This window comes from Enterobacter cloacae complex sp. 394F7 (genome assembly GCF_057320385.1).
On sequence record NZ_JBXWCS010000006.1, the window covers coordinates 171467 to 272258 of the forward strand.

Consider the following 100792-nt stretch of genomic DNA (forward strand, 5'->3'; position numbering starts at 1 on the left):
CCTTCTTAACCACCCTCTCCCTGTGGGAGAGGGCAACAGACCGCACTATTTATCCGACGACGCCTGCCACAGATTCAACTCTCCATCCGCAACATGCTTATCAATGCGTATCAGCTCCTCTTCGCTAAAGCGCAGGTTTTTCAGCGCCTGAACGTTCTCTTCCAGCTGTTCCGGGCGGCTCGCGCCAATCAGCACGGACGTTACGCGCTCATCTTTCAGCAGCCAGCTTAGCGCCATCTGCGCCATTGTCTGACCACGTGCCTGTGCCATCTCATTGAGCAAGCGCAGACTGTTCAGATTGGCTTCGGTCAGCATCTTCTGCGTCAGCCCGCGCACTTTATTCCCCTCGCGCTGCATCCGCGAACCTTCAGGAATACCGTTGAGGTATTTTCCGGTCAGCAACCCCTGCGCCAGTGGGGTAAACGCAATACAGCCAGTACCGTTTTGCTTTAGCGTCTCCAGCAGGCCGGTTTTATCCACCCAGCGATTAAGCAGGTTGTACGACGGCTGATGGATGAGCAGTGGAATTTTCCATTCGCGAAGCAGGTCAGCCATTTTCTGCGTGCGCGCCGTTGAATAGGACGAAATTCCGACATACAGCGCTTTACCGCTCTGCACCGCATGGGCCAGCGCGGCAGCGGTCTCTTCCATCGGCGTGTTCTCATCCACGCGATGGGAATAGAAAATATCCACATATTCCAGACCCATACGCTTCAGGCTCTGGTCGAGGCTGGCGAGCAGATATTTGCGCGAGCCGCCCGAGCCATACGGTCCCGGCCACATGTCGTAACCCGCTTTGGTGGAGATAATCAGCTCGTCGCGACAGGCGGCAAAATCCTCCCGCAGCAGGCGACCAAAGTTCTCTTCCGCGCTCCCCGCAGGCGGGCCGTAGTTATTGGCAAGATCGAAATGGGTGATACCGAGGTCGAAGGCTTTACGCAGTAGCGCACGCTGGGTGTCGAGCGGGTGAACATGGCCGAAGCTATGCCACAGGCCGAGCGACAGCGCAGGCAGGCGCAGCCCGCTTTTGCCACAGTAGCGGTACTGCATATTTTCATAACGGCCGGGGTTAGGGTGCCAGGACATGATGTCTCCTTTCTTATCGATGAATTTTTGAAACAGCGTTTTCATTCTTTGATTATCAAACCATAAATCTGCTCGTGAAGCGATGTCGCGGCGGGAAAGGCCTCTAAGCGTTAATCGGTGCTGTGGTACCTGTGAAGCCACGCTAACGAAAAATAGTTACAAAAGGTTATAATTTCCGCGGTTCCTGCCGATAACGAGAGTAGTACTCGCCTCTGGGCGAACTCACCCTCACGGCAAGGAACACTTATGAACATGCTCCGTAATTTCACGATCCGTTTCGTCATGCTGACGATCCTGGGGATCTTTTGTTTAATGTGGGCAGGCGTTGGACTCTACAGCACCTGGTCCCTCTCTCGCGTTTCGGATGGCAATGAAGTCGATCGCCAGCTGGTGAAACAGATGACCATACTCAGCCAGGGCAACGATCAGTATTTCCGCTTCGTTACCCGACTGAGCCGCGCGATGGAAGTCAAAGCCGCCGGCGGTACGCCGGATCTGGCCTCCGCCCAGCAGGCGCTGGATAACATGGGCAAAAAACTGGCCGAGATGAAAGCGATCTCTCCGGGTCCGATGGATGAACAGGTCTCCTCCCGGGTGATCGGCACCTGGCAGGCGCTGCTCGAGCAGGGCGTTACGCCACAAATGCAGCAGGCGAAGCTGGGCGCGCTGGATGGTTATCGCCAGCAGGCTAATAACGTCACGCCACAGCTGAGCCGTGCGTTTGGTGCGGCCGCTGAGGAGTTCAATAACGCCGCTGCGAAGACCCTCGACAGTACCCGCGTAGTGGTGGATGGCCTGACCAGCATGACCCGCACGGTGATTATTGCCGCCACCGTGATTGGTCTGCTGATCCTGCTCTTTAGCGACCGTTACCTGGTGGCGATGCTGGTGAAACCGCTGGACCGAATTCGTCAGCAGTTCCGCCAGATTGCGCAGGGCGATCTCAGCCAGCCCATTGAACCGTTTGGTCGTAACTGTGTGGGGCAGCTGGTGCCGTTGCTGAGTGCCATGCAGGACAGCCTGCGCGAGGCGGTCAGCACGATCCGCGCGGGCAGTGAAAATATCTGGCGCGGGGCGACCGAGATCTCCAGCGGTAACAACGATCTCTCCTCCCGTACCGAAGAGCAGGCTGCCGCGCTGGAAGAGACAGCAGCCAGCATGGAGCAACTCACTGCCACCGTGAAGCTGAACGCCGAAAGCGCACGTCAGGCAAGCCAGCTGGCGGATGTGGCATCGACCACGGCCAGCCGCGGTGGCTCGCTGGTGGAGGAGGTGGTGACCACCATGAGCGGTATTTCCGACAGCTCGAAGAAAATTGCTGAAATCACCACCGTGATAAACAGTATCGCCTTCCAGACCAATATTCTGGCGCTCAACGCAGCAGTGGAAGCGGCGCGAGCGGGTGAGCAAGGCCGTGGCTTTGCCGTGGTGGCAGGTGAGGTGCGTAATCTGGCCAGCCGCAGCGCCAACGCGGCGAAAGAGATTGAAGGGCTGATTGCCGATTCCGTCGCTCGCGTCGAGCAGGGGGCTCAACTGGTGAACGACACGGGGACCACCATGGAAGCGATTCTGCGCGATGTAACGGAAGTGACCACCATCATGAAGCAGATTGCGTCAGCCTCTGAGGAGCAAAGCAAAGGCATTTCCCAGGTCGGGGTTGCCATTACGCAGATGGACGGTGTAACCCAGCAAAATGCCTCGCTGGTGGAGCAGGTCTCCGCCGCGGCAGCGGCACTTGAGCGGCAGACCGAAGAGCTTCAGCGTTCGGTGCAGAAGTTCCGTCTCACGGCATAACATGTAAAGGCCGCCTCGTGCGGCCTTTCACCGGATTGTTCTCAGGAATGTGGTGGCAAGTTTTCACTCAGTGGGCGACGGACAGGGGAATTTCAACGCTATTATTTGTTGTCAAAAATCGTTTCGGGAATATGCTTTCAAAAACCGATAAGCGAGGCAATAAATGGACACGTTGCTTTTACCCGGCCAGAACCCCCGTGCCTGGGCAGAAACTATGATCAACCTGGAGGCCAGGAAACTGGTTAATACGGCCAATACGGTAGCGGCTATGCATCTTCAGGATGGTTTTATCCGGATTCAGTTTGTAGATGAGATCAGGGCATTCATCATGGCTCAATTTGAGGCCGCACGCCGGGCAAAAACGGATGATGACTGTATGGCCTGTCTGCAGGCATTGCGTGCTGAGAATACCAGTCTGCTTGAACAGTCCCGTGCTCTTAAAACCGGCTATGCAAAACTCTATGCCGAGGTGAAGGTTGTCCGGGACGAGAACAAAATTGTGGGCTACATCATCTCAGCTGTTGACGTGGTGGTAGCAGGGGCGGCTATCTTTGGCGGGATCGTCATGATGTCCTCCATGACGCCGGTGGGCGTGGTGGCCGGTGCCGTGATTGTTGTTAACGGGCTTAACACTATTTCACGTGAGGCCGCACACAACCTCCTCGGTGATAAGCAAACGGAGGGAATTTTCGCTGACGGCTCGATGGAGGTCGCAGAATTCCTGGGCTTCAGCCGACAGCAAGGGCTGGGGACCTATAAGGCTGTCACGCTCTTCAGTGAAGTCTACGGCGCGTATGGTCTGAGGCTGAAACCCGAAGCACAACGGCTGTGGTACTGGACCAGGCCCGATTTCTTCAGGAAAGTATCTGATACGCCACGTCCCGCGATGGCGCTTAAAATTGCGGGATGGGGTGTTAAAGCCAAAGTGGCGCTTGATTTACTGACTATCGAGCCTGCCGGGAAATAGTCTTTTGCAGGCGGAATGCTTTCCAGCCCAGAACTGGTGGAAAGGTCACCCAGGCGATGATCAGGACAACAAGGGAACTCATGCCCCCGGAAAGAATGTGTGTCCGGCTGCCGATGATAAGGGTGACCAGCATAACCAGAACCAGCGCGACCGTGACCCATACCGAAACCCGGAAGCGCCGTGAGAGCGCATCGATGAGATGCTGCATTGTGCCTCCGGCTGCTGTGAGTCGGCCCTGTAAATTGTCTACTTCGCTTTTGCTGAAACCCGCCTCAAGCAGGTCTTTCTCACTGATAGCCATCACGTCCTCCCTAATCAGGCGAAAGTATACTGTATCAGACCAATAATCCCCAGGTGACCAGCGTAAGCAAAATAAAAGAAATTACGGAGAATGGACGCTGAAAACTTACCGAAGAAAGTTCAGTACATAAAGAAACCGCAAGCAGGGGGCTACCCGTAACGATTGCGGCAATACTTCCTGTTTCTCAATCGGAACCGAGAGAATATAAAAACCCAGCGTAATAGCTGGGTTTCTTTATCATATCGGTTTGAAATGCAGAACCACGGCGTTTATCAGTGCGTCGCTTCACCAATCAGCGCGCCTGAACCCGCACCGACAGCTGCACCTTTCAGCACGCTGTTGCCCGTCACGGCAGCGGCACCTGCACCAACAACAGCGCCTACGGCACCGCCTTTACGCGCGGCTTTACCTTTGTCACCGTTTTTGAACATCGCACCCGTGCCTGCACCCACGACCGCGCCGCCTACGGTGGATTTCAGATCTTTACCTGTGGCCGCCCCAATCGCCGCGCCTGCTACCGCACCGGCGGCGGTTTTATCCATCGCCATACCTGAGGTAGAAAAAAGAAGGATGCTGATCATCAGCGCTGTATTGATTGATTTCATAACAAATCCTTTGTGACTGCTGTCGGTTGAAACGTCGCTTCTCGCCGTCTGGCTGGAGAAAAACGTCCGCATAGTGCCAGTAATACCGGCCCAACCCTTAAGCTAATCATGCCCTGGGCAAGGATTTGCCTGGCCGGGCGGTTACCCGCCCGGCAGTGCATCACGCCTGACACTTATCTTCGGTTTTGGTCTCGAAGTCGCTCGCCGCGTGGCGTTCGTGGAGTTGCTCGTTAAGCTCACCGTTGGTGCGGTTCACAATCCGTCCGCGTTTCACGGCAGGGCGGTTCGCCACGTCTTTCGCCCAGCGCTGGACGTTGGTGTATTTCTCTGCATCCAGGAACTCGGCGGCGTTGTAGACGCTGCCCAGCGCCACGCAGCCAAACCACGGCCAGACCGCCATATCGGCGATGGTGTATTCTTCACCCGCCACGTAGCGGCCACGGGCGAGCTGTTTATCCAGCACGTCGAACAGGCGTTTGGCTTCCATCGTGAAGCGGTCAATCGCGTATTCGATCTTCACCGGCGCATAGTTGTAGAAATGGCCGAAACCGCCACCGAGGAACGGGGCCGCGCCCTGCAGCCAGAACAGCCAGTTCAGGGTTTCCGTGCGGCCAGCCGGATCTTTTGGCAGGAAATGACCGAACTTCTCTGCCAGATAGAGCAGAATGTTGCCGGATTCAAATACGCGCGTTGGCGGGGTGGTGGAGTGGTCACGAAGCGCCGGTATTTTCGAGTTCGGGTTCACCTCAACAAAGCCACTGGAGAACTGATCGCCTTCACCGATGCGGATCAGCCACGCGTCGTACTCCGCGCCCGTTACGCCCAGCGCCAGCAGCTCTTCGAGCATGATCGTCACTTTCTGGCCGTTCGGCGTGCCCAGGGAGTAAAGCTGCAGCGGGTGCGAACCGACGGGCAGATCTTTCTCATGCGTGGCACCAGAAACAGGACGGTTGATGTTGGCGAACGCCCCGCCGCCGTTCTTTTTCCATTCCCACACTTTGGGTGGCTGATAGGTATTTTCGTCTGACATGTTGGCCTGCCTTTTTTGTGATGTGTTGAGGCAGTGTAGCAGGAGATGAATAGACCGTTTAACGAACTGAGCGCAAAGGTCAGGGGAGGTGTATGATAACCCTACCTCTGTCAGGTTAATTACAACGTGCAGACGACGACAACCCTTCCAAAAAATTGCCGCCTGCCTGTTTTAGGTTGGATACATGCGTAAAGGAAAGTTAAGCAGTGATGCGCCATTCGGGACGTTGTTAGGCTATGCGCCCGGTGGCGTGGCGATTTACTCTTCAAATTACGGCAGTCTGGACCCGCGTAAGTACCCGCAAGACGCGGATTTCCGCAGCTATATTGGCAACGAATACATGGGCCACAAGTGGCAGTGTGTGGAGTTCGCCCGCCGTTTTCTGTTCCTCAACTATGGCTTTGTGTTTACCGATGTCGGGATGGCGTGGGAGATCTTCTCCCTGCGTTTTTTGCGCCAGGTGGTGAACGATAATATTCTGCCGTTACAGGCTTTTGCCAACGGCTCGAAACGCGCGCCGCAGGCCGGGGCGCTGCTCATCTGGCAAAAGGGCGGCGAGTTTCATGAAACCGGCCATGTCGCAGTAATCACCCAGCTTTTGGATGGTAAGGTCCGCATTGCCGAGCAGAATGTAATTCACTCCCCGCTTCCGCTCGGACAGCAGTGGACCCGTGAGCTGCGCATGACCGTTGAGAACGACTGTTACACGCTTCATGACACCTTCAGCGATACCGAAATCCTTGGCTGGATGATCCAGACGGACGACACGGAGCACAGCATTCTCCAGCCCGAACCTGACGGCGAACTGCTGAAAATCAGCGGTGCGCGGTTGAAGAATAAACGTCAATACGACGGAAAATGGCTCAACGAAAATGACGCCCTGCAGCAGGCCTACATCCGCGCCAACGGCCACGTTATTAATAACGATCCCTGCCACTATTTCACGATTACCGAAAGCGCCGAACAGGAGCTGATTAAAGCGACCAATGAGCTGCATCTTATGTATCTGCACGCCACCGACAAAGTGCTGAAAGATGACAATTTACTGGCGCTTTTCGACATCCCCAAAATCCTCTGGCCGCGCCTGCGTCTCTCCTGGCAGTGGCGTCGCCACCATATGATCACTGGTCGTATGGATTTCTGTATGGATGAGCGCGGCATTAAGGTTTACGAGTACAACGCCGATTCCGCCTCTTGCCACACCGAGGGCGGGTTAATTCTGGAAGAGTGGGTCAAAAACGGCTATCGCGGTAATGGACACAACCCGGCAGAAGGTCTGCTGGAGGAGCTGACCGGCGCGTGGAAACACAGCCATGCGCGTCCGTTCGTGCACATCATGCAGGACAACGATGTCGAAGAAGACTACCACGCGCTCTTTATTCAGCGCTCGCTGCTGCAGGCCGGGTTTGACACCAAAATTCTGCACGGTCTGGGCGCGCTGAGCTGGGATGCTGCCGGGCAGTTAATCGACGACGAAGGTCGCCACGTCAACTGCGTATGGAAAACCTGGGCGTGGGAGACGGCAATCGAGCAGATCCGGGAGGTCAGCGAAACCGAATACGCTGCCGTGCCGATCCGCACCGGTCACCCGGCAGGCGAAGTACGGCTGATTGACGTCCTGCTGCGCCCGGAAGTGCTGGTGTTTGAACCGCTGTGGACGGTGATCCCTGGCAATAAGGCGATCCTGCCGGTGCTGTGGCAGCTATTCCCGAACCACCGCTACCTGCTCGATACCGATTTTGAGGTTAACGCGCTGCTGAAGCAGACCGGTTATGCCGTCAAACCCATTGCCGGCCGTTGCGGCAGTAATATCGATCTGATCAGCGCCCAGGATGAACTGCTGGATAAATCCAGCGGCAAGTTTGTCGATCGCAAGAATATCTATCAGCAGCTGTGGTGTTTGCCGAAGGTGGACGGCAAATATATTCAGGTCTGTACCTTTACCGTGGGCGGGAATTACGGCGGAACCTGCCTGCGTGGGGATGAAACGCTGGTGGTGAAAAAAGAGAGCGATATTGAACCGCTGATTGTGGTGAAGGATAAGTAGTCCGCAAAAACGGTGTGCGGGGGAGCCTGCACACCACTCGTTTGGGAAGTTAGAAAGGGAGTTTCAGTGTTAAACCGTATTGATCAGTATTTAATGAATCCGCCGCCGATGAATCGTACCGGTGTTAGCCGCGTTGTAATTGAGTTTTTTTGGTTCGGTACCAAGGAGCTACGTGCCTGTCTTTTTGCCGGTCTGTTTTTTATAGCCATCTTCTGTATCCCGCGGACCGGTTTATTCGGGATTGCCCGCTATGATGTTTTATTGCTCATTGCTGTGGCTATTCAGGTCTGCATGGTAGCAACAAAGCTGGAGAGTTGGGACGAGCTTAAAGCAATAACATTGTTTCATGTACTGGGGTTCGGGCTGGAACTGTTTAAAACCTCGTCTGAAATTGGATCGTGGCACTACCCTGAGTCCGGGTGGAGTAAAATTGGCGGCGTGCCGCTATTTAGTGGATTTATGTATGCGGCGGTGGGAAGTTATATTATCCAGTGCTGGCGTCTGTTTGATTTAAAAATACGTCATCATCCTCCGCTCCTCATGGCGGTAGCGCTAGCCCTGGCGTTATATGTGAACTTCTTCACACATCATTTCATTAGTGACTATCGCTGGTATATTGCCGCCGTAGCACTGGGAATGTATGCACGTTCAACGGTGATATTTACACCTTACAGTCGCCCTTACAAATTGCCCTTGTTGTTGGCCTTCATCCTGATCGGCTTCTTTATCTGGCTGGCCGAGAATCTGGGAACACTCTTTGGCGTTTGGCAGTACCCCAATCAGATTGGTGCCTGGGCGACAGTGCATGTGGGTAAATGGGGAGCATGGTCGTTATTAGTGATGATGACATTTACCATCACGTTGTTTCTTAAAGATATCAAGAAACGCATTCATATTGCTCAGTAGGGCTGTGAGTGGAGTGTGAACGTGGGCTAGAGCATGAATTAAATTTGTGTAAAATTCTTCATTTTCTCATCCCGAAACCCAGTTCCTGCGCAGGCTGTGAGTATTTCCTCAATATAACATGTACTTAATGTAGCCTTGTTTAATTTCTACTTTATCCCGGTTATAACACTGAACTATATATCTATATAAACTCATCTTTTTTATAACCTATCTAAGTGCACGTAACTTCTAATTGAAACTAATGTTGTTATCGTTTTGATTAGTTCCATAGAGTAACTGATAGAATTAAAATACTATTTACCAATGATCACTATTCTTTGATAAATTATGTATTGCCGCTATGGAAACGTCATGGTAAATATTTGAAAAGATGAACGTAACTTGTGGTGGTTATTTAGTGCTCTGCAGTTTTTCTCTTGCCTTTTTAGCTTCAACAAGCAAACGCGTGGTGCGACTAAATGATATTGTTTTATAAAATGAATTGCTGTTGATAGTGTATCTGCATAAATAAATAACCAGTAACTGTAGGGGGAAGGTGTAAAGTTGCTTCATCCATTCATTAAGAACTATTGATTTTATAAGTATCAAACAAAAACCAGACAATGTCAGAAAAATATTAAAAAGATAAAAGTGACGTGTAAGTAATAAACCGCTGATATATCCACGTCCTAAAGTATAGGGGATGAAGGAAGCATATATGCTCAAAAATGGTACAATGGATAAAGATAATATAGCACTTGATGGAATGGGAAGGTCAAAATAATCTATTATAGATCCCCATCCCCATGGGACAGAAACTGCCAGTAGCATAAGTGTTATTCCAACTGAAAAAGGATTAGGGCGCGAAAGTCTGTACCATTGAATGTTGAGAGCACTTTCCTGTTCAGGTGTGGATTTTTTGAGCAAGCCTACACCGCCATTCTTTATCAATTTGTCAATTTGCCTGCCTTCCTGAATTAACCGAAGGAATTGAATGCCAAATAAAAAAATTTTTATATTCATTTAGTTAATGGTATCCACTGATTGTAATAATCCAAAAACATACTCACCAGAGGTGGTGATGCATCCCGGTGAATGTATAACACCACTCACCGCGCTTCCGGTAATTGCCATTGTACTGGTCGTTGCGTTGATAAGCTGTTTTATTAACTCCCGATGCAGGGATTCTGTAGAATATAGTCCGGGATATTTCACCGCGCGAAATGTCAATTTTATCGTTCTGGTGGAAATAATTCATGGCGATTATTTAGCACCTTGGGACTTTTTTCTTGCTTTTTTGGCCTCAACAAGCAGGCGAGTGGTGCGAAAAAATGATACTATCGTATAAAACGAGTTGCTGTTCATGACATACCGGCATAAATAAATAACCAGTAACTGTAAAGGGAAGAAGTTAAGTTGCTTCATCCACTCATTAAGTTCAGTGGATTTGATGACCATCAAAAAGAAAACAACCAGAGTCAGTAGTATGTCAAAAAGATAAAAGTAAAGTATCAGGAGTAATCCGCTGACATATCCACGTCCTAATCCCCAGGGTATTAAGACAAGGAGTATACACATGAATGGTGTAATGGAGAACAATAATATAACACTTGACTCAATGGGAAGCCTAAAACTGAATATTAACGTTGCCCATCCCCATGCAAGTAGGATTACCAGTAGGATAAGTATAATTCCGACTGAAAATGGGTTAGGGAGCGAATGCCGGTACCACTGAAGATTGAGCGCATTTTCCTGTTCTGGCGAAGACTGTTTAAGCAGAGCCTCCCCGCTATTTTTAATTAACCGGTCAACCTGTTCCCCTTCCTTGATTAACAGCTGAAACCGGGGGCCAGTCAGCAGTGTCAATATATTCATTAATTAATTGTATCCACTGATTGTAATAATCCAAAAACATACTCACCGGAGGTGGTTATGCTTGCCGGTGAATGTATAACACCATTATCAGTATTTCCACTAATTGCCATTGCACGGGTCATTGCGCTATATTGATTCTTTGTGAATAGTCTATTTGGAAATACGTTTTGGATATTTCCCCGCGAGAATTATAGCTTTTATTATTTTGTTGAGACTTTCCGGGTTAAGCTGTTTTTGAATAGCTTCGAACAAACGAGTTATCTTTATTTTATCGCTATAGATACGTCATGATAAATCTTAAAAAGAGAACTTTACTCATGGGGTTATTTAGTGTTCTGTAGTTTTTCTCTTACCTTTTTAGCTTCAACAAGCATGCGCGTGGTACGGTTAAATGATATTGTTTTATAAAACGAGCGGCTGTTCATGACATACCGGCACAAATAAAAAATAAGTAACTGCAATGGTAAGAAGTCAAGTTGCCCCATCCACTCATTAAGCCCTGCGGATTTGATGACCATCAGAAAGAAAGCAATCAGCGTCAGCAGTAAGTCAAAAAGATAAAAATAATGTATAAGGAGTAAACCACTAGCATATCCGCGACCTAATGTATAGGGCATGAAGGCAAGGTATACACCCATAAACGGAAGAATGGATAAACATAATATTGCACCTGTTGGGACAGAAAGATCAAAATAATATATTATCGTCGACCATCCCCATACAAGCAGCATTACCAGTAGCACAAGTATAATACCGACGGGGAAAGGATTAGGGAGCGAATGCCAGTACCATTGAAGATTGAGAGCATTTTCCTGTTTCGGCGAAGATTGTTTAAGCAAGGCCTCCCCACTATTTTTTATCAACCGTTCAACCTGTTTTCCTTCCTGAATTAATAACTGAAACCTGGAGCCGGTCAGCAATTTTTTTATATTCATTTAATTTATGTTATCCATTGGTTGTAATTATCCAAAAACATACTCACCGGAGGTAATGATGTTTCCCGGTGAACATATAACACCACTGACCGCACTTCCGGAAACCGCCATTGCACTGGTCGTTGTGTTTATAAGCTGTTTTATTAATTCCCGATGCAAAGATTCTGTAGAATATCGTCCGGGATATTTCGCCGCGCGAAATGTTAATTTTATCGTTCTGGTGGGAATATTTGGTGGCGATTATTTAGCACCTTGGGTCTTTTTCCTTGCTTTTTTGGCCTCAACAAGCAGGCGAGTGGTGCGAAAAAATGATACTATCGTATAAAACGCGTTGCTGTTCATGACATGTCGGCATAAATAAATACTCAGCAATTGTAAAGGGAAAAAACTAAACTGCCCGATCCAGTCATTAATCTCTATTGATTTTATAACTGTCAGAAAAAATCCTGTCAGAGTCAGTAGTACGTTGAACAGATAAAAATAACGAATAAGGCGTAATCCGATGACATATCCGCGCCCTAATCCCCACGGTATAAAAGCAACGTATATTCCCATAAATGGCATAATGGATACACACAATATCGCAGTGGTTGGGACAGGAAAACCAAAATAATATACTATCATCGCCCAACCCCAGGCAACCGGGGGGGCCAGCAGTATGATTGCAATTCCAAGTGAAAAAGGGTTAGGGAGCGAATGCCGGTACCACTGAAGATTGAGCGTATTTTCCTGTTCTGGCGAAGACTGTTTAAGCAGAGCCTCCCCGCTATTCTTTATTGATTGATCAACCTGCTCCCCTTCCTTGATTAACAGATGAAACCGGGGGGCAGTCAGAATTTTATTATATCCATTAATTTATGGTATCCACTGACTGTAACAGTCCAAAAACATACTCACCGGAAGTAGTGATGCTTGCCGGTGAATGTATAACACCACTGACAGCACTTCCACAATTTGCCATTGTTCTGGTCGTTGAGTTGATAAGCTGTTTTATTAACTCCCGATGCAAGGATTCTGTAGAATATCGTCCGGGATATTTCACTGCGCGAAATGTCAATTTTATCGTTCTGGTGGAAATAATTCATGGCGATTATTTAGCGCTTTGGGACTTTTTTCTTGCTTTTTGGGCCTCAACAAGCAGGCGAGTGGTGAGAAAAAATGATACTATCGTATAAAACGAGTTGCTGTTCATGACGTGTCGGCATAAATAAATAGCCAGTAACTGTAAGGGGAAAAATTTAAATTGCCCGATCCAGTCATTAATTTCTATTGATTTTATAACTGTCAGAAAAAAACCAGCCAGAGTCAGTAGTACGTTAAAAAGATAAAAATAGCGTAAAAGACGTAATCCGCTGACATAGCCGCGCCCTAATCCCCAAGGTATAAAGGCAGCGTATATCCCCGCAAATGGCATGATGGACACACATAATATGGCAGTTGTTGGGACAGGAAAATCAAAATAATATACTATCGTCGCCCATTCCCAGGCAACTGGGAGAGCCAGTAACATAATTATAATTCCGACTGAAAAAGGATTCGGGAGCGAATGCCGGTACCACTGAAGATTGAGCGCATTTTCCTGTTCTGGCGAAGACTGTTTAAGCAGAGCCTCCCCACTATTTTTTATTAAACGATCAACCTGTTTCCCTTCCTGAGTTAATAACTGAAATCGAGAGCCAGTCAGGAGTGTTATTATATTCATTAATTAATGGTATCCACTGATTGTAATAATCCAAAAACATACTCACCGGAGGTGGTGATGCTTGCCGGTGAATGTATAACACCACTGACAGTGCTTCCGGTAATTGCCATTGCACTGGTCGTTGCGCTGATAAGCTGTTTTATTAACTCCCGGTGAATGGCTTCTGAAGGGTATCGTCTGGGATATTTTCCTGCACGAATCATCGCTTTCATCGCCTTGTTGGAAATCCCAGGATTAAGCTGTTTTATAATGCCTTCGGTCAGACGAACCCGCTCCATTCTCGGATAACGTTTCAACCAATCAATCACTTTCATCGAAGATGCCGATTTCATTACTTTATAGGTCATGACTGCTTCTTTTAACGGCCCGGTAACTGAAACCAGTGAAATTAGATCGAGCGCCGTGGTGGTGGCTATATACCAGCTTTGTGTGTCAATCCAGTCAACAACCTGACCATTTTTATATTCAATATCATATAAACGCCAGATGCCATTGATACATTGAGCTACAGTTGCAACCGTTCCTGCGGTAGCCAGGACAGCCAGAGGGGTACTCATTCCTCCAGTAAGCGGTACGGAGCCCACAGAGGTAACCCATGCAACAGCCGTCAGCACAGCAGCGCCACAGGATAACGCAGTTGACGCAATTTCTGTTCCGATTGACGGGTCTTTAACGGCTTCTTTGACACTTTTCTCCATCCCTTCACGAGATAGCTGCGTTGTCTGAGTCACAACAACGTGGGTTATCTGATTCTGACCCGGAGTGGAGGTGCGGCGCGAAGGGCGAACTAAAAATGAGCGGTAACCGTCATTATATATAATGCCTGCACCATAAAAATCACGCTGGCAGTCAAGAGAATCAGCCAGCGCACTAAAATCAAAATCAGTTCCCTGAGTCTGTCCCAGTAGGCGAGACCACTCATAACCCGGTAAATCATTACCTTCGGGATAAAACAAACGAGACATTACCTTACTCCCCATCATCTCACTCTGGACTGTGATGGCTGTACAGCGTTGGGTTCGTCTTCAGGTACGCTACCGCCGAAGTTTCCGGCGTCCGCCATCTCCCGTAATGGAAACGTAACCCTGTACTGACACGACTTTTTTCCGCGGTGATACGGCAAAAACAGCATTCCGCCTCAAGGCAGAATGCTGTGGATTGACTCTTATGCTTCGAGCGGCGCACGCCAGTCGTCAGCACCGGAGGTACCGGCAGAAACGTGTTCCCATTCGATTTTGCGATAGGCCAGAGAAACCTTAACCAGCTGTGTGAACTCTCGCTTGGTATCGTCCTGGCAGTGCGGCATCGTGCAGTCGATATCCACAATGGTGGAATCGGTCAGTCGGGTGGTGAAGAAGTGCTCCTGCTTGCCTTCAACAGACGTGCGATACCAGTGCAGTTCGGTGGTTGGCAGCATTTCGCCAGAAGCCAGCGCGTTGTACAGTAACGGAACGGCTTTATTCAGCGCCACAGTAAAGATAAATGGCTTGTGAGAGCGTTGTCCGCTTGGCTGACCGGACTGCGGGTCGGTAGGGACGGTAACGTTATGGCTGAATTCCTGCACCAGCATTTCGTCTTCATGGCCCTGAACATAGATGTTACCCACAGATTCTGCGGTGAACGCCCGGTCAGTAATCAGTCCCTGGGTCTGTCCTTTAATTGAAATATAACACGGTGTTGGCATTTATAACTCCTTCTCTTAATTAACTCAGTATGAACATCACTACCGGAAGCCATTAAAATGGCAACCAAAGTATCAGGTTTACCTTAATGACCGATGTCAGCGTGGATATTAAAGTGCGAAATCGGACATGTTAATAAAATTAAATGTAGATGTATCAGGAATGATATTGTTTCCGGGTTTTTTATTGCATTGAAAATGCTTGTGTTCGCGAATATATTCCTTTCATCCATTTTTTTAAGTTATATATGATTGCAGTTAATTAAACTTTACGCTTATCTTATTTGAGTTGGTGATGGTGTAACGTGTTGATTTTAATTGTTTTTTATTTTTTGTATTAGTCGCGTAAATGTCTCAATCATTAAGTAACGTTCGTATGAATGCCAGCTTAAAAATAAACTCGGCAGGTGTTTTACAATTCGTTTTCTGCGAGTATCATACGCCTTAAAAATAGTGTTGCACCTTTTTTTTACTGATGCGGGAACAGTGTCCAGGATGTCTTTGCTGTATGGATTGTAATACCATCCCGCGTTATGAACGGAATTCGTAGATAATCAGACGGACTAATCCCTATGAGCACTAATAAAGACGGCAGTATCGCGCCTAAAGAACGTATTAATATCCGCTACCTTCCTAAAGTTGAGGGGCAGATAGCAGAAGTGGAATTACCGCTTAACCTGCTGGTCACTGGCGACCTGAAAGGCAGGGCAGATGACACACCGCTGGATGAACGCCAGCCGGTTTCCATTAACAAAAATAATTTCGATGCGGTAATTGCAGAGTCCGGAATCGGACGGGACTTCACCGTGCCGTCGGCGCTCAGTGAAGTTCCTGATGTACGGATGGACATCAGCCTGAAAGTGAAATCGATGGCTGACCTCTCACCGGACAATGTTGCCGCCAGTGTGCCGGAGCTGAAAAAGCTATTGGAACTGCGTGAGGCACTGGTAGCCCTGAAAGGGCCGATGGGTAATATCCCCGCGTTTCGAGCTCAGCTACAGGCGTTGTTGGGTAATGAAGAAACCCGTGAACAGCTGATTCAGGAACTGGGTCTCGCCGGTCAGAAATAATTTTGCACAAGGATTTCACTATGTCTCTACAGGAAGAAATGACGCCCGTTGCTGCACCGGCTTCAACAGGATCTCTGTTGGATAATATTATGGCGCAGAGCCGTTTTCAGCCCGAGTCTGAAAGCTATGGTATTGCTCGTCAGGGCGTGACTGCCTTTATCGCTGCTCTGTTGCAGCATGAAGCCGAATCCATCGATATCCTGGCGGTGAACGCCATGATTGCCGATATCGATGAGCGCATGGGCCGGCAGATGGATATTATTTTCCACTCCCCGGAGTTTCAGGAAATTGAATCGTTCCTGCGTTCTCTGAAGCTGTTGGTGGAGCGAGCGGACACGCGAGAAAATATCAAAATTCAGCTACTGCATGTAACAAAGGAAGAACTGCTCGACGATTTCGAGTTCGCCCCGGAAATCACCCAGTCTGGTTTTTATAAGCACGTTTACTCAAGCGGATACGGCCAGTTCGGCGGAGAGCCCGTCGCAGCGGTGGTCGGCAACTATGAATTTGCTAATAACGCGGCAGATATGAAGCTGCTGCAGTATGTCAGCGCGGTCGGTGCGATGGCCCATGCGCCATTCCTGTCATCGGTGGCACCTGAGTTTCTCGGTCTTGACTCGTGGACGGAACTGTCAGGTATCAAGGATATCAGCGCGATTTTCGAAGGTCCGGCCTACACCAAGTGGCGATCCCTGCGCGAATCTGAGGATTCCCGCTATCTCGGCCTGACGGCACCACGTTTCCTGCTGCGTCAGCCTTATGCGCCGGGTGAAAATCCGGTGAAGAGCTTTAACTACCGCGAGAATGTCAGCCGCAGTCATAACGATTACCTCTGGGGTAATACGGCGTTTCTGTTGGCGGCCAATATGGCGGAAAGTTTCGCAAAATACCGCTGGTGCCCGAACATCATTGGCCCGCAGAACGGCGGCGCGGTGAAGGATTTGCCCGTTCATCTGTATGAGGCGATGGGACAGCTTCAGGCCAAAATCCCGACCGAAGTGCTCATTACTGACCGTCGTGAATACGAGTTGGCGGAAGAGGGTTTCATCACCCTGACCATGCGCAAAGGCAGCGACAGCGCGGCTTTTTTCTCGGCCAACTCGGTACAGAAACCGAAAGTGTTCCCGAACACCCCGGAAGGTAAAGAAGCGGAAACTAACTACCGGTTGGGAACGCAGTTGCCTTACCTGTTCATCATTAACCGCCTGGCGCACTACATCAAGGTGCTGCAGCGTGAGCAGATTGGTTCGTGGAAGGAGCGCGGCGATCTGGAGAATCAACTGAACACCTGGATACGCCAGTATGTGGCGGACCAGGAGAACCCGCCCGCTGATGTCCGCAGCCGTAAACCGCTGCGCCAGGCAAAAATTGAGGTGCTGGATGTGGACGGTGAGCCGGGTTGGTACCAGGTGGCACTTTCTGTGCGTCCGCATTTTAAATATATGGGCGCCAGCTTTGAACTCTCGCTGGTCGGGCGTCTGGACAGGGAATAGACATGATAGCGGAACGGCGTATCGGGGGGAGTTTGTTTGAGCGTATTGGCGATGCGGCGAGGCTATCGCCGCGCCGCAGGCCGAAGGCAGTGCTGTTAAATTCTATTGGGCATAACCTGCAAAACATCCTCAATACCCGTTCCGGCAGTTGTCATGGCTCACCGGAACTGGGGATCGCCGATTTAAATGATGAAGCTCTGGTTTCCAGTGATTTTCGTCAGGAAATAGGCCGGGGCATTCATGATTGTATCCTGCGTTATGAACCGAGGATCGCAGAGGCGGTGGTGACAGCCGCCACAACGGATGGTTATTCCCCGCTGGAACTGCGTTTTCATATTGTGGCGCGGGTGAATTTTGCTGATGCATCCGATGTCCTGGAGTTTGACATCCTGCTGGATAACCACCAGCACTATCGGGTCGAGTGAGTGTTATGGCTTTTGAAGAGCGTTACTACCAGGAAGAATTGGATTACCTTCGCCAGTTAGGCAAGCTGTTGGCGCAGGAAAAGCCGTATCTGGCCCGTTTTCTGGCCGAGAAAGAGGGCGATCCGGATGTGGAGCGCCTGCTGGAAGCGTTCGCTTTTCTTTCCGGCGGTCTGCGGCAGAAGCTGGAGGATGAGTTTCCGGAGTTTACGCACGGGATCATCCGAATGCTCTGGCCAAACTATCTACGTCCGGTTCCGGCCATGACCGTGATTGAGTACCAGCCTAAAAACAGGCTGAGTGCGCCCGTTCAGGTTTCTCGTGATGAGTTGATCCGTTCCCGTACCAGTAACGGTTCATTGTCCTTCGGTCAGGAGATATTGGCAGACAAAGAATCAACCCTGCCCCCTGTTTGCCATTTTACGCTTGCAAGGGCTCTCTGGTTACAGCCTTTGTACATCAGGGATGTGCATAACAACAGCACCCTCAAAGAGGGGATTATTGATATTGATTTTTCCGCCGGAAATGGCGTATCCCCGCATGTTCCGGACTTGAATAAAGTCACTTTCTGGCTGGGTAACGATGATGATTATACCCGCCATCAGCTCTATCTGTGGTTCAGTGAACGCCTGATGAACGCGGAACTGATTTCCGGAGAGCACAGGGTTACGTTGCCCGATTTATGGTTGGATGCCGCCGGGTTCGGACGTCACGACGCGTTGCTGCCGTGGCCGAAAAACGTCCACAATGGCTACCGTGTGCTCGAGGAGTATTTCTGTTACCCGGAGAGCTTCTTTTTCTTTCATCTCCGCAATGTCGCTCCGTTTCCGAAAGATTTTCCGGTCGGCGCTTTCACACTGCGTCTGCGTTTTAACCAGCCGCTGCCTGTTGATATCAAACTGCGCCGCAGTTCGCTGCGGCTACACTGCACGCCCGCAGTCAACCTGTTCGTGCATCACGCCGAGCCGGTCAGACCGGACGGCAGCGTGGCGCAGTATCCGTTGCGTGCCAGCCATAAGTTCCCGGATGCTTATGATATTTTCCAGGTAGAATCGGTTTCCAGCAACATTCAGAATTCAGAGGAAACATCAAACCAAGGCAATAAAATCCGTACCTGGCCTGAGTTTGAAAGTTTCAACCACCAGATTGAATACAGTCGCCAGCGCGAGGTGGTGTACTGGCATCACCGGACAAAAACCTCCCTTTTCCACCGTGGTCTTGACCACGCGATTGCCTTTGTCCATGCCGATGGCAGTGTCCCAGAAGCTTCCCAGCTGAAAGGCGAGGTGATCACAGCCTCGCTGGTCTGTACCAACCGGATGCTGCCCGTAGAATTGCATACCGGAGATATCTGCGTCTCCATCGGTAAAAATCCGTCAGTGGCTTCTTTCCGAAATGTCACGCGTCCGACGCGTCCATTGTATCCGGTCATGGACGGCGATATGCACTGGTCGCTGATCTCCAGTATGAATCTGAACTACCTCTCCCTGCTGGATCGGGACGCGCTGGTGCAGATTTTGCGTACTTTTGATCTGCCGGGTATTCACCACCCGCAGCAGGCCCGGCTCTCCCGGCAGAAGCTGGATGCCATTGAGAAGATGGAAACCACGCCCGTGGACCGGCTGTTTAAGGGCGTTCCCGTCAGGGGGCTTGCCACCACGTTGTGGATTAATCCCGCACCGTTTGTCTGCGAGGGGGAGGTGTACCTGCTGGGAACCGTACTGTCGCAATTCTTTGCGCTGTACGCCAGCATCAACTCATTCCACTGTCTGAAAATCATTAACACGGAAAGTCAAGAGGCCTGGGAATGGCAGAACAACGGTCAGCACGCCTTGATGTAGCAGAGAATACAGCGCTTCCGGCAGACATTCGCAGCATGAACTTCTATATGCTGCTGGAATCGCTCTATCGCCGCTATGGCGAACCCGGGCAGGAGCCTTCCCTGCGTACCGAGCCGGAAAACGAGGTGGTGTTATTTAAATCCGACGCCAGCGTTGCCTTTCCGGGCAGTGACTTAACCTCACTTACGCGAAGCAACAGTGGGCAGTTTACGCTGACCAGCAAATTTCTCGGTTTTTCCGGCAGCCAGTCGCCGCTACCGGGCTATTACCTGGATCGGATGGCGCGGGAATCCGCGCAAAATGAAGAGGGGCTGAAAGAGTTTCTCGACCTGTTCAGTCATCGCTGGACGCAGTTTGCATACCACGCCTGGCGTAAGTACCGCTATTACATCTGTTTTCGCAACGGCGGTACGGATACGTTTTCGCAGCGCATGTATTCTCTGGTCGGTCTGGGGAATCCGGGGGTGCGCAATAAACTGGCCATTAATCACAGCAAGATGCTGGCTTATGCAGGCGTGCTGGCAACGCCGGGGCGTTCGCCGGACGTGGTATGTAATCTGGTCTCCCACTGTTTTGATCTGCCGGAGGTTACGATTGACAGCTGGCAGTTGCGTAAAGTGGCGATTGAGCCATCACAACAAAACCGTCTGGGAGAGCGTAACCCGAAGAGGCGAACCGCCGGTTATGTGGTTGGACGCTCCGTACTGGGTGTCAATTTCACGCTTGGCGCAAGCGTGCCCGATCGCAGCGGTAAATTTCTGCTGCGGATAGGCAATCTGTCGATGGAACGCTATCTGTCATTTTTACCGGATGGTGAAAATCATCAGGCGCTGAAGATGTTTATTTCCTTTCTGCTGCGCGACCAGTTTGCGTGGGATTTACAGTTGTGCCTGGCACCATTGCAGGCAAAGGGAATGCAACTGGGGGATAAATCCAGTACACGTCTGGGCCGCACCGGTTTTATCGGTCAGCCGAAGGCACCGCCTTACGTCACCCTCCACATCAGGGAGTAACTTTATGGAGCAGTCTGTGGTTGAGGAACAGCAACAACGCGGCAATGTATCACTGACCTTACAGGTGATGAACGGTAACGAACTGGAAAGCGGGCATGCCGCGAGATGTCTTTTTTCTGGCGACGGTGGTGAGATTGGTCATTCGGAAAGCTGCCACTGGTCGGTACAGGACCGGGCCGGATCGATTGCCGGACGCGCCTGCGCCATTGTCCGGCACGACGGCGCATTCTGTTTGCGCAGCCTGATGCCGGGATTGATGATCAACCTTGCGCCAGTGTCGACGGATGCGGGGCTGGTGCGCCTGCGCCAGGGTGATGAAATCAGTCTCGGCGCGCTGGCGCTGAAAGTCTTTCTGCATGAAGGCAAACGTGTCAGCTATGACGAGCAGATGGCGACGCCGGAAAGCATTGTGACGCAGCGTGACAATCTGGTGGAGGCGCTGATCTCTACCGATGGTCAGCCAGAATATCCCGGGATGCAGCAGCGCCATCAGCTGACCTCTACGGTGATGAACAGTTTTTCTTCCGATCCGTTGCAGGTGTTGCAGAGTGAAAGCCTTACCACCGCGACGCCGGTCGTGGCTTACGGGCAGCGCACGGTGCCGTTGTCCGATCTGAAAGCCAGTGGCGGGATCGACATATCATTTATGGATCTGCCGCCAGTGTATGCCGACTCGCGTGAAGATGATGAATTCTCCCCGACAGAGATGGCGCAGAAGCACCTGGCGGTGACGCCGCTGCTGCGCGGGTTGGGCAGCACTCTCAGCGTACAAAATTCACAGGATGCCGACGCTTTTCTGGAAGAGATCGGGCGCGCCCTTCAGGCCGCCATTCAGGGGCTGCTCGATTTGCAGCACAGCCAGAACAGCCTGTCAGACAAGCACCTGCGTCCGCTGGAAGATAACCCGCTGCGCCTCGGTCTGGACTACGCCACGGCGTTGGAAGTGATGTTTGCCGAAGGCAAAAGCCCGGTACATCTTGCCGCACCTGCGGCCATTCGCGAGAGCCTGCGTAATGTCCGTCACCATGAAGAGGCCAACCGGGCGGCGATTACTGAGGCGCTGCGCGTAATGCTTGACGCGTTTTCGCCGCAGAGCCTGATGCGCCGTTTCGTTCAGTACCGCCGCAGCCATGAACTGCGTCGCGAGCTGGATGATGCCGGGGCATGGGATATGTATCGCCATTATTACGATGAGCTGGCGTCGGACAGGCAGCAAGGATTCGGCATGCTCTTTAACGAGGTTTATGCCCAAGTCTATGACCGGGTGCTGCGCGAGAAACAGCGGGAGACGGAAGTATGAGATGGGCTTTCGTCATTCTGATGCTGTCGAGCGCGCTCTGCGGCTGCACAATGACCAAAAAGATAGGTCAAGTCATCGCCGATCCCGATATTCAGGTTGGTGACATGAAGGAGCAGCCTTCGGAGCTAACCGTCACGCTATTGACGGAGCCGGACAGTAACCTGAATGGCGACGGTGAGGCCGCGCCTGTCGATGTACAACTGATGTATCTGAGCGACGACTCGAAATTACAAGCGGCGGATTACGATTTGCTGGCGACCACGCCGCTGCCGGATGCGTTGGGAAAAAACTATCTCGACCACCAGGATTTCACCCTGCTGCCGGACAGCCTTAAAACGCTGCCTGCCGTGAAACTGGATCCAAAAACGCAGTTTATCGGCATCGTCGCTTACTTTTCCGACGACCAGACCAGCGAATGGAAGCAAATAGAGCCCGTGGAAGGCACCGGTCATCAGTATCGTCTGCTGGTGCATGTGCGACAGAACAGTATTGAAATGAAAACAGAGGACAACTGACGATGGCCACAATGAAAAACCGGGTGCTCTGGCAGGAAGGCATGTTCGCACTGCCGCAGCATTTTCAGCAACAGCAGCGTCATAACGACGCCATGCTGTGCGAGCGGCTGGAGGCGCTGGGAGATTTCGCCTGGGGATTCACGTCGCTATCGCTGAACACGGAACTTCTTGCTCAGGGGAAGGTGATGATCGACCGTGCCGCAGGCTGTATGCCGGACGGCACTGTGTTCCGTATCCCTGATCAGGATCTGCTGCCGCAGCCGTTTCAGCCGCGCGAACTGACCTCGCCAGAAAGCCATGATATTTATCTGGCACTGCCCGTTGCCGCCCATAACATCAGTGAAGTTCAGGGCGTACGCAGCGCGGGGCAAAGTTCAGAGCGCTACAGCATGACGCGAACGGATGTCCGTGACGTACATAGTAGTGATGGCGATGTACAGTCGCTGGTGCTGGGGCAACTGGCGTTCAGAATTGTCAGCGGTGCGGAGGATCTCAGTGCGATGGTGGCACTGCCGCTGTGCCGCATTCGCAATTATCAACCTGGCGGAGCGCTAGTGTTGGATGACGATTTTATCCCTACCTGCCAGACGCTACGAGTCAGTCCGGTGCTGAACCGCTTTGCCGCTGACGTTCAGGGACTGATTGCCACCCGTGCGGCTGAACTCGCGAAACGTATCGGTTCGCCGGAGCAGAGCGGTATTGCGGATGTGGCGGAATTTATGATGTTACAGTTGCTTAACCGCAACCAGATGCATTTCTCGCATCGTGTGCGCCTGCATACTCTGCACCCGGAAATCTTTTATCTGGATCTGGTGCGTCTGCTCGGTGAGCTGATGACCTTCACCGAAAACAGCCGTCTGCCCTGCACGGTGGAGCATTACGATCATCGTGACCTGACGCTGTCGTTTAAAACGGTGATCCCGGAGCTGCGCCGGGCCCTCAATATTGTCCTGCAACCGCGGGCGCAGAATTTGCCGCTCATTTTCACTGAAGGAGTATATCTGGCGACGGTCAACGATCCGGGACTGCTTCAGTCCGGCGCATTTGTGCTGGCGGTTCGCGCCCGGATGCCGCACAACCAGCTTATTCTCCAGTTCACCCAGCAGTCGAAAATCGCCGCCACCGACAAAATCCGCAACATGGTCAGCGTGCAGGTGCCGGGTATTCCGCTGCGCACGCTGCCGGCGGCACCGCGCCAGTTACCTTACCATGATGGGTATGTCTATTTTGAACTGGAAAAAGGCTCTTCAGCCTGGCAGGACGTGGTGAAAGCGGGGGCACTGGCGATGCATATTTCCGGCACCTTCCCGGATCTGGATATGCAACTGTGGTCGATAAGAGGTTAAGGCTATGAGTGAACACGTTCTCCCGGCAGAGCCTGAAAGCGCTTCATCGGGCCGTCAGTATCGTTTGGGGCTTCGCGGTAACAGCCTTAATCCGATGATCGACGCCGCCACGCCGCTGCTTGGCATGGTGATGCGTCTCTCGGGTATGAACAACCAGACGATGCCGGAGCACCTGTTTGCGCAGGTGGTGACGGACGTCCAGGCGGTGGAGCAGTTGCTTCAGGAGCAGGGTTACGAGCCGGGCGTTATCGTCTCGTTTCGCTACATACTCTGCACCTTTATTGATGAGGCGGCGCTTGGTAATGGCTGGTCGAACAAAAACGAATGGATCAAGCAGTCGCTGTTGGTCCATTTCCACAACGAAGCATGGGGCGGGGAGAAGGTCTTCATTCTGCTGGAGCGCCTGATGCGTGAGCCAAAGCGTTACCAGGATTTGCTGGAATTTTTATATCTCTGCTTTTCACTCGGCTTTCGCGGCCGCTACAAGGTGGCGAATCCGGGACAGGATGAGTTCGAACAGATTTACCGACGCCTGCACTACGTCCTGCACGGGCTTCGCGGCGGCGCGCCGTTTCCGTTGCTGCATCACAACAAGAAAACGCAGGGCGGGCGTTATCAGTTAATCAGACGCCTGACTATCAGGCGCCTTTTGCTGGGCGGTGTTATCGCCCTCGCGCTGGTATATCTGTTTTACCTGCTGCGCCTTGATAGTCAGACCCAGGATATTCTTCACCAGTTAAACCGGCTGCTTGCCAGGTAAGGAAACCGAATGATTCAGATTGATATTTCCACGTTGGTAAAACGGCTGAACCCATTCTCCAGACAGGCGCTGGAAGCGGCTGCATCAGAATGTATGAGCCAGCAGGCGACGGAAATTACCGTCAGTCATGTGCTTATCCAGATGCTCGCCATCCCGCGCAGTGATTTGCGTGTTATCGCAGAACAGGCGGATATTTTACAGGACGACCTGCGCCAGGCGCTGACCGTTGAACATTATGCTACCACTCGTTCAACAGACAGTTATCCGGCCTTCTCTCCGATGCTGGTCGAGTGGCTTAAAGAGGGCTGGCTGCTGGCCTCGGCGCAGATGCAGCACAGCGAACTTCGCGGCGGCGCTCTGCTGCTCGCGCTGCTCCATTCGCCACTACGTTACGTGCCCGCGGCGGCAGCCCGCCTGCTAACCGGCATCAACCGTGACCGGCTACAGCAGGACTTCGCACAATGGACGCAGGAATCGGCAGAGTCGGTGGTAATTAATGCTGACGGACACGTCGCCAGAAGCGCAGCAGACTCCGGCGACAGCCTGCTTGCCCGTTACGCGACCAATATGACCGAAGATGCCCGCCACGGCAGGCTTGATCCGGTGCTGTGCCGCGATAATGAAATCGACCTGATGATCGACATTCTCTGCCGCCGCCGCAAGAATAGCCCTGTGGTGGTGGGGGAAGCGGGGGTGGGCAAAAGCGCGTTGATCGAAGGGCTGGCGCTGCGTATCGTTGCCGGTCAGGTACCGGACAAGTTGAAAAACACCGATATCATGACTCTGGATCTGGGGGCGTTGCAGGCCGGCGCATCGGTTAAAGGTGAATTCGAAAAACGCTTCAAAGGGTTAATGGCGGAAGTGAGTTGCTCGCCGGTGCCGGTTATTTTGTTTATCGATGAAGCACACACGCTGATTGGCGCGGGTAACCAGCAGGGTGGGCTTGATATCTCGAATCTGCTGAAACCAGCACTTGCACGCGGTGGGTTGAAAACCATCGCGGCCACTACCTGGGGAGAGTATAAAAAATACTTCGAAAAAGATGCTGCGCTGTCACGCCGCTTCCAGTTAGTGAAGGTGAGTGAACCGACGGCAGCGGAAGCGACCATTATTCTGCGCGGCCTGTCTGCCGTGTATGAACAGGCGCATGGCGTATTAATTGATGATGATGCGCTCCAGGCGGCAGCCAGCTTAAGCGAGCGCTACCTCTCCGGGCGTCAGTTGCCGGACAAGGCGATCGACGTGCTGGATACCGCCTGCGCCCGCGTGGCGATAAATCTTTCGTCTCCGCCAAAACAAATTTCGGCGCTGACCACTCTCTGCCATCAGTGCGAGACGGAAATCCGCCAGCTTGAGCGTGAAATGCGCATTGGTCTGCGCAAAGATACAGCACGCCTGGACGAAGTTCACGCGCAGTATGAAGCCGCACAGACAGAGCTTCTCACCCTGGAGAAGGCCTGGCAGCATCAGCAGACGCTGGTAAAGGAGATTATCGCCCTGCGTAAGGCGCTACTGACGCAGACGACGGAGTTGGATGACGCCATACCGGAAGATAATACAGCCTCAGTTTCTCCGGCAGAGAGCCTTGCCGCGCTGGGCGCAGAACTGGATGCGCTACACCATACGCAATTGCTGGTTTCCCCTCACGTGGATAAAAAGCAGATTGCCGCAGTGATTGCCGAATGGACTGGCGTACCGCTTAACCGCCTTTCGCAGAATGAAATGGCGGTTATTACCGACCTGCCACAGTGGCTGGGCGACACCATTAAAGGTCAGGAGCTGGCAATTAAGCACCTGCACAAACATCTGCTGACAGCACGCGCAGACCTGCGCCGTCCAGGACGTCCGCTAGGTGCGTTCCTGCTGGCCGGGCCAAGCGGGGTGGGTAAAACCGAAACCGTGCTGCAACTGGCGGAACTGCTTTACGGCGGGCGTCAGTATCTCACCACCATCAATATGTCGGAGTTCCAGGAAAAACACACCGTCTCGCGCCTGATTGGTTCGCCGCCGGGCTATGTCGGCTACGGCGAGGGCGGCGTTCTGACCGAAGCCATCCGCCAGAAACCGTATTCGGTGGTGTTGCTCGATGAAGTGGAAAAAGCGTGTCCGGATGTGCTTAACCTGTTTTACCAGGCGTTTGACAAAGGCGAAATGGCAGACGGTGAAGGGCGGCTGATTGACTGTAAGAACATCCTCTTCTTCCTCACCTCCAACCTCGGTTATCAGGTGATTGTGGAACATGCGGACAACCCGGAAGCGATGCAAGACGCCCTTTATCCGGTGCTGGCTGACTTCTTTAAACCGGCATTGCTGGCACGTATGGAAGTGGTGCCGTACCTGCCGTTGTCCCGTGACACACTGACCACTATTATCGCCGGAAAACTGTCACGACTGGGCAGCGTGCTGCGTAGCCGCTTTGGCGCGCAGGTGGTAATCACGCCGGGCGTGACTGACGAAATTATGAGCCGCGTCACCCGTGCGGAGAACGGGGCACGAATGCTGGAGTCGGTTATCGATGGCAACATGCTGCCGCCGCTCTCGCTGCTGCTGTTGCAGAAAATGGCGGCGAACGCCGTAATTGCCCGTATCACGCTTGATGCGCAAAACGGCGCGTTTACCGCAGACGTTGAGGATGCGGTGACAGAGGAAGAAGACGCTGTATGAAACTTTCCGCCCGCTGGCTGCTGCCATTGCTGTCGATAATCCCTCCGGTATATGCCGGTGAGACGGCGGATGCGCAGGCCACTGTTAATGCCATGTCGGCCTGCCGGAAAGAGCCTGCCGCTCTTGAGCGTCTGGACTGCTATGACCGAATTCTGACGCCTGTTCGCACGGAAGGTTTTGCCGGAGCGCTGGTGAAAGCGCGCTACGACGGCGAGGCATGGACGCGCGCGCTGGCGCAGGAAAAGCAGCGTACGGATAACTCTACGGGGCTGCTGATAACCCGTGCGGAGGGGGAGCGTCCGACGGTGATTATCACCACGCCCGCCATCGGCAATCTGCCGCCGCGCCCGGTGCTGATGTTCAGTTGTGTGGATAACATCACCCGGATGCAGGTGGCGCTCGGGTCGCCCCGCACTGAAAACGATATTCCGGTGGTGCTGAGTACCGACAAAGGGCAGTTTCGCTCACGCTGGTTTGTGCGCGAGAACGGCTCTCTGCTGGAAGCTAGCCGGGGTTTGTCGGGGATTGATGAAATTAAACAATTGTTTGGTGCGAAAAAGCTGACCCTTGATACCGGAACGGGTAGCGCGACCGGAAAGCTGACCTTTAACATTGACGGACTGGCGCAGATCATTGCGCCGCTGCGTGAAGCCTGCCACTGGACGGGGGAATAACGATATGGACATACACAACCCGGAAGTCTGGCTGTCGCAACTGCTGGAAAATCTTCCGGAAGAGAAGCTGGCGAGTAAGCTCAGCGAAGATAATTCGGACTGGGAATATATCGACGGCGAAATCGTCAAGCTCGGTTCGCTGAACCATGCGCAACTTGATGTACCGGAGCTTCAGCGCCGGGGGCTGGTATTACTGGCCTCTGAGAGCAAGGATTTTCGTCTGGTATCGCACCTGCTGCGCACCCTGCAGCACGCGGGCGAGCACCTGGCTGCGCTAAGGATACTGACGCAGTACGTCAGCTATTACTGGGCTATCGCCTGGCCGCAAAATATGGCGCACAAAAAGCGTTTTGCTGAACAGATACTGAAGCGCTTTGAGCCGGGTATCGCCGGTTTTGCGACCGCATCCACTCCGGAAAAGCGAGATACTCTTCTCGGCGAACTGGCAAAGCTAGCGCTGTGCTGGCAGAAAGTCGGGATGCCGGAACTGGCGTCCGCCACAGATGACCTGTCAGGGCTGTATCAGCGAGCGTTTCGCGAAGACTCGCCTGCGGCATCAGCCCCACCCACGGCCGTTGCCAGCGCCACCACCTCATCCGTAACCCTCTCCGCTGCAACTGCCACAGCCGTGCCGGTGGTACCGGTTGACAGCCATGACGATAAAGCCTGGCGTAACACACTTCTGAAGGTGGCGGCCATTCTGTGCGAGCGCCAGCCCGCGTCGGCGCAGGGTTACCGCCTGCGCCGTTACGCCCTGTGGCAGAACATCACCAGCGCCCCGCAGGCTGAAAGCGACGGACGCACGCCGCTGGCAGCCGTGTCTGCCGATATGACGGCGGATTACCAGGCGCGCCTTGTACGCGCTGATATAACACTCTGGCAGCAGGTGGAGCAGAGTCTGCTGCTGGCGCCGTACTGGCTGGACGGCCACTGTCTTTCCGCCCGTATAGCGAAGCAGCTTGGCCACGATGAGGTGGCGCAGGCCATTCGTGATGAAGTGCGCCATCTCCTGGCCCGCCTGCCTGCGCTTGACGGCCTGCAGTTTAACGACCGCTCGCCGTTTATCAGCGACGCTACCCGCCAGTGGCTGAGCGATGAACCGCAGCCGTCAGCCGTACCGGCAGTGGCCGTGGATGATGTGGCACAGCAGGTCTGGCAATGTCATCAGGCGCAGGGGCTGGAGGCGGCGTTGACGCTCCTCGAACAGCAGCCTGACAGCACGCCGCGCACGCATTTTTACCAGGAATATCTGACGGCGCAATTACTTGATGCGTCCGGCATGGCAGCGATAGCCCGTCAGCATTACCACACCCTGTACCAGGCCGCGCGGCACATCACGCTCGCGGATTGGGAGCCGGAACTTTTGCAGCAACTGGAAGACCGAGCCAGAAGATAACAAGGAGCGTTTTGTGTTCAGAATACCCACTCCCCGGATGTTCAGCGGGCTGAGTACCCTGCTCAGACCGGCCCTGCCCCGGCTTAAGGTGTCCGCAGCCTGGCTGCTGGCGCTGGCATGGATTGTTCTGCTGGTATTGATCTGGTGGAAAGGCCCAGCGTGGCGGCTTTATGGAGAACACTGGCTGAAACCGCTGGCCAATCGCTGGCTGGCAACCGCCGTCTGGGGGCTGCTGGCGTTGGTCTGGCTTACCGTCAGGGTGGTAAAACGCCTGCAACAAATTGAGAGCCAGCAGAAGCAACAGCGTCAGGAAGAGCAGGATCCGCTCACCGTTGCAGTGAACCGCCAGCAGCGTTACCTCGATCGCTGGCTGTTACGGTTACAGCGTCATCTGGATAGCCGCCGTTATCTGTGGGAATTGCCCTGGTATGTGGTGACTGGACTGGCGGGTAGCGGTAAAACGGCACTGTTACGGGAAGGGTTTCCGGCAGACGTGATTTATACCCCGGATGCTGTCCGGGGCGTGGAGCAGCGGGCGTATATCACGCCGTATGTCGGCAGACAGGCGGTGGTTTTTGATATCGATGGCGCGCTCACGGAACAGGACGACAGCGACATACTGCACCGTCGCCTGCGCGAACACTGGCTCAACTGGCTGGTACAAAAACGCACACGCCAACCGCTGAATGGCCTGATCCTGACGCTGGATCTGCCTGACCTGCTCACCGCAGACAAGCAGCGTCACGAGCAACTGGTGCAGCTGCTGCGTACACGCTTACAGGAAGTCCGCCAGTCCCTGCATACCCGGTTCCCAGTCTACGTTGTACTGACCAAACTGGATTTACTGACCGGTTTTGCCACCTGGTTCCGAACGTTGGACCGGCGTGACCGCGACCGTATCCTGGGGGTGACGTTCACCCGTAACGCCCATGAAAGCGATGCCTGGCGCACGGAGCTGAGGGCCTTCTGGCAGGCGTGGGGACAGCAGATGAACCTGGCGCTGATAGATCAGATGCTCACGCAGTCTTCAGCACAGCGTAGCGCGGCATTCAGTTTTTCCCGCCAGATGCAGGGGGCGGGAGAGGTTATCGCCTCATTGCTGGATGCGCTTCTGGACGGCGAACACCAGGATATCTGTTTGCGTGGCGTGTACCTGACCTCTTCCCTGCAACGCGGCCAGATGGACGATCTTTTTACCCAGTCCGCTGCCCGCGAGTACGGTCTCGAGAGTAATTCGTTGACCGCCTGGCCGCTAGTCGATACCACACCCTATTTTTCCCGAACACTGTTTCCTGAGGTGCTACTGGCCGAGCCGAATTTTGCCGGGGAAAACCGCCTGTGGCAGGCCAGTTCGCGCCGCCGGATGCGTATCTTTACCGGCTGCAGTGCGGTGGTGGCGATTGCACTCATCGGCGGCTGGCATCACTGGTATAACGAGAACTATCGAGCCGGGCTGAAGGTGCTGGCGCAGGCGAAATCCTTTATGGATGTCCCGCCGCCGCAGGGAACCGATGAGTCCGGCCAGCTACAGTTGCCGCTGCTGAACCCTGTCCGTGATGCCACGCTGGCCTACGGCGACTGGGGCGAGCGGAGCTGGCTTGCCGATATGGGGCTGTATCAGGGAACACGCGTCGGGCCTTACGTAGAGCAGACATATCTGCATTTACTGGAGCAACGTTATCTTCCCGCCCTGTTTAATGGGCTAATGAAAGATCTGAATCATGCACCGCCGGAATCGGAAGAGAAGCTCGCCGTATTGCGTGTGATGCGTATGCTGGAGGACAAGAGCGGGCGTAATAATGAAGTGGTGAAACAGTTTATGGCGAAGCGCTGGAGCGAACAGTTCCATGGTCAGCGCGACGTTCAGGCACAACTGATGTCCCACCTCGACTATGCCCTGGCGCATACCGACTGGCACGCACAGCGCCAGAAAGGCGATGCGGATGCAAATAGCCTGTGGAGGCCGTATGACAGGCCAGTGGCGGCGGCGCAAAAAGAGCTGAGTAAACTGCCGATATATCAGCGGGTTTACCAGAGCCTGAAAACACGGGCACAGGGCGTGTTGCCAGCCGACCTCAACCTACGCGACCAGACCGGCCCGACCTTCGATCAGGTGTTTGTTTCCGCTGACGATAACCGGCTGATTATTCCGCAATTCCTGACCCGCTACGGGTTGCAGGGCTATTTTGTGAAACAGCGCGATGAACTGGTGGCGCTTACCGGCATGGACTCCTGGGTGTTGGCGCTCACGCGCAACGTGACTTACAGCGATGCCGATCGCAGTGAAATTCAGCGTCAGCTCACCGAACAGTATATCAGCGACTATACCGCTACCTGGCGGGCCGGTATGGATAACCTGAATATCCGCAATTTTGACTCGCTGACGACACTGACAGGGGCGCTTGAGCAGATTATCAGCGGCGACCAGCCTCTCCAGCGGGTACTGACGGCGCTACGGGACAATACTCGTCCCCTTATCCTGTCGGAAAAACTGGATGATAAAGCCCGCGCAGAGGCGCAGGCTGAACCGGAGTGGAAGTTGCTCAATAGGCTGGGACATGAGTTCGCGCCGGAGAACAGTACTCTGGAAGAGCAGAAGGATAAGGGCAGCACGCTACAGGCGGTTTACCAGCAACTGACTGAACTGCACCGTTATCTGCTGGCGATACAGAATGCGCCTGTACCGGGGAAGTCGGCCCTGAAGGCGGTGCAGTTGCGGCTCGACCAGAATAGCAGCGATCCGATTTTCACCACCCGGCAGATGGCAAAAACGCTGCCTGCGCCGCTGAATCGCTGGGTGGAAAAACTGGCCGAGCAGGCCTGGCATGTGGTGATGATTGAAGCAGTTCACTATATGGAGCTGGACTGGCGCGACAACGTGGTGAAAACCTTTAACAGCCAGCTTGCGGATAAATATCCGTTTAACCCGCGTGCAAAAGACGATGCGTCGCTGGATGCGTTTGAACGCTTCTTTAAACCAGGAGGCGTGCTGGATACGTTTTACCAGCAGAACCTGAAGCTGTTTGTGGAAAACAGTCAGGGACTGAGTGGGGAAGACAATGTGATTATTCGCGAGGATATTCTGAGCCAGTTAGCGACCGCGCAGAAAATCCGCGACATCTTCTTCAGCCAGCAGAACGGGCTGGGGGCACAGTTTGCGGTGGAAACCGTGTCACTTTCGGGCAACAAACGCCGCAGCGTGCTGAACCTCGACGGACAACTGGTGGATTACGCCCAGGGCCGCAACTATACGGCGCATCTGGTGTGGCCGAATAATATGCGCGAAGGCAACGAAAGTAAGCTGACGCTGATTGGCGCGGGAGGAAATGCACCACGCAGTATTACCTTCAGCGGCCCGTGGGCGCAGTTCCGGCTGTTTGGCGCAGGACAACTAACCAGCGTGCAGGACGGTACCTTTAGCGCCCGCTTCAGCGTTGACGGCGGCACCATGACCTATCGTGTCCATACGGATACCGAGGATAACCCGTTTGCCGGGGGACTGTTCAGTCAGTTCCGCCTGGCGGATACGCTGTACTGAGGATATGACGATGAGTACGGATACGCAGATGATTATTACCGGCCAGGATCCGCGCGGCCTGCCGGAATTCAGCGCGATGCGCGAGGAAATCAACAAGGCCAGCCATCCGGCGCAACCGGTGATGAACTGGACGCTGGTGGAGTCGCTGGCGCTGAGCATCTTTAAAACTAATGGCGTGGATCTGCATACTGCGACCTATTACACGCTGGCTCGCACGCGCACGCAGGGGTTGGCGGGGTTTTGCGAAGGCGTGGAACTGATGGCGGCGCTGATAAACCGCGAATGGGATAAGTTCTGGCCGAAGGATGGTTCGGCGCGGACGGAAATGCTGGACTGGTTTAATGCCCGTACTGGCAATATTCTGCGCCAGCAGACCGCGTTTTCCGCGGCCGACATGCCGCTGCTATACCGGGTGGAGCGGGCATTACAGATTATCTGCGACAAGCTCCAACAGGTGAGCCTGAAGCGTAGCCCCCGTGTCGAGAATTTGCTGTATTTTGTGCAGAGCACGCGAAAACGTTATGAACCGCAGCCGGAGACGACTGTGGCGGCAAAAACGAAAGTGCGCACGCTGGTCTATATGCCGGAAGGTGCAGGAACCATAGCTATCCCGGAAACGCCACTACCGGAACTGCCGGAAGTGAGGGTGGCTGTTCAGGGTGTCACTGCGGATCCGCAGCCTTCTGCTACAGCGAAAGCGGGCAGTACCGTGAAGGGATTTGCAATCGGTGTGCTCTGTAGCGCGGTTGTCGCCGCTGCGCTCTGGTGGTGGCAGGTTTATCCCCTGCGCCAGTTGGTGGCTGCGGTACAAGATACGGCACAGGGTGCGGCCACGGTCTGGTTGGCTTCGCCGCAACTGAGTGACTACCCGCAGCGGCTACAACTACTGACCACGGTTTCACCGTTGCAGATGCTGGAAAGCGGCCAGCGGATGACCCGGCTAGCCGACAACCGCTGGCCGGAAAGTCTGCAACAACAGCAGGCCACCGCAACGTGGAATACCACCCTGAAAGCGCGGGCGGCGGACAGTCCGCAGATGCTGGGCTGGCAGCAGACGCGAACTGATTTACGCTCGTTTGCCGAACTGCTTATCCAGCGTGAGCGGGCGAAAGAAGGGTTCACGCTCTCAAATATCAAAACCGTCATTTATCAGGCAGAGCGCACGCTGAATCAGGAGACGCCGCTTGAATATTTGCTGACGAAGTATCAGCAGGCAAAGTCTGCCGGGCAAAATACCGGGATGCTGGAAAAACAGATTAATGACCGAATTGACGGTGTACTGAGCCGCTGGCTGTTGCTGACGCACGAACCATTGCCGGAAACCCCGGACGGTAAACCTGAAAAATAAAGGAGTATTACTATGGCAAATCTTGTTTATCTGACACTGAACGGGCAGTTGCAGGGACTGATTTCGGCAGGCTGTTCATCGCTGGCGTCCATCGGGAATAAGGCGCAGGTGTCACATCTGGATCAGATTATGGTGACCAGTATGAAGCATGGCATGAGTAGGGCGCAGAACGTCAGTCACCAGACGGTGGATATCAGTAAACCGGTGGATAAATCCACTCCTCTGCTGAGCAAGGCGATTAACGAAAATGAATGCCTGACCTGCGATTTTGAGTTTTACCGCACTAACCGTTTTGGTATCAATGAGGTGTATTACAAGCTGAAATTGATCAACGCCAGAATAGCCAGAATCAGTTTGCAACAGCCTCATACGGTCCTTAACAGCGAGGGACAGCCGGAAGAGGCGATTTCGTTTACCTACGAAAGTATCTCTCAGGAGCACTGTATTGCCGGAACCAGCGCGTTGAGCCTGTGGAGCGAACGTATATTTTAACGGGAGCATCTGTGAACCATCAGATATCCGATCCGGTCAGGATCGCCGATTTTTATAAACGTTATTCAAATGGCCTCCATTACCGGATGGTGGGTAAGAACACCGGGGAAATGCTTGCGGTAACACAGGATTAAACGGAGGTCTACGCCGCTACCGGCAGGCATCTGCGGCGTGGACACTGGCACGGTTTCTGGTCCGGAAAGTGGGATGACTCAGAGGAGCGAAAATTCGCACACCGCGGGTTGTTGCCGCAAATTATTGGCGGCAGGCGAAGCCAGATGCATGGTTCATGCAGTTCATTTGCCGTGAGTTGTGAAAGTACATCCCAGTTCATTATTACTTCGATGCGGGGTGAGATAAATCGTCGCCATCTATGGAATAAACAGGGATCGTCGGAAGACTGATTTTGTTCAGCAGCCTGATACTCTATTTTGTTTTAATTCATTTCAAAAAGGTGACCTACAGGATCGCCTTTGTTTTATGTAGTATCAGGCATGACATCATTTAACCGGTCACAGGGGGTTACTGATAGCGGTTAACCAGATCCTTAACCACGGCAGCATAAGTTTTTTGTCTGAGCTGAGCGATTTGTTGTTCTGTCACCGGAGTTTTTCCGGTCATGGGCTGGAAGATACTGTATTCGTAATTGATCGGAGACCAGGTGGCCCATTCTCCTGTTGCCACATCCACCAGAGCGAAACGTACCAGGTAGCGCAGCGATGCGGAACTGGAAAAAGTTTCACCATGGTAATCCGACCAGATGTGTGTTTTTGTTGAGGCGTCGTACCTGCCGGTTTGTAGTGTATCCCAGTAAACAATAACGGCTTTTTGTTGTCCTTTTGCCGCAATATAACGCAGCGCCTGCATATAGTTCATATTTTCGCTGACAACAGCGTCCCCTTCCTCTGTTTTGACCTTGTTGCAGGAAAGGGGTTTCTGCCTGTCCGGGATACCGGAGAATATTGAGACCCGATAGTATTTTCCCATCTCCTGCTGCATGGTCATTTCCGGTGCTCGACTACCGGACTGAACCAGTATGACGGCAGAGTTCAACGGTACGCTGAATTTCTCACCCTCAAGCGCAGCCTGAATATCTTCCTCTGATACTGCTAGTGTGGTTTCGTTGCCAAAGATATCTTTGTCAGTCAGTTGAGGAACTGAACTCCTGCTGGTAGGTTTTTCAGTTCTGGACACTTCCTTTTTTCGTGTATCTATCGGGGAGCGCGTGCAACCATTCAACAAAAATATTGCCACACATGAAAATATCATTAAACGCTTTTTCATATATCTACTCATATCGGTATTGGTTGATTGTATAATTATTTTGACACTGTTGACATAATTATATCCTATTGCAAATGATTTAAGGAGGGTTGTTTTATATTCACAAAGCAAATGTGAAAACCATTTTTATTATCAATGTTAAACCATCTCCTATGATGTTGGTGAACGTTCATGTGGAGCTTAGCACGTAAAATGTTCACGCTAATTACTGCTCCGATTTGTTACCAGTAAATCAAAGAGGAAATAGCAAGGAATGTGATATGAATGCGCTTCTTTATTGCAGTAATTATCCTGTCATGCCTGTCCAGGTAACGATTGATGAAACCGTTAAGATAATAAAAATACATGGTGGCGTTGTGATCACGGCCAGTAAAGTCTGGCGCTATGCTCCCTACGGGCTTCTTATGTTACCTGTCTCTTTCCAGCCCCGGTGATCATTCGACAAATAAAGTCCGGGAAAAATAGGTTTTGTAGAATACAATAATAATGATAAATCTGTTAATATACTCTGTTATTCAAAAAACGAATACTTTCTTATACATAATAGCTGGAGAGTAAAAGCGGAAGATGAGCACATCTCTCCACCCAGCCATATAATGGGTGCGCCAAAATCATATCTGATTTTTTATTATTACTATAAAATGAGTTCCCCTTGACCGGACAGAATCTATCTTATTATCCTGTGGTTGTTTTTACTTCCCGTCGTTCATGGGTTGTTAGGGGTGACAGCTTCGAATGTCCGGGATTTATTGACGATATGAGATACCAAAACTGTTGGGTTATATCAGGGTATACAAAACCAGCGTATCAGCAAGTTTAAAGAGTTTCCTGGAAGGTTTTGCACTGCGGGCTTGTTTGTTGGTTAAGGCCATTGGTGGTCACTCCTTTACCGAGCTGGACTGACCACTAGATTGACCACCAAAAGCCCAAGATGCGGATGGATAAATAACCAGATATCCGCTGGGAAGAGTTTTTCCGGTAATTTCCTGAATATTTTTCTAAAAAGATTCAGGAAAATGCGCAAAAACAAGAAAGTGGTGCCCGGACTCGGAATCGAACCAAGGACACGGGGATTTTCAATCCCCTGCTCTACCGACTGAGCTATCCGGGCAACGGGGCGCATTAAACCCGATTCACTCTCCGCCGTCAACGAAAAAAGTTGTTTTCGTTACAGGATGCACAATCTCTCACCAGTTCGTCGCAATCTTAAGCGAAAAAGTGGGTCCACAGCGCGGAAAGCGGCATGGCGAGCAGCAGGGCGGGCAGCATATTCACCACCGCGAACATCTTGATCCCGCAGATGCGCAGCCCTGTTGCCAGCAGGAGCAGACCGCCAACGGCGGTAAAATCTGCCATCATCGCGGGCGTGGTCAGCGGAAGGATCAGGGTGGCGCAGGTGGCGAGCGCCAGCTGAATCAGCAGCATTGGCACACAAATCGCGGCCACCGCGATACCGAGCGTGGTGGCAAAAATCGTAGCGGTGAAGAAATCGAGAAACGCCTTCGCGATTAAAATGCTGGGGTCACCGGTCATCCCTTCCTGCATCGAACCGAAAATCCCGGTGCCGCTGGCGCAAAAGAGAATAATGATGGCAACGTAGTTTTGAATAAACGTCTCGTGGGTGCCGTGTTTGGCTTTGCCCGGACGGGCTATCAGGTTTTTCGCTTTGCTGACCGCGTTGTTAATCCCCTTTTCCAGATAACAAAACTCGCCGATCAGCGCCCCGAGCAGGGTGGCCAGCACCATAACCGGCAGGTTGGCGCATTTGATCACCAGCAGAATGCCAATCCCGAGGGAGGCCAGGCCAAAAATGGAGGGCATAGAGACGCGAATACGCTCCGGTAATCGCTGACTTAACACTGCACCGAGTACGCCGCCCAGCAATACGGCACTCGCGTTGATAAATGGCCCGATAACCACGGAAAACTCCTGTTACTTAATCATAGGTATTGCATGATTATGACACGCCAGCGCTTTTTTACGCTTAGCTTTGGGTGGTGAAGTGCATACTGATTCCTTCTTGCACCTCAAAATAAAAGGTGACATTATTGCGCGAATTTTCTCCTCCCTGTCTCACCGTTCGGTGAGGGTATATAGCGCCTATGAAAACCATGAAAATCGCCGTCAGCCGTGAGCTGGTTTCCACTGTGTCCACGCATCGCGAAAAGGTGACGCTGGATAACACTGATTTTACCGATGTGGCGGCAGTCGTCATTACGCTCGCGGAGAGTCGCAGTGGCATTCTTGCGTTGCTGAAACGCACGGGCTTTCATTTACCGGTCTATCTATTCTCGCAAGAGCCGACGGACGTGCCCGATGGTGCCAAGGCTGTCATCTCGGGTAAAGCGCAGGAGTTCCTGGAACTGGAATCTGCCGCCAGCCGTTACGAAGAGAACCTGTTACCGCCGTTTTTCGACACCCTGAGCCAGTATGTTGCAATGGGCAACAGCACTTTTGCCTGTCCGGGCCACCAGCACGGGGCGTTTTTCAAAAAACACCCGGCGGGACGACAGTTCTATGACTTCTTTGGTGAGAACGTTTTTCGCGCCGATATGTGCAATGCCGACGTGAAGCTCGGCGATCTGCTGATCCACGAAGGTTCCGCCAAGCATGCGCAAAAGTTCGCCGCGAAAGTGTTCAACGCGGATAAAACCTACTTCGTGCTGAACGGTACGTCGGCGGCCAACAAGGTGGTGACCAACGCGCTGCTGACCCGTGGCGATCTGGTGCTGTTTGATCGCAATAACCACAAATCCAACCATCACGGGGCGCTGATTCAGGCGGGCGCGACGCCGGTGTATCTGGAAGCGGCGCGTAACCCGTTTGGCTTTATCGGTGGGATTGACGAACACTGCTTTGACGACGCGTACCTGCGCAATCTGATCCGCGACGTTGCGCCGGAGAAGGCAGACGAGACCCGCCCGTTCCGCCTGGCAGTGATCCAGCTTGGCACTTACGATGGCACGATCTACAACGCCCGTCAGGTGATCGACAAGATCGGCCATCTGTGCGATTACATCCTCTTTGACTCTGCCTGGGTGGGCTACGAGCAATTTATTCCGATGATGGCGGAAACCTCCCCGCTGTTGCTGGAGCTGAACGAGAACGATCCGGGCATTTTCGTGACCCAGTCGGTGCATAAACAGCAGGCCGGGTTCTCGCAAACCTCGCAGATCCATAAAAAGGATAACCACATCCGGGGTCAGGCGCGTTTCTGTCCGCACAAGCGCCTGAACAACGCATTTATGCTGCACGCCTCCACCAGCCCGTTTTATCCCCTGTTTGCGGCACTGGATGTGAACGCAAAAATTCACGAAGGGGAGAGCGGACGCAGGCTGTGGGCGGAGTGCGTCGAGCTGGGGATTGAAGCGCGTAAGGCGATCATTGCAAATTGCCATATGATCAAACCGTTTATTCCGCCAGTGGTGGCAGGCCGTCCGTGGCAGGATCATCCAACTCAGGCCATCGCCAGCGAACGTCGCTTCTTCAGCTTTGAGCCGGGGGCCAAATGGCACGGATTTGAGGGCTATGCCCGCGATCAGTACTTTGTCGATCCGTGCAAGCTACTGCTGACCACGCCGGGCATCGATGCTGAAACCGGGGAATATACTGATTTTGGTATTCCGGCGACCATCCTTGCGCACTATCTGCGGGAAAATGGCATCGTGCCGGAGAAGTGCGATCTGAACTCGATCCTCTTCCTGCTGACGCCTGCCGAAAGCAGCGAGAAGCTGGCGCAGCTGGTGGCGATGCTTGGCCAGTTTGAACAGCATATTGAAGACGATACGCCGCTGGCGGACGTGTTGCCGACCATCTATCAGAAATACCCGGTACGCTACCGGGATTACACGCTCCGCCAGCTGTGTCAGGAGATGCACGATCTCTACGTCAGTTTTGATGTGAAAGATCTGCAGAAGGCGATGTTCCGCAAGGAGAGCCTGCCCGCGGTGGTGATGAATCCGCAGGATGCCAATCAGGCGTACATTCGCGGGAACGTAGAGCTGGTGCGCATCCGTGATGCACAAGGGCGCATTGCTGCTGAAGGCGCGCTGCCGTATCCGCCTGGCGTTCTGTGCGTGGTGCCGGGAGAAGTCTGGGGCGGGGCGGTGCAGCGCTACTTCCTGGCGCTGGAAGAGGGGATTAACCTGCTGCCGGGCTTCTCGCCGGAGCTGCAGGGCGTTTACAGCGAAAAGGATGCCGACGGGATTAAGCGGCTTTATGGGTATGTATTGAGATAGTGCGGGCTGTTGCCCTCACCCTAACCCTCTCCCACAGGGAGAGGGAACTTTTCTTCAAACCGCACTACGTTTATACATCCTCCGTGGATGCCCAATCTTGCCGTACAGCATCTCCACCGTCAGAAAACCTGCCTCCACGCAGTGCTCCAGATAGCGCCGGGTGGTGGTTTTACTCAGCCCCGTTTCACTCACCACCTCATCCACCGTAAAACAGTGCGTCGCCTTGTCGTTAAACAGCGCCTGCACCCGCGCCAGCGTATTTTCCTCAATACCTTTGCTGCCGTTGTCCTGGCGGTAGTTTTTCGCCTGTAGCTGGTATAAAGAATCGACGTTCTGCTGGTCAACAATCTTCCAGACCCGCTGTTGCTCAGCAAACTGCACAAAACGCTCCAGCGACTGGCTGAGCCGCTTCCAGGAAACCGGCTTCAGGATGTAATCAAACGCCCCGTTACGAATGGCCTGGCTGCAGGTGTCCATATCGCTGGCGGCGGTGATGAAAATCACTGAACAGTTGGCGCGGGCGAGCATCGGGTTACTGATAAGGGTGATGCCTTTCCCGTCCGGCAGGTAGTTATCCAGCAACATCAGCTGCGGCTGTTTACTTTCAAGCTCAACCTGCGCTTGCGCCAGCGACGAGGCAATCCCCACCAGTCTAAGACGCGGATGTTTGCCGATCAGCTCTGCGTGCAGTTGCGCCAGTTCGTTCTCGTCTTCAACTATCAGTACGTCGATAAGTTCATGTTGCATAATCGGTATCTTCCTGTTCCTGTGCGGGATGCCGGGCGGTTCCCGTGGCGGGGATAAACAGTGAGAAAATCGCCCCCCGCGGCGTATTATCGGCAACCTCAATTGCACCGCCAGCCTGTGTGACATAGCTTTCGATCAGATACAAACCAATGCCGTGATCGCCGCGCGTTTTGGTGGTGATGCCGCGCTCAAATATCCTGTCACGGATCTCCGGTTTAATGCCCACGCCCTGATCGGCCACTTCGATGATGAGTTCTTGTTCGCTCAGTTTTATCAGCACTTCCACAGGAGCATGCGGAAGCGGCGAGCGCTGGGTCGCTTCAATGGCGTTATCCAGTAGGTTGCCAATGATAGAAATCAGCGCCTCTTCAGGCAGCGCGAGGAACGGTCTGTCCAGACGACAGGTCGGGTCGAAGTTCAGCTCGACGCCTTTCTCCCGCGCCCGCGCGGCTTTCCCCAGCAGCAGGCCGCACAGTGTCGGGGAGCTGAAGCGCGAAGAGATAAAGTCCAGCAGCTCCTGAGCGTGTTCCGACTGCGCCTGAATGTAGCCAATCGCCTCCTCGTAGCGGCCCATATGCAGCAGGCCGGAGAGAGTGGTCATCCGGTTTAGCTGCTCGTGACGCATAATGCGCAGGTTATCAACATAGCGTTTGACCTGGCTGAGCTGGGCGCTGAGCGAGTCGATCTCGTTGCGATCGCGGAAGGTGATCACCCAGCCCTGCAGAGAGTTCTCAAGCATGATGCGCACCCGGCTGGCGATCACCGTGAGATCGTTAAAGCGGCAAATCTCGTCATGGGTATCTTTGGCGAGCATCGTTTGTGTTTCGAAGAACGGAACAGGATCGATTACTTCGCTTATCAGCTGCCCGCGCAGTTCCCGGGCCGGCTGGCTCAGGCCCAGCAGTTTGCGTGCCGCCTGGTTAATCACTTCTATTCGCCGTTCATCGTCAATGGCGATCACCCCTTCATAAATGGACTCCATCATCGCCTTTTGCTGGCGCACCAGCAGACCAATCTCTCGCGGCTCCAGGGAGAAAATCTGCTTCTTGATACTGCGGGTAAAGAACCAGGAGAAGATAAAAAGGGCAAGCAGTAACAGTACGGCGGCGATCAGGATGTTAACCACTTTACTGACGGTGATGGTTTCAAGATAGCTGGTGAGATAGCCTACCGAGACAATTCCCACTACCTGACCGGCATCGTTAAAAATGGGCGCTTTGCTGCGCAGCGAAATGCCTAATCCTCCCTTGCGGATAGTGGTGGTGCTTTTACCGCGCAGCACCTCTTCGTTGTCTCCGCCGACCAGCGTATGGCCCACTCTGTCCGCAAAAACGGAATGAAACAGATGCAGCCCTTTGTTATCGCCAATCACAATAAAACTGGCATCACTGTGGGTGGCTATTTTCTGCATAAAATCGTGAATGGCGCTGATATCTTTTTGTTCGACCTCTTTTCGTAATGACGGAATAAGGGCGATCTCTTCCGCCTGTATTTTTGCGCGTGCGCTCATTTCCTGATAAAGCTGTCGGCTAACGTCGACATAATAATATCCGCCCAGCAAAGCAAAAAGCACTGAGAAAAAGACAACCAGCGAAACAAACAGCTTAATCTGAAACGATACTTTCATAACAATCACGCGTGGTATCAACGAAGTTTGTCAATATATCATCTTTTTTCGCGTGGATACCCGCTTTGCCGAAAACTTGTGATCCCTTGCACAGCAAGGCCTGCAAAAGAATTATCTGAAAGGGTTTTCCCTTAAACACCACCGTGTAAATGTTATTTGTTTGTTCGGTTTAGAAAAGAAACCATAAAAACCACGGCAATAAATAAGGGGCAAATCACATTAAATAAAAGAAACCATTAAAACCATAGTCGCCATTAAAACTTCGCTTTTAATATGCCATTCCTCACATAAAGTAAGCCTTTGTGACTCTAAGCTGAACGCACAAAATAACTAAGGGGCTTATTATGAGCACAACTGACGATTCTTTCTCTGTTACCCACGACCCGATTGATATTCAGCGGCCATCGCTCAAAGAGCGCTGGTGGCATATTATGGATACCTGGAAAATCGGGATTATTCCTCTGCCGCTGTTTGTCCTGGCGGGCGCGCTGATTGCCATTGATTGTCTGGGCGGAAAACTGCCAAGCGATATCGTGGTGATGGTGGCGACGCTGGCGTTCTTCGGCTTTGCCTGCGGTGAGTTCGGCAAACGCCTGCCGATTGTCGGCAAGCTCGGCGCGGCGGCGATTTGCGCCACCTTTATCCCCTCCGCGCTGGTCTATTACGGCCTGTTGCCGGATGTGGTAGTGGAATCCACCACTAAGTTCTATAAATCCACCAACATTCTTTATCTCTACATCTGCTGCATTATTGTCGGCAGCATCATGAGCATGAACCGCACCGTGCTGATTCAGGGCTTCCTGCGCATCTTCTTCCCGATGCTGTGCGGCGAGATCGTCGGCATGCTGGTGGGGATGGGCGTGGGTCTGGCGCTGGGTCTTGAGCCGTTCCAGATCTTCTTCTTTATCATTCTGCCGATTATGGCAGGCGGCGTGGGCGAAGGGGCTATCCCGCTCTCCATCGGCTACGCCACCCTGCTGCACATGGATCAGGGCGTGGCGCTCGGTCGCGTGCTGCCGATGGTCATGCTCGGCGGGCTGACCGCTATCATCATCTCCGGCTGTCTGAACCAGCTGGGCAAGCGTTATCCACACCTGACCGGTGAAGGTCAGCTGATGCCGAACCGCGCGAATGCCGATGCCACCGTTTCTCAACCTGCGTTCTCCGGCAAAGCGGACGTCACCACCATCGCCTCCGGTGCGCTGCTGGCGGTGCTGTTCTACATGCTGGGCATGCTCGGCCACAAGCTGATTGGTCTGCCTGCGCCGGTTGGCATGCTGTTTATGGCGGTGCTGGTGAAGCTCTGCAACGGTGCCTCTCCGCGTCTGCTGGAAGGCTCTCAGGTGGTGTACAAATTCTTCCAGACCTCGGTGACCTATCCCATTCTCTTCGCGGTGGGTGTGGCGATCACCCCATGGCATGAACTGGTCGCGGCCTTCACGCTGACTAACCTGCTGGTGATTATCAGTACCGTCTCTTCGCTGGTGGCGACCGGCTTCTTCGTCGGCAAAAAGATTGGTATGCACCCGATTGATGTCGCCATCGTCTCCTGCTGCCAGAGCGGCCAGGGCGGTACCGGTGACGTGGCGATCCTGACCGCAGGCAACCGTATGAGCCTGATGCCCTTCGCCCAGATTGCTACCCGTATCGGCGGCGCGATTAACGTCTCTATCTCACTGCTGATTTTGGGCAACTTCCTCGTTTAAGTTTTCAGGAAAGAACAATGAAACTCGCAAGCTTTTTATACCAGGGAAAACGCAGCTACGGCATCGTCCAGGCCGAAGGTGTGATTGATTTAGGTCGCCGTCTCGGCGACCGCTACAGCGACCTCAAAGCGCTGCTGCAGGGTAACGGACTGGCGCAGGCCACCCGTTACCTGAACGATGCTGTGGACGTGCCGATGAGCGCCATCACCTTCTTACCGGTGATTGAGCAGCCGGAAAAAATCCTCTGTGTGGGCATGAACTACGCCGACAAGCGCAAGGAGTTTGACCAGCACAACCCGGCACCGACGCTGTTCGTGCGCTTCCCGGATTCTCAGACCGGCCACAACGAACCGGTGCTGAAGCCGCGCCACTCCAGCGAATTCGACTACGAAGGCGAGCTGGCGGTGATCATCGGCAAGGGCGGGGAAAACATCAGCCGCGATGAGGCGCTGCACCACGTGGCGGGCTACAGCTGCTACATGGACGGCTCCGCCCGCGACTGGCAGCACACCTGGTTCACTGCCGGTAAAAACTGGCGTCAGACCGGCGCGTTTGGCCCGTGGATGGCCACGGCCGATGAGATCCCGGACCCGCACAGGCTGGCGATCCGCACCTGGCTGAACGGCCGCATGGTGCAGGAAGACAACACCAGCAGCATGATCCACAAGGTTGCGGAGCTGATCGAGTACATCAGCACCTTTACCCGCTTAAGTCCGGGCGACGTGATCATCACCGGCTCCCCGGGCGGGGTGGGGAAAAAGCGTAATCCGCCGCTGTTTATGAAAGAGGGCGATCGCATTGAAGTGGAGATCGAGCATATCGGTCATCTGAGCAACGTGATTGTGGAAGCGCCAGCTACCGGGCTTGCGGCGGCACACTGAGAAAGGCGGCATGAACAGTCAACCCATCGATTTTCGCCACACGCTGGTGGCGAAACACCCGGAACGCTTAAGCCAGATCCGTTACCTGCTGGCAGACAGCGGCCTGGGTCTGGACAACGACATCACGCTGTTTGTCGAAGCCTGGTCCGGCGCGCAGCTGGTGGGTTGCGCCGGGCTGGCCGCCAACGTTATCAAGTGTGTGGCCGTGAATGAGCAGCTTCGCGGCGAGAACCTTAGCGCGCGCTTGCTGGCGGAGGTGCAGAATGCGGCGCTGGAGCGCGGACATTTTCACCTCTTCCTCTGCACGCGCCCGTGCAATAAGGCGCGTTTTGCCCGCAGCGGCTTCTGGCCCATTGTCCAGAGCGGCAACAACGCCGTGCTGATGGAGAACACTCCGCAGGGGATCGAGCGCTACTGCCGTTCCCTGGGCAGGATGCGCAAGGGCGGGGAGAAGACTGGCGCGATAGTGATGAACGCCAACCCGTTCACCCTCGGCCACCGTCATCTGGTGGAGCAGGCGGCGATGCAGTGTGACGCCCTGCACCTGTTTGTGGTGCGTGAAGATGCCTCGTTCTTCCCGTTCAGCGCGCGCCTCGCAATGGTGCGTGCGGGCGTCGCGCATCTGCCAAATGTGACCGTGCACGAAGGCTCGCAGTACATCATCTCCCGCGCCACCTTCCCGGCCTACTTCCTGAAAGAGACCGGCAAAGTGCAGCAGGCGTGGAGCGAAATCGACGTGCTGATCTTCCGCGACTTTATCGCACCGGCGCTGGGCATTACCCATCGTTTTATCGGCTCTGAGCCGTTTTGCGATATCACCCGTCAGTACAACCAGACGCTGCACGCCTTGCTGAGCCCGCAGATTGAGGTGGTGGAAATGCCGCGCATCAAGGCCACCGGCAACGCCATTTCGGCGTCGGAAGTGCGCCGCTTGCTCAAGACTCAGCAGTTTTCCCGGATCCGGGAGATTGTCCCGGACTCCACCTTCGCGCATCTCGAAGCACACTACCGTGCGAGTGCCGAAGTCGCTTAACTACCAGGAATTTATCATGAAAATTGTAAGGGAGGCGCTGGCCGGAACGCAGGAGTCCAGCGACCTGATGGTGAAAATTGCTCCCGCTCACGGCGAGCTGGAGATAGTCATCCACAGTGAAGTGATTAAGCAGTTTGGCGAGCAAATTCGCCAGGTGGTCAACGAGACATTGCGCGCCATGAATGTGCACCAGGGACTTATCATTATTGAAGACAAAGGGGCGCTGGACTGTGTGATCCGCGCCCGCCTGCAAAGTGCGCTTCTGCGTGCCGCCGATGAACAGGCTATCAACTGGGAGGCGCTGAAATGAGCAAACTCCGCCGCAGTATGTTGTTCCTGCCCGGCGCCAATGCCGCCATGCTTTCAACCGCGTTTATCTACCGTCCAGACTCCATCATGTTTGACCTTGAAGACGCCGTTGCCCTGCGCGAGAAAGACACCGCGCGAATGCTGGTGTTCCACGCCCTGCAGCACCCGATGTATCAGGACATCGAAACCGTGGTGCGCATAAACCCGCTGAGCACGCCGTTTGGCTTGCTGGATCTGGAAGCCGCCGTGCGCGCCGGCGTGGATGTGATCCGCCTGCCGAAAACCGACACCCCGGACGACATCTACGAGCTGGAAGGCCACCTTGAGCGTATCGAGCAGGAGTGCGGGCGCGAGGTTGGTTCCACCCGCGTGATGGCGGCGATTGAATCGGCCATTGGCGTTATCAATGCCGTGGCGATTGCCCGCAGCTCGCCGCGCCTGATCGGCATTGCGCTGGCGGCTTTTGACTACGTGATGGACATGCAGACCGAGCGCGGCGACGGCACCGAGCTGTTCTACGCCCGCTGCGCCGTGCTGCACGCCGCTCGCGCAGCAGGCATCGACGCCTTCGACGTGGTGTGGTCAGACGTTAACGATGAGGCCGGATTCCTGCGCGAGGTCGATCTGATCCGCAAGATGGGCTTTAACGGCAAATCGCTGATCAACCCGCGCCAGATAGACCTGCTGCATAACGCCTATGCGCCAACCCAGGAAGAGGTGGATCACGCCCTGCGGGTGATTGAAGCGGCAGAAGAGGGCGAACGTAACGGCCTTGGCGTGGTGTCGCTCAACGGCAAGATGGTGGATGCACCGATTATTAACCACGCGCAGGTGGTGCTCGAACGCGCGGCGGCCTCCGGCGTGCGTCGGTAAGGATGACACAATGAACCAGACAGAACTTCTCCATGTGAATTTTCCCCATCTGCGGGAGTTAAAACCGTTTGATACCGCCCACAGCGCCACGCCGTGGCTGGCGGACAGCGACGCGAAACACAGCCGTAAACTCTGCGCCTCCATTGAAGAGGCGGTGAGGCGTAGCGGCCTGAAGGACGGAATGACCATCTCCTTCCACCACGCGTTTCGTGAAGGCGACCGGGTGATCAACACCGTCGTGGCGCTGCTGGCGCGGATGGGCTTCAAAAACCTGACCCTCGCCTCCAGCTCGCTGATGACCTGCAACGACGCGCTGATCGAGCATATTGCAAGCGGGGTGATCGCCCGGATCTACACCTCCGGCATGCGTGGCAAGCTGGCGGATGCCATCTCCCACGGGCTGATGGACGAGCCGGTACAAATTCACTCTCACGGCGGGCGCGTAAAGCTGCTGCAGGACGGTGAGCTGAACATTGACGTGGCGTTTCTTGGCGTGCCGTGCAGCGATGAGTTTGGTAACGCCAACGGCACGCACGGGAAATCGTGCTGCGGCTCGCTGGGCTACGCGATGGTGGACGCCCATTTTGCCCGCAAGGTGGTGTTGTTGACGGAAGCGCTGGTGCCGTTCCCCAATATGCCCGCCAGCCTGGTACAGGATCAGGTGGACTACATCGTGCAGGTGGAGAGCGTGGGCGATCCGGCAAAAATCAGCGTCGGCGCGGCGCGCGTCACCAGCAATCCGCGCGAGCTGATGATTGCCCGCTATGCGGCGGATGTGATTGAGCACTCCGGCTATTTTAAACCGGGCTTCTCGATGCAGACCGGCTCCGGCGCGGCGGCCACCGCCTGCACCCGCTTTATGGAAGAGAAGATGGAGCGCAGCGGCGTGAAGGCACGCTTTGCGCTGGGTGGCATCACCGGCAGCCTGGTGGATCTGCACGAGAAGGGGCTGATTGAAAAGCTGCTCGATACCCAGTGCTTCGACGGCCAGGCGGCGGCCTCGCTGGCGCGCAACCCGAACCACGTGGAGATCTCCACTAACGTCTACGCCAACCCCGGCAGTAAGGCGGCAAGCTGCGACCAGCTCGACGTAGTGATCCTCAGCGCGCTGGAGATTGACGTCGATTTCAACGTTAACGTCATTACCGGCTCCGATGGCGTGATGCGCGGCGCGTCCGGCGGGCACTGCGACGTGGCCGCCGCGGCGAACCTGACCATCGTCGTTGCGCCGCTGCTGCGTAGCCGCATTCCGACGGTGGTGAAGCGCGTTACCACACGCCTCACGCCGGGCGAAAGCATCGACGTGCTGGTCACCGATCACGGCATTGCGGTCAACCCGGCGCGCCCGGAGATCCGCGAACGCCTCATGGAAGCAGGGCTGAAGGTTGTGGATATCAACGCCCTCTATGAGCGGGCAATTTCGCTGACAGGCGTACCGAAACCAATTGAGTTCACAGACAAAATTGTCGGGGTGATCCGCTACCGCGACGGCAGCGTGATCGACACCGTTCGACAGGTAAAGGAGTGAATATGACCATTGCGACACCCGTGCGGGCGGGTGTCAGCCTGGACGCGCTGCTGGCGGCGAAAGAGCGCCGCGCAGCCCGTCAGGCTGACTGGCTTACGCACTATCAACAACCGGTGATCTCCCTCACGCTGGTAACACCCGGGGAGATCAAAGACAGCCTGCGCTATCGCAACACCATGGGCGTGGCGTTACAAATGTGCGACCAGCTGCTGTGGGAAAACCGCTGGCAGGTGCTGGACCGCCAGGTGCTGTGGCTCCCGACCGGGCCCGAAGCGCTGTGGTGCGTGGCCCATCCCGCGGCAGAAATCAAAGCCCACTGTGCAGAGCTGGAGCAGACGCACCCGCTTGGCAGGCTGTGGGATCTGGATGTGATTTGCCCTGAAAACGGCCACGTTGGACGTCAGTCGCTGGGCTCCCATCTCAGACGCTGCCTGATTTGTGATGAACCGGCCCACGCCTGTTCCCGTTCGCGCAAACATCCTGTGGAGCAGGTGGTGGCGCGCGTGGAGAAGATGATCGATGACTGGTTTGCTCGCGACTAAACCGCGCCCGCTTGACGTCCCCGCGCTTGCCGCAGAGGCGCTGTGGCAGGAGCTGGCGCTGACACCGAAACCGGGGCTGGTGGACAGGCTCAATAACGGCTCCCATCGCGATATGGATCACGCGCTGTTTGTCCGCAGCATTATGGCGATTACGCCGTGGTTTTCGCGCTTTGCTGAGCTGGGTAACACGCATGCCGATAAACCCGCAGGCGAACAGTTACGGCTCCTCCGCCCGATGGGGATGGCCTGTGAGCAGGCGATGTATGCCGCGACGAACGGGGTGAACACGCACAAAGGGGGCATTTTTGCCCTTGGTTTACTCTGCTTCGCCGCCGGGCGTGTGAAAAATATCTCCGCAGAAAGCCTCTGTTGTGAGGTGAGTAACATCTGCCACGGGCTGGTTTCGCGGGAGCTGGCCGAACGCAGCGGGCAGGCGACGGCGGGGGAGCGGCAGTTCCGGCAGTACGGCTTAACCGGCGCGCGCGGCGAGGCGGAGAGTGGTTTTGCGACGGTGCGTAAAGCGCTGGCGCAGTGGAACGGACATTCACTTCACGGCCTGCTGTTACGCCTGATGGCAATCAATCAGGACAGCAATCTGGTGTCGCGCGGCGGCATTGAGGGGCTGGGCTACGTTCAGGACTATGCGCGGGAACTGCTGGCTGACGGCTGGGATGGTGAAGCGTTGCGTAGAATGGATAACGCATTAATTGAACGCAACCTGAGCCCGGGCGGCAGCGCGGATTTGCTGTCGGTGGGGTGGGTGCTTGCTGCAATAAAATAGCCGGGTGGCGGCTTCGCCTACCCGGCACAATAATCAATGCGCGACTGGCTGTGCGCCGTGCGGTTCGCGTACATGCTTGTACTGGAACAGCACGATAAACGCGAAGAACAGCACCAGCGAGTATGCGGCGAAGATAAGCCACACTGGCTGCCAGTCGGTAATGCCGTTGGTGGTATACATCTCAACCACTTTACCGCTCACCACACCGCCCAGGATACAGCCGAAGCCGTTGGTCATCATCAGGAACATACCCTGTGCGCTGGCGCGGATTTCAGGTTTCACCTCTTTTTCCACAAACACCGAACCGGAGATGTTGAAGAAGTCGAAGGCGCAGCCGTAAACAATCATCGACAGAACCAGCAGCACGGTGCCGAACGGGCTTGGGTCGCCGTAGGCGAACAGGCCGAAGCGCAGCATCCACGCGGCAATACTGATCAGCATGACGTTCTTGATGCCGTAGCGGCTCAGGAAGAACGGGATGGTCAGGATGAACAGCGTCTCAGAGATCTGCGAGATGGACATCATTACCGAGGCATGTTCAACGATAAAGCTGCCTGAGAACAGCGGGTTATTATCGAAGCTGTGCAGGAAGGTATTGCCGAACATGTTGGTGATTTGCAGTTCCGCGCCCAGCAGCATGGAGAAGATAAAGAAGATCGCCATGCGTTTGTTTTTAAATAGCGCGAAAGCGTCCAGGCCAAGCATGGTGCTCCAGCTCTGGTTTTTCTGCTGGTTAGATACCGGAATATGCGGCAGCGTCAGGGTAAACAGTGCCAGCACCACGGAGAGCGCCGCACCGATGTAGAGCTGCATATGGCTCAGTTCAAAGCCCGCGAAGCTCACGCCCCACATTGCCATAATAAAACCGATGGTGCCCCAGATACGGATAGGCGGGAAGTCGGTCACGATATCCATATCGGCGGATTTCAGGCGGTAGTAGGAGATGGTGTTGATCAGCCCAAGCGTTGGCATGTAGGCCAGCGAGTTAAGCAGGATCACCATAAACATCGCCCCCGGCGTGGTGACCTGGGCTGCCATAAACAGCGTGCCCGCGCCCACCAGGTGGCAAAGCATGTACAGCCATTTCGCACTCAACCATTTATCCGCCACGATCCCCAGCAGCGTTGGCATAAAGACCGCCGCGATACCCAGCGAGCTGTAGACGGCACCGATTGACGCACCATCGAACTTGAGCGTCACAAACATATAGGAGCCGAGTGTAGTCAGCCAGCTACCCCACAGGCAGAACTGCAGAAACGACAATATTTTAAGCTGCAGCTTAAGGTTCATGTTACTTTCCTCACAAGTGAGCGGGAGATATGTTGTTATAGGAACATTCAGGGTTGTTATTTGATGCAATTCTATCAGTTGGCAACGATATGTTTTGTTACCTCCCGCAAAAAAATGCAATCCACATTAATTTGCAGTTTGGATTGTGATGCAAATAACATTTTCGTATGGGTGGGGTGAGATAGGGTAGGTGCGGCCTGATGCCCTCACCCTGGCCCTCTCCCACAGGGAGAGGGGAAGCAGAACACCTTCTCCTTGCAGGAGAAGGTGTGTTGATTATCGGCGACGATAGTTCTTCTGCGCCGTATTCACCTTATACAGATAACGACGGGATTCCGCAGACGGGTGGCGGGTGGTGAGGGTGGCGTACACATCCCCCGGCGCCATGCTGTTGATGATATTTGCGGCCTGCACTTTGTCATTCGAGAAGACACGCAGCACGCTGCCTGCACCGCCGTTGTAAGCGGTAATGACCGCATAACGACGTGAGGTTGGGTTATCAATCCCGCCCAGATAGACATTATTCAGCATCGCCAGATAGGCCGTACCGGTATCAATGTTGCTTTGCGGGTCAAACAGATAGCTACGGCTCGGCGTGCCCGATTTCCCCTGTGCGCGGAACACGTCTTTACCGGCGCTGTGCTGGACAACCTGCATCAGCCCCAGCGCGTCGGAACGGCTCACGGCGTACGGGTTAAAGGACGATTCGGTCTGCATGATCGCCAGGATCAGCGACTCATCCACGCCATATTTACGTGACGCCTGACGCACCATGCCCAGATACTTATGCGCACGCTTGTCGAGGTGGTTCGGCACCAGGTTAATTGTGACGCTATAAATCACTTTCAGGCCGTTGGTACGGCTTTTCAGACGCGTTTGCAGCAGATAGTCGGCGAATTTCGTGGCGCGGCCTTCCCAGCGGATTGGCTGACCGGTCTGATCCACGACCTGACCGTACAGGAACGGCTCTTTAGAAATGGTAATGTCGTCGGCGTCGGAGTAGAGATCGATTGAACCCGGATCGTCGCCCATCAGCAGGGTTTTGACAATGGCCTGCCGTAAATGCGCCGCAGGGTCAGTCCCCGCGATGGTTTCAACCGTGATCGTACCGTCATCGAAGTTGATGTGGCTACGGGTCTGGTAGGCGTCGGTGTACTTAACGTAATCCTTAGGTCCGGCGATAAGAACTTCGTTAAATCCCCATATGTTCTCGATGTTGTGGGCAAACTGCCCCATCAAAATATCAAAACCGTTGGTGTCCTTAACCCAGGCTTCGTTGTATTCATCGCCTTTTTTGGATGAACACGAGACAAGCAACGGCGCAACAAGGGCTAGCGCTAAAATTTTTTTCATCATTCCGGGAGTGCGTGTTGTGTTTGCTTGAACGGCGGGGTTTCCCCCGCGCGCTGTTATTTTTCCGGCGGCGTATAACCTTCGATGTGGACGTCTTTACCTTCGAACAGGAAGTTCACCATCTCCTGCTCCAGCAGCTTGCGGTGTTCCGGGTTCATCATGCTGAGTTTTTTCTCGTTAATCAGCATGGTCTGTTTTTTCTGCCACTGTCCCCAGGCTTCTTTGGAGATCTCGTTATAAATGCGCTTACCCAGTTCGCCCGGATAGAGCTGGAAGTCCTGGCCTTCAGCGTCGCGCTGCAGGAAAGTACAAAAAATGGTTCTGGCCATACTCATTCCTCTTTTTTAGCCGATGCTAAACCATTGCACCGGCACGTAATTGTTGTAACAGGCGCTCCACGGGAGCCGCCAGCCCGACTGATGGCGGTTGCGCTAAGTTATACCAGAGAGCGGTGCCTTCATCCATGCACGAGGCGAAGGAGGACACGGGAAGCCACATCGGCACTATATCCAGATGGAAATGGCTGAAAGTGTGGCGAAACGCGGTCTGCTGCGTCAGGTTATCGGCAGCAATGCCGCGCTGTTTAAGCCAGGCCCGCAGCGTGGCTTCATCTTCAAACTGTGGGAAGCAGTATAGACCACCCCAGAGGCCGCTCGGCGGGCGCTGCGCCAGAAAGACCTCGTCCCCATGCTGCATCAACAGCATGTAACCGGTGCGCTCCGGCAGCGTCTGCTTCGGCTTTTTACCGGGATACTGCGCCCAGGAATGATTTGCGTACGCCACGCACAGGTTATTGAGCGGGCAGAGCTCGCATTTTGGTTTCGAGCGCGTGCAGACCATCGCACCGAGATCCATCATCGCCTGGTTAAACCGCTCCACGCCCTTTGCCGGGGTCACCGCTTCGCTGATCTCCCACAGCCGCTTTTCGACCTCTTTTTTCCCCGGCCAGCCGTCAACCGCATAGCAACGTGCCAGCACGCGCTTCACGTTACCGTCAAGGATCGGGAAATGTTTGCCGAGGGACAGTGAGAGGATGGCACCCGCGGTGGATCGCCCAACGCCGGGTAAATCCGCCACCTCGTCGAAGGTTTCCGGGAATTTACCGTTGTGGCGCGTCGCGACCTGCTGCGCGGCTTTGTGCAGATTGCGCGCGCGGGCGTAGTAGCCAAGCCCTGTCCACAGGTGCAGCACCTCGTCTAACGGCGCGTTGGCCAGATCGGTTACCGTGGGAAAGCGCGCCATAAAACGCTCAAAGTAAGGGATCACCGTGGCAACCTGCGTTTGTTGCAACATCACTTCGGAGAGCCATACTTTGTAAGGCGTTTTTTCAATTTGCCAGGGCAGGGTTTTACGCCCGTATTTGTCGTACCAGTCCAGCACCTGGGCTGAAAATTGAGAGGCTTGCATGGTCATCGATTCGTATAATCAGGGACGCCGATTGCAGCACAGCGTCAATCTGCTGTAAACCGGATCTTTCCCATGCTTGCATAGAAGCCTTAACTTTGGATAATGCCCGTTTCCCGAACATTCTCACAAGCAGACAACTCTTTTATGAAAAACGACGTCATTTCACCGGAATTTGATGAAAACGGTCGCCCGCTGCGCCGTATTCGCAGCTTTGTCCGCCGTCAGGGTCGCCTGACAAAAGGGCAGCAACACGCGCTGGACAACTACTGGCCGGTGATGGGCGTTGAGTTCAGCGAGCAGCCGCTCGACTTTGCCGACCTGTTCGGTCGCGATGCGCCAGTGACCCTGGAGATCGGCTTTGGTATGGGCACCTCGCTGGTGACCATGGCGAAAGCCCGCCCGGAGCAGAACTTCCTCGGCATAGAAGTGCATTCTCCAGGCGTTGGCGCGTGTCTGGCCACCGCCCACGAAGAGGGGGTCGAGAACCTGCGCGTGATGTGTCACGACGCGGTGGAAGTGCTGCACAAAATGATTCCTGACAATTCTTTGAACATGGTTCAGCTCTTTTTCCCTGACCCGTGGCACAAAGCACGTCATAATAAGCGCCGTATCGTTCAGGCGCCGTTTGCTGAGCTGGTAAAAAGTAAGCTGAAACTGGGCGGTGTCTTCCATATGGCGACCGACTGGGAACCGTATGCGGAACATATGCTGGAAGTGATGTCGTCTCTGGACGGGTATAAAAACCAGTCAGAGAGCAACGACTATGTACCGCGTCCGGAATCGCGTCCGGTAACGAAATTTGAACAGCGTGGCCATCGTCTTGGTCACGGCGTATGGGACTTAATGTTCGAGAGGGTGAAATAATGGCAAAGAATCGTAGCCGTCGTCTGCGTAAAAAGATGCACATCGAAGAATTCCAGGAAGTGGGCTTCTCCGTTGCCTGGCGTTTCCCGGAAGGCACCAGCGTTGAGCAGATCGATCAGGACGTTGATGCGTTCATCAACGAGGTGATCGAGCCAAACAAGCTGGCCTTCGACGGTAGCGGCTATCTGGCGTGGGAAGGTCTTATCTGCACCCAGGAAGTGGGTAAATGCACCGAAGAACATCAGGCGCTGGTACGTAAATGGCTTGAAGACCACAAACTGGAAGATGTCCGCGTCAGCGAACTTTTCGACGTTTGGTGGGACTAATAAAGAAGTCAGGGGCCAGCATTAGCTGGCCCATTTTGTCTGAGGGAGTGTTAAAGATGCGCAAAACGTTGCTGGCTGTTGTCTTAATGGCAACCGGATTCACCGCCCATGCGGAGTATAAATGTAGCGTCACCCCGCGTGATGACGTGGTGTTAAGTCCGCAAACCGTTCAGGTTAAAGGTGAGAACGGCAATCTGGTCATCACGCCGCAGGGTGATGTCACGTTCAATGGCAAACAGTACAACCTGACCGCCGCGCAGCGTGAGCAGGCCAGAGACTACCAGGCCGATTTGCGTACTGCGCTGCCGTGGATTGACGAAGGCGCCCTGACCCGCGTTGAGAAAGGCCGCGTTGCGCTGGATAAGATCATTACCAAAGAGGTAGGTGAGAGCAGCAACATGCGCACCCGCCTGACGAAGCTCGACAAACAGCTGAAAGAGCAGATGAACCGGATTATCGAGCATCGTACCGACGGCCTGACGTTCCACTACAAAGCGATTGATCAGGTGCGTGCTGACGGCCAGCAACTGGTGAATCAGGCCATGGGCGGCATCCTGCAGGACAGCATTAACGAGATGGGCGCCAAAGCGGTACTGAAAGGCGGCGGTAACCCGCTGCAGGGCGTGCTGGGTAGCCTGGGCGGTCTGCAGACCTCGATTCAGAACGAGTGGAAGAATCAGGAAGCCGATTTCCAGCAGTTCGGTAAAGACGTGTGTAAACGCGTGGTGTCGCTGGAAGATAGCAGGAAGGCACTGGTGGGGACGTTGAAGTAATTAACTTCACCCCTCACCCTAACCCTCTCCCCAAGGGGGCGAGGGAATGGTTTGCTCCCTCTCCCTTTCAGGGAGAGGGCCGGGGTGAGGGTAGTAGCATTTGCAGGGTTTCCCGTATTTGTTCTAATACCGCCTCTTCGTTGTTCCAGAGTTCGTTATTCCAGAATCGAATGACATGCCAGCCTTTCCCTCAGCTGGCAGAACGGGATGCAAAATCCTGAATCAGCCTTCAGATTCTTCGGCGAGGAACAGCTCAAGAAGGGAGTTTAAGAACAGTTTGCCGTGCTCGGTGATCTGCCAGTATTCCTCACATTCCGTGAGATACCCCTGTGCCAGCGCCTCGTCAATTTGTGGGCGAATCACGGTTTCCGGCAACCCGGTATAAAGGGCAAACTCTTTACGCGGCGCGGCTTCCAGCAGGCGGAAGCGGTTCATAAAGAACTCAAACGGCTTATCCACCGCCTCGACATCGTGCTGCCGTTCGAGATAACGACCTTCCATATACCCGCGCGGATGGCGAGTTTTTGCGGTACGCAGGATACGCCCGTCAGGGAACGTCACTTTACCGTGCGCGCCGCAGCCAATGCCCAGATAGTCGCCAAAGCGCCAGTAGTTCAGGTTGTGCTGGCACTGGTAGCCCGGCTTCGCATAGGCCGACGTTTCGTACTGCTGATAGCCTGCGGCGGTCAACAGTTGATGGCCCTGCTCAAAGATATCCCACAGCGCATCGTCATCCGGCAGCACCGGCGGACGAGAGCCAAACAGCGTATTGGGCTCGATGGTCAGCTGATACCACGAAAGATGCGGCGGGTTCAGGGCAATCGCCTGACGCAAATCGTCCAGCGCCTCTTCCAGCGACTGATCCGGCAGGCCGTGCATCAGGTCGAGGTTAAAACTGCGCAGACCCAGCCCAGTAGCCAGCGTTGCCGCCCGCTTCGCCTCTTCCGGGCCGTGAATACGCCCCAGTCGTTTTAACTTCGGCTCGCTAAAGCTCTGCACGCCGATGGAAATCCGGTTCACGCCCGCCCGCTGATACTCGACAAAACGGTCGGCCTCAACGGTCCCGGGGTTGGCTTCCATCGTAATTTCAGCATCCGCTGCCAGATTCAGGCGCGCACGCACGCCGTCCAGCAGCGTCTGCATCGCCGGGCCTGACAGCAGGCTCGGCGTACCGCCACCAATAAAAATGGTCTTCACTTCACGTCCCTGTGCGTAAGGTACATCGGCATCCAGGTCGGCCAGCAGATGCGCAACGTAATCATCGTGCGGCACTTCACCTTTCAGCGCATGCGAGTTGAAATCGCAGTACGGGCATTTCTGCACGCACCAGGGGATATGAATATAAAGACTCAGAGGCGGCAAATTAGCCATTACGCAGGGCTTCCAGTAACAGTTTCAGGGCGCGTCCTCGGTGGGAAATCGCGCTTTTCTCTTCGCGGGTCAGTTCCGCAGCGGTTTTGCCCTCAGTCGGGACAAAGAAAATCGGATCGTAGCCAAAGCCGCCGTTACCGGTGGCTTCACGGGTAATCACCCCCGGCCAGCTGCCGTGGCAGACGACAGGCGTGGGGTCTTCAGCGTGACGCATATAAACCAGCACGCAGTGGAACTGCGCGGTACGCTGTTCGTCTGGCACATCCTTCAGGGCGACAAGCAGCTTTTCCAGATTCTGCTGGTCGGTGGCGTCCACGCCTGAATAGCGGGCAGAGTAAATGCCCGGAGCACCGCCCAGAAAATCAACCGCCAGACCGGAATCATCGGCAATCGCGGGCAGGCCGGTGACCTGTGCGGCATGGCGTGCTTTCAGGATCGCGTTTTCGATAAACGTCAGGCCGGTCTCTTCGGCGGACTCCACGCCAAGCTCGGTCTGCGCCACCACATCCAGCCCAAAATCATTTAATAGCGAGGCCAGCTCGCGCACTTTACCGGCGTTGCCGGTAGCGAGAACAACTTTCTGCATCGTTTTATCCTGTTAAATCAGAGCCGCGACTTCCGTCGGGATGGATTGCGGATTAAGGATTTTTACCTGTTTATGCCGCCCAAGTTCACCCTTTTCTATGATGACCTGGCTTTTAGCAACGCGAAACTGTTTTGCCAGATATTTGGTCAGATGCGCATTTGCCTGGCCATCTACCGGTGGGGCGGTGATGGCGACTTTTAACTCGTCGCCATGCAGTCCAACAATATTGTCACGGCTGGCTTTCGGCTGAATATACAGCCGTAAAACCAGCCCATCAGCGCAGGTGCTTACTGCACTCATAGCGCCATCCACAGCCCCGGCAGCAGCATATCGCCCGTGGACTGTAACAGCTCGGCAATGCCCATATTAACGACATACAGCAGCAGAACCAGGATCATCGGGGAAAAGTCGATGCCGCCCATTGACGGGAGCAGGTTGCGGATAGGGCGCAGCAGCGGTTCCGCCAGCTGAATCAATGCATATTCCACCGGGCTACGGCCCTGGCTGACCCAACTCATGATGGCCATGACCAGCAGCACCCAGAAGATCAGCAGACCGATGGTTTTAATCAGGATCAGGACGGCAGCAATCCAGATGATCGGCTGGAAGGTGATGACCATAAACAGCACAATCGCTTTGATAACGCTCAGAATAAACGCTACCAGCAGCGATGCGCTGTCAATGGGGCCCATCGCCGGAATAATACGGCGCAGCGGCCCCACAACAGGTTGGGTGATTTTCACGACAAACTGCGAGAACGGGTTGTAAAAATCACAGCGGGCCCACTGCATCCAGACGCGCAGCAAAAGCGCCATCGTATACAGCTCAATGACCGTTGAGAGCAGGAAAGTCAACGTCTTCATGGCGTTCCTCAGGTTTCCTTATTATTGGGTGTAGTCGCGCGCACCGAAAATTGCCGTGCCGATGCGCACCATAGTGCTGCCTGCCGCGATGGCGGCTTCCATATCATCCGACATGCCCAGAGAAAGCGTGTCTACCGTTTCATAGCGCGCTTTAAGCGCCTCAAATGCTACAGCCATTTGCTGTGCCACGGCAAACTGCCTTTCATAACTTGACTCAGGCGCCGGGATTGCCATCAAACCGCGCAGGGTTAAGCGCGGCAGCGCGGCCACTTCAGCCGCCAGCGCATCCAGCTCGCTCAGCGCAATGCCGGACTTGCTGTTTTCATCACTGATGTTGATTTGAATCAGCACGTTAAGCGCGGGCATCTCCGCCGGGCGCTGATCGTTCAGACGTGTGGCAATGCGCAGACGGTCGATGGTATGGCACCAGTCAAAGTGCTCTGCCACCAGACGGCTTTTATTCGACTGCAGTGGGCCAATAAAGTGCCATTGCAGGCCGGTATTACCCTGCTCCTGGAAGTAGCGAATTTTATCCACGCCTTCCTGCACGTAGTTTTCACCAAATGCACGCTGGCCTGCATCAATCGCTTCTGCGATGGCGCTCGCAGGCTTGGTTTTGCTCACTGCAAGTAACGTAATTTCTTCTGAAGCACGGCCGCAACGTGTTTCTGCGGCTGAGATTTTGTCCCGGACCTGTGCCAGGTTATGCGCAATGTTGTTCATTTTCCGAGGAGTAATGTATGGATGTGGAAGAAATTGTGGCCCTTAGTGTAAAGCATAATGTCTCCGATCTACACCTGTGCAGTGATTCGCCACCGCGCTGGCGCAGAGTAGGCCGCCTTGAACCGGCTCCCTTTCCCTCTCCCGATGTGGATGCGTTACTGAAAACGCGGCTCAACGATGAGCAGCAGGGGGCATGGTGGGCAAGCGGGCAGGTGGATTTTGCCGTGACCCTTACGGGAAACCAGCGTCTGCGCGCAAGCGCCTTTAAACAGATGAAGGGCAACTCCATCACGCTACGCCTGTTGCCCCGGGCCTGTCCGCAGCTCTCCGCCCTGGGTGTTCCCCGGGCTATCCCGGAACTCTTATCCCACGACAGTGGGCTGATACTGGTGACGGGGGCAACCGGCAGCGGCAAATCTACCACCCTTGCGGCAATGGTGGATTTTCTTAATCACCAGACGGATGGGCATATTCTGACGCTGGAAGATCCGGTGGAGTTTGTCTATCAGAGCGAACGTTGCCTGATTCAGCAGCGGGAGATAGGCCTGCACAGTCCCTCATTTGCCGAGGCGCTGCGCGCTGCGTTGCGTGAAGATCCGGATGTCATCCTGCTGGGAGAACTGCGCGACAGCGAAACGATCCGCCTGGCGCTGACGGCCGCTGAAACCGGGCATCTGGTGCTGGCGACGCTGCACACGCGCGGTGCCTCTCAGGCGATTGAACGGCTGGTCGATACGTTCCCGGCGCAGGAGAAAGACCCGGTGCGTAATCAGCTGGCCGGCAGCCTGCGGGCGGTGCTGGCGCAAAGACTGCTTCCCGACCTGCAGGGTGGTCGCGTCGCGCTGTATGAACTGCTGGTGAATACGCCAGCGGCAGCGAACCTTATCCGCGAAGGTAAAACGTGGCAGTTGCCCGGGATTATTCAAACCGGTCAGCAGGCGGGGATGCAGAACTTTGACCAGAGCCTGGCAGAGCGACGGGCGCAGGGGCGGTTGTAGGCCCCGGCGCTCAGTAACCCTGTTCGAAATAGCTTTCGAGGATAATGACGGCAGAAGCCGAATCGACGCTGCCTTTGTTGAGTGCGCGGAAACCCCCGTGCTCAAACAGGCCGGCACGCGCTTCGACGGTACTCAATCGTTCGTCGTGGAGTTTCACGGAAACGCCAAAGCGACCGTGGATTTTATTGGCAAACTTACGCGCGCGGGCGGTAAGCGGCTGTTCAGTGCCATCCATGTTCAGCGGCAGACCGACAATCACATCGTCTGGCTGCCACTCTTTGAGCAGACGCTCAATGAGGTTCCAGTCCGGTGTGCCGTCGTTCGCCTTAAGGGCCGTGAGCGGGCGAGCGGTGCCGGTGATACGCTGGCCGACGGCGACGCCAATGCTTTTCGTGCCAAAGTCGAAGGCCAGAAGTGTTCCGCTCATTACGCGTGCCCCGCTACGCCTGGCATGGTCAGAATATCAATGCCAATCAGTTTCGCCGCATCACGCCAGCGATCGGCGATAGGGGTTTTAAACAGGATATTCATATCCGCAGGTGCGGTGAGCCAGGCGTTATCCAGGATCTCCTGTTCAAGCTGACCCTTCTCCCAGGAGGCGTAACCCAGTGCCACCAGCACTTCGGAAGGCTGCTCTGCGGTGCCCAGCGTTTCCAGCACATCGCGGGAGGTGGTGATCACCGTGTTGTCAGAGATACGAATACTGGAAGAGAAAATGGGCGGCGTATGCAGGATAAACCCGCGATCCTCTGCAAGGGGGCCACCCAGCATTACCGGTTTATCAAGACGGATTTCCGGCAGGCGCGCTTCAGCTGTAATTTTCAGCTTTTCCAGAATCCCTTCAACCTGCAGGTTTTCCAGCGGTTTGTTGATGATAATGCCCATCGCGCCGTCTTCATTGTATTCACAAATATAAACCACGGAGCGGCGGAAAATCGGGTCCTGGAGAGCAGGCATGGCAATAAGAAAGTGATGCTGTAAATTCATTGTCAGAGGTACTGTTTCCTGGTTTAAAAAGCGACAGCCCCAGTATGCGGACAAACCGGGGTGCTGTCACTAATAGTATTGGTAAGTTATTTCTGGAGCCGTTTTTCGATGGCGTCCATCAGCATTCCGGTGATCGAGACCGGGAATTCCGCTTCAATTTCACGAATGCAGGTCGGGCTGGTAACGTTCACTTCGGTCAGACGATCGCCAATGATATCCAGGCCAACAAAGATCAGGCCTTTGGCTTTCAGCGTTGGGCCGACGCGGCGGGCAATTTCCCAGTCGCTTTCGGTTAACGGACGCGGTTCGCCACGGCCACCGGCCGCCAGATTGCCACGGGTTTCGCCCCCCTGCGGGATACGTGCCAGGCAGTAAGGCACGGGTTCGCCATCCACGATCAGGACGCGTTTATCGCCATCTTTAATCGCGGGCAGATAGTTCTGTGCCATGCAGTAACGCGTACCCAGTTCGGTCAGCGTTTCGGCAATCACGCCGATATTCGGGTCGCCTTCTTTTACGCGGAAAATAGACGCACCGCCCATGCCGTCCAGCGGCTTCATGATGATATCACCGTGCTTCTGCCAGAATGCCTTAAGCTGTGTTTTGCTGCGGGTCACCAGCGTTTCCGGCGTCAGATCGGAGAACCAGGCGGTGTAGAGCTTTTCGTTGCAGTCGCGCAGGCTCTGCGGCTTATTGACGATAAGCGTCCCTTTTTCTTCTGCGCGCTCAAGGATATAGGTGCAGTAGATGTATTCGGTGTCGAACGGAGGATCTTTACGCATCAGGATGACATTGAGATCGGCGAGCGCAATATCCTGCTCGCTGCCGAATTCGTACCATTTGTCGTAATCTTGCTCGACGTTAACGATGCGGGTGCGTGCGCGGGCTTCACCGTTGATCAGATAAAGATCGTTCATCTCCATATAGTGGAGCTCATAGCCGCGACGCTGCGCTTCCAGCAGCATAGCGAAGCTGGAATCTTTTTTGATGTTAATGTTTGCGATGGGGTCCATCACGATGCCGAGCTTGATCATGTTCTTCTCCGTTAATGGGTCAACCCAGATCGCCAAACCGCACCTGTAGCGCGGTGATGGCTGTGAGTGCCGTTGTCTCAGTGCGCAGAACGCGAGGTCCCAACAGAATATCAGTAAACTGGTAACGCGCCGTCATGGCAATTTCATCTGCCGACAGGCCGCCTTCCGGGCCAATCAGCAGGCGTACACGCTCAACGGGCAGCGGCAACGTATTGATGCTGGCGCTGGCGCGCGGATGGAGATTAAGCTTGAGCCCGCTCTCCTCTTCTGCACACCAGTCTTCCAGGTCCATCGCCGGGCGGATCTCCGGAATACGGTTGCGGCCACTCTGTTCACAGGCAGCAATGGCAATTTTCTGCCACTGCTGGATCTTCTTGTTCAGACGTTCCGCATCCAGTTTAACGCCGCAGCGCTCAGAAAAAAGTGGCGTAATGAGGCTTACACCCAGTTCAATGGATTTCTGAATGGTGAACTCCATCTTTTCCCCGCGCGACATCACCTGGCCCAGATGAATGTGCAGCGGCGATTCACGGTCATCGATTTCGCCGCGCAGCACATTGACGTGCACGCTTTTTTTATCCGCCCGCGTAATTTCCGCGTCGAAAACCTGGTTGGAGCCGTCAAACAGCTGAATCGCCTGGCCTGCCCCCATGCGCAGCACGCGGCCAACGTGGTTGGCAGCATCGTCAGACAGGGCGATTTCGCGGCCAGCGGTAATCAGTTCAGGGTGATAGATGCGAGGAATACGCATAGTCAAAAATTCCATGTGTCATGCTGTGTAAGCGAATTGCCGCTAGTGTAGGTTAGCTCTTTTGCGCCTGGCAAGCCCGCTGGACGTAAGGGTTATGATTCCCCTGGACCCTGGCGATGCGTTCGTCGCGCTGACATTCCCACTCGGTGACCGGGTATTGTTTATTCCAGGCGTTAAACAGTTGGGTTTGCTGGCGGGAAAGGTTGAGGTTGTAACGATCGCGCATATAGAAGTACGTGCGGGCAATGCTGCCGCGTGCCCGGGCGGGTGGCTCAGCGACTTTCTCTTTAAAATCAACCTTCATACCGCACTGGCCGTACTGACCTTCGCCACCGTTCCACTGGCTGTACATAAAGTTGCCGCGATCGCCATTGACTTCGCCAACCGCCGGCTGCAGGTTGTGCATATCGCTTTCCATCTGACGATAGACCGGATCTTTGGCGCAGTTTTTACGTCCGCCATCCTGCCAGCACTGGCGCTGGTGACCAAACTGCCATGCCGGAACCACATGCTCCCACTCGATGCGGCTGGCGCGGTTTTCGTTTTTACGCACCTTATAGCCGCAGGATTCAAGGTCAACGATCCCTTTTTTACCCTGCCAGTTAATTTTGCAGCCACAGTAGAAATCGCCCGGCACGTCAGCGTTGACCTTCACGCCTGCCGCTTTGGCCTGGGAGAAACTGTTGATACCGTCGGCCAGAGCCTGGCCGGAGAGGGCCGTTGTCAAAAAGGCAACCGCGAGAGAGAAATTACGGGACATCTTACACTCCGTGTCAAAACGAGCCCGCAACGTAGCGAAAGTTGTTCCGGTATGCAATCAGCCAGATCAGGAAAGTTCCTGAAAGTTCAGTTGGTTATTCTGCGACCAGTGGCTCGCCGCACTTCACGCAGCGGTAGGTTGCCTCGCCGCGTACCACACGATTATGGCGACGAACGGTGAGCTGATGCTGTTGGCACTGGCAGCGGTAGGGGAAGGTATTACGGCGTACCGATTCCAGTTCAAACTGATGAGTCCGGCGTGCCGGAACGCCGAGCACCGCCTCCATCATCCATTTCCACTCTTTGCCGTGCGGAGCCACGCGGCCGAAGTGTTTCCATACCAGAAGGTGTGCCAGTTCGTGCGGTACCACCTCCTCGATAAACGCCTGCTGGTTTTCCATCATCAGAACCGGGTTCAGGCGGATCTCATAGGATTCCAGCCAGGCGGTACCCGCCGCGGTTCCTCGCTGCTGGTAGACGAGTTTCGGTTCCGGATAATTACGGCCGAGCTTCAGGTTGGCCTGGGCGAGTTTTTCCCGCAGGCTGCGCATAACGGCTTGCTGAATGGCGATGGGGAGACGGGGTGCTTTCATAGGGGCAGAGCATAAAGCGCGAAGCGGGGAGGCGCAAGAGGCGCCTCCCGCAAGAGGATTAGTCGTGTGCGCCGATTTCGCGCAGCGGACGACCTTTCATCAGGTTACGTTCAATGTGTTCCAGTGAAACGTGTTTGGTTTCAGGAACCAGCCAGACGGTGAGAACAATAAAGAACAGGTTCAGACCGGCGTAGACCCAGAAGGTGTTCGCATTACCCAGCGTGTTGAGCATGGTGAGGAACGTGGCACCGACGATCATGTTGGCAATCCAGTTGGTCGCAGTAGAGCAGGTGATACCGAAATCACGCCCTTTCAGCGGCTGGATTTCAGAGCACAGAACCCAAATCAGCGGACCGGCACTCATTGCAAACCCGACGATAAACATCAGCAGCATACCTACCGCCAGGTACTGCGCGGTTGGAGAGTGAATGCCCATGTGCATCATGGTACCGAGAATCCCCATACCGGCGGCCATCACCAGGAAGCCCAGAGTCAGCGTTGGCTTACGTCCCCAGCGGTCGACCAGACCGATGGCGATGAAAGTCGCCAGCACGTTGGTCAGCCCCACGATCACGGTGCCCCACATCTGCTCGGTGGTATTGGTATAACCCGCCAGTTCAAAGATTTTTGGCGCGTAATACATGATGACGTTCATCCCGGTGAACTGCTGCATTACCTGTAACAGCACGCCAAGGAATACCGCGCGGCGGAAGTTGCTGTTCTCTTTGAACAGCGCCCAGCCAGACTGTTTCACCTTCAGGCTTTCGCGGATCTCTTCCAGCTCGTTCTTCGCCTCTGCGCTGGTATCTCGCAGGCGCAAAAGTACCCGTTCAGCATCGTGGAAGCGGCGTTTGGCGGCAAACCAGCGCGGGCTGTCCGGCAGGAAGAAGACGCCAATCAGCAGCAGAACGGCAGGAATGATGATCACGCCCAGCATCCAGCGCCATGCGCCGCTGTAGCTGAACGCGGTATCGGACAGATAAGCACCCAAAATACCGATGGTGATCATCAGCTGGTACATCGAAATCATACTGCCGCGGATTTTCTCCGGCGCGATTTCTGACAGGTAAAGCGGCGCGGTATAAGACGCCACGCCCACGGCCAGCCCCAACAGCACGCGGGAAAGAATAAGCACTTCAACGTTAGGAGCGGCGGCAGAGAAGAGGGAACCGGCGACGAAGAGGATCGCGCCAATCATCAGGCTCTTTTTACGTCCCAGTTTGAAAGAGAGCCAGCCGCTGCCGACGGCACCAACGGCCGCGCCAAACATCATGGAGCTGACCACCCATTCCTGGGTGTGTGCGTTAATCTGGAATTCGTCTGCGATGAAGGGAAGAGCGCCGGCAATCACGCCGATATCCAGACCAAAGAGTAATCCTGCCAGGGCGGCAAGGAAGCAGACGAAGAAAGTCATCGCCTTGTTGGACGTACGCCCCTGTTTATTATTGTCAGGCATTATGCCCTCCAGTTGGGTTATCAGTTTTATCGATGTTAAGGGTAGGTGAGCGACCCGTAAAAATATGTGAGACAAATCACAATGGTGTAATCGGTTACACTAAGCTGCAACCGTAAAAATAATTAAAGCTTTGAAAATATAGAGGTAAATTAATTGATGTGCATCGCGTTTGTGTGAATTTCAGACTTAACTGAAAGGAAATGTAACAGCAGAAGAAAGGCGATCATGCAAAGAGAATATTCTGAAAGCGGGGTTTAGAAAGTGAGGTGTAAGCGGTTCCAAACATTGCCGCCACCCGCCATAAAAAAGGCCAGCACAAAGGCTGGCCTGTTTAAGCAGCGGGTAGTGGATTACTTCAGACCGGCAGCTTCACGCAGCAGAGCGGCTTTGTCGGTTTTTTCCCATGGGAAATGTTCGCGACCAAAGTGACCGTATGCAGCGGTTTCTTTGTAGATTGGGTGCAGCAGATCCAGCATCTGAATCAGGCCGTATGGACGCAGGTCGAAGAACTCGCGCACCAGCAGGGTCAGCTGTTCTGAAGGCACTTTTTCAGTACCGAAGGTTTCAACCATGATGGAGGTTGGCTCTGCCACGCCGATGGCGTAGGAAACCTGGATCTCACAGCGGTCAGCCAGGCCTGCAGCAACGATGTTTTTCGCCACATAGCGTGCAGCGTAAGCAGCAGAACGGTCCACTTTTGATGGATCTTTACCGGAGAATGCACCGCCACCGTGACGCGCCATGCCGCCGTAGGTATCAACGATGATTTTACGACCGGTCAGACCGCAGTCACCCATTGGGCCGCCAATCACAAAGCGTCCGGTTGGGTTGATGAAGTATTTGGTTGCGCTGCTCAGCCATTCGGTTGGCAGAACAGGCTTGATGATCTCTTCCATCACTGCTTCCTGCAGGGATTTCTGATCGATATCTTCGGCATGCTGGGTAGACAAAACTACCGCGTCAATGCCGACGATTTTGCCGTCGTCGTACTGGAAGGTCACCTGGCTTTTTGCATCCGGGCGCAGCCATGGCAGGGTGCCGTTTTTACGCACTTCAGCCTGGCGCTGCACCAGACGGTGCGCGTAAGTCACCGGTGCTGGCATCAGCACGTCGGTTTCGTTGGTTGCATAGCCGAACATCAGACCCTGGTCGCCCGCGCCCTGTTCCAGCGGATCGGCACGGTCAACGCCCTGGTTGATGTCTGGAGACTGTTTACCAATTGCGCTCAGAACCGCGCAGGAATTGGCATCAAAGCCCATATCAGAATGTACATAACCGATCTCACGTACCGTGTTACGGGTGATCTCTTCGATATCAACCCATGCGCTGGTGGTGATCTCACCGCCAACCAGAACCATGCCGGTTTTGACATAGGTTTCACACGCTACGCGCGCTTTCGGATCCTGAGTCAGGATCGCATCCAGCACCGCATCGGAGATTTGGTCAGCAATTTTATCAGGATGTCCTTCTGATACGGACTCGGACGTAAACAGGTGTTTTGCCATGTTTTATTTCACCTAAGAGGAATTTGGTTAGCTCAAGCTGCTGTGTGGAATAGCCAAAGGAGATAATTCTACCAAGGCCGCAGGTTTTTTGACACTGGCAGTATGAGTGTTAATCAGTATAGATGGATTAACATCTGGATGGCTATTTTAGGTCACTTCTTCGCCCGATTTCCAGTTTTTTTTGACAACGCTCTCACTGAGTTGAATTCATTACTGGAAATTTTTCCTGACGCTCCTGGCAACCCGCGTATTTATCTTTTGCTTTTTACCCCTGTTCTCGGTATAAAACGCGGCGCGCGGCTCATACCAAAAAAGCGCTCGATGAACTCATCGTGTCGCCACTTCCAGCCGGGTTAAGCAGTGAACTTTTAGCTTTGGCTTGTGGTCCGTTTCAGCAGAGGCGGCCGTGGAGGTGATACGAGATAATGAACCATCGTTTTCCGCTAATTCAGCGCAGCCGTTCTGGCGCGCATTTGATTCCCGCAACCCGCATTTCTAGTCTGCAAACCTGCCGATGTTATACCCATCTCGGCGCTTCTCAGGATTCCAGAGCCGGTCACGCTTTGTGAAAACTGAACAAGGGCGCTCTTGTTAATACAAGAGTTTTCTCGTGGTTTCGCCGAACCTTGTCATACAGAGTTCGGATACGTGTTTTACAATGATATGAATAAGAAACCGGTCGCACGGTCTGGATTTCAGCATACTCTGCTGGGAAACGGAGCCGTTTATGGGTTGTTATCGCCGTATAACGCTGCGATAGTAGTCAACTGTTTTACACTTAATACAAAGAGTTGAGGTTCGCTATGTCTGACGACATGTCTTCTTTTTCGCCTTCGTCAGCGGGCGAACAGGGTGTACTACGTTCCATGCAGGAGGTTGCGATGAGCTCCCAGGAAGCCAGCAAGATGCTGCGCACTTACAATATTGCCTGGTGGGGCAATAACTACTACGACGTTAACGAGCTGGGTCACATCAGCGTCTGCCCGGACCCGGACGTCCCTGAAGCGCGCGTGGATCTCGCCAAACTGGTGAAAGCACGTGAGGCGCAGGGCCAGCGTTTGCCTGCACTGTTCTGCTTCCCGCAGATCCTGCAACACCGTCTGCGTTCTATTAACGCCGCGTTCAAGCGTGCGCGTGAATCTTACGGTTACAAAGGCGACTACTTCCTGGTTTACCCCATCAAGGTGAACCAGCACCGCCGCGTCATTGAATCCCTGATCCACTCCGGCGAACCGCTGGGTCTGGAAGCGGGTTCAAAAGCAGAGCTGATGGCCGTACTGGCGCATGCGGGCATGACCCGTTCAGTGATCGTCTGTAACGGCTATAAAGACCGTGAATACATTCGTCTGGCGCTGATTGGCGAGAAGATGGGCCATAAGGTCTATCTGGTTATCGAGAAGATGACAGAAATCGCCATCGTACTGGAAGAAGCCGAGCGCCTGAACGTGGTGCCACGTCTTGGCGTGCGTGCGCGTCTGGCCTCGCAGGGTTCCGGTAAATGGCAGTCCTCCGGCGGCGAAAAATCTAAATTCGGTCTGGCGGCAAACCAGGTACTGCAGCTGGTGGAAATTCTGCGCGAGCGCGGTCGTCTGGACAGCATTCAGCTGCTGCACTTCCACCTCGGTTCGCAGATGGCCAACATTCGTGATATCGCCACCGGCGTGCGTGAGTCAGCGCGTTTCTACGTTGAGCTGCACAAGCTCGGCGTCAATATTCAGTGCTTTGACGTGGGTGGCGGCCTGGGCGTGGACTATGAAGGTACCCGCTCGCAGTCCGACTGCTCCGTGAACTACGGCCTGAACGAATACGCGAACAACATTATCTGGGCGATTGGCGATGCCTGTGAAGAGCACGGCCTGCCGCACCCGACGGTGATCACCGAGTCTGGCCGCGCGGTGACCGCGCACCATACGGTGCTGGTCTCTAACATCATCGGCGTTGAGCGCAGCGAAATCACCGAAGCGACGCCTCCGCAAGACGATGCCCCGCGTTCGCTGCAAAGCATGTGGGAAACCTGGCAGGAGATGCATGAGCCAGGCACGCGCCGTTCACTGCGCGAATGGCTGCACGACAGCCAGATGGACCTGCATGATATTCACGTCGGCTACTCTTCAGGCACCTTTAGCCTGCAGGAGCGCGCGTGGGCCGAACAGCTTTATCTGAACATGTGCCATGAAGTGCAGAAACAGCTGGACCCGAGCAACCGTGCGCACCGTCCGATTATCGACGAATTGCAGGAACGTATGGCGGACAAGATTTACGTCAACTTCTCGCTGTTCCAGTCGATGCCGGATGCCTGGGGTATCGATCAGCTGTTCCCGGTTCTGCCGCTGGAAGGGCTGAATCACGCCCCGGAACGTCGTGCGGTGCTGCTGGACATCACCTGTGACTCCGACGGTGCCATCGACCACTATGTTGACGGCGACGGTATCGCAACGACCATGCCAATGCCGGAATACGACCCGGAGAACCCGCCAATGCTGGGCTTCTTTATGGTCGGCGCGTATCAGGAGATCCTTGGCAACATGCATAACCTGTTCGGTGATACCGAAGCGGTTGACGTGTTTGTCTTCCCTGACGGCAGCGTGGAAGTGGAGTTGTCTGACGAAGGTGACACCGTGGCGGACATGCTGGAATACGTGCAGCTGGATCCGAAAACCCTGCTGACGCAATTCCGCGATCAGGTGAAAAACACCGGTCTGGATGACGCGCTGCAGCAGCAGTTCCTGGAAGAGTTTGAAGCGGGTCTGTACGGGTACACGTACCTGGAAGACGAGTAGGTTGACCTCCCTCTCCCTGTGGGAGAGGGGCGGGGTGAGGGGCAAAGGCCGCACAATGCCCTATACTCACTTGAACCCGTATGAATTAACGGCGATAATTCGCCCCAATAAGCGATTTACGAATCAATCCCTTCCTCGTCGGGTTTAACGACGCGGAGGGGATTTTTTTTCATCTGTTTTTAACGCATCGACTTTAAAAGAGGTCAGGACATGAGCACTTTAGGTCATCAGTACGACAACTCTCTGGTATCTAACGCGTTTGGTTTTTTACGCCTTCCGATGAACTTCCAGCCGTACGACAGCGATGCTGACTGGGTGATCACCGGCGTGCCGTTTGATATGGCCACATCAGGCCGTGCGGGCGGTCGTCACGGCCCGGCGGCGATCCGTCAGGTTTCCACGAACCTGGCCTGGGAGCATAACCGCTTCCCGTGGAACTTCGACATGCGCGAACGCCTGAACGTGGTGGACTGCGGTGACCTGGTGTACGCCTTCGGTGACGCGCGTGAAATGAGCGAAAAGCTGCAGGCCCACGCCGAGAAGCTGCTGGCTGCCGGTAAGCGCATGCTCTCCTTCGGTGGCGACCACTTCGTGACCCTGCCGCTGCTGCGCGCCCACGCGAAGCACTTCGGTAAAATGGCGCTGGTGCACTTCGATGCGCATACCGACACCTACGCGAACGGCTGCGAGTTCGACCACGGCACCATGTTCTACACCGCGCCGAATGAAGGTCTGATCGATCCTAACCACTCCGTGCAGATCGGTATCCGTACCGAGTTTGACAAAGACAACGGCTTCACCGTGCTGGACGCCTGCCAGGTGAACGATCGCGGCGTGGATGACATCATCGCGCAGGTTAAGCAGATCGTCGGTGATATGCCGGTGTACCTGACCTTCGACATCGACTGTCTGGATCCGGCGTTTGCGCCGGGCACCGGTACGCCGGTGATCGGCGGGCTGACCTCAGACCGCGCCATCAAACTGGTGCGCGGCCTGAAGGATCTGAACATTGTCGGGATGGATGTGGTGGAAGTGGCGCCTGCCTATGACCAGTCCGAGATCACCGCGCTGGCCGCGGCGACCCTGGCACTGGAAATGCTCTATATCCAGGCTGCGAAAAAAGGCGAATAAGCCTTACGCGCTGATTGCTGCTGCGCGACGCATGCGCAGCAGCAACATTCCCCCCGCCAGCAGAGTGATAATCTGCGACACCACCAGCACGGAAAAGCCAGAGCTGACCGACCCCACCGATCTCATCACCATCCCCATCAGCAGCGGAATAAAGGCGGCACAAATATTGCCGATCCCATTAATGATGCCGTACGCGCTCCCCACCGCCTCCCGCGCGGCGTGATGTTGGATCACCGCCGGAATGGTCGCGCCCTGAAGTCCCCAGAAGACGTTAGCCGACAGCATAAACAGCGCCAGCCAGGCAGGCTGATGGCTGAGCATCAGCGCGATCACGGATAACGCCGTCAGCGCCCCGCCCGCGACAAACAGCAGCGGTGCCTGTTCTGGCCGCATTTTATCGAGCAGTACCCCGCCAAGGAATTTTGAGCCCAGGCTCAACAGGAAGGGGATGGCCGCGAGCATGCCCGTGGCGTGCAGTGAGAAGTGATGTTCGTCGCGTAGCCACGCCGGGAGCCAGGCGCTGCTCCCCCAGAGATAACTCAGCGTGGCGATTTCAACCAGCAGGATCCAGCCCAACAGCGGGGTTTGCCAGGCAAGCGTCACTGTCTCTGCGAGCCCCCGTTTGTGCATTTTTACCGTACTGCGCGGTGCCGGCAGGAAACGCCAGATGAGGCCGCCGCCAAGGAGCAGGTTGATTGCCGCCAGCGCATAAAACGATCCGGCCCAGCCCAGATGGGCCATCAGCCAGGTCACCAGCGGAAAGCCCACGGCCAGCCCGAGCGAGACGCCCAGTGCGGTCACGGCGTTGGGTTTGCCAACCTGTTCCGCACGAAAGTTATCGCTGATAAAGCGGGTTTTCAGTGAAAAGAGCGGTCCCTCAGCGATCCCCAGAATCACACGGGCGATGAGCATTCCCATTAGCGATCCGAGTAAGGGAGAAATGGCGCAGACCAGAGCCCAAATCGCAATGCTGCTTAATAATCCATGTCGATAATGCAGTTTGCTTTCGATAACCGGTGTTAATAATAAAGCCGATAATCCATAACCCAGAAGAAAGCAGGTCATTAACATTCCTTGTAACATTCTGTTTTCATTTAACTGAAAATGTTCGGCAAATTCCGGGTTTAAAATCATCACCGAGATATTTACCCGGTCAATGTAGGAAATAATAATGAGAAATAACAGTGCAATTGTGCCTTGCCATCTTGCCGTCATATTGCCCGCCTTATGCGTTCTCGCATTTATATTTTTATCAATGTGATTGTCACGGATGTAAAATGGTTCACCAGTGAAACTTGTTGTTTTTAAAGATGTATTTTTAAATGTGTTTCACAGGTGAAACACGGTGCTTTTTCAGTTGTTTATTTTTAAGGAAGAAAAAGAAAAGAAGTCAATATTTTTTATTTGCGCTTTGAGTTCATCACTAAAACGTATTCATTCACGCCTTAATAATGAAAATTTCATATCGCTGCATTTTTTCGTGATCCCTTGCACACTTAGCTTATTAATTGTCGTCTGATTAACAAATTCGTCACATTGACGCTTGACGAAACATTCATCGCTTTTATATTGACCGTATTAAATAAGAAACAGAGTTTCATATATGAAACAAAAGCCTGGAGGATCGTGATGAGCTGGATAGGCGTATGTGACGCAGAACAAGTACAGGAAGATTTCCCTTTTAGCGGCAACGTTGAAGGTAAAGAGATCGGCGTTTATTTAATCGACGGCGAATATTACGCGCTGGAAGACGTATGCCCGCACGCCTATGCGCTGCTGAGTCAGGGCTTTGTCGAGGACGGCAAAGTGGAATGCCCGCTGCACGAGGCGGTGTTCGACGTCAAAACCGGCCAGTGCCTGCACGGCCCCGGCGGCCGAAACCTCAACCGCTACCCGGTTCGGGTATTTGAAAACCAAATCCAGATTACTTTTGTCGAGGAGACCGTGGCATGAGCGACATCCTGAACTTCAACCCGGCGCTGCCCGAAAGCCGCCAGTTTACGCCCCCGGCAGAGGGCGGGAACGGCGCCATTCATAAACCGGGTGAGTATCAGAACCTGATCTGGCAGACCCGCAGCCGGGTGCCGGAAAACTGGGAAATGAGCCTTATCGCCACGCTGGAAGATCTCTTTGAGCAGGGCGTTGAAACCTTGCCGGAGCTGGTCAACGGGCTGAACGCGGTGCGCATGCATGACCAGCAGGGCGAGCCGTGGAGCGACGCCAGCTTCCAGGCATTCTTACAGGTTAACGGCTACTGAGGACGACGCGATGACAACTACCGTACAAAACTATCTCGATAAAGGTCTGCGTGGCCTCTGGTATCCGGTGCTGGCGAGCTGGGAAGTGCAGTCTGCGCCCGTGGGCATTACTCGTCTGGGCGAACAGATTGTGGTCTGGCGCAATAAAGATGGTCAGGTGCAGGCGCTGGAAGACCGCTGTCCGCACCGCGGTGCGCGTCTGTCGATGGGCTGGAACCTTGGCGACCGCATCGCCTGCTGGTATCACGGCGTGGAAGTGGCGGGAAACGGTGAAGTGAAAGACGTGCCCGCCGTGGACAAATGTCCGCTGGTCGGCCAGCAGTGCGTGCGCAGCTATCAGGTGCAGGAGGCGCACGGTGCCATCTTCCTGTGGTTTGGCGTCACCGCCGATCAGCAGCCGGACGAGCTGACCTTCCCGGATGAACTCGCCGACACGGAACATTTCAGCAACTTCCTCTGCACCGCAGCCTGGAAATGTAACTACCAGTACGCGCTGGAAAACGTGATGGATCCAATGCACGGTACGTATCTCCACTCCTCCTCGCACTCGATGGCGGAAGGGGATCGCAAGGCCGACATGGTCCTGCAGCCGACGAAGACCGGTTTTATCTTCGAGAAAAAAGGGCAGAGCGGCGTCAACTTCGACTGGGTGGAGCTGGGCAATAGTGGCACCTGCTGGATGCGACTCTCCATTCCCTATAAGAAGCGTTTCGGACCGGGTGGCCACTTCTTCATCGTTGGCATGGTGGTGCCGGAAGATAACGACAACTGCCGCGTCTTCTTCTGGCGTATCCGCCGCGTACAGGGCTGGCAGCGCGATATGTGGCGATTCATGTACCGTAACCGCCTGGAAAAACTGCACTGGGAGGTGCTGGAGCAGGACCGCGTGGTGCTGGAAAGCCTGGCGCCAAACGCCCGCGACCATGAATACCTGTACCAGCACGATGTCGGCCTCTCGCGCCTGCGCCGCATGATGCAAAAGGCCGCTAAAGAGCAACTGGCGATGCGTGAAGCGCAGCAGGGAGCGGCCTGATGAATGCGCTGCTGAGCGGAAAACGCATTGTGGTGACCGGCGCCGCGCGCGGGCTGGGCTATCACTTCGCCAGCGCCTGCGCGGAGCAGGGCGCCGCGGTGGTGATGTGCGACATTCTTGAAGGCGAGCTGGCCGAAAGCGCACACGCTCTGCGGGCACAGGGTTTTACGATCGAATCGCACGTTATCGATCTCGCCGATCCGGCCTCCATTGAGCAGGTGTTCAATGCGATTGGCGAGCAGGGGCAGATTGACGGGCTGGTAAATAACGCGGCGATGGCGACCGGCGTGGGCGGCAAAAATATGCTCGATTACGACCCGGATCTGTGGGACCGGGTGATGCGCGTCAACGTCAAAGGCACCTGGCTGGTGACGCGCGCCGCCGTGCCGCTGCTGCGCGATGGCGCAGGGATCGTGAACGTGGCGTCCGACACAGCACTTTGGGGCGCGCCGCGCCTGATGGCCTACGTCGCCAGCAAAGGGGCCGTGATTGCCATGACCCGCTCAATGGCGCGCGAGCTTGGTGAAAAGCGTATTCGAATCAACGCCATCGCGCCGGGGCTGACCCGCGTCGAGGCAACGGAATATGTTCCCGCCGAACGACACCAACTCTACGAAAACGGCCGGGCGTTAACGGGGGCACAGCAGCCGGAAGATGTCACCGGCAGCGTGGTCTGGCTGTTAAGCGATCTGTCGCGGTTTATCACCGGGCAACTGATCCCGGTCAACGGCGGTTTTGTCTTTAACTAAGGTAGGGCGATGATGGCAAACGATCAGGAAGTGAAGTATCTGGTACCGGGGCTGGAGCGTGGCCTGCAGCTGCTGTTGGCCTTTGGCGAGCAGCATCGCGAACTGACCTTTGCCGAGCTGCACCGGCTGGTGGATATGCCGAAGGCCACCGCCTACCGCGTGGTGCAGACCCTGGAGTATATGGGCTTTCTGGAGCGCAACACCCGTACTAATACCTTCTCGCTCGGCATGAACGTGCTGCGTCTGGGCTTTGAGTACATCGCCTCGCTGGATGTGGCGCAGGTGGGTCAGCCGGTGATTGAACAACTGCGCGACGTGAGCCAGTGCAGCAGCCATCTGGCGATCCGCGACGGGCGCGACATCATCTACATCGCCCGCGTCAGCGCCGCCGGGTCACGCATCAACCAGGTCAGCATTGGTACCCGTTTGCCGGTGCACTGCACCTCGCTTGGCCGCATGCTGTTGACCGATATTTCCCGCGCCGATTTCGAACAGCTGTTCCCGCACGAGCGCCTGCCGGGCAACACACCGGGTCAGCTTCACGATCGTGAAGCCCTGTGGCAGATGGTGCAGCAGGACAAAGCCCGGGGGTACGTGATCGGTGAATCCTTCTTCCGCCACGGTATCTCCTCCATCGTTTATCCGGTGTTTGACCGAAGCCATCGCGTGGCGGCGGTAGTGAGCATTCTGGTGCCGTCGGAAGAGATCCCACAAGCCGACCGCGAGCGACTGCAAAACGAGGTTCGTCTGGCGGCGGACAAAATTTCTGGCTTCTTAGGGTATTTATCACAGGCCAGTTAAATCAGTGAGTTAAGGTCAGGCGCTTTGCTGCGTCGGGCATGTTTTACGCCCAATTTGGGCCAGATGAGGCAACGAACGATGAGTGTAACCGGAATTGAAAAGCTGGAATTTGGCGTTGAAGACCTGACGCACTGCGCCAAATTTATGCGTGATTTTGGCCTGACGGGCGATGCCAGTGGCCAGCGTTTTACCACCCTGAGCGGCGCGCGCGTGGAACTAAACCCGATCGACAGCCCCGACCTGCCCCCGGCGTTTGAAGCGGGCAACACCCTGCGCCGCATGACATGGGCGGTTGCCGCACAGTCAGATCTGGATGCGCTGCGTCCGAAGCTTGCGCAGCAGCCCGGCTTTCGCGAAGTGGATGACGCCCTGGAGTGTCTTGACCCGAACGGCATGACGCTGCGTGTGCAGGTCAGCCAGCAGACTGAGGTGGAACTGAATGTTGAGCCGATCAACCAGTGGGGCGACGCTCGCCGTATCGACACCCCCAGCCCGGTTTACGATCGCGCCCAGCCCATTAACGTGGGGCACGTGGTGTTCTTCGTGGAGGAGCTTGCGGCGGTGGAGACATTTTACCGCGAGGTGCTCGGCTTCCAGGTCTCTGACCGCTACATCAACCGCGCCGTGTTTCTGCGCTGCGGCGTGCGCGGGGGTCATCACAACCTGTTCCTGCTGCAGCTGCCGAACCGCAAGCGCGGCCTGAACCACGTGGCCTTTACCGTGCGCGATATTCACGAAGTGATCGGCGGCGGGATTGCGATGAACAAAAACGCCTGGAGCACGTTTATCGGACCCGGCCGCCATCCAGTGTCGTCAGCCTACTTCTGGTACGTCAACAGCCCGACCGGCGGGGCGTTCGAGTATTACACCAATGACGACTACCTGACGGAAAACTGGCAGCCGCGCGAGCTGGAGCATTCGCTGGTCTCCTTTACCGAGTGGGCGGTGGAAGGCGGGATCGATCACGACACGCGCCGCCAGCAGAAAAAACCGGAGGCGGTATGACGTCGCGCATTGTCATTATTGGTGGCGGTCAGGCGGGAGGCTGGGCGGCGAAAACCCTGCGTGACGAAGGCTTTGACGGTGAGATCTGCGTGGTGGCGGAAGAGGCGTGGGATTTCTATGAACGTCCGCCGCTGTCGAAGGCGGCTCTGCTGGAGACGGACGCGACGCTTCCGCGACTCTTTACTGAAGAGGCTCAGCAGGCGCTGAATCTGACCTGGTACCGTCCGCTGCGCGCGGAGCAGATTGACCGCAATGCGAAAACGGTGCGTTTGAGCAACGGCGAACATCTTAGTTACAACATACTTTTAATTGCCACCGGAGGGCGGGCGCGCTTGCCGGGCGAGGCATGGTCTGTGCATCCGCAGGTCTACACCCTGCGCCACTGGCAGGACGCGCAGCGCCTGAAACGTCGGCTGGCGGAAAGTCAAAAGCTGGCGATTGTGGGCGGCGGCTGGATAGGCCTGGAGATTGCCGCTTCTGCGCGCAAAAGCGGCGTCGCGGTCACCCTGTTCGAGCAGCAGCCTGCGCTGTGCATGCGCTCGGTGAGCGGCGAGGTATCGCAGCGCTTAGAGACCATTCACCGTGAGCAGGGCGTGGAGATCCGAACCGGTTGCGGCGCGCTGGAGCTGGAGGACGATAACGGCCTGCCGGTCATTCACTGTGATGGCAAACGTGAAACCTTTGATGCGGTGGTGGTAGGGATCGGCGTCGATCTCAATCTGGAACTGGCGCGCGACGCGGGGCTGCAAACCGAACGCGGGATCGTGGTGGATGCGCAGGGCCGCACGTCGGATCCGTCCATCTTCGCTGCCGGGGATGTGGCACAGCATCATCATTACGGCCTGTGTATTCAGTCCTGGGCCTTCGCCCAGAATCAGGCGGTGGCGGCGGCAAAAGCGATGCTTAACCCCGATGCCGCAGGCTATGAGGACGCGCCGTGGCTATGGTCGGATCAATACCAGCACAACATTCAGATCCTCGGCATTCCGCAGCCGGGCAGCCGCACCATAGTGCGTGAAGACGCGCTGTACTTCTCGCTGGACGAAAACGGGCGCCTGACACAACTGGTGGCATTCAACGATGCGCGCACCGTCAAGCTGGCGAAGCGCTGGATGGCGGCCGGGCGGGATTTATCAGATGTGCCGCTCGCCGACCCGACTTTTTCACTGATGTCATTGCGATAGCTAACCCGCACCCGTAGGGGGAGACATGACCACATTAGACACTAACACCGCGCCCGTTGAGGCGAGCGGTGAGGGGACCCGCACGCCTGAAAAAGCGGTGCGCTGGGCCATCCCGCTGTCGCTGCTGGCCTGCGTGCTGCTGGCGTTTTTCGACAAAATCAGCATTGCCGCGCTGTTTTCTGATGGCCATTTCCAGCAGGCGATGGGCATCGATTTTGACACCACGCGCCTCGGCATTCTGATGAGCGCCTTCCTGTTGAGCTACGGCTTTTCATCGGTCTTTCTCAGTGGGCTGGGGGACAAAATCGCCCCGCTGCGCCTGCTCACCGGGATGATGGTGGTGTGGTGCGTGCTGATGGTGGCAATGGGCTTTACCCATAACTACACGCTGATGATCGTGCTGCGCATTCTGCTGGGCGTGGCGGAGGGGCCGCTGTTCCCGCTGGCCTTCGCCATTGTGCGCCACAACTTCCCACAGCATTTGCAGGCGCGCGCCACCATGCTGTGGCTGCTGGGCACGCCGGTAGGGGCGGCGATTGGCTTCCCGCTCTCACTCTGGCTGCTGAACACCTTCGGCTGGCAGAGCACCTTCTTCGTGATGGCGATGCTGACCGTACCGGTGCTGATCTTCGTGCGCGTCGGTCTGCGCGGGATCCGTCTGGAGGCGAAAAGCGGTACGTCACAGACCTCCCGGGACGAACGGCGTGCTGCACGGCGCGAGCTGTTTGTCAGCCCGCACTTCTGGATTATCTGCATCTTTAACATCGCTTTCCTGACCTACCTGTGGGGCATTAACGGCTGGCTGCCGGGCTACCTGATCAAGGGGAAGGGCATTCATCTGGAGCATGCGGGCTGGCTGTCGTCGATGCCGTTCATCGCCATGCTGGCGGGGGAAGTGATTGGCGCATGGCTCTCTGACTGGGTCGATAAGCGCGCAGCGGCCTGCTTCATCTCCATGGCGGGGGCCGCTGTCGGGCTCACGGCCGTAATGCACCTCGATACCCCGCTGACCATCATTGCGGCGATGAGCTTCAGCACATTCATGTGGGGCACCGGGGCACCCAACATTTTCGCCCTGCTGGCAAAGGCCACCCATCCACGGGTGAGCGCCACGGCGGGCGGCATTTTCAACGGGCTGGGAAACTTTGCGGGCGCGCTGTCGCCAGCGGTGATGGGCGCGCTTATCGCCTTCACCCACAGCATGGATTCCGGGCTGATTTTTCTGGCGGTGATGGCGGCGGTGGGCTGCGTCCTGTTACTGCCGCTGCTGAGACGTTACTGAGGAGAGTGTCATGACTGATTCAACCGCAACCAACCCATCTGGCATCAAACCTGACCACCTGACGATGGAAGAGTGGGTCGAGTCCCGTATTGCGCGCTTTGAGGGCCGTAAATACGACTGGAACGCGCTGAAGTTCCAGGCCGATTTTGACCCGAAATACCGCCGCGCGCAGATGCGCTATATCGGCACCGGCGCTACCGGCGTGGCGAGCGACACCAACACCGTACAGGCGGAGCATTTTACCTTTTCCACCATGGTACTGCCGTCGAAGTGCGAAGGGCCGCTGCACCTGCACGACGATGTGGAAGAGGTGTTCTTCATGCTCAAAGGGCAGATCACGCTGATGATCCAGGACGGCGATAACTACACCGAAACCGTGCTGCGCGAGCGTGACCTGATCTCCGTTCCGCCGGGGATCTATCGCGGGCTGTTTAACCACGGCGAAGAAGAGGCGCTGATGTGCGTCATGCTGGGCACCAACAAGCCGGAAATTCCGACCTACCCGGCGGACCATCCGCTCTCGAAAGTGAAGCGGAACTAAGGGGGCATGATGACGGGTTTTCGTGAACAGGGAAGCGGCATTCCGCTGATGCTGCTGCACGGGATCAGCTCTGGCGCAGCCTCCTGGCACAAGCAGATGGCGCTGAACGGTTTTCGCGTGCTGGCGTGGGACATGCCCGGTTATGGCGAAAGCCCGATGCTGGCCGCGGAACGGGCGAACGCGGGGGATTACGCCGATGCGCTGGCGGCGATGCTTGACCGGGCTGGCGTGTGGCAGGTGGTGCTGGTGGGCCATTCACTCGGGGCACTGGTTGCCAGCGCCTTTGCGGCGAAATATCCGGATCGTGTGCTGCATCTGGTGCTGGCGGACGCCGCGCAGGGTTACGGCCAGGCCGCGCCGGAGCAGCGCGAGCAGGTCTGGCGCAGTCGCGAGCAGCAGATGGCACTCGGTGGCGAAATCCTCGCGCAAACCCGCGCCGCAAAACTGCTGCGTCCCGGCGCGCGTGAAGCGGATATCGCCACCGTGGCAGCGGGCATGCGCAGGCTTCGCCCCGAGGGCTACCTCGCCGCCGCGTGGATGCTGGCGCACGACGATATTCATGGCTGGCTGAAGCGCTATTCAGGCAACTTTGAAGTGTGGTGCGGCGAGCAGGATGCGATCACGCAACCCGAGCTGGTGCAGGGGCTGGCGCTGCGCTACGGCATGCCGTTTATCGCCATTGCCCAGGCGGGACATGCCAGCTATCTCGATAACGACGCGTTTTTTAACCAACAGCTTTTACGTATTAACGAAGAGGTGCGCGATGAATGCACAAATTGACGGACGCGTAGCGGTCGTCACCGGCGGTTCTTCTGGTATTGGCTTTGAAACGCTACGCCTGCTGCTGGGCGAGGGGGCAAAAGTGGCCTTCTGTGGCCGCGATCCGGATCGCCTCGCCAGCGCCCATGCCGCGCTGCATAACGAATACCCCGACGGGGAGGTTTTCTCTTATCGCTGCGACGTGCTGAACGCTGACGAGATGCAGGCCTTCGCGGATGCCGTTCAGGTGCGCTTTGGTGCCGTGGACATGCTGATCAACAACGCCGGGCAGGGATACGTAGCGCACTTCCATGACACCCCGCGCGAGGCGTGGCTGCATGAAGCTGAACTCAAACTGTTTGGCGTGATCAACCCGGTGCAGGCGTTTCAGCCTTTGCTGGAGCAGTCCGACATCGCTTCCATCACCTGCGTGAACTCCCTGCTGGCGCTGCAGCCGGAGGAGCACATGATTGCCACCTCAGCCGCCCGCGCTGCGCTGCTGAATATGACGCTGACGCTCTCAAAAGAGCTGGTGGGCAAAGGCATCCGCGTGAATTCGATATTGCTTGGCATGGTGGAGTCCGGGCAGTGGCTGCGTCGCTTTGAAAACCGGACAGACAAAAGCCAGAGCTGGCCGGAGTGGACAGCGGAGATCGCCCGCAAACGCGGTATTCCGATGGCGCGCCTCGGCAAGCCGCAGGAGCCCGCGCAGGCGCTGCTGTTCCTCGCCTCGCCGCTGGCTTCGTTTACCACCGGTGCGGCACTGGACGTTTCCGGCGGCTTTTGCCGCCATCTGTAAGGACACATCATGAAAAAGATTATGTTGATTGGTTTTGGCGCCATGGCGCAGGCGGTGATTGAGCGCCTGCCCGCTGGCGTGGCTATCGGCTGGATTGTGGCGCGCGAGGCCCATCATGCGGCGATTCACGCGCAGTTTGGTGATGCGGTAGTGGCATTGACCTCACCGCTGGAATGCGCGCAAACGCCCGACCTGGTGCTGGAGTGCGCCAGCCAGCAGGCGGTAGCGCAGTACGGTGAGGATATTTTACGTCGCGGCTGGCATCTGGCGGTTATTTCGACCGGCGCACTGGCGGACAGCGCGCTCGAACAGCGCCTGCTCAACGCCGGCGGCAGACTGACGCTGCTCTCCGGGGCGGTAGCCGGTATCGACGGGCTGGCGGCGGCAAAAGAGGGCGGGCTGGCGCGCGTGACCTACCAGTCGCGTAAAAGCCCGGCCAGCTGGCGCGGCAGCTATGCCGAGCAGCTTATCGATCTTAATTCGGTATCTGCTGCGCAGGTCTTTTTTGAAGGCAGCGCCCGCGAGGCGGCACGACTGTTTCCGGCCAACGCCAACGTGGCGGCCACCGTGGCACTCGGCGGCGTGGGAATGGACGACACGCGCGTACAGCTGATGGTCGACCCGTCAACGAAACGTAACACCCACACGCTGCACGTTGAAGGCGCGTTTGGTGAATTCCATCTGGAGCTAAGCGGCCTGCCGCTTGCCTCTAACCCGAAAACCTCCACCCTGGCGGCACTCAGCGCGGTACGCGCCTGCCGCGAGCTGGCCATGAGCTGAGGAGTGACGATGGACGATCTGAAGATATTTATCGGCGGCCAGTGGCGACACGGTGGTGGCAACCCGATGCAGAGCTATTTCCCGGCAGACGGGTCGATCAACGCGACGTTGAATGCGGCCAGTCCCGACGATCTGCATGACGCGATCGAGGCCGGCGAGCGCGCGTGGCGCGATCCCGCCTGGCGCCACAGCCTGCCGCATACACGGGCGAAGATCCTGCACAAGGTGGCAGATCTCATTGAATCCCGCGTCGACGAGCTGGCGCAGATGCAGAGCCGCGATAACGGCAAGCCGCTGGCGGAGGCCCGCGGGCTGGTAATGAGCGCGGCGGGAACGGCGCGCTACTTCGCCGCCGCCTGCGAGCTGCTGGAAGGGGAACTTCCGACGCCGCGCCAGCCGGATTTACTGACCCTGAGCCGCTATGAGCCGCTCGGCGTGGTGGCGGCCATCACGCCGTGGAACTCGCCGATTGCCAGCGAGATGCAGAAGGTCGCTCCGGCCATTGCCGCGGGTAACGCGGTGATCCTCAAGCCCGCCGAAGCCACGCCGCTGATGGCGCTGGAGCTGGCGCGGATATTTGAACAGGCCGGGCTGCCCGCCGGGCTGCTGAGCGTGCTACCGGGCAAAGGCTCGGTGATTGGCGACGCGCTGGCACGCCACCCTAAGGTACGCAAAATTTCCTTTACCGGCGGTACCACCACGGGCCGTCACCTGGCCCACGTGGCGGCGGAAAAACTGATCCCGGCATCGCTGGAGCTGGGCGGAAAATCGCCGACTATCGTGCTGGAGGATGCGGATATCGATCAGGCCGCGCGCGGGATCTGCTACGGCATTTTCAGCTCGGCGGGGCAGGCGTGCATCGCCGGTTCACGGCTGTTTATCCACGAGAGCCTTTACGCCCCGCTGATGGCGCGGCTGCTGGAGTTAACCCGCGGTCTGCGCGTCGGACATCCGTTTACCGACGGTGTCCACGTTGGGCCGCTGATCAATGAAAAACATCGTCAGAGCGTACAGGCGTACGTTGAGCTGGCAAAGCGTGAAGGGGGCCGCGTGCTGTGCGGTGGAGAGATCCCGGCCGATCCCACGCTGGCAGGCGGCAGCTTCTTCCTGCCAACGATTATTGAAGGGCTGAGCAACAGCGCCCGTGTCTGCCAGGAGGAGATCTTTGGCCCGGTGCTGGTGGCGATGCCGTTTCGCGATGAAACCTCGCTTATCCGCGAGGCCAACGACTCGGTTTACGGCCTGGCCGCCGGGATCTGGACACGCGATACCGGACGCGCACTGCGCTTAAGTGAGCAGCTTGAGGCCGGCACGGTGTGGATCAACACCTACAAAGTGTTTGCGATTTCGACCCCGTTCGGGGGCTTTAAAGAGAGCGGTCTGGGCCGCGAGAAGGGCATTCAGGGGCTGAAAGCCTGGATGCAGCAAAAGAGCATTTATCTGGCGACGGGTAACAGCGTCAACCACTGGTGCGACTGAGAAAGGGTGAGCAATGAGCGAAATGATAACCGTCGGCGACGCCATCGCCAGAACGCTGGAGCAGTATCAGGTTGAGGCCATCTACGGCGTCATCTCCATTCACAACCTGCCCATCGCGGATGCAGTAGGGCAGCGCGGCAACATCCGCTTTGTACCGGCACGCGGCGAAGCGGGGTCTGTCACCATGGCTGATGCCCACGGACGTTTTTCCGGCCTTGGCGTGGCGCTGACCAGCACCGGCGCGGGCGCGGGTAACGCCGTAGGCGCGCTGGTGGAGGCGATGAACGCCTGCACGCCGCTGCTGCACCTGACCGGGCAGGTAGAAAAAGCCTGGCTGGATGCCGACACCGGGTTTATCCATGAAACCCGCGACCAGCTGACTTTCCTGAAGGCCAGCTCAAAACGGGCGTATCGCATCAGCAATGCCAGTCAGGCGATAGCGATTTTGCATAAAGCGATTCAGGAGGCGCAGACGCCGCCGTGCGGGCCGGTCTCCGTGGAGATCCCGATTGATATTCAGGGCGCGAAAATTCCGCTGTCGCTGGTGACCGCTCCGGTGAAACCGGCGTCGGTTTCGCCGGTAGATGTCGGGAGTGTTAATGCGCTTTGGGCGCAACTCAAGCAGGCGAAACAGCCGCTGCTGTGGCTGGGCGGCGGTGCGCTGGGCTGCGCGGACGCAGTGAAAAAGCTGGCGGATGCAGGTATCACCGTGATCTCCAGTACTCACGCGCGCGGCGTGCTGCCGGACAGCCATCGCGCCAGCCTGCGGGCATTTCACAACTCGCCATCGGTTGAAGCGCTGATCGCGCAGTGTGACTTTACGCTGATCGCCGGTTCACGTCTGCGCAGCAATGAGACCCGTTCATGGACGCTCGAACTGCCTTCTCCGCGCGTACAGATCGATATCGACCCGGCGGCGGCAAGCCGTAACTATCTGATGGATAACACGCTGGTAGCCGACTGCTCAGCGTTGCTGAGCGCGCTGGCTGAAAAAGCACAGGGGCGTGAATGGGGGAATGCTCAGTGGGATGGTCTGGTTCAGGAGGCAGTGACACAGGCAGAACGTGGGCTGCGTGAACAGTGCGGTGCCTATGCGCAACTCAACGATGCCATAGAGAAAGCGCTACCTGAAGATGGTCTGCTGGTGCGCGATATTACCGTTTCCGGTAGCTTGTGGGGCAGCCGACTGTTCCGCGCCAGGGGGCCGCTGATGAATATTCACTCTCTGGCCGGGGCAATTGGCATGGGCCTGCCGATGGCGATTGGCACCGCGATTGCCAACCCACAACGCAAAGTGGTGGGGTTGGTGGGGGACGGCGGTCTGAGCCTGAATCTGGGCGAACTGGCGACGCTGGCGCAGGAGAAGGCCAACGTGACGTTGCTTATCATGAATGACGGCGGCTACGGCGTTATGCGCGGTATACAGGACAAGTATTTCAGTGGCCGTCAGTACTATAACGAGCTGCATACGCCGGACTTTACCCTGTTGGCACAGGCGATTGGCCTGCAGGCATGGAGCGTTGAGCGGGCAGAGGATTTTGATGCGGTGATGACGGAAGCGCTGGCGATGCCGGGACCGTCGGTAGTGGAAGTGCGGATGGGACAAATTGGCGCGCTGAAGTTTGCCGGGCCGCCGCAGAAAACGCTTTACTAGCTGTTTTTCCCTCACCCCGGCCCTCTCCCAAAGGGAGAGGGTGATCGCGTTCCCTCTCCCTTTGGGCTGAGGAATCCCCAGAAAATTAGATATGGATAAATGGTTGTTTATTGTTCAAAAATGGAGCTAAAAACAACCGATAACTCGACAGAAGATGCACATTTATGAGCGTTTTCTGTCTGTCTACGAGCTGAGTGAATCTAACTGCTCGCAAAATATTCATTCTAATCCTCTGAAACCACTAATAAAAAATTAGTGGGGATTCCTCAGCCCTTTGGGAGAGGGTTAGGGTGAGGGGACAAACTCAGAACACGTTAAACGGGTATTCCACGTAAGCGCGGATCTCATCCCCGCCCACGTTGTAATCGCTGGCGTTGCTGGAGACGCGCAGTACGGAATAACGCAGTTTCAGCTTCAGATCTTTCGCCGGGCCGTCCTGCACCTGATACTGGATCTGGTTAAACCATTCATGCTCTTTGCCGTTACTGGTTTCAGCGGTTTTAATGTTGTCGCCACGCACGTAGGCGGTAGTCCAGCTCAGACCCGGCAAACCGAGACCGCCAAAGTCCAGCCCGTAAGACGCCTGCCATGAACGTTCGTCTTCACCATTAAAATCAGACCAGTAGGAGTTCGCCAGCCAGATGGTGTTGCCGCCGTCACCAACACCGCCCTGGTCGCGGTAGCCGCCATAGTTGTAGCCGGTGCTTCCGCTGCTCTGCTGGTACGCCACTTTGAACGTATGGATATCCCAGATGTAGCTCGCCGCCAGGCTCCAGATGGTGTTGCTGCGGCCCGTGTCGAGGCTGTCCGCGTAGCCCTGATCCAGACGCGAGTTGTAGCCGTTAAAATCGAGTACCAGCTGCTGGCCAGTGCTGAACGGCTGTTTGAAATTCATGCCCAGATATTGCTTGTTCATCACCTCTTCATTATGGGAGGCGTACAGCGCGCCGCTGAACTGGTCATTGAACTGGTAGCTCGCCCCGCCGAAAGAGAAGCCCTTGAGGCCGCTGTCGTGGCGATCGTCACTTTTACGCTGCTCGTCGGTGAAATAACCGGCGTTGATTTCCAGACCGTCGATCTCTTTAGAAGTCAGCATGGTGCCGGTGTAGCTTTCAAACAGCAGGCGGGAGCTGTCGGCGTTAATGATTGGCAGCTCGGGACGCTGATTACCGTAGCTGAGTACGGTATTCGAGATGCGCATTTTGGCGGTCGCGCCAAATTTCGCCAGATCGGATTTTGCGCGTCCGTCGTCTTCCTGTTTAAAGAAGTCAATGCCACCTGCGCCGCTCTTACCGCGGCCGCCGTCCAGACGCACGCCATACTGCGCAATGCCGTCTACGCCAAAGCCAACCACTCCTTCGGTATAACCTGATTCAAAGGTGGCGATGATACCCTGACCCCATTCTGCTTTATCCTGCTGGCCCTGATGATAATCACGGCTGATATACGCATTGCGTAAAAACAGATCTAAATGGCTGTCATTAATAAAACCCTGGCTGTCTGATTGTTGGCTTGCAACGGCAGGTAATGTGACAAATATGCTTAACGCAACTAACGATAATTCTTTTTTCACGGAGGGAACGTCTCTGTCTTAATATATTAATTTGAATTACTGCGGATTCGATAATTACCCGAAAAGTAACCGATTGCAATAATTATGTGACCAGACATTTCAATGGTGAAGGGCAGGTGTGACGGGGCTTTTGTGGGTGTTACCGATATGTGCGGTTAAGTTAGCAATTCATGCGAAATAAAAAGGAGGCAAATTTGCCTCCTTCCAAAATTATTTAATTCCGTCTGCGGCCATACGGTCGCGAATATGTTGTGCACGCGCTTCTGAGGCGGGGTGATCGTCAAACATGGAGCTTTGACGTCCGGCTTCCAGTTTAGCCAGCTTTTCAAAACTGGTGGCTAAACCTGCTGGATTGATACCGCGTTTGCGCAACAGATCGTAGGAGTAGTCATCCGCTTCGGACTCCTGACGTTGAGAGAACTGGGAGTTAACCAGCTTTTCGCCCACATCGCCAAGCTGTGACTGGGACAGGCTGCCCACAATACCGCCCGCAGAAGCCGCCGCCGCGCGGATGGCGTTAGTGCCTAAGGCGACCTGCATCCCTTTCTTCACGTGGCCGAGGGCAACGTGGCCCATTTCATGGCCGATCACCGCTTCCACTTCGTTGTCGGTCATCATGTCCATTAACCCGCTGTAAACGCGGATACAGCCGTTTGCCATGGCAAAGGCGTTCACGTCTTTCGCGACGTACACTTTATAGTTCACCGGCTGACCGTTAATGTTATCGCCAAGCGCAGAGGCAATTTTATTCAGACGCTGCGTGTAGGGACTGTTGGCCGGGGCAATCGTAGCCTTTCCATCCATATCTTTACAGGCCTGGTCGCTCAGGGCTTTAACCTGCGCGTCGCTCAGGGAATAGGCCTGAAAAGCTTCTGCGCCTGAGGACATCAGGCCGTTAGAATCCATATTCTGACAACCGCTCAGCAGGAACGTTGTACCCAGGGCCAGCACTAATGCACGCATTTTCATGAGGTTGCTTCCGTACTCGTTAATCTGAATAAAATCCGAAAAGTACACCGACAGCGAAGCCGGGGTCGGGCTAAGTATAAGGAATATCGACGGGCCCGGGCGAGCAGATTGCGCAACATGCGAGCATGATCCAGAGATTTCTTAAGCGGCAAAAGAATGCTCCATGTACATGGCATGCCGCTTGGGTTACATTGTTGGCACTTTTTTCCGGCGTAGCCCAAAACGCGCTGTCGTCAAGGGCATGGCCTTTAACAGTCCGATCTGGAGTTAAAATGTCCTCACGTAAAGAGCTTGCTAATGCTATTCGTGCGCTGAGCATGGACGCAGTACAGAAAGCCAAATCTGGCCACCCAGGGGCCCCTATGGGTATGGCTGATATCGCCGAAGTCCTGTGGCGTGATTTCCTGAACCACAACCCGCAGAACCCGGCATGGGCTGACCGCGACCGTTTCGTGCTGTCTAACGGCCACGGCTCAATGCTGATCTACAGCCTGCTGCACCTCACTGGCTACGATCTGCCTATCGAAGAGCTGAAAAACTTCCGTCAGCTGCACTCCAAAACCCCGGGTCACCCGGAAGTGGGTTACACCGCAGGTGTTGAAACCACGACCGGCCCACTGGGTCAGGGTATTGCGAACGCGGTGGGTATGGCGATTGCTGAGAAGACTCTGGCGGCGCAGTTCAACCGTCCTGGTCACGACATTGTTGACCACTTCACCTACGCGTTCATGGGCGACGGTTGCATGATGGAAGGCATTTCTCATGAAGTGTGCTCACTGGCAGGTACCCTGAAGCTGGGCAAACTGGTGGCGTTCTATGACGACAACGGTATCTCCATCGACGGTCATGTTGAAGGCTGGTTCACTGATGACACTGCGGCACGTTTCGAAGCCTACGGCTGGCACGTTGTGCGTGGTGTTGATGGTCATAATGCTGACTCGATTAAACGTGCAATTGAAGAAGCGCGTGCGGTAACGGACAAACCGTCCCTGCTGATGTGCAAAACCATCATCGGTTTCGGTTCACCGAACAAAGCGGGCACCCACGATTCTCACGGTGCGCCACTGGGCGACGCGGAAATCGCGCTGACCCGTGAAGCGTTGGGCTGGAAACACCCTGCATTCGAAATCCCATCTGAAATCTATGCCCAGTGGGATGCCAAAGAAGCGGGTCAGGCGAAAGAAGCGGCCTGGAACGAGAAGTTCGCGGCTTACGCTAAAGCCTTCCCACAGGAAGCGGCTGAATTCACCCGTCGTATGAAAGGTGAAATGCCGTCTGACTTCGACGCGAAAGCGAACGAGTTCATCGCTAAGCTGCAGGCGAACCCATCTAAAATCGCCAGCCGTAAAGCGTCTCAGAATGCGATCGAAGCGTTCGGTCCATGGCTTCCAGAATTCCTCGGCGGCTCCGCTGACCTGGCACCGTCTAACCTGACCCTGTGGTCTGGCTCTAAGCCAATCAACGAAGATGCGGCCGGTAACTACATCCATTATGGTGTACGTGAATTCGGTATGACCGCTATCGCGAACGGTATCTCCCTGCACGGTGGTTTCCTGCCGTACACCTCTACCTTCCTGATGTTCGTGGAATATGCCCGTAACGCCGTGCGTATGGCTGCGCTGATGAAACAGCGTCAGGTGATGGTTTATACCCACGACTCCATTGGTCTGGGCGAAGATGGTCCAACTCACCAGCCGGTAGAGCAGGTTGCTTCTCTGCGTGTCACCCCGAACATGAGCACATGGCGTCCATGTGACCAGGTGGAATCTGCAGTGGCATGGAAATACGGCGTTGAGCGTCAGGACGGTCCAACCGCGCTGATCCTCTCCCGTCAGAACCTGGCACAGCAGGATCGTACCGAAGAGCAGCTGGCGAACATCGCCCGCGGTGGCTACGTGCTGAAGGATTGCGCGGGACAGCCAGAGCTGATCTTCATCGCAACCGGTTCTGAAGTTGAGCTGGCTGTTGCAGCCTGGGACAAACTGACTGCCGAAGGCGTTAAAGCGCGCGTGGTTTCCATGCCGTCTACCGATGCGTTCGACAAGCAGGATGCTGCTTACCGTGAATCCGTACTGCCTAAAGCCGTTTCCGCACGCGTGGCGGTTGAAGCGGGTATCGCTGACTACTGGTTCAAATACGTGGGCCTGAACGGCGCTATCGTCGGTATGACCACCTTCGGTGAATCTGCTCCGGCAGAGCAGCTGTTCGAAGAGTTCGGCTTCACCGTTGAGAACGTTGTCGCTAAGGCTAAAGAACTGCTGTAATTGCCGTTTTGCCCGGTGGCGCTTACGCTTACCGGGCCTACAAATGGCTCTAAAGTAGGCCGGGTAAGCGCTAACGCGCCACCCGGCTTTTTTGTAAGCATTATTCCACCTAAAATGTGACGCAAGTCATATAGCTCGCTTATTCATCTGGACAGACATTCCTTTTATTCCCCGATTCGCTTATTCTTGCTGAAGCGTTTCAGTCGATTAAATGTTCGACAATTGACCAATCAATCGCAGTTTGTGATAGCAAAGATTCCCCTTCGGGCGTAGCTGGATTACTCTTTCAGCCACCTCGAACTCAGGGATAGCTTTGCAGGAGATCTATGACCGTACGCGTAGCGATTAATGGCTTCGGTCGCATCGGGCGCAACGTGGTTCGTGCTTTATATGAATCCGGGCGTCGGGCGGAAATTACCGTGGTGGCAATCAATGAACTGGCGGATGCTGCGGGCATGGCGCATTTATTGAAATATGACACCAGCCACGGACGCTTTGCCTGGGACGTGCGCCAGGAAAGGGATCAACTGTTTGTCGGTGACGATACGATCCGCGTACTGCATGAGCGCAGTATTGCCGCGCTACCGTGGCGTGAACTGGGTGTGGATGTGGTGCTTGACTGTACCGGCGTATATGGCAACCGCGAACACGGCGAAGCGCATCTCACCGCCGGCGCGAAAAAAGTCCTGTTCTCTCATCCCGGCAGTAACGACCTCGACGCAACGGTCGTTTTCGGCGTCAATCAGCATGAGCTGCAAGCCGAACACCGTATTGTCTCCAACGCCTCCTGCACCACCAACTGCATTATTCCGGTCATTAAACTGTTAGACGATGCATATGGCATTGAATCCGGCACCGTGACCACGATTCACTCCGCCATGCACGATCAGCAGGTCATTGACGCCTACCACCCGGATTTACGACGCACGCGTGCTGCGAGCCAGTCAATCATCCCGGTGGACACAAAACTGGCTGCCGGGATCACCCGAATTTTCCCGCAGTTTAATGACCGTTTCGAAGCGATTGCCGTGCGTGTACCGACGATAAACGTCACCGCAATTGACCTCAGCGTGACGGTGAAAAAACCGGTAAAAGCCTGTGAAGTCAACCTGTTGCTGCAAAAAGCGGCACAGGGGGCATTTCATGGTATAGTTGACTATACGGAATTACCGTTGGTCTCAGTGGATTTTAACCACGACCCGCACAGCGCCATTGTTGATGGCACGCAAACGCGCGTCAGTGGCGCACACCTTATCAAGACGCTGGTCTGGTGTGATAACGAATGGGGCTTTGCTAACCGAATGCTCGACACCACGTTAGCAATGGCTGCCAAAGGTTTCAGGTAAGACGCATCGTGCGTCTGCAAAACTTTAAGAATCAACGAGAGGATTCACCATGTCTGTAATTAAGATGACCGATCTGGATCTGGCTGGTAAACGCGTTTTCATCCGTGCGGATCTGAACGTGCCAGTTAAAGATGGCAAAGTGACCAGTGACGCGCGTATCCGTGCATCTCTGCCAACCATCGAACTGGCTCTGAAGCAGGGTGCGAAAGTGATGGTGACCTCCCACCTGGGTCGTCCAACTGAAGGCGAGTACAACGAAGAGTTCTCTCTGCTACCGGTTGTTAATTACCTGAAAGACAAACTGTCCAGCCCGGTTCGCCTGGTGAAAGATTACCTGGATGGCGTGGAAGTGGCTGCCGGTGAGCTGGTGGTGCTGGAAAACGTTCGCTTCAACAAAGGCGAGAAGAAAGACGACGAAGCACTCTCCAAAAAATACGCGGCGCTGTGCGACGTATTCGTAATGGATGCATTCGGTACTGCACACCGTGCGCAGGCGTCTACCCACGGTATCGGTAAATTCGCAGACGTTGCGTGCGCTGGTCCTCTGCTGGCTGCGGAACTGGATGCGCTGGGTAAAGCACTGAAAGAGCCTGCTCGTCCAATGGTTGCCATCGTGGGTGGTTCTAAAGTTTCTACCAAACTGACCGTTCTGGATTCCCTGTCTAAAATCGCTGACCAGCTGATCGTTGGCGGTGGTATCGCGAACACCTTCGTTGCCGCTCAGGGCCACAACGTTGGTAAATCCCTGTATGAAGCAGACCTGGTTGACGAAGCCAAACGCCTGCTGGGCACCTGTGATATCCCGGTTCCGACCGATGTTCGCGTTGCCACTGAGTTCTCCGAAACGGCGACTGCTACCCTGAAATCTGTAAACGACATCAAAGATGAAGAGCAGATTCTGGACCTGGGCGACGTTTCTGCACAGAAACTGGCTGAAATCCTGAAAAACGCAAAAACTATCCTGTGGAACGGTCCTGTTGGCGTGTTCGAATTCCCGAACTTCCGTAAAGGGACTGAAATTGTTGCTAACGCTATCGCAGACAGCGAAGCGTTCTCTATCGCAGGCGGTGGTGACACCCTGGCAGCAATCGACCTGTTCGGTATCGCTGACAAAATCTCCTACATCTCCACTGGTGGCGGCGCATTCCTCGAATTCGTGGAAGGCAAAGTTCTGCCAGCAGTAGCAATGCTCGAAGAGCGCGCTAAGAAGTAAGCCATTCAAGGGCAGGGAAACCTGCCCAATTTTCAGCGCGCTTTAAGAGCTCGCACCTTTTCTAACGGCCGAAGATACAGGACTAAGCAACATGTCTAAAATTTTTGATTTCGTAAAACCTGGCGTGATCACTGGTGATGACGTTCAGAAAGTGTTCCAGGTAGCTAAAGAAAACAACTTTGCTCTGCCAGCAGTTAACTGCGTGGGTACTGACTCCATCAACGCCGTACTGGAAACCGCTGCAAAAGTTAAAGCACCGGTTATCGTACAGTTCTCTAACGGCGGCGCTGCGTTCATCGCAGGTAAAGGCGTGAAAACTGACATTCCTCAGGGTGCTGCAATCCTGGGCGCTATCTCTGGTGCGCACCACGTACACCAGATGGCTGAACACTACGGTGTTCCAGTTATCCTGCACACTGACCACTGCGCGAAGAAACTGCTGCCGTGGATCGACGGTCTGCTGGACGCGGGTGAAAAACACTTCGCGGCTACCGGTAAGCCACTGTTCTCTTCTCACATGATCGACCTGTCTGAAGAGTCTCTGGAAGAGAACATCGAGATCTGCTCCAAATACCTGGCGCGCATGTCCAAAATGGGCATGACCCTGGAAATCGAACTGGGTTGCACCGGCGGTGAAGAAGACGGCGTGGACAACAGCCACATGGACGCTTCTGCTCTGTACACTCAGCCAGAAGACGTTGATTACGCTTACACCGAGCTGAGCAAAATCAGCCCACGCTTCACCATTGCAGCGTCCTTCGGTAACGTTCACGGCGTTTACAAACCAGGTAACGTGGTTCTGACCCCAACCATCCTGCGTGACTCTCAGGAATACGTGTCCAAGAAACACAACCTGCCGCACAACAGCCTGAACTTCGTCTTCCACGGCGGTTCCGGTTCTTCTGCTCAGGAAATCAAAGACTCCGTAAGCTACGGCGTAGTGAAAATGAACATCGATACCGACACCCAGTGGGCAACCTGGGACGGTATCCTGCAGTACTACAAAGCGAACGAAGCTTACCTGCAGGGCCAGCTGGGCAACCCGAAAGGCGAAGACCAGCCGAACAAGAAATACTACGATCCACGCGTATGGCTGCGCGCAGCGCAGACGTCCATGGTGACCCGTCTGGAGCAGGCATTCAAAGAGCTGAACGCGATCGACGTTCTGTAATTTGAGCTGCTGACAGCATCAGGAGGCCCGCAAACGCGGGCCTTTTTTTATGCTTTTTCAATACCCTGTCAGATCGGTTTTTGTGATCTGTTTGGCTAAACTTGCGCTTTTTGTTTACCCTTTACGGACCTGCCTGTCTCCATGGGGGATGGATTTGTGTTTTGGTTTAACAAAAGGAAGAATAAATGGAACAACTCGATGTTGTAGACAGCATCAATAACGCCGGTAACTGGCTGGTGCGCAACCAGGCGCTGCTGCTGAGCTACGCCGTGAATATCGTCGCGGCGATTGCCATCATCATCGTCGGGATGATCGTGGCGCGTATTGTATCGAATGCGGTCAACCGGGTGATGGTAGCGCGACACATTGACGCTACGGTGGCTGACTTTCTCTCTGCGCTGGTGCGCTATGGCATCATCGCGTTTACGCTGATTGCTGCACTGGGGCGCGTGGGGGTACAAACGGCATCGGTGATCGCCGTGCTTGGTGCCGCGGGTCTGGCGATTGGTCTGGCATTACAGGGCTCGCTCTCGAACCTGGCGGCAGGCGTACTGCTGGTCACCTTCCGTCCATTCCGTTCCGGTGAGTATGTTGATCTGGGCGGCATTGCCGGTACCGTACTGCAGGTACAAATTTTCTCTACCACTCTGCGTACCGTTGACGGGCGTATCGTTGTGGTCCCGAACGGCAAAATCATCGCGGGCAACATTATTAACTTTTCTCGCGAGCCGGTTCGCCGTAACGAGTTAATTATCAGCGTGGCGTATGATTCCGATATTGATCAGGTGAAATCGCTGATTGCTAACATTATCGCCTCCGACGATCGCATTCTGAAGGACAAAGAGCAGACCGTGCGCCTGCACGAGCTGGGTGCTTCCTCTATTAACTTCGTGGTGCGTATCTGGAGCAAAAGCAGCGATCTGCAAAACGTGTACTGGGACGTGCTGGAGCGCATTAAGCGCGAGTTTGACGCCAACGGCATCAGCTTCCCGTATCCGCAGATGGACGTAAACGTCAAAAAAGTAAAAGAAGCCGAATAACGTCACCCGTAGGCCCGGTAAGCGCTAGCGCCACCGGGCTTTTATTTTATTAGCTATGCTAATACCCAATTAATATTATCAATTTCCTCTAATGTTCTTCTCGCAGTATAGTCTGCTCCAAAGACAATTCTGCGAGATAAATGTCATGTTATCGTATTATTTTCAGGGGCTTGCGTTAGGCGCAGCCATGATCCTTCCCCTCGGTCCGCAAAATGCGTTTGTCATGAACCAGGGGATTCGCCGCCAGTATCATCTGATGATTGCCCTGCTGTGTGCGGTAAGCGATTTACTGCTGATTTGTGCCGGGATTTTTGGCGGGAGTGCGCTGCTGATGCAGTCACCCTGGCTGTTGGCGCTGGTGACCTGGGGCGGGGTCGCCTTCCTGCTGTGGTACGGATTCGGTGCGTTAAAAACGGCAATGAGCAGTAACCTGGAGCTGGCCAGCGCCGAAGTGATGAAGCAGGGGCGCTGGAAGATCATCGTCACCATGCTGGCGGTAACGTGGCTTAACCCGCACGTCTATCTCGACACGTTTGTGGTGCTCGGGAGCCTGGGTGGGCAACTGGACGTTGAGCCGAAGCGCTGGTTTGCCCTGGGCACGGTGAGCGCCTCCTTCCTCTGGTTCTTTGGCCTCGCCATTCTGGCGGCGTGGCTGGCACCCCGTTTGCGTACCGCTAAAGCCCAGCGGATCATCAACACGCTGGTGGGCGTGGTGATGTGGGTCATTGCCTTTCAGCTGGCGAAAGAGGGGATTCATCATGTTCAGGGATTGTTCAACTAAGCGTTGTCTTATGGACAACTGAGCAGGACCCGCTAAGCTTGCTGGCATGCGCCCTGTTGTTGGGGCACTCTTCGCAACATGGAGGAATGACAGTGAAGTTTAACGTGATGGCCCTGGCGGCATTAGTAAGTTTGGGTGCGGTGTCTGTTCAGGCGAATGAATTGCCAAATGGTCCGCACATCGTCACTTCCGGCACCGCCAGCGTGGATGCGGTACCGGATGTTGCGACGCTGGCAATTGAAGTCAACGTGGCCGCGAAGGATGCCGCTTCCGCCAAGAAGCAGGCTGACGATCGTGTTGCGCAATATCTCTCTTTCCTGGAGCAGAACGGTGTTGCCAAAAAAGACATCAGCTCTGCGAACCTGCGTACTCAGCCTGATTACGACTACCAGAACGGCAAAAGTATCCTGAAAGGCTATCGCGCTGTGCGTAGCGTTGAGGTGACCGTCCGCCAGCTGGATAAGCTGAACTCCCTTCTGGATGGCGCGCTGAAGGCGGGTCTGAACGAAATTCGTTCCGTCTCACTGGGCGTTGCGCAACCGGAGAAATACAAAGACGAAGCGCGTAAAGCGGCAATTGATGATGCGATGCATCAGGCGCAGCAGCTGGCCGCTGGCTTTAAGAGTAAGCTCGGCCCGGTGTATAGCGTGCGTTACCACGTCTCTAACTATCAGCCAAGCCCGATGGTACGGATGATGAAAGCCGATGCGGCGCCGGTATCTGCTCAGGAAAGTTATGAGCAGCCGACCATTCAGTTCGACGATCAGGTTGATGTGGTGTTCCAGCTGGAGCCGACGCAAACTCAACAAACTGAGACGGCTAAGGCGCAGTAATTTGCCCTCACCCTAACCCTCTCCCACAGGGAGAGGGAATTCAGGCGATTAATCCTGTCTCAACACCTTGTGCCCGTATGCCAGCAGCGCGTCGGTGACGTTGCGCATCATGCGGCTTTCCGGCGCAAAACGGTGCCAGTAAAGCATCCGGCGCTGATACAGCCCCGGCGTCAAATCAATCAGCTCACCGCTTTTCAACTCCTTTTCAATCTGCAGGTGCGGGATCATGCAGCAGGTGGTTCCCTGACGCGCAAGCTGCACGAAGGCTTCAGACGAGTTCACGATGTGGCACGGCACGCTGCCCGGCGGCAGATCGAAGTTTTGTTGCAGGAAAGCCTGATGCATATCGTCCAGATGGTCGAACGCCACGGCAGGCGCCTTAAGCAGCGCGGCGCGGGTGACGCCATTGGGGAAGTAGCGCTCCGCAAAGGCTTTTGAACCGACAAACAGGTAATCCAGCGCCCCCAGTTGATCCACCAGGCAGCTTGGCAGTGCCTGAGGCTGAATACTGACTGCCCCGACCACTTCACCGCGACGCAGGCGTTCCTGGGTGCGGGTTTCATCTTCAACCTGCAGATTCAGACGGATAGGGGAATCGGCCAGAACCGGGGCGAGGGCGGGCAGCAGCCAGGTTGCCAGACTGTCGGCGTTCACCGCCAGCGACAGCAGCAACGGCGTAGAACCCGTTTGTTCATCACCCAGCCATTCGTCTTCCAGCAGTTCAACCTGACGGAGCAGGGCGAGGAGCTTTTGTCCTTGCTCTGTTGGACGCGGTGGCACGGTACGCACCAGCAGTGGCTGCCCGAACATGTTTTCAAGCTGTTTGATACGCTGTGATACGGCGGACTGAGTAATACACAGCTTTTGCGCAGCGCGCTCAAAACCGCGTTCACGAATAACTGCATCAAGTGCCTGTAGTGTTCTGTAGTCCGGACGTTTCATTGCTCTGGCTTACTCCTTAATTTTGCTTAATCTGCACTATGACACAATTTTCCCTTTGTGGCAGACGAATTCCACCTCACGTGTTCTATAATGCGCCCTAAGTTTTCATACCACAGGCAAAACGATCATGACGCAGGATGAACTGAAAAAAGCAGTAGGATGGGCCGCGCTCCAGTACGTGCAACCGGGTACTATCGTCGGTGTGGGTACGGGGTCGACGGCGGCACACTTTATCGATGCGCTGGGCACGATGAAGGGGCAGATCGAGGGCGCGGTTTCGAGCTCCGATGCTTCCACGGAAAAGCTGAAAAGCCTCGGCATTACCGTTTTCGATCTGAACGAAGTGGACCGTCTGGGGATCTACGTTGATGGCGCGGATGAAATCAACGGGCATATGCAGATGATCAAAGGCGGCGGCGCAGCGCTGACGCGTGAAAAGATCATCGCCTCCGTGGCCGATAAATTCATCTGTATCGCGGATGCCTCCAAGCAGGTCGATATTCTGGGTAAATTCCCGCTGCCGGTTGAAGTGATCCCAATGGCGCGCAGCGCCGTGGCACGTGAGCTGGTAAAACTGGGCGGACGTCCTGAATACCGTCAGGGTGTGGTCACCGATAACGGCAACGTGATCCTCGATGTTCATGGCCTGGAAATTCTCGACGCGATCGCGCTCGAAAACGCCATCAACGGCATTCCGGGCGTGGTAACAGTAGGGTTATTCGCCAACCGTGGCGCGGATGTTGCGCTGATCGGCACGGCTGATGGCGTGAAAACCATCGTAAAATGATCTGACGGGGGGAGCACTCCCCCCGCTAAAAAAATTTTGAAAAGCTAAATTCGGTGACTTGTGTCACGTTTTTTGCCCCTCTCTTGCTGAACCTTCCGCATTCACAAATATTTACAGCATTTTACTCTGCTATTTTGCGCTGTATGACTTTTCTTCAGAGTGCCGACGCAAACGTTCATATTGCTGCAATAGTTTTTTTTGATATGTTGGCTAAGCGGATTTCAATCCAGCACAACATCAGTTCAGACAAAAAAACAGGGTCGGGTAAATGGCAAAGGTATCACTGGAGAAAGACAAGATTAAATTCCTGCTAGTAGAAGGCGTGCATCAAAAAGCACTTGATAGCCTTCGCGCGGCAGGTTACACCAACATCGAATTTCACAAAGGCGCGCTGGATACTGAAGAGCTGAAAGCGTCCATCCGTGATGCCCACTTCATCGGCCTGCGATCCCGTACTCACCTGACTGAAGATGTTATTGCGGCGGCGGAAAAGCTGGTCGCTATCGGCTGTTTCTGCATCGGTACCAACCAGGTTGACCTGAATGCTGCCGCAAAACGCGGTATCCCGGTCTTCAACGCCCCGTTCTCCAACACCCGTTCCGTGGCCGAGCTGGTGATTGGCGAACTGCTGCTGCTGCTGCGTGGTATTCCGGAAGCCAACGCCAAAGCCCACCGCGGCGTGTGGAACAAACTGGCCGCGGGCTCTTATGAAGCGCGCGGTAAAAAACTGGGTATCATCGGTTACGGCCACATTGGTACCCAACTGGGTATCCTGGCTGAATCCCTGGGCATGCATGTTTACTTCTACGACATTGAAAGCAAACTGCCGCTGGGGAACGCCACTCAGGTTCAACATCTTTCTGACCTGCTGAACATGAGCGACGTGGTAAGCCTGCATGTGCCGGAAAACGCCTCAACCAAAAACATGATGGGCGCGGAAGAGCTGGCGCTGATGAAGCCGGGTTCCCTGCTGATCAACGCCGCACGCGGTACGGTTGTCGACATTCCCGCGCTGTGCGATGCCCTGAAGCGTAAGCATCTGGCGGGGGCGGCTATCGACGTCTTCCCGACGGAGCCTGCAACCAACAGCGATCCATTTAACTCTCCGCTGTGCGAGTTCGACAACGTGATCCTGACGCCACACATCGGTGGCTCTACTCAGGAAGCGCAGGAGAACATCGGTCTGGAAGTGGCGGGTAAATTGAGTAAATACTCCGATAACGGTTCAACGCTCTCTGCCGTTAACTTCCCGGAAGTGTCGCTGCCGCTGCACGGTGGCCGTCGTCTGCTGCACATTCACGAAAACCGTCCGGGCGTGCTGACCGCCATCAACCAGATCTTTGCCGAGCAGAGCGTCAACATTGCCGCGCAGTATCTGCAAACCAACTCGCAGATGGGCTATGTGGTTATTGATATCGAAGCAGATGAAGATGTGGCCGAGAAAGCGCTGCAGAGCATGAAGGCCATTCCGGGGACGATTCGCGCGCGTCTGCTGTACTGAGGGTGTGAGATAAATGCAAAACGGTAACGATAGTTACCGTTTTTTATGTTTTCTCCCTCTCCCGGTGGGCTGAGGGTTCCCCAGAAAAATGAAAAGCACGATGAAGTGTGATCTACTGGTTGCGCTAACAAATCAGAAGAGACCTCATCGTGCCTTTACAGACAGTCTG

General features: G+C 55.1%; 94 protein-coding genes, 1 tRNA gene and 1 pseudogene. 60 read left to right on the forward strand and 36 right to left on the reverse strand.

The window, feature by feature from the left end; genetic code table 11:
• Nucleotides 1-45: 45 nt before the first annotated feature.
• Nucleotides 46-1086, reverse strand: a complete 1041-nt coding sequence (locus tag AC2FAK_RS11275) for an aldo/keto reductase (RefSeq protein ID WP_095454979.1) — start codon at nt 1084-1086, stop codon at nt 46-48.
• A gap of 246 nt (nt 1087-1332) precedes the next feature.
• On the opposite strand from AC2FAK_RS11275, the gene AC2FAK_RS11280 reads away from it, so the two are divergent.
• Complete coding sequence (locus tag AC2FAK_RS11280; protein WP_029882958.1) at nt 1333-2880, forward strand: methyl-accepting chemotaxis protein; 1548 nt, start codon at nt 1333-1335, stop codon at nt 2878-2880.
• A 328-nt stretch (nt 2881-3208) separates the two neighbouring features.
• Nucleotides 3209-3847 (forward strand): DUF4225 domain-containing protein, encoded by a 639-nt coding sequence (locus tag AC2FAK_RS11285; RefSeq protein ID WP_224787910.1) that lies wholly within the window; start codon nt 3209-3211, stop codon nt 3845-3847.
• On the opposite strand, the gene AC2FAK_RS11290 is transcribed toward AC2FAK_RS11285, so the two are convergent.
• The 3 genes from AC2FAK_RS11290 to yghU form a co-directional block, all read right to left on the reverse strand.
• On the reverse strand, nt 3825-4148 hold the full coding sequence (locus tag AC2FAK_RS11290) for a hypothetical protein (RefSeq protein ID WP_038420575.1): 324 nt from the start codon (nt 4146-4148) through the stop codon (nt 3825-3827). The two genes, AC2FAK_RS11285 and AC2FAK_RS11290, sit on opposite strands and share 23 nt — an antisense overlap.
• A gap of 272 nt (nt 4149-4420) precedes the next feature.
• Nucleotides 4421-4753, reverse strand: a complete 333-nt coding sequence (locus AC2FAK_RS11295; protein WP_095454909.1) for a glycine zipper domain-containing protein — start codon at nt 4751-4753, stop codon at nt 4421-4423.
• Between the two features lie 160 nt (nt 4754-4913).
• Nucleotides 4914-5783 carry a glutathione-dependent disulfide-bond oxidoreductase gene (gene yghU / locus AC2FAK_RS11300; protein WP_095454910.1) on the reverse strand — a complete coding sequence of 290 codons (870 nt, stop codon included), beginning with the start codon at nt 5781-5783 and terminating at the stop codon, nt 4914-4916.
• 184 nt (nt 5784-5967) lie between these two features.
• On the opposite strand from yghU, the gene gss reads away from it, so the two are divergent.
• A complete protein-coding gene (gene gss, locus AC2FAK_RS11305; RefSeq protein WP_095454911.1) occupies nt 5968-7830 on the forward strand; it encodes a bifunctional glutathionylspermidine amidase/synthase in 1863 nt (620 codons plus the stop codon).
• 93 nt (nt 7831-7923) lie between these two features.
• Complete coding sequence (locus AC2FAK_RS11310) at nt 7924-8736, forward strand: DUF817 domain-containing protein (RefSeq protein WP_095454980.1); 813 nt, start codon at nt 7924-7926, stop codon at nt 8734-8736.
• A 390-nt stretch (nt 8737-9126) separates the two neighbouring features.
• Here the strand turns inward: AC2FAK_RS11310 and AC2FAK_RS11315 are convergent, their stop codons facing one another.
• Nucleotides 9127-9738, reverse strand: coding sequence for a hypothetical protein (locus tag AC2FAK_RS11315; RefSeq protein ID WP_141236762.1), 612 nt, complete (start codon nt 9736-9738; stop codon nt 9127-9129).
• A 1175-nt stretch (nt 9739-10913) separates the two neighbouring features.
• Nucleotides 10914-11525, reverse strand: coding sequence for a hypothetical protein (locus AC2FAK_RS11320; protein ID WP_095454913.1), 612 nt, complete (start codon nt 11523-11525; stop codon nt 10914-10916).
• Between the two features lie 55 nt (nt 11526-11580).
• Here AC2FAK_RS11320 and AC2FAK_RS11325 point away from each other — a divergent pair, with 55 nt between their 5' ends.
• Complete coding sequence (locus AC2FAK_RS11325) at nt 11581-11850, forward strand: hypothetical protein (protein WP_170942746.1); 270 nt, start codon at nt 11581-11583, stop codon at nt 11848-11850.
• 765 nt (nt 11851-12615) lie between these two features.
• Here the strand turns inward: AC2FAK_RS11325 and AC2FAK_RS11330 are convergent.
• The 3 genes from AC2FAK_RS11330 to AC2FAK_RS11340 form a co-directional block, all read right to left on the reverse strand.
• Nucleotides 12616-13227 (reverse strand): hypothetical protein, encoded by a 612-nt coding sequence (locus AC2FAK_RS11330; RefSeq protein ID WP_095454915.1) that lies wholly within the window; start codon nt 13225-13227, stop codon nt 12616-12618.
• Entirely contained in the window at nt 13227-14192 is a 966-nt protein-coding gene (gene ssp4 / locus AC2FAK_RS11335) for an Ssp4 family T6SS effector (protein ID WP_240516895.1), read from the reverse strand. The genes AC2FAK_RS11330 and ssp4 overlap by 1 nt, the downstream gene beginning before the upstream one ends.
• A 200-nt stretch (nt 14193-14392) precedes the next feature.
• Nucleotides 14393-14911, reverse strand: coding sequence for an Hcp family type VI secretion system effector (locus AC2FAK_RS11340; RefSeq protein ID WP_020689513.1), 519 nt, complete (start codon nt 14909-14911; stop codon nt 14393-14395).
• Between the two features lie 569 nt (nt 14912-15480).
• On the opposite strand from AC2FAK_RS11340, the gene tssB reads away from it, so the two are divergent.
• From tssB to AC2FAK_RS11415, 15 genes are read left to right on the forward strand one after another with little or no spacing between them, the layout of a single operon-like run.
• A complete protein-coding gene (tssB, locus tag AC2FAK_RS11345; protein WP_023619738.1) occupies nt 15481-15978 on the forward strand; it encodes a type VI secretion system contractile sheath small subunit in 498 nt (165 codons plus the stop codon).
• A gap of 20 nt (nt 15979-15998) precedes the next feature.
• Nucleotides 15999-17471, forward strand: a complete 1473-nt coding sequence (gene tssC, locus AC2FAK_RS11350; RefSeq protein WP_028027899.1) for a type VI secretion system contractile sheath large subunit — start codon at nt 15999-16001, stop codon at nt 17469-17471.
• 2 nt (nt 17472-17473) lie between these two features.
• A complete protein-coding gene (gene tssE / locus AC2FAK_RS11355) occupies nt 17474-17896 on the forward strand; it encodes a type VI secretion system baseplate subunit TssE (RefSeq protein WP_023619736.1) in 423 nt (140 codons plus the stop codon).
• A gap of 5 nt (nt 17897-17901) precedes the next feature.
• Complete coding sequence (tssF, locus tag AC2FAK_RS11360; protein ID WP_095454916.1) at nt 17902-19734, forward strand: type VI secretion system baseplate subunit TssF; 1833 nt, start codon at nt 17902-17904, stop codon at nt 19732-19734.
• The gene (tssG, locus tag AC2FAK_RS11365; RefSeq protein ID WP_095454917.1) at nt 19701-20747 is read left to right on the forward strand and encodes a type VI secretion system baseplate subunit TssG; all 1047 of its coding nucleotides are present in this window, start codon (nt 19701-19703) and stop codon (nt 20745-20747) included. The genes tssF and tssG overlap by 34 nt, the downstream gene beginning before the upstream one ends.
• A gap of 16 nt (nt 20748-20763) precedes the next feature.
• Nucleotides 20764-22047: a type VI secretion system-associated FHA domain protein TagH gene (gene tagH, locus AC2FAK_RS11370; RefSeq protein WP_375714104.1), complete on the forward strand. Its 1284-nt coding sequence runs from the start codon at nt 20764-20766 to the stop codon at nt 22045-22047.
• On the forward strand, nt 22044-22562 hold the full coding sequence (tssJ, locus tag AC2FAK_RS11375) for a type VI secretion system lipoprotein TssJ (RefSeq protein WP_023619731.1): 519 nt from the start codon (nt 22044-22046) through the stop codon (nt 22560-22562). The genes tagH and tssJ overlap by 4 nt, the downstream gene beginning before the upstream one ends.
• Before the next feature lie 2 nt (nt 22563-22564).
• Entirely contained in the window at nt 22565-23908 is a 1344-nt protein-coding gene (gene tssK / locus AC2FAK_RS11380) for a type VI secretion system baseplate subunit TssK (RefSeq protein ID WP_023619730.1), read from the forward strand.
• A 4-nt stretch (nt 23909-23912) separates the two neighbouring features.
• The gene (gene icmH / locus AC2FAK_RS11385) at nt 23913-24668 is read left to right on the forward strand and encodes a type IVB secretion system protein IcmH/DotU (RefSeq protein WP_023619729.1); all 756 of its coding nucleotides are present in this window, start codon (nt 23913-23915) and stop codon (nt 24666-24668) included.
• 9 nt (nt 24669-24677) lie between these two features.
• Nucleotides 24678-27332: a type VI secretion system ATPase TssH gene (tssH, locus tag AC2FAK_RS11390; protein WP_095454919.1), complete on the forward strand. Its 2655-nt coding sequence runs from the start codon at nt 24678-24680 to the stop codon at nt 27330-27332.
• Nucleotides 27329-28006: a type VI secretion system-associated protein VasI gene (vasI, locus tag AC2FAK_RS11395; protein WP_020689524.1), complete on the forward strand. Its 678-nt coding sequence runs from the start codon at nt 27329-27331 to the stop codon at nt 28004-28006. The genes tssH and vasI overlap by 4 nt, the downstream gene beginning before the upstream one ends.
• A gap of 4 nt (nt 28007-28010) precedes the next feature.
• The gene (gene tssA, locus AC2FAK_RS11400; RefSeq protein ID WP_095454920.1) at nt 28011-29402 is read left to right on the forward strand and encodes a type VI secretion system protein TssA; all 1392 of its coding nucleotides are present in this window, start codon (nt 28011-28013) and stop codon (nt 29400-29402) included.
• Nucleotides 29403-29415: 13 nt separating this feature from the next.
• Nucleotides 29416-32940, forward strand: coding sequence for a type VI secretion system membrane subunit TssM (tssM, locus tag AC2FAK_RS11405; RefSeq protein WP_095454921.1), 3525 nt, complete (start codon nt 29416-29418; stop codon nt 32938-32940).
• A 4-nt stretch (nt 32941-32944) separates the two neighbouring features.
• Nucleotides 32945-34288, forward strand: coding sequence for a VasL domain-containing protein (locus AC2FAK_RS11410; RefSeq protein ID WP_375714097.1), 1344 nt, complete (start codon nt 32945-32947; stop codon nt 34286-34288).
• Between the two features lie 12 nt (nt 34289-34300).
• The gene (locus AC2FAK_RS11415; RefSeq protein WP_095454923.1) at nt 34301-34780 is read left to right on the forward strand and encodes an Hcp family type VI secretion system effector; all 480 of its coding nucleotides are present in this window, start codon (nt 34301-34303) and stop codon (nt 34778-34780) included.
• A 522-nt stretch (nt 34781-35302) separates the two neighbouring features.
• Here the strand turns inward: AC2FAK_RS11415 and AC2FAK_RS11420 are convergent.
• From AC2FAK_RS11420 to AC2FAK_RS11430, 3 genes are all read right to left on the reverse strand, one after another.
• Nucleotides 35303-36064 carry a lipoprotein YafT gene (locus tag AC2FAK_RS11420; RefSeq protein WP_095454924.1) on the reverse strand — a complete coding sequence of 254 codons (762 nt, stop codon included), beginning with the start codon at nt 36062-36064 and terminating at the stop codon, nt 35303-35305.
• A 1035-nt stretch (nt 36065-37099) separates the two neighbouring features.
• Nucleotides 37100-37175: transfer RNA gene (locus AC2FAK_RS11425), tRNA-Phe, on the reverse strand.
• Between the two features lie 95 nt (nt 37176-37270).
• The gene (locus tag AC2FAK_RS11430) at nt 37271-37984 is read right to left on the reverse strand and encodes a DUF554 domain-containing protein (RefSeq protein WP_013098689.1); all 714 of its coding nucleotides are present in this window, start codon (nt 37982-37984) and stop codon (nt 37271-37273) included.
• 182 nt (nt 37985-38166) lie between these two features.
• Between AC2FAK_RS11430 and AC2FAK_RS11435 the strand changes: the two genes are divergently transcribed.
• Nucleotides 38167-40302: an ornithine decarboxylase gene (locus AC2FAK_RS11435; RefSeq protein WP_095454925.1), complete on the forward strand. Its 2136-nt coding sequence runs from the start codon at nt 38167-38169 to the stop codon at nt 40300-40302.
• 54 nt (nt 40303-40356) lie between these two features.
• On the opposite strand, the gene AC2FAK_RS11440 is transcribed toward AC2FAK_RS11435, so the two are convergent.
• Both AC2FAK_RS11440 and AC2FAK_RS11445 read right to left on the reverse strand, forming a co-directional pair.
• Complete coding sequence (locus AC2FAK_RS11440) at nt 40357-41049, reverse strand: response regulator (RefSeq protein ID WP_014833240.1); 693 nt, start codon at nt 41047-41049, stop codon at nt 40357-40359.
• Complete coding sequence (locus AC2FAK_RS11445) at nt 41039-42676, reverse strand: ATP-binding protein (protein ID WP_095454926.1); 1638 nt, start codon at nt 42674-42676, stop codon at nt 41039-41041. The genes AC2FAK_RS11440 and AC2FAK_RS11445 overlap by 11 nt, the downstream gene beginning before the upstream one ends.
• A gap of 344 nt (nt 42677-43020) precedes the next feature.
• Here AC2FAK_RS11445 and AC2FAK_RS11450 point away from each other — a divergent pair, with 344 nt between their 5' ends.
• The 8 genes from AC2FAK_RS11450 to citG are packed head-to-tail and all read left to right on the forward strand — an operon-like array spanning nt 43021 to nt 50329.
• Nucleotides 43021-44382, forward strand: coding sequence for a 2-hydroxycarboxylate transporter family protein (locus tag AC2FAK_RS11450; protein WP_095454927.1), 1362 nt, complete (start codon nt 43021-43023; stop codon nt 44380-44382).
• 17 nt (nt 44383-44399) lie between these two features.
• Nucleotides 44400-45263 (forward strand): fumarylacetoacetate hydrolase family protein, encoded by an 864-nt coding sequence (locus AC2FAK_RS11455; RefSeq protein ID WP_095454928.1) that lies wholly within the window; start codon nt 44400-44402, stop codon nt 45261-45263.
• Nucleotides 45264-45273: 10 nt separating this feature from the next.
• Nucleotides 45274-46296: a [citrate (pro-3S)-lyase] ligase gene (citC, locus tag AC2FAK_RS11460; RefSeq protein ID WP_063427371.1), complete on the forward strand. Its 1023-nt coding sequence runs from the start codon at nt 45274-45276 to the stop codon at nt 46294-46296.
• A 16-nt stretch (nt 46297-46312) separates the two neighbouring features.
• Nucleotides 46313-46606 (forward strand): citrate lyase acyl carrier protein, encoded by a 294-nt coding sequence (gene citD / locus AC2FAK_RS11465; protein ID WP_050860606.1) that lies wholly within the window; start codon nt 46313-46315, stop codon nt 46604-46606.
• Entirely contained in the window at nt 46603-47478 is an 876-nt protein-coding gene (citE, locus tag AC2FAK_RS11470) for a citrate (pro-3S)-lyase subunit beta (RefSeq protein WP_013098681.1), read from the forward strand. The genes citD and citE overlap by 4 nt, the downstream gene beginning before the upstream one ends.
• Before the next feature lie 10 nt (nt 47479-47488).
• Complete coding sequence (gene citF / locus AC2FAK_RS11475) at nt 47489-49006, forward strand: citrate lyase subunit alpha (RefSeq protein WP_029882972.1); 1518 nt, start codon at nt 47489-47491, stop codon at nt 49004-49006.
• A gap of 2 nt (nt 49007-49008) precedes the next feature.
• The gene (gene citX, locus AC2FAK_RS11480) at nt 49009-49548 is read left to right on the forward strand and encodes a citrate lyase holo-[acyl-carrier protein] synthase (protein WP_013098679.1); all 540 of its coding nucleotides are present in this window, start codon (nt 49009-49011) and stop codon (nt 49546-49548) included.
• A complete protein-coding gene (citG, locus tag AC2FAK_RS11485; RefSeq protein ID WP_023621453.1) occupies nt 49526-50329 on the forward strand; it encodes a triphosphoribosyl-dephospho-CoA synthase CitG in 804 nt (267 codons plus the stop codon). The genes citX and citG overlap by 23 nt, the downstream gene beginning before the upstream one ends.
• Before the next feature lie 33 nt (nt 50330-50362).
• Here the strand turns inward: citG and AC2FAK_RS11490 are convergent, their stop codons facing one another.
• The 4 genes from AC2FAK_RS11490 to mutY all read right to left on the reverse strand — a co-directional run bounded on the left by AC2FAK_RS11490 (nt 50363) and on the right by mutY (nt 54379).
• Nucleotides 50363-51619 (reverse strand): nucleoside permease, encoded by a 1257-nt coding sequence (locus AC2FAK_RS11490; protein ID WP_013098677.1) that lies wholly within the window; start codon nt 51617-51619, stop codon nt 50363-50365.
• Between the two features lie 276 nt (nt 51620-51895).
• On the reverse strand, nt 51896-52972 hold the full coding sequence (gene mltC, locus AC2FAK_RS11495) for a membrane-bound lytic murein transglycosylase MltC (RefSeq protein WP_095454929.1): 1077 nt from the start codon (nt 52970-52972) through the stop codon (nt 51896-51898).
• Nucleotides 52973-53028: 56 nt separating this feature from the next.
• Nucleotides 53029-53301 carry an oxidative damage protection protein gene (locus AC2FAK_RS11500; RefSeq protein WP_013098674.1) on the reverse strand — a complete coding sequence of 91 codons (273 nt, stop codon included), beginning with the start codon at nt 53299-53301 and terminating at the stop codon, nt 53029-53031.
• A gap of 25 nt (nt 53302-53326) precedes the next feature.
• Nucleotides 53327-54379 carry an A/G-specific adenine glycosylase gene (gene mutY, locus AC2FAK_RS11505; protein WP_168733707.1) on the reverse strand — a complete coding sequence of 351 codons (1053 nt, stop codon included), beginning with the start codon at nt 54377-54379 and terminating at the stop codon, nt 53327-53329.
• A gap of 144 nt (nt 54380-54523) precedes the next feature.
• On the opposite strand from mutY, the gene trmB reads away from it, so the two are divergent.
• From trmB to AC2FAK_RS11520, 3 genes are read left to right on the forward strand one after another with little or no spacing between them, the layout of a single operon-like run.
• Nucleotides 54524-55243, forward strand: a complete 720-nt coding sequence (gene trmB / locus AC2FAK_RS11510) for a tRNA (guanosine(46)-N7)-methyltransferase TrmB (protein WP_020689542.1) — start codon at nt 54524-54526, stop codon at nt 55241-55243.
• Nucleotides 55243-55569 (forward strand): YggL family protein, encoded by a 327-nt coding sequence (locus AC2FAK_RS11515; RefSeq protein WP_003862421.1) that lies wholly within the window; start codon nt 55243-55245, stop codon nt 55567-55569. The genes trmB and AC2FAK_RS11515 overlap by 1 nt, the downstream gene beginning before the upstream one ends.
• A gap of 56 nt (nt 55570-55625) precedes the next feature.
• Complete coding sequence (locus tag AC2FAK_RS11520) at nt 55626-56342, forward strand: YggN family protein (RefSeq protein ID WP_023621456.1); 717 nt, start codon at nt 55626-55628, stop codon at nt 56340-56342.
• Between the two features lie 67 nt (nt 56343-56409).
• Here AC2FAK_RS11520 and AC2FAK_RS11525 read toward each other — a convergent pair.
• The 6 genes and pseudogenes from AC2FAK_RS11525 to AC2FAK_RS11550 form a co-directional block, all read right to left on the reverse strand.
• A pseudogene (locus AC2FAK_RS11525) lies at nt 56410-56529 on the reverse strand (DUF559 domain-containing protein); the annotation flags it as partial.
• 35 nt (nt 56530-56564) lie between these two features.
• On the reverse strand, nt 56565-57713 hold the full coding sequence (hemW, locus tag AC2FAK_RS11530) for a radical SAM family heme chaperone HemW (RefSeq protein ID WP_058680987.1): 1149 nt from the start codon (nt 57711-57713) through the stop codon (nt 56565-56567).
• Nucleotides 57706-58299: an XTP/dITP diphosphatase gene (locus AC2FAK_RS11535; protein ID WP_058680986.1), complete on the reverse strand. Its 594-nt coding sequence runs from the start codon at nt 58297-58299 to the stop codon at nt 57706-57708. The genes hemW and AC2FAK_RS11535 overlap by 8 nt, the downstream gene beginning before the upstream one ends.
• Nucleotides 58300-58311: 12 nt before the next feature.
• Nucleotides 58312-58599, reverse strand: coding sequence for a DUF167 family protein YggU (gene yggU / locus AC2FAK_RS11540; RefSeq protein WP_013098668.1), 288 nt, complete (start codon nt 58597-58599; stop codon nt 58312-58314).
• Complete coding sequence (locus AC2FAK_RS11545; protein ID WP_013098667.1) at nt 58596-59162, reverse strand: YggT family protein; 567 nt, start codon at nt 59160-59162, stop codon at nt 58596-58598. The genes yggU and AC2FAK_RS11545 overlap by 4 nt, the downstream gene beginning before the upstream one ends.
• A 21-nt stretch (nt 59163-59183) precedes the next feature.
• Nucleotides 59184-59885: a YggS family pyridoxal phosphate-dependent enzyme gene (locus AC2FAK_RS11550; RefSeq protein WP_095454930.1), complete on the reverse strand. Its 702-nt coding sequence runs from the start codon at nt 59883-59885 to the stop codon at nt 59184-59186.
• A 17-nt stretch (nt 59886-59902) separates the two neighbouring features.
• On the opposite strand from AC2FAK_RS11550, the gene AC2FAK_RS11555 reads away from it, so the two are divergent.
• On the forward strand, nt 59903-60883 hold the full coding sequence (locus AC2FAK_RS11555; RefSeq protein ID WP_095454931.1) for a type IV pilus twitching motility protein PilT: 981 nt from the start codon (nt 59903-59905) through the stop codon (nt 60881-60883).
• Nucleotides 60884-60893: 10 nt separating this feature from the next.
• Here AC2FAK_RS11555 and ruvX read toward each other — a convergent pair whose 3' ends face one another.
• From ruvX to metK, 8 genes are all read right to left on the reverse strand, one after another.
• A complete protein-coding gene (gene ruvX, locus AC2FAK_RS11560; RefSeq protein ID WP_006811925.1) occupies nt 60894-61310 on the reverse strand; it encodes a Holliday junction resolvase RuvX in 417 nt (138 codons plus the stop codon).
• Entirely contained in the window at nt 61310-61870 is a 561-nt protein-coding gene (locus AC2FAK_RS11565; protein WP_013098664.1) for a YqgE/AlgH family protein, read from the reverse strand. Before AC2FAK_RS11565 ends, ruvX begins: the two co-directional genes overlap by 1 nt.
• A gap of 86 nt (nt 61871-61956) precedes the next feature.
• Nucleotides 61957-62904 carry a glutathione synthase gene (gene gshB, locus AC2FAK_RS11570; protein ID WP_058680984.1) on the reverse strand — a complete coding sequence of 316 codons (948 nt, stop codon included), beginning with the start codon at nt 62902-62904 and terminating at the stop codon, nt 61957-61959.
• A gap of 19 nt (nt 62905-62923) precedes the next feature.
• On the reverse strand, nt 62924-63655 hold the full coding sequence (gene rsmE / locus AC2FAK_RS11575) for a 16S rRNA (uracil(1498)-N(3))-methyltransferase (RefSeq protein WP_013098662.1): 732 nt from the start codon (nt 63653-63655) through the stop codon (nt 62924-62926).
• A gap of 52 nt (nt 63656-63707) precedes the next feature.
• Entirely contained in the window at nt 63708-64415 is a 708-nt protein-coding gene (gene endA, locus AC2FAK_RS11580) for a deoxyribonuclease I (protein WP_013098661.1), read from the reverse strand.
• A 94-nt stretch (nt 64416-64509) separates the two neighbouring features.
• Nucleotides 64510-65007, reverse strand: coding sequence for a SprT family zinc-dependent metalloprotease (locus tag AC2FAK_RS11585; RefSeq protein ID WP_003860035.1), 498 nt, complete (start codon nt 65005-65007; stop codon nt 64510-64512).
• A 58-nt stretch (nt 65008-65065) separates the two neighbouring features.
• Nucleotides 65066-66463, reverse strand: coding sequence for a galactose/proton symporter (gene galP, locus AC2FAK_RS11590; RefSeq protein ID WP_020687062.1), 1398 nt, complete (start codon nt 66461-66463; stop codon nt 65066-65068).
• A gap of 350 nt (nt 66464-66813) precedes the next feature.
• Entirely contained in the window at nt 66814-67968 is a 1155-nt protein-coding gene (gene metK, locus AC2FAK_RS11595; protein WP_013098658.1) for a methionine adenosyltransferase, read from the reverse strand.
• A 425-nt stretch (nt 67969-68393) separates the two neighbouring features.
• On the opposite strand from metK, the gene AC2FAK_RS11600 reads away from it, so the two are divergent.
• The 4 genes from AC2FAK_RS11600 (at nt 68394) to speB (ending at nt 71879) form a co-directional block, all read left to right on the forward strand.
• Entirely contained in the window at nt 68394-68537 is a 144-nt protein-coding gene (locus AC2FAK_RS11600; protein ID WP_418250466.1) for a hypothetical protein, read from the forward strand.
• A gap of 94 nt (nt 68538-68631) precedes the next feature.
• Complete coding sequence (yqgB, locus tag AC2FAK_RS11605; RefSeq protein ID WP_127312443.1) at nt 68632-68763, forward strand: acid stress response protein YqgB; 132 nt, start codon at nt 68632-68634, stop codon at nt 68761-68763.
• An 8-nt stretch (nt 68764-68771) separates the two neighbouring features.
• The gene (speA, locus tag AC2FAK_RS11610) at nt 68772-70748 is read left to right on the forward strand and encodes a biosynthetic arginine decarboxylase (protein ID WP_014833212.1); all 1977 of its coding nucleotides are present in this window, start codon (nt 68772-68774) and stop codon (nt 70746-70748) included.
• A gap of 210 nt (nt 70749-70958) precedes the next feature.
• Nucleotides 70959-71879 carry an agmatinase gene (speB, locus tag AC2FAK_RS11615; RefSeq protein ID WP_002434404.1) on the forward strand — a complete coding sequence of 307 codons (921 nt, stop codon included), beginning with the start codon at nt 70959-70961 and terminating at the stop codon, nt 71877-71879.
• A 3-nt stretch (nt 71880-71882) separates the two neighbouring features.
• On the opposite strand, the gene AC2FAK_RS11620 is transcribed toward speB, so the two are convergent.
• Nucleotides 71883-73094, reverse strand: a complete 1212-nt coding sequence (locus tag AC2FAK_RS11620) for an MFS transporter (RefSeq protein WP_095454932.1) — start codon at nt 73092-73094, stop codon at nt 71883-71885.
• A 414-nt stretch (nt 73095-73508) separates the two neighbouring features.
• Between AC2FAK_RS11620 and AC2FAK_RS11625 the strand changes: the two genes are divergently transcribed.
• The 14 genes from AC2FAK_RS11625 to AC2FAK_RS11690 all read left to right on the forward strand — a co-directional run bounded on the left by AC2FAK_RS11625 (nt 73509) and on the right by AC2FAK_RS11690 (nt 86203).
• The gene (locus AC2FAK_RS11625) at nt 73509-73832 is read left to right on the forward strand and encodes a Rieske (2Fe-2S) protein (RefSeq protein ID WP_013098654.1); all 324 of its coding nucleotides are present in this window, start codon (nt 73509-73511) and stop codon (nt 73830-73832) included.
• Entirely contained in the window at nt 73829-74137 is a 309-nt protein-coding gene (locus AC2FAK_RS11630; protein WP_020687064.1) for a recombinase-like helix-turn-helix domain-containing protein, read from the forward strand. Before AC2FAK_RS11625 ends, AC2FAK_RS11630 begins: the two co-directional genes overlap by 4 nt.
• Before the next feature lie 10 nt (nt 74138-74147).
• Entirely contained in the window at nt 74148-75170 is a 1023-nt protein-coding gene (locus AC2FAK_RS11635; protein WP_013098652.1) for an aromatic ring-hydroxylating oxygenase subunit alpha, read from the forward strand.
• Nucleotides 75170-75919 (forward strand): SDR family oxidoreductase, encoded by a 750-nt coding sequence (locus AC2FAK_RS11640; protein WP_013098651.1) that lies wholly within the window; start codon nt 75170-75172, stop codon nt 75917-75919. Before AC2FAK_RS11635 ends, AC2FAK_RS11640 begins: the two co-directional genes overlap by 1 nt.
• A gap of 12 nt (nt 75920-75931) precedes the next feature.
• On the forward strand, nt 75932-76720 hold the full coding sequence (locus AC2FAK_RS11645; protein WP_038983568.1) for an IclR family transcriptional regulator: 789 nt from the start codon (nt 75932-75934) through the stop codon (nt 76718-76720).
• Between the two features lie 78 nt (nt 76721-76798).
• Nucleotides 76799-77725 (forward strand): VOC family protein, encoded by a 927-nt coding sequence (locus tag AC2FAK_RS11650; protein ID WP_095454933.1) that lies wholly within the window; start codon nt 76799-76801, stop codon nt 77723-77725.
• Nucleotides 77722-78909, forward strand: a complete 1188-nt coding sequence (locus AC2FAK_RS11655) for an NAD(P)/FAD-dependent oxidoreductase (RefSeq protein ID WP_095454934.1) — start codon at nt 77722-77724, stop codon at nt 78907-78909. The genes AC2FAK_RS11650 and AC2FAK_RS11655 overlap by 4 nt, the downstream gene beginning before the upstream one ends.
• Nucleotides 78910-78934: 25 nt before the next feature.
• Nucleotides 78935-80191, forward strand: a complete 1257-nt coding sequence (locus AC2FAK_RS11660; RefSeq protein WP_095454935.1) for an MFS transporter — start codon at nt 78935-78937, stop codon at nt 80189-80191.
• 10 nt (nt 80192-80201) lie between these two features.
• Nucleotides 80202-80732 (forward strand): cupin domain-containing protein, encoded by a 531-nt coding sequence (locus AC2FAK_RS11665; RefSeq protein WP_095454936.1) that lies wholly within the window; start codon nt 80202-80204, stop codon nt 80730-80732.
• Nucleotides 80733-80741: 9 nt separating this feature from the next.
• On the forward strand, nt 80742-81512 hold the full coding sequence (locus tag AC2FAK_RS11670) for an alpha/beta fold hydrolase (RefSeq protein ID WP_095454937.1): 771 nt from the start codon (nt 80742-80744) through the stop codon (nt 81510-81512).
• Entirely contained in the window at nt 81496-82290 is a 795-nt protein-coding gene (locus AC2FAK_RS11675; protein ID WP_095454938.1) for an SDR family oxidoreductase, read from the forward strand. The genes AC2FAK_RS11670 and AC2FAK_RS11675 overlap by 17 nt, the downstream gene beginning before the upstream one ends.
• Before the next feature lie 9 nt (nt 82291-82299).
• Entirely contained in the window at nt 82300-83070 is a 771-nt protein-coding gene (locus AC2FAK_RS11680; protein WP_029883147.1) for an aspartate dehydrogenase, read from the forward strand.
• 9 nt (nt 83071-83079) lie between these two features.
• A complete protein-coding gene (locus AC2FAK_RS11685) occupies nt 83080-84549 on the forward strand; it encodes an aldehyde dehydrogenase (RefSeq protein WP_095454939.1) in 1470 nt (489 codons plus the stop codon).
• 13 nt (nt 84550-84562) lie between these two features.
• On the forward strand, nt 84563-86203 hold the full coding sequence (locus tag AC2FAK_RS11690) for a thiamine pyrophosphate-binding protein (RefSeq protein ID WP_095454940.1): 1641 nt from the start codon (nt 84563-84565) through the stop codon (nt 86201-86203).
• Nucleotides 86204-86507: 304 nt separating this feature from the next.
• Here the strand turns inward: AC2FAK_RS11690 and AC2FAK_RS11695 are convergent, their stop codons facing one another.
• Complete coding sequence (locus AC2FAK_RS11695; protein WP_013098639.1) at nt 86508-87776, reverse strand: OprD family outer membrane porin; 1269 nt, start codon at nt 87774-87776, stop codon at nt 86508-86510.
• 210 nt (nt 87777-87986) lie between these two features.
• Nucleotides 87987-88745, reverse strand: coding sequence for a metalloprotease LoiP (loiP, locus tag AC2FAK_RS11700; RefSeq protein ID WP_013098638.1), 759 nt, complete (start codon nt 88743-88745; stop codon nt 87987-87989).
• A gap of 272 nt (nt 88746-89017) precedes the next feature.
• Here loiP and tkt point away from each other — a divergent pair, with 272 nt between their 5' ends.
• The 7 genes from tkt (at nt 89018) to AC2FAK_RS11735 (ending at nt 97393) form a co-directional block, all read left to right on the forward strand.
• Nucleotides 89018-91009, forward strand: coding sequence for a transketolase (gene tkt, locus AC2FAK_RS11705; RefSeq protein ID WP_095454941.1), 1992 nt, complete (start codon nt 89018-89020; stop codon nt 91007-91009).
• 326 nt (nt 91010-91335) lie between these two features.
• Nucleotides 91336-92355: an erythrose-4-phosphate dehydrogenase gene (gene epd / locus AC2FAK_RS11710; protein WP_014833195.1), complete on the forward strand. Its 1020-nt coding sequence runs from the start codon at nt 91336-91338 to the stop codon at nt 92353-92355.
• A 49-nt stretch (nt 92356-92404) separates the two neighbouring features.
• Nucleotides 92405-93568 carry a phosphoglycerate kinase gene (pgk, locus tag AC2FAK_RS11715; RefSeq protein WP_013098635.1) on the forward strand — a complete coding sequence of 388 codons (1164 nt, stop codon included), beginning with the start codon at nt 92405-92407 and terminating at the stop codon, nt 93566-93568.
• Nucleotides 93569-93659: 91 nt separating this feature from the next.
• A complete protein-coding gene (gene fbaA, locus AC2FAK_RS11720; protein ID WP_013098634.1) occupies nt 93660-94739 on the forward strand; it encodes a class II fructose-bisphosphate aldolase in 1080 nt (359 codons plus the stop codon).
• Between the two features lie 185 nt (nt 94740-94924).
• The gene (locus AC2FAK_RS11725) at nt 94925-95779 is read left to right on the forward strand and encodes a small-conductance mechanosensitive channel MscS (RefSeq protein ID WP_013098633.1); all 855 of its coding nucleotides are present in this window, start codon (nt 94925-94927) and stop codon (nt 95777-95779) included.
• A 145-nt stretch (nt 95780-95924) separates the two neighbouring features.
• Nucleotides 95925-96560, forward strand: a complete 636-nt coding sequence (gene argO, locus AC2FAK_RS11730) for an arginine exporter ArgO (protein ID WP_013098632.1) — start codon at nt 95925-95927, stop codon at nt 96558-96560.
• A gap of 92 nt (nt 96561-96652) precedes the next feature.
• Nucleotides 96653-97393, forward strand: coding sequence for an oxidative stress defense protein (locus AC2FAK_RS11735; RefSeq protein ID WP_013098631.1), 741 nt, complete (start codon nt 96653-96655; stop codon nt 97391-97393).
• Nucleotides 97394-97441: 48 nt separating this feature from the next.
• Here AC2FAK_RS11735 and argP read toward each other — a convergent pair whose 3' ends face one another.
• Nucleotides 97442-98335: a DNA-binding transcriptional regulator ArgP gene (argP, locus tag AC2FAK_RS11740; protein WP_008499727.1), complete on the reverse strand. Its 894-nt coding sequence runs from the start codon at nt 98333-98335 to the stop codon at nt 97442-97444.
• 127 nt (nt 98336-98462) lie between these two features.
• On the opposite strand from argP, the gene rpiA reads away from it, so the two are divergent.
• The gene (rpiA, locus tag AC2FAK_RS11745; protein WP_013098630.1) at nt 98463-99122 is read left to right on the forward strand and encodes a ribose-5-phosphate isomerase RpiA; all 660 of its coding nucleotides are present in this window, start codon (nt 98463-98465) and stop codon (nt 99120-99122) included.
• Nucleotides 99123-99390: 268 nt separating this feature from the next.
• A complete protein-coding gene (gene serA / locus AC2FAK_RS11750; protein WP_013098629.1) occupies nt 99391-100623 on the forward strand; it encodes a phosphoglycerate dehydrogenase in 1233 nt (410 codons plus the stop codon).
• Nucleotides 100624-100792 lie beyond the last annotated feature (169 nt).

Excerpts from the sequence above, each read along its gene's own strand:
- AC2FAK_RS11660 (WP_095454935.1), top strand. The coding sequence starts at position 78,935 with ATGACCACATTAGACACTAACACCGCGCCCGTTGAGGCGAGCGGTGAG.
- vasI (WP_020689524.1), top strand. The coding sequence starts at position 27,329 with ATGAAACTTTCCGCCCGCTGGCTGCTGCCATTGCTGTCGATAATCCCT.
- AC2FAK_RS11420 (WP_095454924.1), bottom strand. The coding sequence starts at position 36,064 with ATGAAAAAGCGTTTAATGATATTTTCATGTGTGGCAATATTTTTGTTG.
- speB (WP_002434404.1), top strand. The coding sequence starts at position 70,959 with ATGAGCACTTTAGGTCATCAGTACGACAACTCTCTGGTATCTAACGCG.
- AC2FAK_RS11455 (WP_095454928.1), top strand. The coding sequence starts at position 44,400 with ATGAAACTCGCAAGCTTTTTATACCAGGGAAAACGCAGCTACGGCATC.
- AC2FAK_RS11325 (WP_170942746.1), top strand. The coding sequence starts at position 11,581 with ATGATGTTTCCCGGTGAACATATAACACCACTGACCGCACTTCCGGAA.
- ruvX (WP_006811925.1), bottom strand. The coding sequence starts at position 61,310 with ATGAGCGGAACACTTCTGGCCTTCGACTTTGGCACGAAAAGCATTGGC.
- yqgB (WP_127312443.1), top strand. The coding sequence starts at position 68,632 with ATGAATAAGAAACCGGTCGCACGGTCTGGATTTCAGCATACTCTGCTG.
- galP (WP_020687062.1), bottom strand. The coding sequence starts at position 66,463 with ATGCCTGACAATAATAAACAGGGGCGTACGTCCAACAAGGCGATGACT.
- AC2FAK_RS11670 (WP_095454937.1), top strand. The coding sequence starts at position 80,742 with ATGACGGGTTTTCGTGAACAGGGAAGCGGCATTCCGCTGATGCTGCTG.
- mltC (WP_095454929.1), bottom strand. The coding sequence starts at position 52,972 with ATGAAAAAAATTTTAGCGCTAGCCCTTGTTGCGCCGTTGCTTGTCTCG.
- AC2FAK_RS11585 (WP_003860035.1), bottom strand. The coding sequence starts at position 65,007 with ATGAAAGCACCCCGTCTCCCCATCGCCATTCAGCAAGCCGTTATGCGC.
- rpiA (WP_013098630.1), top strand. The coding sequence starts at position 98,463 with ATGACGCAGGATGAACTGAAAAAAGCAGTAGGATGGGCCGCGCTCCAG.
- AC2FAK_RS11690 (WP_095454940.1), top strand. The coding sequence starts at position 84,563 with ATGAGCGAAATGATAACCGTCGGCGACGCCATCGCCAGAACGCTGGAG.
- AC2FAK_RS11550 (WP_095454930.1), bottom strand. The coding sequence starts at position 59,885 with ATGAACAACATTGCGCATAACCTGGCACAGGTCCGGGACAAAATCTCA.
- metK (WP_013098658.1), bottom strand. The coding sequence starts at position 67,968 with ATGGCAAAACACCTGTTTACGTCCGAGTCCGTATCAGAAGGACATCCT.
- AC2FAK_RS11620 (WP_095454932.1), bottom strand. The coding sequence starts at position 73,094 with ATGACGGCAAGATGGCAAGGCACAATTGCACTGTTATTTCTCATTATT.
- yggU (WP_013098668.1), bottom strand. The coding sequence starts at position 58,599 with ATGAGTGCAGTAAGCACCTGCGCTGATGGGCTGGTTTTACGGCTGTAT.
- AC2FAK_RS11545 (WP_013098667.1), bottom strand. The coding sequence starts at position 59,162 with ATGAAGACGTTGACTTTCCTGCTCTCAACGGTCATTGAGCTGTATACG.
- tssJ (WP_023619731.1), top strand. The coding sequence starts at position 22,044 with ATGAGATGGGCTTTCGTCATTCTGATGCTGTCGAGCGCGCTCTGCGGC.
- hemW (WP_058680987.1), bottom strand. The coding sequence starts at position 57,713 with ATGGCTAATTTGCCGCCTCTGAGTCTTTATATTCATATCCCCTGGTGC.
- AC2FAK_RS11680 (WP_029883147.1), top strand. The coding sequence starts at position 82,300 with ATGAAAAAGATTATGTTGATTGGTTTTGGCGCCATGGCGCAGGCGGTG.
- tssK (WP_023619730.1), top strand. The coding sequence starts at position 22,565 with ATGGCCACAATGAAAAACCGGGTGCTCTGGCAGGAAGGCATGTTCGCA.
- AC2FAK_RS11515 (WP_003862421.1), top strand. The coding sequence starts at position 55,243 with ATGGCAAAGAATCGTAGCCGTCGTCTGCGTAAAAAGATGCACATCGAA.
- tssG (WP_095454917.1), top strand. The coding sequence starts at position 19,701 with ATGGCAGAACAACGGTCAGCACGCCTTGATGTAGCAGAGAATACAGCG.
- AC2FAK_RS11280 (WP_029882958.1), top strand. The coding sequence starts at position 1,333 with ATGAACATGCTCCGTAATTTCACGATCCGTTTCGTCATGCTGACGATC.
- citF (WP_029882972.1), top strand. The coding sequence starts at position 47,489 with ATGAACCAGACAGAACTTCTCCATGTGAATTTTCCCCATCTGCGGGAG.
- AC2FAK_RS11330 (WP_095454915.1), bottom strand. The coding sequence starts at position 13,227 with ATGAATATAATAACACTCCTGACTGGCTCTCGATTTCAGTTATTAACT.
- AC2FAK_RS11500 (WP_013098674.1), bottom strand. The coding sequence starts at position 53,301 with ATGGCCAGAACCATTTTTTGTACTTTCCTGCAGCGCGACGCTGAAGGC.
- argP (WP_008499727.1), bottom strand. The coding sequence starts at position 98,335 with ATGAAACGTCCGGACTACAGAACACTACAGGCACTTGATGCAGTTATT.
- citC (WP_063427371.1), top strand. The coding sequence starts at position 45,274 with ATGAACAGTCAACCCATCGATTTTCGCCACACGCTGGTGGCGAAACAC.
- serA (WP_013098629.1), top strand. The coding sequence starts at position 99,391 with ATGGCAAAGGTATCACTGGAGAAAGACAAGATTAAATTCCTGCTAGTA.
- tssC (WP_028027899.1), top strand. The coding sequence starts at position 15,999 with ATGTCTCTACAGGAAGAAATGACGCCCGTTGCTGCACCGGCTTCAACA.
- ssp4 (WP_240516895.1), bottom strand. The coding sequence starts at position 14,192 with ATGTCTCGTTTGTTTTATCCCGAAGGTAATGATTTACCGGGTTATGAG.
- AC2FAK_RS11415 (WP_095454923.1), top strand. The coding sequence starts at position 34,301 with ATGGCAAATCTTGTTTATCTGACACTGAACGGGCAGTTGCAGGGACTG.
- AC2FAK_RS11290 (WP_038420575.1), bottom strand. The coding sequence starts at position 4,148 with ATGGCTATCAGTGAGAAAGACCTGCTTGAGGCGGGTTTCAGCAAAAGC.
- AC2FAK_RS11645 (WP_038983568.1), top strand. The coding sequence starts at position 75,932 with ATGGCAAACGATCAGGAAGTGAAGTATCTGGTACCGGGGCTGGAGCGT.
- yghU (WP_095454910.1), bottom strand. The coding sequence starts at position 5,783 with ATGTCAGACGAAAATACCTATCAGCCACCCAAAGTGTGGGAATGGAAA.
- AC2FAK_RS11490 (WP_013098677.1), bottom strand. The coding sequence starts at position 51,619 with ATGAACCTTAAGCTGCAGCTTAAAATATTGTCGTTTCTGCAGTTCTGC.
- mutY (WP_168733707.1), bottom strand. The coding sequence starts at position 54,379 with ATGCAAGCCTCTCAATTTTCAGCCCAGGTGCTGGACTGGTACGACAAA.
- AC2FAK_RS11435 (WP_095454925.1), top strand. The coding sequence starts at position 38,167 with ATGAAAACCATGAAAATCGCCGTCAGCCGTGAGCTGGTTTCCACTGTG.
- trmB (WP_020689542.1), top strand. The coding sequence starts at position 54,524 with ATGAAAAACGACGTCATTTCACCGGAATTTGATGAAAACGGTCGCCCG.
- AC2FAK_RS11725 (WP_013098633.1), top strand. The coding sequence starts at position 94,925 with ATGGAACAACTCGATGTTGTAGACAGCATCAATAACGCCGGTAACTGG.
- gss (WP_095454911.1), top strand. The coding sequence starts at position 5,968 with ATGCGTAAAGGAAAGTTAAGCAGTGATGCGCCATTCGGGACGTTGTTA.
- AC2FAK_RS11555 (WP_095454931.1), top strand. The coding sequence starts at position 59,903 with ATGGATGTGGAAGAAATTGTGGCCCTTAGTGTAAAGCATAATGTCTCC.
- argO (WP_013098632.1), top strand. The coding sequence starts at position 95,925 with ATGTTATCGTATTATTTTCAGGGGCTTGCGTTAGGCGCAGCCATGATC.
- citG (WP_023621453.1), top strand. The coding sequence starts at position 49,526 with ATGACTGGTTTGCTCGCGACTAAACCGCGCCCGCTTGACGTCCCCGCG.
- citD (WP_050860606.1), top strand. The coding sequence starts at position 46,313 with ATGAAAATTGTAAGGGAGGCGCTGGCCGGAACGCAGGAGTCCAGCGAC.
- AC2FAK_RS11315 (WP_141236762.1), bottom strand. The coding sequence starts at position 9,738 with ATGAATATAAAAATTTTTTTATTTGGCATTCAATTCCTTCGGTTAATT.
- AC2FAK_RS11635 (WP_013098652.1), top strand. The coding sequence starts at position 74,148 with ATGACAACTACCGTACAAAACTATCTCGATAAAGGTCTGCGTGGCCTC.
- AC2FAK_RS11445 (WP_095454926.1), bottom strand. The coding sequence starts at position 42,676 with ATGAAAGTATCGTTTCAGATTAAGCTGTTTGTTTCGCTGGTTGTCTTT.
- AC2FAK_RS11320 (WP_095454913.1), bottom strand. The coding sequence starts at position 11,525 with ATGAATATAAAAAAATTGCTGACCGGCTCCAGGTTTCAGTTATTAATT.
- tssB (WP_023619738.1), top strand. The coding sequence starts at position 15,481 with ATGAGCACTAATAAAGACGGCAGTATCGCGCCTAAAGAACGTATTAAT.
- AC2FAK_RS11655 (WP_095454934.1), top strand. The coding sequence starts at position 77,722 with ATGACGTCGCGCATTGTCATTATTGGTGGCGGTCAGGCGGGAGGCTGG.
- AC2FAK_RS11285 (WP_224787910.1), top strand. The coding sequence starts at position 3,209 with ATGGCTCAATTTGAGGCCGCACGCCGGGCAAAAACGGATGATGACTGT.
- citX (WP_013098679.1), top strand. The coding sequence starts at position 49,009 with ATGACCATTGCGACACCCGTGCGGGCGGGTGTCAGCCTGGACGCGCTG.
- AC2FAK_RS11665 (WP_095454936.1), top strand. The coding sequence starts at position 80,202 with ATGACTGATTCAACCGCAACCAACCCATCTGGCATCAAACCTGACCAC.
- AC2FAK_RS11625 (WP_013098654.1), top strand. The coding sequence starts at position 73,509 with ATGAGCTGGATAGGCGTATGTGACGCAGAACAAGTACAGGAAGATTTC.
- AC2FAK_RS11650 (WP_095454933.1), top strand. The coding sequence starts at position 76,799 with ATGAGTGTAACCGGAATTGAAAAGCTGGAATTTGGCGTTGAAGACCTG.
- AC2FAK_RS11410 (WP_375714097.1), top strand. The coding sequence starts at position 32,945 with ATGACGATGAGTACGGATACGCAGATGATTATTACCGGCCAGGATCCG.
- rsmE (WP_013098662.1), bottom strand. The coding sequence starts at position 63,655 with ATGCGTATTCCTCGCATCTATCACCCTGAACTGATTACCGCTGGCCGC.
- citE (WP_013098681.1), top strand. The coding sequence starts at position 46,603 with ATGAGCAAACTCCGCCGCAGTATGTTGTTCCTGCCCGGCGCCAATGCC.
- AC2FAK_RS11685 (WP_095454939.1), top strand. The coding sequence starts at position 83,080 with ATGGACGATCTGAAGATATTTATCGGCGGCCAGTGGCGACACGGTGGT.
- AC2FAK_RS11520 (WP_023621456.1), top strand. The coding sequence starts at position 55,626 with ATGCGCAAAACGTTGCTGGCTGTTGTCTTAATGGCAACCGGATTCACC.
- epd (WP_014833195.1), top strand. The coding sequence starts at position 91,336 with ATGACCGTACGCGTAGCGATTAATGGCTTCGGTCGCATCGGGCGCAAC.
- tkt (WP_095454941.1), top strand. The coding sequence starts at position 89,018 with ATGTCCTCACGTAAAGAGCTTGCTAATGCTATTCGTGCGCTGAGCATG.
- endA (WP_013098661.1), bottom strand. The coding sequence starts at position 64,415 with ATGTCCCGTAATTTCTCTCTCGCGGTTGCCTTTTTGACAACGGCCCTC.
- AC2FAK_RS11640 (WP_013098651.1), top strand. The coding sequence starts at position 75,170 with ATGAATGCGCTGCTGAGCGGAAAACGCATTGTGGTGACCGGCGCCGCG.
- speA (WP_014833212.1), top strand. The coding sequence starts at position 68,772 with ATGTCTGACGACATGTCTTCTTTTTCGCCTTCGTCAGCGGGCGAACAG.
- fbaA (WP_013098634.1), top strand. The coding sequence starts at position 93,660 with ATGTCTAAAATTTTTGATTTCGTAAAACCTGGCGTGATCACTGGTGAT.
- tssH (WP_095454919.1), top strand. The coding sequence starts at position 24,678 with ATGATTCAGATTGATATTTCCACGTTGGTAAAACGGCTGAACCCATTC.
- tssE (WP_023619736.1), top strand. The coding sequence starts at position 17,474 with ATGATAGCGGAACGGCGTATCGGGGGGAGTTTGTTTGAGCGTATTGGC.
- AC2FAK_RS11450 (WP_095454927.1), top strand. The coding sequence starts at position 43,021 with ATGAGCACAACTGACGATTCTTTCTCTGTTACCCACGACCCGATTGAT.
- AC2FAK_RS11310 (WP_095454980.1), top strand. The coding sequence starts at position 7,924 with ATGAATCCGCCGCCGATGAATCGTACCGGTGTTAGCCGCGTTGTAATT.
- loiP (WP_013098638.1), bottom strand. The coding sequence starts at position 88,745 with ATGAAAATGCGTGCATTAGTGCTGGCCCTGGGTACAACGTTCCTGCTG.
- AC2FAK_RS11535 (WP_058680986.1), bottom strand. The coding sequence starts at position 58,299 with ATGCAGAAAGTTGTTCTCGCTACCGGCAACGCCGGTAAAGTGCGCGAG.
- AC2FAK_RS11275 (WP_095454979.1), bottom strand. The coding sequence starts at position 1,086 with ATGTCCTGGCACCCTAACCCCGGCCGTTATGAAAATATGCAGTACCGC.
- AC2FAK_RS11340 (WP_020689513.1), bottom strand. The coding sequence starts at position 14,911 with ATGCCAACACCGTGTTATATTTCAATTAAAGGACAGACCCAGGGACTG.
- AC2FAK_RS11295 (WP_095454909.1), bottom strand. The coding sequence starts at position 4,753 with ATGAAATCAATCAATACAGCGCTGATGATCAGCATCCTTCTTTTTTCT.
- AC2FAK_RS11440 (WP_014833240.1), bottom strand. The coding sequence starts at position 41,049 with ATGCAACATGAACTTATCGACGTACTGATAGTTGAAGACGAGAACGAA.
- AC2FAK_RS11565 (WP_013098664.1), bottom strand. The coding sequence starts at position 61,870 with ATGAATTTACAGCATCACTTTCTTATTGCCATGCCTGCTCTCCAGGAC.
- AC2FAK_RS11600 (WP_418250466.1), top strand. The coding sequence starts at position 68,394 with ATGAACCATCGTTTTCCGCTAATTCAGCGCAGCCGTTCTGGCGCGCAT.
- AC2FAK_RS11630 (WP_020687064.1), top strand. The coding sequence starts at position 73,829 with ATGAGCGACATCCTGAACTTCAACCCGGCGCTGCCCGAAAGCCGCCAG.
- gshB (WP_058680984.1), bottom strand. The coding sequence starts at position 62,904 with ATGATCAAGCTCGGCATCGTGATGGACCCCATCGCAAACATTAACATC.
- pgk (WP_013098635.1), top strand. The coding sequence starts at position 92,405 with ATGTCTGTAATTAAGATGACCGATCTGGATCTGGCTGGTAAACGCGTT.
- tssA (WP_095454920.1), top strand. The coding sequence starts at position 28,011 with ATGGACATACACAACCCGGAAGTCTGGCTGTCGCAACTGCTGGAAAAT.
- AC2FAK_RS11675 (WP_095454938.1), top strand. The coding sequence starts at position 81,496 with ATGAATGCACAAATTGACGGACGCGTAGCGGTCGTCACCGGCGGTTCT.
- tssF (WP_095454916.1), top strand. The coding sequence starts at position 17,902 with ATGGCTTTTGAAGAGCGTTACTACCAGGAAGAATTGGATTACCTTCGC.
- icmH (WP_023619729.1), top strand. The coding sequence starts at position 23,913 with ATGAGTGAACACGTTCTCCCGGCAGAGCCTGAAAGCGCTTCATCGGGC.